The 113,086-nt window shown below is 62.2% G+C and carries 110 protein-coding genes (2 of these 110 cut by a window edge); 58 read left to right on the forward strand and 52 right to left on the reverse strand.

Going from position 1 to position 113,086, the window contains the following annotated elements; translation table 11 throughout:
* Together BSF79_RS10250 and BSF79_RS10255 are read right to left on the reverse strand one after the other, a co-directional pair.
* On the reverse strand, positions 1-528 hold the 5' portion of the coding sequence (locus BSF79_RS10250) for a J domain-containing protein (protein WP_090269804.1). 99 nt of this gene lie to the left of the window's left edge; 528 of the gene's 627 nt are visible here — the first part of the coding sequence; its start codon is at positions 526-528; the stop codon falls past the left edge of the window.
* Between the two features lie 256 nt (positions 529-784).
* Positions 785-1,270: a DUF4177 domain-containing protein gene (locus tag BSF79_RS10255; protein ID WP_090269805.1), complete on the reverse strand. Its 486-nt coding sequence runs from the start codon at positions 1,268-1,270 to the stop codon at positions 785-787.
* 295 nt (positions 1,271-1,565) lie between these two features.
* Between BSF79_RS10255 and BSF79_RS10260 the strand changes: the two genes are divergently transcribed.
* Positions 1,566-1,838: a hypothetical protein gene (locus tag BSF79_RS10260; protein WP_090269806.1), complete on the forward strand. Its 273-nt coding sequence runs from the start codon at positions 1,566-1,568 to the stop codon at positions 1,836-1,838.
* Here BSF79_RS10260 and BSF79_RS10265 read toward each other — a convergent pair whose 3' ends face one another.
* From BSF79_RS10265 to pepN, 5 genes are all read right to left on the reverse strand, one after another.
* Positions 1,839-2,324 (reverse strand): thioesterase family protein, encoded by a 486-nt coding sequence (locus BSF79_RS10265; protein WP_090269807.1) that lies wholly within the window; start codon positions 2,322-2,324, stop codon positions 1,839-1,841.
* A 34-nt stretch (positions 2,325-2,358) separates the two neighbouring features.
* Positions 2,359-3,870 carry an Asp-tRNA(Asn)/Glu-tRNA(Gln) amidotransferase subunit GatB gene (gene gatB, locus BSF79_RS10270; RefSeq protein WP_090269808.1) on the reverse strand — a complete coding sequence of 504 codons (1,512 nt, stop codon included), beginning with the start codon at positions 3,868-3,870 and terminating at the stop codon, positions 2,359-2,361.
* Positions 3,871-3,957: 87 nt separating this feature from the next.
* Positions 3,958-5,130 (reverse strand): hypothetical protein, encoded by a 1,173-nt coding sequence (locus BSF79_RS10275; protein WP_139246427.1) that lies wholly within the window; start codon positions 5,128-5,130, stop codon positions 3,958-3,960.
* Positions 5,131-5,518: 388 nt separating this feature from the next.
* Positions 5,519-5,962, reverse strand: coding sequence for a hypothetical protein (locus BSF79_RS10280; RefSeq protein WP_090269810.1), 444 nt, complete (start codon positions 5,960-5,962; stop codon positions 5,519-5,521).
* A 110-nt stretch (positions 5,963-6,072) separates the two neighbouring features.
* A complete protein-coding gene (gene pepN / locus BSF79_RS10285; RefSeq protein ID WP_090269811.1) occupies positions 6,073-8,625 on the reverse strand; it encodes an aminopeptidase N in 2,553 nt (850 codons plus the stop codon).
* Positions 8,626-8,833: 208 nt separating this feature from the next.
* Between pepN and BSF79_RS10290 the strand changes: the two genes are divergently transcribed.
* Positions 8,834-9,610 (forward strand): gamma-glutamyl-gamma-aminobutyrate hydrolase family protein, encoded by a 777-nt coding sequence (locus tag BSF79_RS10290; protein ID WP_090269812.1) that lies wholly within the window; start codon positions 8,834-8,836, stop codon positions 9,608-9,610.
* Positions 9,611-9,618: 8 nt separating this feature from the next.
* On the opposite strand, the gene BSF79_RS10295 is transcribed toward BSF79_RS10290, so the two are convergent.
* From BSF79_RS10295 to BSF79_RS10305, 3 genes are all read right to left on the reverse strand, one after another.
* Entirely contained in the window at positions 9,619-11,364 is a 1,746-nt protein-coding gene (locus BSF79_RS10295) for a Hint domain-containing protein (RefSeq protein WP_090269813.1), read from the reverse strand.
* Positions 11,365-11,551: 187 nt separating this feature from the next.
* A complete protein-coding gene (locus tag BSF79_RS10300; RefSeq protein WP_090269814.1) occupies positions 11,552-13,792 on the reverse strand; it encodes a xanthine dehydrogenase family protein molybdopterin-binding subunit in 2,241 nt (746 codons plus the stop codon).
* Between the two features lie 3 nt (positions 13,793-13,795).
* Entirely contained in the window at positions 13,796-14,257 is a 462-nt protein-coding gene (locus tag BSF79_RS10305; RefSeq protein WP_090269920.1) for a (2Fe-2S)-binding protein, read from the reverse strand.
* A 105-nt stretch (positions 14,258-14,362) separates the two neighbouring features.
* Between BSF79_RS10305 and BSF79_RS10310 the strand changes: the two genes are divergently transcribed.
* Complete coding sequence (locus tag BSF79_RS10310) at positions 14,363-14,965, forward strand: TetR/AcrR family transcriptional regulator (protein WP_090269815.1); 603 nt, start codon at positions 14,363-14,365, stop codon at positions 14,963-14,965.
* Positions 14,966-15,033: 68 nt separating this feature from the next.
* Here the strand turns inward: BSF79_RS10310 and kynA are convergent, their stop codons facing one another.
* Genes kynA through BSF79_RS10330 form a run of 4 tightly spaced genes read right to left on the reverse strand, consistent with a single transcriptional unit; the run spans position 15,034 to position 18,236 of the window.
* Positions 15,034-15,870 carry a tryptophan 2,3-dioxygenase gene (kynA, locus tag BSF79_RS10315; RefSeq protein WP_090269816.1) on the reverse strand — a complete coding sequence of 279 codons (837 nt, stop codon included), beginning with the start codon at positions 15,868-15,870 and terminating at the stop codon, positions 15,034-15,036.
* Positions 15,871-15,909: 39 nt separating this feature from the next.
* Entirely contained in the window at positions 15,910-17,103 is a 1,194-nt protein-coding gene (kynU, locus tag BSF79_RS10320) for a kynureninase (RefSeq protein ID WP_090269817.1), read from the reverse strand.
* The gene (locus tag BSF79_RS10325; protein WP_090269818.1) at positions 17,100-17,480 is read right to left on the reverse strand and encodes an MmcQ/YjbR family DNA-binding protein; all 381 of its coding nucleotides are present in this window, start codon (positions 17,478-17,480) and stop codon (positions 17,100-17,102) included. Before BSF79_RS10325 ends, kynU begins: the two co-directional genes overlap by 4 nt.
* A gap of 3 nt (positions 17,481-17,483) precedes the next feature.
* Positions 17,484-18,236: an SDR family NAD(P)-dependent oxidoreductase gene (locus BSF79_RS10330; RefSeq protein ID WP_090269819.1), complete on the reverse strand. Its 753-nt coding sequence runs from the start codon at positions 18,234-18,236 to the stop codon at positions 17,484-17,486.
* Between the two features lie 150 nt (positions 18,237-18,386).
* Between BSF79_RS10330 and BSF79_RS10335 the strand changes: the two genes are divergently transcribed.
* The 8 genes from BSF79_RS10335 to BSF79_RS10370 all read left to right on the forward strand — a co-directional run bounded on the left by BSF79_RS10335 (position 18,387) and on the right by BSF79_RS10370 (position 25,898).
* Complete coding sequence (locus BSF79_RS10335; protein ID WP_090269820.1) at positions 18,387-19,337, forward strand: MBL fold metallo-hydrolase; 951 nt, start codon at positions 18,387-18,389, stop codon at positions 19,335-19,337.
* Between the two features lie 34 nt (positions 19,338-19,371).
* Entirely contained in the window at positions 19,372-19,821 is a 450-nt protein-coding gene (locus tag BSF79_RS10340) for a methyltransferase family protein (protein ID WP_090269821.1), read from the forward strand.
* A 123-nt stretch (positions 19,822-19,944) separates the two neighbouring features.
* Positions 19,945-21,519, forward strand: a complete 1,575-nt coding sequence (locus BSF79_RS10345) for a Re/Si-specific NAD(P)(+) transhydrogenase subunit alpha (protein WP_090269822.1) — start codon at positions 19,945-19,947, stop codon at positions 21,517-21,519.
* A gap of 17 nt (positions 21,520-21,536) precedes the next feature.
* The gene (locus tag BSF79_RS10350; RefSeq protein ID WP_090269823.1) at positions 21,537-23,012 is read left to right on the forward strand and encodes an NAD(P)(+) transhydrogenase (Re/Si-specific) subunit beta; all 1,476 of its coding nucleotides are present in this window, start codon (positions 21,537-21,539) and stop codon (positions 23,010-23,012) included.
* Positions 23,013-23,163: 151 nt separating this feature from the next.
* Positions 23,164-23,547: a MerR family transcriptional regulator gene (locus tag BSF79_RS10355; protein WP_090269824.1), complete on the forward strand. Its 384-nt coding sequence runs from the start codon at positions 23,164-23,166 to the stop codon at positions 23,545-23,547.
* The gene (locus BSF79_RS10360; protein ID WP_090269825.1) at positions 23,540-23,920 is read left to right on the forward strand and encodes a carboxymuconolactone decarboxylase family protein; all 381 of its coding nucleotides are present in this window, start codon (positions 23,540-23,542) and stop codon (positions 23,918-23,920) included. The genes BSF79_RS10355 and BSF79_RS10360 overlap by 8 nt, the downstream gene beginning before the upstream one ends.
* A gap of 176 nt (positions 23,921-24,096) precedes the next feature.
* Positions 24,097-24,519: a PaaI family thioesterase gene (locus BSF79_RS10365; RefSeq protein WP_090269826.1), complete on the forward strand. Its 423-nt coding sequence runs from the start codon at positions 24,097-24,099 to the stop codon at positions 24,517-24,519.
* Positions 24,520-24,617: 98 nt separating this feature from the next.
* Positions 24,618-25,898 (forward strand): DUF3422 family protein, encoded by a 1,281-nt coding sequence (locus tag BSF79_RS10370; protein ID WP_090269921.1) that lies wholly within the window; start codon positions 24,618-24,620, stop codon positions 25,896-25,898.
* On the opposite strand, the gene BSF79_RS10375 is transcribed toward BSF79_RS10370, so the two are convergent.
* The 4 genes from BSF79_RS10375 to BSF79_RS10390 form a co-directional block, all read right to left on the reverse strand.
* Positions 25,834-26,895: a YeeE/YedE family protein gene (locus BSF79_RS10375; protein ID WP_090269827.1), complete on the reverse strand. Its 1,062-nt coding sequence runs from the start codon at positions 26,893-26,895 to the stop codon at positions 25,834-25,836. The genes BSF79_RS10370 and BSF79_RS10375 overlap by 65 nt on opposite strands.
* 228 nt (positions 26,896-27,123) lie before the next feature.
* On the reverse strand, positions 27,124-28,035 hold the full coding sequence (locus tag BSF79_RS10380) for an ABC transporter permease (protein WP_090269828.1): 912 nt from the start codon (positions 28,033-28,035) through the stop codon (positions 27,124-27,126).
* Positions 28,028-29,035, reverse strand: coding sequence for an ABC transporter permease (locus BSF79_RS10385; RefSeq protein ID WP_090269829.1), 1,008 nt, complete (start codon positions 29,033-29,035; stop codon positions 28,028-28,030). Before BSF79_RS10385 ends, BSF79_RS10380 begins: the two co-directional genes overlap by 8 nt.
* A gap of 102 nt (positions 29,036-29,137) precedes the next feature.
* Positions 29,138-30,838, reverse strand: a complete 1,701-nt coding sequence (locus BSF79_RS10390) for a peptide ABC transporter substrate-binding protein (RefSeq protein ID WP_090269830.1) — start codon at positions 30,836-30,838, stop codon at positions 29,138-29,140.
* A 301-nt stretch (positions 30,839-31,139) separates the two neighbouring features.
* Here BSF79_RS10390 and BSF79_RS10395 point away from each other — a divergent pair, with 301 nt between their 5' ends.
* From BSF79_RS10395 to BSF79_RS10410, 4 genes are read left to right on the forward strand one after another with little or no spacing between them, the layout of a single operon-like run.
* Complete coding sequence (locus tag BSF79_RS10395) at positions 31,140-32,960, forward strand: ABC transporter ATP-binding protein (protein WP_090269831.1); 1,821 nt, start codon at positions 31,140-31,142, stop codon at positions 32,958-32,960.
* 9 nt (positions 32,961-32,969) lie between these two features.
* A complete protein-coding gene (gene argE / locus BSF79_RS10400; protein ID WP_090269832.1) occupies positions 32,970-34,127 on the forward strand; it encodes an acetylornithine deacetylase in 1,158 nt (385 codons plus the stop codon).
* Between the two features lie 12 nt (positions 34,128-34,139).
* Positions 34,140-35,306 (forward strand): M20 aminoacylase family protein, encoded by a 1,167-nt coding sequence (locus BSF79_RS10405; protein ID WP_090269833.1) that lies wholly within the window; start codon positions 34,140-34,142, stop codon positions 35,304-35,306.
* A 19-nt stretch (positions 35,307-35,325) separates the two neighbouring features.
* On the forward strand, positions 35,326-36,489 hold the full coding sequence (locus BSF79_RS10410) for a M20 aminoacylase family protein (protein ID WP_090269834.1): 1,164 nt from the start codon (positions 35,326-35,328) through the stop codon (positions 36,487-36,489).
* A gap of 20 nt (positions 36,490-36,509) precedes the next feature.
* Here BSF79_RS10410 and BSF79_RS10415 read toward each other — a convergent pair whose 3' ends face one another.
* The 3 genes from BSF79_RS10415 to moaA are packed head-to-tail and all read right to left on the reverse strand — an operon-like array spanning position 36,510 to position 39,834.
* Positions 36,510-37,508: a polysaccharide pyruvyl transferase family protein gene (locus BSF79_RS10415; protein WP_175545305.1), complete on the reverse strand. Its 999-nt coding sequence runs from the start codon at positions 37,506-37,508 to the stop codon at positions 36,510-36,512.
* 26 nt (positions 37,509-37,534) lie between these two features.
* Positions 37,535-38,830 (reverse strand): 3-deoxy-D-manno-octulosonic acid transferase, encoded by a 1,296-nt coding sequence (locus tag BSF79_RS10420; RefSeq protein WP_090269836.1) that lies wholly within the window; start codon positions 38,828-38,830, stop codon positions 37,535-37,537.
* Positions 38,827-39,834, reverse strand: coding sequence for a GTP 3',8-cyclase MoaA (gene moaA / locus BSF79_RS10425; RefSeq protein WP_217650056.1), 1,008 nt, complete (start codon positions 39,832-39,834; stop codon positions 38,827-38,829). Before moaA ends, BSF79_RS10420 begins: the two co-directional genes overlap by 4 nt.
* 83 nt (positions 39,835-39,917) lie before the next feature.
* Between moaA and BSF79_RS10430 the strand changes: the two genes are divergently transcribed.
* Entirely contained in the window at positions 39,918-40,373 is a 456-nt protein-coding gene (locus BSF79_RS10430; protein ID WP_090269838.1) for a hypothetical protein, read from the forward strand.
* On the opposite strand, the gene BSF79_RS10435 is transcribed toward BSF79_RS10430, so the two are convergent.
* The 4 genes from BSF79_RS10435 to glmU are packed head-to-tail and all read right to left on the reverse strand — an operon-like array spanning position 40,361 to position 44,863.
* Positions 40,361-41,110, reverse strand: a complete 750-nt coding sequence (locus BSF79_RS10435) for a DNA alkylation repair protein (protein WP_090269839.1) — start codon at positions 41,108-41,110, stop codon at positions 40,361-40,363. The genes BSF79_RS10430 and BSF79_RS10435 overlap by 13 nt on opposite strands.
* Positions 41,107-41,667 carry a pyridoxamine 5'-phosphate oxidase family protein gene (locus BSF79_RS10440; protein ID WP_090269840.1) on the reverse strand — a complete coding sequence of 187 codons (561 nt, stop codon included), beginning with the start codon at positions 41,665-41,667 and terminating at the stop codon, positions 41,107-41,109. Before BSF79_RS10440 ends, BSF79_RS10435 begins: the two co-directional genes overlap by 4 nt.
* A 17-nt stretch (positions 41,668-41,684) precedes the next feature.
* A complete protein-coding gene (gene glmS, locus BSF79_RS10445; RefSeq protein WP_090269841.1) occupies positions 41,685-43,508 on the reverse strand; it encodes a glutamine--fructose-6-phosphate transaminase (isomerizing) in 1,824 nt (607 codons plus the stop codon).
* A complete protein-coding gene (gene glmU, locus BSF79_RS10450) occupies positions 43,508-44,863 on the reverse strand; it encodes a bifunctional UDP-N-acetylglucosamine diphosphorylase/glucosamine-1-phosphate N-acetyltransferase GlmU (RefSeq protein WP_090269842.1) in 1,356 nt (451 codons plus the stop codon). Before glmU ends, glmS begins: the two co-directional genes overlap by 1 nt.
* A gap of 144 nt (positions 44,864-45,007) precedes the next feature.
* Here glmU and BSF79_RS10455 point away from each other — a divergent pair, with 144 nt between their 5' ends.
* A complete protein-coding gene (locus BSF79_RS10455) occupies positions 45,008-45,673 on the forward strand; it encodes an HAD hydrolase-like protein (protein ID WP_090269843.1) in 666 nt (221 codons plus the stop codon).
* On the opposite strand, the gene BSF79_RS10460 is transcribed toward BSF79_RS10455, so the two are convergent.
* Positions 45,655-46,971: an MmgE/PrpD family protein gene (locus BSF79_RS10460; RefSeq protein ID WP_090269844.1), complete on the reverse strand. Its 1,317-nt coding sequence runs from the start codon at positions 46,969-46,971 to the stop codon at positions 45,655-45,657. The genes BSF79_RS10455 and BSF79_RS10460 overlap by 19 nt on opposite strands.
* Before the next feature lie 107 nt (positions 46,972-47,078).
* Here BSF79_RS10460 and BSF79_RS10465 point away from each other — a divergent pair, with 107 nt between their 5' ends.
* A complete protein-coding gene (locus BSF79_RS10465) occupies positions 47,079-48,272 on the forward strand; it encodes a DegT/DnrJ/EryC1/StrS family aminotransferase (protein ID WP_090269845.1) in 1,194 nt (397 codons plus the stop codon).
* A 74-nt stretch (positions 48,273-48,346) separates the two neighbouring features.
* On the opposite strand, the gene BSF79_RS10470 is transcribed toward BSF79_RS10465, so the two are convergent.
* Positions 48,347-48,808, reverse strand: coding sequence for a CreA family protein (locus BSF79_RS10470; protein WP_090269846.1), 462 nt, complete (start codon positions 48,806-48,808; stop codon positions 48,347-48,349).
* Between the two features lie 144 nt (positions 48,809-48,952).
* Here BSF79_RS10470 and BSF79_RS10475 point away from each other — a divergent pair, with 144 nt between their 5' ends.
* The 31 genes from BSF79_RS10475 (at position 48,953) to BSF79_RS10625 (ending at position 79,110) form a co-directional block, all read left to right on the forward strand.
* Entirely contained in the window at positions 48,953-50,116 is a 1,164-nt protein-coding gene (locus BSF79_RS10475; RefSeq protein WP_090269922.1) for an isovaleryl-CoA dehydrogenase, read from the forward strand.
* A gap of 2 nt (positions 50,117-50,118) precedes the next feature.
* A complete protein-coding gene (locus BSF79_RS10480; RefSeq protein WP_090269847.1) occupies positions 50,119-51,696 on the forward strand; it encodes an AMP-binding protein in 1,578 nt (525 codons plus the stop codon).
* The gene (locus BSF79_RS10485) at positions 51,693-53,297 is read left to right on the forward strand and encodes a carboxyl transferase domain-containing protein (protein WP_090269848.1); all 1,605 of its coding nucleotides are present in this window, start codon (positions 51,693-51,695) and stop codon (positions 53,295-53,297) included. Before BSF79_RS10480 ends, BSF79_RS10485 begins: the two co-directional genes overlap by 4 nt.
* A 216-nt stretch (positions 53,298-53,513) precedes the next feature.
* On the forward strand, positions 53,514-55,454 hold the full coding sequence (locus BSF79_RS10490) for an acetyl/propionyl/methylcrotonyl-CoA carboxylase subunit alpha (protein WP_090269849.1): 1,941 nt from the start codon (positions 53,514-53,516) through the stop codon (positions 55,452-55,454).
* A gap of 5 nt (positions 55,455-55,459) precedes the next feature.
* Positions 55,460-56,119: a glutathione S-transferase family protein gene (locus BSF79_RS10495; RefSeq protein ID WP_090269850.1), complete on the forward strand. Its 660-nt coding sequence runs from the start codon at positions 55,460-55,462 to the stop codon at positions 56,117-56,119.
* Between the two features lie 107 nt (positions 56,120-56,226).
* Positions 56,227-57,081, forward strand: a complete 855-nt coding sequence (locus BSF79_RS10500; RefSeq protein ID WP_090269851.1) for a hydroxymethylglutaryl-CoA lyase — start codon at positions 56,227-56,229, stop codon at positions 57,079-57,081.
* Position 57,082: 1 nt separating this feature from the next.
* Entirely contained in the window at positions 57,083-57,865 is a 783-nt protein-coding gene (locus tag BSF79_RS10505; protein ID WP_090269852.1) for a crotonase/enoyl-CoA hydratase family protein, read from the forward strand.
* Between the two features lie 425 nt (positions 57,866-58,290).
* Positions 58,291-58,656, forward strand: coding sequence for an NADH-quinone oxidoreductase subunit A (locus BSF79_RS10510; RefSeq protein ID WP_090269923.1), 366 nt, complete (start codon positions 58,291-58,293; stop codon positions 58,654-58,656).
* Complete coding sequence (locus BSF79_RS10515; protein ID WP_281248636.1) at positions 58,647-59,195, forward strand: NuoB/complex I 20 kDa subunit family protein; 549 nt, start codon at positions 58,647-58,649, stop codon at positions 59,193-59,195. The genes BSF79_RS10510 and BSF79_RS10515 overlap by 10 nt, the downstream gene beginning before the upstream one ends.
* 24 nt (positions 59,196-59,219) lie before the next feature.
* Positions 59,220-59,828, forward strand: a complete 609-nt coding sequence (locus BSF79_RS10520; RefSeq protein ID WP_090269924.1) for an NADH-quinone oxidoreductase subunit C — start codon at positions 59,220-59,222, stop codon at positions 59,826-59,828.
* Positions 59,828-61,051, forward strand: coding sequence for an NADH-quinone oxidoreductase subunit D (locus tag BSF79_RS10525; RefSeq protein ID WP_175545310.1), 1,224 nt, complete (start codon positions 59,828-59,830; stop codon positions 61,049-61,051). The genes BSF79_RS10520 and BSF79_RS10525 overlap by 1 nt, the downstream gene beginning before the upstream one ends.
* The gene (locus BSF79_RS10530) at positions 61,051-61,383 is read left to right on the forward strand and encodes a hypothetical protein (protein WP_245776375.1); all 333 of its coding nucleotides are present in this window, start codon (positions 61,051-61,053) and stop codon (positions 61,381-61,383) included. The genes BSF79_RS10525 and BSF79_RS10530 overlap by 1 nt, the downstream gene beginning before the upstream one ends.
* A complete protein-coding gene (locus BSF79_RS10535) occupies positions 61,383-62,558 on the forward strand; it encodes an NADH-quinone oxidoreductase subunit E (protein WP_090269855.1) in 1,176 nt (391 codons plus the stop codon). Before BSF79_RS10530 ends, BSF79_RS10535 begins: the two co-directional genes overlap by 1 nt.
* Positions 62,558-62,794, forward strand: a complete 237-nt coding sequence (locus BSF79_RS10540; RefSeq protein WP_090269856.1) for a DUF5337 domain-containing protein — start codon at positions 62,558-62,560, stop codon at positions 62,792-62,794. Before BSF79_RS10535 ends, BSF79_RS10540 begins: the two co-directional genes overlap by 1 nt.
* A gap of 4 nt (positions 62,795-62,798) precedes the next feature.
* The gene (gene nuoF, locus BSF79_RS10545) at positions 62,799-64,094 is read left to right on the forward strand and encodes an NADH-quinone oxidoreductase subunit NuoF (protein WP_090269857.1); all 1,296 of its coding nucleotides are present in this window, start codon (positions 62,799-62,801) and stop codon (positions 64,092-64,094) included.
* A 5-nt stretch (positions 64,095-64,099) separates the two neighbouring features.
* Positions 64,100-64,318 (forward strand): DUF805 domain-containing protein, encoded by a 219-nt coding sequence (locus BSF79_RS10550; protein ID WP_090269858.1) that lies wholly within the window; start codon positions 64,100-64,102, stop codon positions 64,316-64,318.
* Positions 64,319-64,717, forward strand: a complete 399-nt coding sequence (locus BSF79_RS10555; protein ID WP_245776376.1) for a hypothetical protein — start codon at positions 64,319-64,321, stop codon at positions 64,715-64,717.
* Positions 64,718-64,847: 130 nt separating this feature from the next.
* The gene (locus BSF79_RS10560; RefSeq protein ID WP_245776377.1) at positions 64,848-65,270 is read left to right on the forward strand and encodes a DUF5333 domain-containing protein; all 423 of its coding nucleotides are present in this window, start codon (positions 64,848-64,850) and stop codon (positions 65,268-65,270) included.
* Between the two features lie 6 nt (positions 65,271-65,276).
* Positions 65,277-67,286 (forward strand): NADH-quinone oxidoreductase subunit NuoG, encoded by a 2,010-nt coding sequence (gene nuoG / locus BSF79_RS10565; RefSeq protein ID WP_090269859.1) that lies wholly within the window; start codon positions 65,277-65,279, stop codon positions 67,284-67,286.
* Positions 67,283-67,678 carry a hypothetical protein gene (locus tag BSF79_RS10570; RefSeq protein WP_175545306.1) on the forward strand — a complete coding sequence of 132 codons (396 nt, stop codon included), beginning with the start codon at positions 67,283-67,285 and terminating at the stop codon, positions 67,676-67,678. The genes nuoG and BSF79_RS10570 overlap by 4 nt, the downstream gene beginning before the upstream one ends.
* A 6-nt stretch (positions 67,679-67,684) precedes the next feature.
* Positions 67,685-68,725 carry an NADH-quinone oxidoreductase subunit NuoH gene (gene nuoH / locus BSF79_RS10575; protein WP_090269860.1) on the forward strand — a complete coding sequence of 347 codons (1,041 nt, stop codon included), beginning with the start codon at positions 67,685-67,687 and terminating at the stop codon, positions 68,723-68,725.
* 1 nt (position 68,726) lies between these two features.
* Positions 68,727-69,221 (forward strand): NADH-quinone oxidoreductase subunit NuoI, encoded by a 495-nt coding sequence (nuoI, locus tag BSF79_RS10580; RefSeq protein ID WP_090269861.1) that lies wholly within the window; start codon positions 68,727-68,729, stop codon positions 69,219-69,221.
* Complete coding sequence (locus tag BSF79_RS10585) at positions 69,218-69,625, forward strand: carboxymuconolactone decarboxylase family protein (RefSeq protein WP_090269862.1); 408 nt, start codon at positions 69,218-69,220, stop codon at positions 69,623-69,625. The genes nuoI and BSF79_RS10585 overlap by 4 nt, the downstream gene beginning before the upstream one ends.
* The gene (locus tag BSF79_RS10590) at positions 69,622-70,230 is read left to right on the forward strand and encodes an NADH-quinone oxidoreductase subunit J (protein ID WP_090269863.1); all 609 of its coding nucleotides are present in this window, start codon (positions 69,622-69,624) and stop codon (positions 70,228-70,230) included. Before BSF79_RS10585 ends, BSF79_RS10590 begins: the two co-directional genes overlap by 4 nt.
* 91 nt (positions 70,231-70,321) lie before the next feature.
* Positions 70,322-70,627 carry an NADH-quinone oxidoreductase subunit NuoK gene (gene nuoK / locus BSF79_RS10595; RefSeq protein WP_090269864.1) on the forward strand — a complete coding sequence of 102 codons (306 nt, stop codon included), beginning with the start codon at positions 70,322-70,324 and terminating at the stop codon, positions 70,625-70,627.
* A 5-nt stretch (positions 70,628-70,632) separates the two neighbouring features.
* Positions 70,633-72,795: an NADH-quinone oxidoreductase subunit L gene (nuoL, locus tag BSF79_RS10600; protein WP_090269865.1), complete on the forward strand. Its 2,163-nt coding sequence runs from the start codon at positions 70,633-70,635 to the stop codon at positions 72,793-72,795.
* Positions 72,795-74,339 (forward strand): NADH-quinone oxidoreductase subunit M, encoded by a 1,545-nt coding sequence (locus BSF79_RS10605; protein WP_090269866.1) that lies wholly within the window; start codon positions 72,795-72,797, stop codon positions 74,337-74,339. Before nuoL ends, BSF79_RS10605 begins: the two co-directional genes overlap by 1 nt.
* A 15-nt stretch (positions 74,340-74,354) precedes the next feature.
* Complete coding sequence (gene nuoN, locus BSF79_RS10610; protein ID WP_090269867.1) at positions 74,355-75,794, forward strand: NADH-quinone oxidoreductase subunit NuoN; 1,440 nt, start codon at positions 74,355-74,357, stop codon at positions 75,792-75,794.
* 108 nt (positions 75,795-75,902) lie between these two features.
* Complete coding sequence (locus tag BSF79_RS10615) at positions 75,903-76,652, forward strand: biotin--[acetyl-CoA-carboxylase] ligase (RefSeq protein ID WP_090269868.1); 750 nt, start codon at positions 75,903-75,905, stop codon at positions 76,650-76,652.
* Positions 76,653-76,663: 11 nt separating this feature from the next.
* Positions 76,664-77,443 (forward strand): type III pantothenate kinase, encoded by a 780-nt coding sequence (locus tag BSF79_RS10620; RefSeq protein ID WP_090269869.1) that lies wholly within the window; start codon positions 76,664-76,666, stop codon positions 77,441-77,443.
* The gene (locus tag BSF79_RS10625) at positions 77,440-79,110 is read left to right on the forward strand and encodes a ribonuclease J (protein ID WP_090269870.1); all 1,671 of its coding nucleotides are present in this window, start codon (positions 77,440-77,442) and stop codon (positions 79,108-79,110) included. Before BSF79_RS10620 ends, BSF79_RS10625 begins: the two co-directional genes overlap by 4 nt.
* 142 nt (positions 79,111-79,252) lie before the next feature.
* Here the strand turns inward: BSF79_RS10625 and BSF79_RS10630 are convergent, their stop codons facing one another.
* The 5 genes from BSF79_RS10630 to BSF79_RS10650 form a co-directional block, all read right to left on the reverse strand.
* The gene (locus BSF79_RS10630; protein WP_090269871.1) at positions 79,253-80,767 is read right to left on the reverse strand and encodes a DEAD/DEAH box helicase; all 1,515 of its coding nucleotides are present in this window, start codon (positions 80,765-80,767) and stop codon (positions 79,253-79,255) included.
* A 244-nt stretch (positions 80,768-81,011) separates the two neighbouring features.
* Positions 81,012-81,950 (reverse strand): glycosyltransferase family 2 protein, encoded by a 939-nt coding sequence (locus BSF79_RS10635; RefSeq protein ID WP_090269872.1) that lies wholly within the window; start codon positions 81,948-81,950, stop codon positions 81,012-81,014.
* A 3-nt stretch (positions 81,951-81,953) separates the two neighbouring features.
* On the reverse strand, positions 81,954-83,702 hold the full coding sequence (locus tag BSF79_RS10640) for a glycosyltransferase family 2 protein (RefSeq protein WP_090269873.1): 1,749 nt from the start codon (positions 83,700-83,702) through the stop codon (positions 81,954-81,956).
* A 105-nt stretch (positions 83,703-83,807) separates the two neighbouring features.
* On the reverse strand, positions 83,808-84,425 hold the full coding sequence (locus BSF79_RS10645; RefSeq protein ID WP_090269874.1) for a hypothetical protein: 618 nt from the start codon (positions 84,423-84,425) through the stop codon (positions 83,808-83,810).
* Positions 84,422-86,029 (reverse strand): peptide chain release factor 3, encoded by a 1,608-nt coding sequence (locus BSF79_RS10650; RefSeq protein WP_090269875.1) that lies wholly within the window; start codon positions 86,027-86,029, stop codon positions 84,422-84,424. Before BSF79_RS10650 ends, BSF79_RS10645 begins: the two co-directional genes overlap by 4 nt.
* A gap of 170 nt (positions 86,030-86,199) precedes the next feature.
* On the opposite strand from BSF79_RS10650, the gene BSF79_RS10655 reads away from it, so the two are divergent.
* Positions 86,200-86,574, forward strand: a complete 375-nt coding sequence (locus tag BSF79_RS10655; protein ID WP_175545307.1) for a BrnA antitoxin family protein — start codon at positions 86,200-86,202, stop codon at positions 86,572-86,574.
* Between the two features lie 18 nt (positions 86,575-86,592).
* Here the strand turns inward: BSF79_RS10655 and BSF79_RS10660 are convergent, their stop codons facing one another.
* Complete coding sequence (locus tag BSF79_RS10660) at positions 86,593-87,606, reverse strand: Hint domain-containing protein (protein WP_090269877.1); 1,014 nt, start codon at positions 87,604-87,606, stop codon at positions 86,593-86,595.
* 161 nt (positions 87,607-87,767) lie between these two features.
* On the opposite strand from BSF79_RS10660, the gene BSF79_RS10665 reads away from it, so the two are divergent.
* The 8 genes from BSF79_RS10665 to BSF79_RS10700 all read left to right on the forward strand — a co-directional run bounded on the left by BSF79_RS10665 (position 87,768) and on the right by BSF79_RS10700 (position 94,771).
* Entirely contained in the window at positions 87,768-88,547 is a 780-nt protein-coding gene (locus tag BSF79_RS10665) for an SDR family oxidoreductase (protein ID WP_090269878.1), read from the forward strand.
* Positions 88,548-88,550: 3 nt separating this feature from the next.
* Positions 88,551-89,681, forward strand: coding sequence for a hypothetical protein (locus BSF79_RS10670; protein ID WP_090269879.1), 1,131 nt, complete (start codon positions 88,551-88,553; stop codon positions 89,679-89,681).
* Positions 89,682-89,779: 98 nt separating this feature from the next.
* A complete protein-coding gene (locus BSF79_RS10675) occupies positions 89,780-90,835 on the forward strand; it encodes a methyltransferase domain-containing protein (RefSeq protein WP_090269880.1) in 1,056 nt (351 codons plus the stop codon).
* Positions 90,836-90,913: 78 nt separating this feature from the next.
* On the forward strand, positions 90,914-91,999 hold the full coding sequence (locus tag BSF79_RS10680) for an ABC transporter ATP-binding protein (protein ID WP_425443237.1): 1,086 nt from the start codon (positions 90,914-90,916) through the stop codon (positions 91,997-91,999).
* Between the two features lie 200 nt (positions 92,000-92,199).
* Entirely contained in the window at positions 92,200-92,415 is a 216-nt protein-coding gene (gene tatA, locus BSF79_RS10685; RefSeq protein WP_090269882.1) for a twin-arginine translocase TatA/TatE family subunit, read from the forward strand.
* Between the two features lie 3 nt (positions 92,416-92,418).
* The gene (tatB, locus tag BSF79_RS10690) at positions 92,419-93,057 is read left to right on the forward strand and encodes a Sec-independent protein translocase protein TatB (protein ID WP_090269883.1); all 639 of its coding nucleotides are present in this window, start codon (positions 92,419-92,421) and stop codon (positions 93,055-93,057) included.
* Positions 93,054-93,938 (forward strand): twin-arginine translocase subunit TatC, encoded by an 885-nt coding sequence (tatC, locus tag BSF79_RS10695; protein ID WP_090269884.1) that lies wholly within the window; start codon positions 93,054-93,056, stop codon positions 93,936-93,938. The genes tatB and tatC overlap by 4 nt, the downstream gene beginning before the upstream one ends.
* Positions 93,939-93,976: 38 nt before the next feature.
* A complete protein-coding gene (locus tag BSF79_RS10700) occupies positions 93,977-94,771 on the forward strand; it encodes an ATP-binding protein (protein ID WP_090269929.1) in 795 nt (264 codons plus the stop codon).
* Between the two features lie 94 nt (positions 94,772-94,865).
* On the opposite strand, the gene BSF79_RS10705 is transcribed toward BSF79_RS10700, so the two are convergent.
* The 19 genes from BSF79_RS10705 to BSF79_RS10795 all read right to left on the reverse strand — a co-directional run.
* The gene (locus BSF79_RS10705; protein WP_090269930.1) at positions 94,866-96,095 is read right to left on the reverse strand and encodes a LysM peptidoglycan-binding domain-containing protein; all 1,230 of its coding nucleotides are present in this window, start codon (positions 96,093-96,095) and stop codon (positions 94,866-94,868) included.
* 79 nt (positions 96,096-96,174) lie between these two features.
* Positions 96,175-96,831, reverse strand: coding sequence for a protein-L-isoaspartate(D-aspartate) O-methyltransferase (locus BSF79_RS10710; protein ID WP_090269885.1), 657 nt, complete (start codon positions 96,829-96,831; stop codon positions 96,175-96,177).
* The gene (surE, locus tag BSF79_RS10715; RefSeq protein WP_090269886.1) at positions 96,828-97,610 is read right to left on the reverse strand and encodes a 5'/3'-nucleotidase SurE; all 783 of its coding nucleotides are present in this window, start codon (positions 97,608-97,610) and stop codon (positions 96,828-96,830) included. The genes BSF79_RS10710 and surE overlap by 4 nt, the downstream gene beginning before the upstream one ends.
* 77 nt (positions 97,611-97,687) lie before the next feature.
* Positions 97,688-98,326: an SDR family NAD(P)-dependent oxidoreductase gene (locus BSF79_RS10720; RefSeq protein ID WP_090269887.1), complete on the reverse strand. Its 639-nt coding sequence runs from the start codon at positions 98,324-98,326 to the stop codon at positions 97,688-97,690.
* Between the two features lie 70 nt (positions 98,327-98,396).
* Positions 98,397-98,963, reverse strand: a complete 567-nt coding sequence (locus tag BSF79_RS10725) for a DUF2199 domain-containing protein (RefSeq protein WP_090269888.1) — start codon at positions 98,961-98,963, stop codon at positions 98,397-98,399.
* 61 nt (positions 98,964-99,024) lie between these two features.
* Entirely contained in the window at positions 99,025-99,294 is a 270-nt protein-coding gene (locus BSF79_RS10730) for a hypothetical protein (RefSeq protein WP_090269889.1), read from the reverse strand.
* A 256-nt stretch (positions 99,295-99,550) separates the two neighbouring features.
* Positions 99,551-101,032, reverse strand: a complete 1,482-nt coding sequence (gene purF / locus BSF79_RS10735; protein ID WP_090269890.1) for an amidophosphoribosyltransferase — start codon at positions 101,030-101,032, stop codon at positions 99,551-99,553.
* Between the two features lie 190 nt (positions 101,033-101,222).
* Entirely contained in the window at positions 101,223-101,777 is a 555-nt protein-coding gene (locus tag BSF79_RS10740; protein ID WP_090269891.1) for a CvpA family protein, read from the reverse strand.
* Between the two features lie 27 nt (positions 101,778-101,804).
* On the reverse strand, positions 101,805-103,169 hold the full coding sequence (gene radA, locus BSF79_RS10745) for a DNA repair protein RadA (protein WP_090269892.1): 1,365 nt from the start codon (positions 103,167-103,169) through the stop codon (positions 101,805-101,807).
* Positions 103,170-103,212: 43 nt separating this feature from the next.
* On the reverse strand, positions 103,213-103,650 hold the full coding sequence (locus tag BSF79_RS10750) for a paraquat-inducible protein A (RefSeq protein WP_090269893.1): 438 nt from the start codon (positions 103,648-103,650) through the stop codon (positions 103,213-103,215).
* A 109-nt stretch (positions 103,651-103,759) separates the two neighbouring features.
* Complete coding sequence (locus BSF79_RS10755) at positions 103,760-104,506, reverse strand: ABC transporter ATP-binding protein (protein ID WP_090269894.1); 747 nt, start codon at positions 104,504-104,506, stop codon at positions 103,760-103,762.
* Positions 104,503-105,285, reverse strand: a complete 783-nt coding sequence (locus BSF79_RS10760) for an MlaE family ABC transporter permease (RefSeq protein WP_090269895.1) — start codon at positions 105,283-105,285, stop codon at positions 104,503-104,505. The genes BSF79_RS10755 and BSF79_RS10760 overlap by 4 nt, the downstream gene beginning before the upstream one ends.
* Complete coding sequence (gene alr / locus BSF79_RS10765; protein WP_090269896.1) at positions 105,282-106,325, reverse strand: alanine racemase; 1,044 nt, start codon at positions 106,323-106,325, stop codon at positions 105,282-105,284. Before alr ends, BSF79_RS10760 begins: the two co-directional genes overlap by 4 nt.
* Before the next feature lie 153 nt (positions 106,326-106,478).
* Positions 106,479-107,996, reverse strand: coding sequence for a replicative DNA helicase (locus BSF79_RS10770; RefSeq protein ID WP_090269897.1), 1,518 nt, complete (start codon positions 107,994-107,996; stop codon positions 106,479-106,481).
* Between the two features lie 200 nt (positions 107,997-108,196).
* Complete coding sequence (locus BSF79_RS10775; protein ID WP_090269898.1) at positions 108,197-108,877, reverse strand: orotate phosphoribosyltransferase; 681 nt, start codon at positions 108,875-108,877, stop codon at positions 108,197-108,199.
* A 115-nt stretch (positions 108,878-108,992) separates the two neighbouring features.
* Entirely contained in the window at positions 108,993-110,036 is a 1,044-nt protein-coding gene (gene pyrC / locus BSF79_RS10780; protein WP_090269899.1) for a dihydroorotase, read from the reverse strand.
* Between the two features lie 54 nt (positions 110,037-110,090).
* The gene (locus BSF79_RS10785; RefSeq protein ID WP_090269900.1) at positions 110,091-111,050 is read right to left on the reverse strand and encodes a phosphoadenosine phosphosulfate reductase; all 960 of its coding nucleotides are present in this window, start codon (positions 111,048-111,050) and stop codon (positions 110,091-110,093) included.
* A gap of 102 nt (positions 111,051-111,152) precedes the next feature.
* Positions 111,153-112,202 (reverse strand): glycosyltransferase family 2 protein, encoded by a 1,050-nt coding sequence (locus tag BSF79_RS10790; RefSeq protein ID WP_090269901.1) that lies wholly within the window; start codon positions 112,200-112,202, stop codon positions 111,153-111,155.
* Between the two features lie 9 nt (positions 112,203-112,211).
* A protein-coding gene (locus tag BSF79_RS10795) for a glycosyltransferase family 2 protein (protein ID WP_090269902.1) crosses the window boundary here: on the reverse strand, positions 112,212-113,086 show its final stretch. 1,501 nt of this gene lie beyond the right edge of the window; 875 of the gene's 2,376 nt are visible here — the last part of the coding sequence; its start codon lies beyond the right edge, outside the window — the gene reads right to left on this strand; its stop codon occupies positions 112,212-112,214.

The following is a 113,086-nucleotide window of genomic DNA, read 5'->3' on the forward strand; positions in this document are numbered from 1 at the left end:
CAGCACCTTGATCAGCGACTTGTAAGCCTTGCGCACTTCGGCCTTGGTCCAGTGATCCTTGGCTTCCAGAATATCCACCGCCTTGCGTTCGGTCGGCGGCAAACGACGGGTGGTAACGCCCGAGGATTTGCCAGGGTTCTGCGTGGCATTCGCGCCCAGCACCTGATGCGGATCCTCGATGCCCAACCGCGCCCAGGCCCGCGCCTCAGGGTCGCCCATCGGGCGGGTCTGGCGTTCCCAGACCTTGTCCTTGGACATCTGGGCGTTCAGCTCCGCCTCGGTGGTGCCGTCGAAGAAGCTCCACTTCTGATTATATTCGCGCACATGGTCCTTGCAGAACCAGAAATACTCGTCCAGCACGTCCGGCGCTTTGGGCGCACGGTACTTGCCTGCCTGCTCGCAGCCTTCGTGTTCACAGACCCGTTGCGAGGTCTCGAACGCGCCCGTCATGCTTCTGCGGCCACGCGGGTTGTTCTTCTTGGCCGACGAGATCGACATATCGAAACCAAAGGGGTCTGACTTTGCCATGGGGTCACCTTTCCGACTCGGAGCATGGAGTTTAGACTGTTTCGCACCAGTTTGAAGAGGGGGCAGGATAAAAAATGCTCCGAAACAACCATGCCTGTGTCAGGTGCGAAGCGCGGACCGGAATTTCAAGGTATTGAATTTGCTAAAAAATGAAATTTTCGGTCGGAGACCCTAGCACGGCGAAGACCCAGCAGGCCATCACGGCAGGCATTTGCGCGGATATTTGCCGCCCAAGCCCCCCCGTACATCTGCGGAATTAGCTGCTGAAACGGGATTTGACCTGCTCCGCCCGTTTGCGCAACAACGAGCCGACGCTTGGATCGGCATCCGCAACGCCTTCGACCCCGTTGTCGGGCGGAAGCCTGAAAAACGGATTGGGCTTCTTTTCTGGCGCGATCTCAGGCGCTGTTTGCTGTTCCTGTTCCTGTTCCTGTTCCTGTTCCTGCTCCGGGACCGGACCGGGCGCGGGCGGTTCCAGAAGACGCGGTTCTGACGTCGACTGCTCACCGGCATTCATGCGGCGAAACACCAGCAGGTTGCGAAAGGTGGTCACGCTTTGCGTAAGGCCATGACGTTCTTCGCTGGGCAGCGTTTCGGCGCGCTGATATTCCCACCCCTCGGCGGCCATTTCGTTCATAAGCTGCTCAATGGTATGCGCAAATCGCCCCTCAGCCCCCTTGATACCGCGCACCTTGATCCCCTTGGTCGGGGCGGGAACCACTTTGTATTCATATTGTGCCATACTAACTCGTACTCAATGTGTTTGTCTGCGCGGGCGTCAGGCAAGTGATCACTTGGCCTTGGCCCTTTGCTGATATTGGCGCCTCGTTCCGGCCCTGAAATGACGTCGGCGGGACAGCCCGGTGCGCTTGAAATACGATCAGCTTAGCAGGCTGCGGTTGTCGCGCGAAAGGGGCAGGGGGGATTTTGTGTAAAAATCGCTCGGGCTGCGGGCGCAAGGCAGCGTGCGCCGCCTTCAGACTGCGCTAACCGATCCCCGTCTAGCCTAGCACAGGCGAATATGGGGCGGGAAATACATGAGCGTTGATGTGCAAAAATCGGTTCCGTCGGCGGACTGGGTCTTTACCGAACACGCCGTCGATCATGGCGACGTGCGGGCGCGCTGTGACCTGTGCGGGCGCAAAAACTTGCGGTTTCGCTTCCTGTTGCGCCACGCGGCGGGGGCGGAAATGTGGGTTGGATCCGGCTGTGTCGGGCGTTTCCTGATGTCGGTATCCCCGCCTGACCCAGCCACGCAAACGGCGCTGCGCCACAGGGTGGCGCGTGCCAAACGAGGGGCAGGGGGCTGATCAGGCCGGTTTGCGACGGATACCAATCGGGCGCCCGACGCGCTCAGACACCGGTAAATCCGCGTGTGCGGCTTGCATCTGCGCGACCTTAACCGCAATTTCAGGCGGATAAGGCGCCACGCGCGGCCCGGACATATCGATATGCAGGCTCAACCCCTCGCCAGTTGCCGCCAGCCAGCCATCTTCGTGCCAAAGCTCCTGATAGAAATGGAACTTTCGGTCGTCATGGTCCAGCATCTGAAAACTGGCGCGCACCCGGTCGCCCAGATGCAACTCGCGAACATAGCAGATGTGAAACTCGGCGGCATAGGTCGTGTGGCGCTGGGTCTGGGCATACTCCGGACCAAACCCCATCAGGGAAAACGCCTGATCCGCGCCTTGGTCAAACAGAACGCCATAAAACGCCATGTTGAGATGGCCGTTGAAGTCGATCCAGTCCTTTTTGACCTCCATGTAGGAGGAAACAAACGGCGCGGGATAGGTCATATGCGGTTCCTGTCGAATGTTGTTCGGGGCCGGATCAAAGCCCCAGCTTCTGCGCCACCAAAGCATTGACGGCCGCCGGGTTGGCCTTGCCGCCGGTCGCTTTCATCACCTGACCGACAAACCAGCCCGCCAGTTTCGGATTGGCCTTGGCCTTTTCCACCTGCGCCGGGTTGGCGGCAATCACCTCGTCCACTGCGGCCTCGATGGCGCCAGTATCCGTGACCTGTTTCATGCCGCGCTCTTCGACGATCTGCGCCGGGTCGCCGCCTGTCGTATAGACGATCTCGAACAGATCCTTGGCGATCTTGCCGCTGATCGCGTCGCTGCTGATCAGGTCGACAATGCCACCCAGCTGCGCCGGGGTGACCGGCGAGGTGGTGATATCGGCGTCGTCTTTCTTCAAACGCCCGAACAGCTCGTTGATCACCCAATTCGCGGCCAGCTTGCCGTCACGCCCCTGCGCCACTGCCTCGAAATAGGTCGCATTTGCGACCTCGGCGGTCAGCACGTTGGCGTCATATTCTGACAGTCCAAAATCTGCGATAAACCGCGCCTTTTTGGCGTCGGGCAGTTCCGGCAGCGTGGCCTTGATCTCATCAACCCAAGCCTGTTCGATTTCCAGCGGCAGCAGATCGGGATCGGGGAAATAGCGGTAATCATGCGCCTCTTCCTTCGACCGCATCGACCGGGTTTCGTTCTTGTCCACGTCGTACAGCCGTGTTTCCTGAACCACCTCGCCGCCTGCTTCGACAATGGCGATCTGGCGCCGGGCCTCGACCTCGATCGCGGCCTGAATAAACCGCATCGAGTTCATGTTCTTGATTTCGCAACGCGTGCCCAGATGGCTGAAATCCTGCGTCGCCTGATACTTCTCGTACTGACCCGGTCGGCAGATCGACACGTTCACGTCAGCGCGCATGTTGCCGTTTTGCATGTTGCCATCGCATGTCCCCAGATAGCGCAGAATCTGGCGCAGCTTGACCACATAGGCCGCCGCCTCTTCAGGGCCGCGAATGTCGGGACGGCTGACAATCTCCATCAGCGCCACGCCGGTGCGGTTCAGGTCCACAAAGGACATGTTCGGATCCATGTCGTGGATCGATTTGCCCGCGTCCTGCTCCAGATGGATCCGCTCCACCCGCACCAGACGCGCCACACCCGGCGTCATATCGACCAGAATTTCACCCTCGCCCACGATGGGGTGATACAGCTGCGAAATCTGATAGCCCTGCGGCAGGTCTGGATAGAAATAGTTCTTGCGGTCAAACGCCGACCACAGGTTGATCTGTGCATTCAGGCCCAGCCCGGTGCGCACAGCCTGTTCAACGCAATAGTCGTTGATCACCGGCAGCATTCCCGGCATCGCCGCGTCCACAAAGGCCACGTTGGAGTTCGGCTCGGCCCCGAATTTGGTCGACGCGCCCGAGAACAGTTTCGCGTTCGAGCTAACCTGCGCGTGCACTTCCAAGCCGATCACAAGCTCCCAGTCGTGCTTGGCCCCGGCAATCACCTTGGGTTTCGGGGTCTCATAGGTCAGATCGAGCATACCAACAGTCCTTTGTCACGGATTGCTCCGGGTTCTAGGACAGGGGCGCAGAGGGGGCAAGGGGGCAGGTGCCGCCTTGCGTGTTCTTCACGCCGTCAGAATGACCTGCGGGCCGCTTTCGGCAAAGACAATCCGTGCCCCTTTGCGAATCTCCGCTTCGAAATGCTCGGCGATGCGCTGCAGCGCGCTGCCACGTCCGGCCTCGGCCACAACCTCGCGCCGGGCCTGCGACAGGCGCGGCTCCGGCCCATCCGCCGCCATCCCCCACAAAAGTGGGTGAATTTCGCGCAGATGGTCCTGTAGGATCCAGTCAAACGCAGCGGTGATCTGCGCCAGCTTGGTCCGGTATTGCGCCTGCCTGAAGCGTGGCTGGCTCAGGGTGACAGAACAGAAGGCCGCCAACATGTTGACCGTGTGCTGATCCGTACGCCGCGTCAGGATATCCCGCAGGCCTTCAACAAAGAAATCGGTGTCCAGCATATCAAGCGCTTGTGGGTCCGCCGCCAGCGCATCCAGATACATCCAGACATAGCCGCCCGCATCCCACACGTCGCCGGTCAACACGGCAATGCGCCGGGCTTCGACCTCCAACTGCTGATAGCTGCCGAACCATCGCGGCAGCAGATGATTGCCAAAGGCTCGCATATGGCGCGGGTTGGTCGGGTCCAGCTCGATCAGATCCTCGTAATCGTCCGCGACACGCACCTGTGGCACCTCTTGCACCGACAAAAGCGCACATTGGGCTGCGGCCAAAGCGGGGCTGTTGCATTCAAACGAATTGAAGCCATCCAGCAGATCCGAGGCCCGCTTCATCTTGGCGATGAATTTGCGCCAGTGCGATGGCGGCACGTCCTGCGCCCAGCCCTCGCCACGCCATGCCCAGGCGATATCGATATAGGCGTGGATCACGACCAGCGCGACGCCGTAATCCTCGGGGTATTCCGCCAGAACCTCCTCCAGTTCGGCCAGCCCTTGACGCGGCGCCTGTTTGCTCATTTGGCCGGGGTCGGTCAGGGCCGCTTCCACCAGTGTGACAACGTCGGCGCGCGCGCCATACGCCAGCAAGTCCGCCAGCGGCATCCCGCCTTCGGTCGCCGCCCGCGCCTGATCATACTGTCGAATCAGTGCTCCCAATTCATCCCAACGGTCCTGCCGGGCCAGAAACCGGCCCTGCGCTTCGAACTTTTCACGCTGCAGCTCCTCGGGGCCGATGGCATGCACCAGCACATCAAGCGCGTCAGCGGCCGTTGCGGCCTGCAATGGCCGTGCTTCCGTCTGTGGTCTTCTGCGGGCACCGCCAACCACCGTGGACAAAATTGCCTCACGTGTGGGTTGGGCCTGTGGTGCGTCGGGTAAAGATCGCTTTTTGCGGGGCAGAAAGAACATTGAAAATCCGCTTCTTAAGTCTGGTATTGCCAAGCTACTCTGAGTGGATATTCGGGCAGAAAAATGGCAGTGCGGGGGAGATTCCATACCACTTTGTGGTGAAGTATCCGTACTGTTTCTTCCTGCGGTGAAATCCCGAATTCAGGGCGATATTGTCGAACAAAAGCGGTCTGAAGCTTTGCGCCTGACAGGGGGGGCGCCTGCGATCAAAAACGCCCAGCCAATCATGGGCCGTCCGCTGTCTTGTCCGGTTGGAAAAATATCAGGCCTGTTGGGCCAACGCATCAACCCGGATTGCACTATGTGCAAACCAGCGGCGCAGATGCCGCGATGATGGCAGCGAGGTCACAGGCAGCGGCACACGGCGCCCGCCCACCAGTTCCAGATGCGGCGCGCGCATCAGAAACGGCGCACTCCGCCCCCCGATCGAGGCGATACCCGCCAGCGGAAATGACCAGTGCTTGTTACCATAGTAGATATGAAAATGCGTTTCCGTCAGCCAACACCCCGAGCGAATGCTGGTCATGATTTCCCGCCACACCGCCGCAGAAAACAGCGCGATGGCCGAGGTCATAAGCACACCCTGCCAGACCTGAATGTGGTCGGCAACGACAAACAATATCACCCACAACAGCGCAAGCGCGAACAGCTTGGCCACCTGCAACGGGTCAAGCCCTTGCCAATGATATTCTTCGATACGTTTCATGCCTCAATGCTATTGTCGCATTGAGGCGGAACTTGGGCAAGCGATACCGGCAGGCATTGAAATATTATTGCCGTATCGCTGCCCGTATTGGTCTTTTTGCAAGGTCCGACCTATGCGCCGCGAATGCGCCCCAGCATTTCCGCCGTGTCCCGGCTCAGGTTGGGCGTCGACAGGATCCGATCAAGCTGCGCCTTGATCAGCCCCTGCCGACCGGCATCATACCGGCGCCAGGTTTCAAACGCCGAACACATCCGAGCAGTGGTTTGCGGGTTCAGCGGGTCCAGCCGGATCAACCAATCCGCCAACAGCGCATATCCCGCACCCGTGGCCTGATGAAACCCTGCCGGGCTTGCCGTCAGCGCGCCCAGCGTGGCGCGGAACCTGTTGGGGTTTTTCATTGTGAAATCCGGGTGCTTGGTCAGGGCGCGGGTCACATCCACGGCCTCAGCCGGGTCGGCGCAGGCGATTTGCAGGCTGAACCACTTGTCGATCACCAACCGGTCGTGCTTCCACTGCTCATAAAACGCCGTCGTGGCCGCAGTCCCTTTGCCAACCGTCAGAAGACAGCCATAGGCCGCCAGTTGCTGGGTCATATTGCCCGCACTGTCGTATTGCCGCTGCGCCTGCGCGCCACCATCCAATCGGCTCAGCAGCGCCAGCGCCGTATTGGCCAGCGCCCGCGCGCCGGTTTGCGTGGCATCCGGGCGGTACGCCTCCTCGATCTGATATTGGGCATAAAGCCGCGGCAGCAGGTCCTGCATATGCTGGGCCATGGCCTGTTTCAGCGTCTCAAGCGCCTGCCAGATCGCCTGCGGATCAGGCGTATGCCCCATATCAAACAGCGTCTGCGCCAGATCGTCCTGACTGGGCAGGCCCATCGCCAGCGCACGGAACGCCGGATCAAGACTGTCATCGCGCGCCACTGCCTGCAGCGCCTCAAGGAATGCGGTGTCGGGCGCAGCCCCCTCCAGAATCATCCGGATCAGACCATCCCGCGCCAGGGCACGCCCCGCTTCCCAACGATTGAACGGGTCGGTGTCATGCGCCAGCAGAAAGGCGCGCTCGGCATTGCTTGTCGCGCGCTCAAGGATCACCGGCGCCGAAAAGTTCCGCAAAATAGAAGGGATAGGCCGCGTCGCCAAACCATCGAAGGAAAAGCTCTGGCTGGCTTGCGTCATCTCCAGAACGGTTGTCGGCAGAACCTCGTCACCATTCGGGTTCAACAACCCCACGGCGATCGGGATCACGCGCGGGTCTTTCTGATCCTGCCCCGGCGTCGGCGGCGTCTGCTGGCTGAAATGTAGCGTATAACGCCCGTCCGCAAACTCATCCGTCACCGACAGGCGCGGCGTGCCCGCCTGCGCATACCAGCGTTTGAACTGACCCAGATCGCGCCCGGTGGCATCCTCGAACACCTTAAGCCAATCCTCGATGGTGCAGGCCTGCCCGTCGTGACGTTCGAAATACAGATCCAGCGCGCGGGCATAATCGGCATCGCCCACCAGCGTTTTCAGCATCCCGATCAGCTCGGCACCTTTTTCATACACCGTTGCGGTATAGAAGTTGTTGATCTCGACAAAGCTTTCGGGCCGCACCGGGTGGGCCAGCGGGCCATTGTCTTCACGGAACTGCCGCGCCCGCAGCTGTATCACATCCTCGATCCGCTTCACCGGGGCCGAGCGTACGTCAGAGGTGAACTGACTATCGCGGTACACCGTCAGCCCCTCTTTCAGGCACAGCTGAAACCAATCGCGGCAGGTGATGCGGTTGCCAGTCCAGTTGTGGAAATACTCATGCGCGATGATCGCCTCGATCCGCTCGAAATTCGCATCCGTGCTGGTTTCGGGGCTGGCCAACACGCATGAGGAGTTGAAGATATTCAGCCCCTTGTTTTCCATCGCGCCCATGTTGAAATCATCCACCGCGACGATGTTGAAGATATCCAGATCGTATTCGCGCCCGTAAACTTGCTCGTCCCACCGCATCGAGGCTTTCAGCGCTTCCATCCCAAAGGCGCATTTGTCCTCGTCGCCGGGTCGAACCCAGATGTTCAGCGTGACCTTGCGCCCGGATTGCGTGGTAAATTCGCCCGGATGCGCCAGCAATTCCCCCGCGACCAGCGCAAACAGATAGGCGGGCTTGGGCCAGGGATCGTGCCACTCGGCAAAGCCCGCGCCCTGTGCCACCGGGTTGCCGTTGGACAGCAGAACCGGCTCGGCCCCCTCGATGCGCACGGTGAAGATGCTCATCACATCGGGGCGGTCGGGATAGTATGTGATCTTGCGAAACCCCTCGGCCTCGCATTGGGTGCAATACATGCCGTTCGACATATAAAGCCCCTCCAGCGCGGTATTTCCGGCGGGCGCAATCTCAACCTCGGTCTCCCACACAAACGGCCCATCGGGGACATCGCAGGTCAGCCCGGTCTCGGTCAGCGTCGGCGTGACGGGGGCGCCATCAATGCTGGCGCTGATCAGGCGCAGACCCTCACCATGCAGGAAAAACGGCTGGGCGGGCGCGTCGGGGTTGGGCCGAAACACGATCCGGCTGATCACCCGCGTGGCGTCGGGCGACAGGCGGAACGTCAGATGCACGCTGTCCACCAGATGCGAATAGGCGGCGTAATCGGCAAGGTGGATCGTCTGGGGGGCTGCGTCTTTCATCGGGGGGCTCCGGCGGTATGAATTTGTCCGCACGTTAGGCCGATGCGACAAGGGCCGCAAGGCGCTGGGGGGATGCATCCCCCCTGCTGAAATGCTAAGCATCTGAGCGGGCCCATTCGCACCGGCCCTCTGCGTATGTGCGCAGATTTCTTGTTTTGAAACCTTTCAAATGCATATAATCTGACAATGAAGACAGAGAAGGCGCAACATGACCCGACCCGTTGTAGGCATTATCAGTAACCACCACCTGATCAACGACAGCTATCAGGTCCACGCAGGCGGCGTCATGAATACCGAAGCCGTGGCGAACGTGTCGGGCTGCATTCCCATCCTGATCGCCGCTGACCCGCGCTTTGTCTCGGTCGATGAACTGCTTGAGGTCTGCGACGGCTTCGTTCTGACCGGCGGGCGGCCCAATGTGCACCCCGAAGAATACGGCGAACCGGAAACCCCCGCCCATGGTGATTTCGACCGCTGCCGTGATGCGATCGCGCTGCCGCTGGTGCGCGCCTGTGTCGAACGCGGCCAGCCCTTCATGGGCATCTGCCGCGGGTTTCAAGAGGTGAACGTGGCCATGGGCGGCTCGCTCTACCCCGAGATTCGCGATCTGCCCGGCCGGATGAATCACCGCATGCCCCCCGATGGCACGCTTGAAGAAAAATTCGCCCTGCGCCACAAGGTCAGCTTCACCGAAGGCGGGGTGTTTCACCGCCTGATGGGCGCCCCCGAGGTCATGACCAACACGCTGCACGGGCAGGGGATCAAGACCGCAGGCGCGCGGGTCGTGATCGACGGGCTGGCCCCTGATGGCACACCCGAGGCGATTTATATCGAAGGCGCGCCGGGCTTTACCCTGTCGGTGCAGTGGCATCCTGAATGGGACGCGGCCAATGATCCGGTCTCGCGCCCGCTGTTCACCGCCTTTGGCGAGGCAGTTCGCAACTGGGCTGCGTCGAAATCGGCCCGGCTGCTGAAATCCGCCTGAAACCGCGCTCAGGCGGCCTGAAGGATCCGGGCCTCAAAGCTGCGCAGACATTGCCGTGCCGTGTCGCCATAGCCATTGGGATTGCCGCGCAACTCGGGGAACAGCTCGAACAGCTCTTCGCGCGCGGGGTCGCTGATCGCCTCAAGCCCCATTTGCGCCGGGTGAAAGCTTTCGCTGGCGGCCCCTTCGGCAAAGACAATCTCGTGCTGGTCGAACAGGATGTGGATATACTCCACACTGGCCTGCTCATGCTGCCGGATTGTGGTGCCGTTGACCATATACTTGGCTGGGATAAGCACTTCAGAACTGTCGAAGTACAGGCTGGCCATGCTGGACCGATGCAGCATCCGGTGTTGCGGTGACACCAGCAATTCATGCGTGTTGCCAATGCTGCGCGGGGCAAAGCGGATTGGCGCAAATGTGCCGTGGCCCTCGACCTGACGCTTGCCCACCCAGCGGATCGGCTGCACTCCATTGTCACGCGTCACCACCTGATCACCCAGCCGCAGTGTCTCCACCGGGCGCGGGCCGAAGGGCGTCAGAATCCGCGTGCCCGCCGTAAAGCAGATGATCACACTTTCGATATTCTGAAAGTTCACCAACGTGCCGTCTGCCAACGTCGCAGACCCGGCCAGCGCCGCCGGATCGGTATTGGAATAACTCACGTCGTCCCAGTCGATCAGCCCGCCGAAATCCAGCGTATCGCCACCCGGTTCCGCTGTTTCGCTGCCGTCAATGGTGATGGTGCCGCCACCAAGGTTGCCGGTATCAAGCACAAACGTGTCATTGCCGGCGCCACCGGTCGCGGTGTCACCCGACCCGACGTGCAGCACGTCATCGCCCGCGCCGCCATCGACCACATCGGCCCCGGCACCGCCCCAGATTGTGTCGTTGCCGTCCTCGCCAAACAGGCTGTCATCGCCGCCCGCGCCGTCGATCAGATCGTCGCCCGCGCCGCCATAAAACACGTTGGTCCAATCCGCCCCCTGACCGTCATATCCGGTCAGCGTGTCGTTCCAGTCGGACCCGATGATGCCATCCAGCCCCCCGGCCAGCGTATCGCCCGTCGCATCGCCACCCGAAGCGGTGTTGGCCCCCAGATCAATCGCCACCCCGGCCGACGAGGTGGAATAATCCAGATAATCCATGCCGCTGCCGCCAGACAGGCTGTCGCCACCCGCGCCACCCGCCAGCGTGTCATCTCCGGTGCCGCCGATCAGGGTGTCGCTGCCGCTTCCCCCGACCAGACTATCGGCGCCGTCTCCGCCGTCGATCGAGTCGTTTCCGGCGCCCCCGTCGACCGTGTCACCGCCTTGTCCGGAATATACTGTGTCATTGCCGCCATAAGCGACGATTGAATCGTTCAGCCCCCCGGCACCGGTGCCGGTGCCGCCATCGACCTGATCACCATTTGGATCGACATAGCTGGCGTCGATCAGATCAGCACCACCTGTGCCCTCGATCAACCCGTCGGGGGCGTCTTCGGAATAGGCCGGTGCACTGACCACGCTGGCCGTGTTCAGCCGATCAACCGAGCCATAGTCAGGGACAAAATAGACATTGCCGTTGGTGGCCAGAACATAGCTGCCCGGCTCGACCTCATTGGTGTAATTCCGCCCGCCCCAGCGCCCGCTCCAGACCCACTGGCCCGTGCCCAGAACCTCGTCCGTGGTGAAGCTGACATAGCCCCCACTGATCACATCGTTCGCATCAAGCGATCCGTCGCCCAACGTGACAAGATACCCTGACGGCATTGTTCTACTCTCCTGCCTCGTGCCACCGGTTCACCCGATCAGCACACACTCAATACGCGCGACCATGTCCCTGGCCGCTTTGTTGCCGTCCGGGATACAATGGCTGTGAGGCAGGTTTTGGATGGGTTTAAGGCAAATTGGCGGCAACTGTGTCAGGTCTGTGGCCGCCAATCTGAAAACATGAGCGTCAGATCAGCAGGTTGAACTGATCCTCCAACGGCAGGGACCGGGCGCGCGTGCCGGTCAGATCAAACAGCGCGTTGGCCAATGCGGGCATTGATGGCGGCGTGCCCGGCTCGCCCACCCCCGACAGATGCGCGCCTGTTTCCAGAATGCGCACCTGCGGCAGCGGTGCGTTGTGCATCCGCAACGCGTCGTATTCGGGGAAGTTCCCCTGCTCAACCGCGCCCTCGTCAAAGGTGATCTGCCCGTGCACCGCCGCCGACAGGCCGAAAATCATGCCCCCCGTCAGCTGCGCCTCGACGTTCTGCGGATCCAGCGCGGTGCCGACATCCGCTGCAATCCAGGCCCGGTTGATGCGGATCGTGCCGCCTTCATCCAGCACCTCGATCACCTGCGCCACCGGCGTGCCGAACGAATAGGTGAAGCCCACGCCACGCCCGATCCCGTCAGGCGTCTTGCCGGTCCAGCCTGACATGTCCGCCACCGCCTTCAGCACCGCAGCCGAAGGCGCATGCACCGGCTCGATCATCTCCAGCCGGAACGCCATCGGGTCACGCCCGGCGGCGTGGGCCAGCTCGTCAATGAACGTATCGTGGAAAAACCCGTTGAACGAATTCCCGACCGAGCGCCAGAACCCCACCGGAATATCCAGATCCGCCAGATATCCGCGCACCCGGTAATTCGGGATCAGATAGGGCTGATCAAACGCCCCCTCGACATGGCCCTTGTCCGGGCCCCCCATCGGCAGGCCCAGCAGGCGTGCGCCCGCTTGCCGCGTTGCCGACTGCGCCGCGATCTGCCCGTCCAGCAGCACCGCCTTGCCGTCCTTCACCGCGCCGCGGAACCGCGCCACCGCGCCGGGGCGGTAATAATCGTGGCGCATGTCCTCTTCCCGGCTCCACGTCAACTGCACCGGCGTGCCCTGCATCGCCACCGCGACCTGCGCCGCATAAACCGCATAATCGGTTTCCCCGCGCCGCCCAAATCCGCCACCCATAAAGGTGGTGTGCACAGTGACCGCCTCGGGCTCCAGCCCGGCAGCATCTGCACATCGTTTGCGCACCATCACCGGCGCCTGATTGCCGCACCACACCGTCAACGCCGCGCCGGTATACAGCGCCGTGGCATTCATCGGCTCCATCGTGGCATGCGCCAGATAGGGCAGGGTGTAACTTGCCGTTACTTCGGTTGCGCCCTCCGGCAGCGTATCGGCGTCTCCGTCATCGCGCATCGTGCTGTTGGGCTTGCCGTCCAGCGCCGCATTCAGAACCGCAAACACCGCAGCCGTATCCGCCGGGTTGTCCGAGGTTTTCCAGTCAACCTCGATCGCGTCGACCGCCTGCATCGCCAGCCAGGTATTGCTGGCCACCACGGCCACGCCATGCTCCAGCGGGATGATCTTTTCGACCCCCGCCATCGCCCGCGCCGCACTGTCGTCATAGCTGACCATGCCGCCGCCCAGATGCGGGTTCACCCGCAGCGCCGCAAACTTTTGCCCCGGCACCCGCACATCAATGCCAAAGGTGGCCGTTCCGGTGGATTTCGCCAGCATATCAACCCGCGGCATCGGCTTGCCAAGGTATTTCCACTGCGATTTGTCGCGCAGGCCCACGCGCGGCGGCTCAATCCGCGCCGCTTCTTCCGCCAGCTCGACATAGCTCAGCCGGGTGCCATCCGGCGCGATCACCTGACCGCCCTCGGTGCGCAACTGCGCCGAGGGCACGCCCAACCGCCGCGCCGCCGCCAGCTTCAGCACCTCACGTGCCGTTGCCCCGGCGTGGCGCATCTTCTCATATCCATCGACCATCGAACTCGACCCGCCGGTGACCTGAAGCGACATCAGCTTGCCCGCCTGCCCAAGGCTCTCCCCCACCGAATGCACGAACTCGGACTTGGCATAGTCCTTGAACGGCAACGCGGCCGCCATGATCGCCTGATTGAAATAGGCCTGACCGGGCGGTCCATGCAGGGTGGTGATATCCTCCCACGCCACGTCCAACTCCTCGGCCACCAACGCGGCCAGTGTCGAATGCACCCCCTGTCCCATCTCGGCCCGCGGCGTGATGATGGTCACACCATTGGCGTCGATCAGCACATAGGGCGTCAGCGCGGTCTGCCCCGCATCAGAGTGCAGCGGATTGGGCGCAGGCTGCTTGACCTTATAGACGCCAAACGCCACGCCGCCCACAATCGCAGCCGAGCCGATCAGAAACGAGCGGCGCGCGATTTTTCCAATGCTGGCCATGTCTCAGCCCTCCAAAGTTTTGGCGGCGCTGTGAATCGCGGCGCGGATACGGGGATAGGTGCCGCAGCGGCACAGATTGCCCTGCATCGCCTCGTCAATCTCGGCATCTGTCGGGGCAGGGGTGGTGGCCAGCAAACTGGCGGCCTGCATAATCTGCCCCGATTGGCAGTACCCGCATTGCGCCACCTGATGCGCAACCCACGCCTGTTGCAACGCATGCAGCGCGCCGGGGGCGCCCAGCCCCTCGATCGTCGTCACCTCGCCGGTCACATCCGACAGCGCCACCTGACACGATCGCACCGCCTCGCCGTCAATCTGTACCGTGCAGGCGCCACAGGCGGCGACGCCGCAGCCGTATTTCGTGCCGGTCAGCCCGATCTGATCGCGCAGTACCCAAAGCAGGGGCACATCGCCAGGCAGATCAACCTGATGGCTTTGCCCATTGATGGTCAGGGTCGTGGACATGGCGTTCGCTCCATTTTGTTGCGGCACTTTGACGTTGTGACAAAAATAGGACAAAATGTCAGGCTGTCAATTGACAAAATCACCTGAAACTGTCAGATCGAAAAAATGCAGAATAAAGCCTACGACCCCTTCGTGTCAGACCCCAAACAGGCGGCCATTCTCGCCTCTGCCTTCACGGCCTTCCGGCTCTATGGGTTCCGCCGTACCTCGATGGAGGATATCGCCCGCGGCGCAGGCATGTCGCGCGCGGCGGTCTATCTGCACTACCGCAACAAAGAAGACATCCTGCGCGCGCTGACCCAAGACTACTACGACCAGGCCGCCACGGCCATCTCCACCGTTCTGGCTCGGCCCCTCCCCGCGACTGACGCCCTGACCGCGGCCTTCGAAGCACAGGCCGGCCCGGTGTTCGAGGCCATGCTTTCCTCGCCGCACGGCCAAGAGCTTCTGGATACCAAATACGCCTCCAGCGCCGACATCGCCCGCGAGGGCGAGGCGCGGATGGCCGCCCTCTATGCCGATTGGCTGCGCAAGGAACAGGCCGCCGACCGGATCAGCCTGACCCCGTTTGGCGACGACCCGGCTGCTCTGGCCACCACAATGATGGCCGCGCTGCACGGCGTGAAGGCCGCAATGCCGGATTACGCCAGCTACCGCACCTCGGTCCGCCGCCTGGCCCAACTGTTCGGCGCCGCCCTGTCACGCTGACGCGCCCAAACCTTCACATCTTCCAAATATCCCCGCCGGAGGCTCCACCGTCACCACGCCGCACCGCGTCAAAGATCCGTGCGCAGATGCCACAATTCGGGGAACAGCTCGACCTCCAGCATCCGGCGCAGATATGACACCCCGCCGGTGCCACCTGTGCCGCGCTTGAATCCGATCACCCGCTCGACCGTGGTGACGTGATTGAACCGCCAGCGCCGGAAATAATCCTCCAGATCCACCAGTTTCTCCGCCAGCTCATACAGCTCCCAATATTGCTCGGGCGCGCGGTACACCTGCGCCCAGGCCTCTGCGACGCCAGGGTGCGCGGCATAGGCCTGGCGCGTATCGCGGCCCAGAACCGCCTCGGGCACCGGCTGCGCCTCCGACAGCAACCGCAGCGCCACATCATACAACGAGGGCTGCGCCAACTCGGCCTCAAGCAGCGCGGTCAGATCGGGACGATGCGCATGTGGCCGCAGCATGGCCGGGTTGCGGTTGCCCAGCGTGAACTCGATCAGCCGGTATTGATGCGACTGAAACCCTGAACTTTGCCCCAAGGCATCGCGAAACCGGCTGTAGTCCGACGGCGTCATGGTCCGCAGCACATCCCACGCGGAATTGAGCTGCTCGAATATCCGCGCCACCCGGCTCAGCATCTTGAACGCCGGGCGCAGCGCGCCTTTCTGCAACGTGCTGCGGGCAATGCCCAACTCGTGCAGCGCCAGCCGCATCCATAACTCCGAGGTCTGATGCTGGATGATAAACAGCATTTCGTCATGCGCGTCCGACAGCGGATGCTGCGCCGTCAGAATGGCATCAAGCCCCAGATAGTCGCCATAAGACATGCGCCCGTCAAAGGACATCTGCGCGCCATCCGTGGCGGGGTCGAAAGGGGTATCAGTCATGCAAAAGGCTCCTTGCCGGGGCGACCCCGGCGCGTTTCATCAGGTCACGCGGGCGCGGGTTTTATACGCGTCGCGGTCCCACAGACGGTTGCCCATCACGTCGGCGATTATCGCCACGGCGGCGCTGACATCACCCTCGTCGATATACAGGGGCGTAAAGCCGAAGCGCATGATGTCGGGCGCGCGGAAATCCCCGATTACCCCGCGTGCAATCAGCGCCTGTATCGCGGCATACCCGTCGGCAAAGCGGAACGACACCTGCGATCCGCGCGCGGCGGCATCGCGCGGGCTGGCCAGCTCCAGCATCGGACAGGCCGCTTCAACCTCGGCGATGAACTGCTCGGTCAGCGCAATGGACTGCGCCCGGACCTGCTCCATCGTGGTCAGGTCCCAGATATCCAGCGCCGCCTCAAGCGCGGCCAGCGCCAGCACCGGCGGCGTGCCGACCCGCATCCGGTCGATCCCGCTACCGGGGCGATAGGATGGCTCGAATGCAAACGGCGCGTCATGCCCAAGCCAGCCCGACAGGGCAGGGCGGGTGCTGTCCACATGGCGCGGCGCGACATAGATAAACGCCGGCGCACCCGGCCCGCCATTGAGATACTTATAGGTACAGCCAACCGCGAAATCCGCCCCGGCCCCTGACAGATCCACCGGCGTGGCTCCCGCCGTATGCGCCAGATCCCATACCGTGATCACCCCCGCCGCATGCGCCTTGGCCGTCAGCGCCTTCATGTCATGCAAGCGCCCGGTGCGATAATCGACCTCGGTGATCATCAGCACCGCAACCTCGTCGGTGATATTGGCCTCAACCTCTTCGGGCGCCACCACGCGCAATTCATGCCCCCGCCCCAGCGAGGCGATCAACCCTTCGGCCATATACAGATCCGATGGAAAGTTGCCGCTGTCCGACAGGATCACCCTGCGCTCTGGTCGCAGCTCCAACCCCGAGGCCAGCGCCTGATACACCTTGATCGACAGCGTATCGCCCAGCACCACATGCCCCGGCTCGGCCCCGATCAACCGGGCAATGCGGTCGCCCACGCGGGTCGGCTGCGCCATCCACCCGGCCTTGTTCCAGCCGGTGATCAGCATCTCGCCCCATTCATCCTGCATCACCGCACCCATGCGGGCAGGCGCCGCCTTGGGCAGCGGCCCCAGTGAATTGCCATCAAGGTAAATCACCCCCTCAGGCAGGTGAAACAGCGATTTGGTGTGGTGAAAATCAGTCATGCGCCGCTCTCTTTCGCAACTATCGTCAGCCCCAAAGCGGCGCGTGTCTTCTTCGGCAGCGCCGCCGCGATCATGTCATAGGACGCCCTCAGATGATCCTCAAGCGCCGCATCCGACAGGCCGGGCGGGCCGAAATGCTGCACCCACTTTAGCCCGCGCGACGCCATATAGGGCGCTGGGCGCAGCCCCGGCATATCGCTCAGAACCTCGAACCCCAGATCGCTGACCTTGAAGGTGAAGGCATCCTCGCCCGCGTTCCAGCCGCCGATTGCAAACACCTTGCCCCCCAACTTCCACACATCCGCATTGCCCCACTGCACCACATGCGTGGTGCTGGGCAACGCGGCGCAGAAGCTGTTGAACTCGTCCCGCGTCATGGCTCAGACCTGGCCACCGGCGATCTGGATCTCCTGACCGTTGACGCTTTCACAGATCGGATTGCACAGCCACATCGCGGTGGCGGCCACCTCTTCGGGCTTGATCAGGCGCTTGTGGCGGTTGGCCTGTATCATCATGTCGCGCGCCTGCTCGGCGCTGACCCCGGCCCGCGACGAAATCGCATCGGTGTTGCGCGCCACGATCGGCGTGTCGACATACCCCGGACAGATCGAGTTGAACGTATAAGGCCCACCCATGAAATCCTCGGCAAAGGACCGGATCATCCCGATCACCCCGTGTTTCGACGCCGAATATGCCCCGGCCCCGTCCAGCCCCCGCAGCCCCGCAATCGACGAGATCGCAATCACCCGGCCCCAATCGGTGGTCAGCATCGATTTCAGGCTTTCGCGCACGGTAAAGAAACAGCCATCCAGATTGGTCGCCATGACCTTGCGCCAGAACTCGGTGTCGGTCTTGTGCAGCTTGCGCCCCTCGGCAATGCCCGCATTGGCCACGCAGATCTGGATCGGCCCGCGCTCGGCCACAGCCGCCGCAATCACTTCGGCCACGGCCTGATCGTCGGTCACATCCATCACGGCCGGGAACATGTTGTCGCCCGCCACCTCCTGCAGCACCTCCAACCGGCGCCCGGTGATGGTGACGTTCACGCCCTCTGCGGCCAATGCCCGCGCCACGGCCAACCCGATGCCCGTGCCACCGCCGGTGACCAAGGCGTGTTTACCCTTGAGTTCCATATCGTTTCCTCCCTTACATGGGGGCACGATACAAGCGAGCGCCGCCAGCGCAAGCCGTGCAATTTCCGCGGCGCCCGGATGATGGCGACTTTACATTGATATTCAGTTCGGTGAATTTGATGCCATAGTGATTTATCCGGGAGGAGTACCATGAGACGCATTTTCATCTGGGGCGCGCTCGTGCTGGCGGCATCGGTCGCACAGGCCAGCGAAGACATCGCCGATCAATACCCGCAATCCGAACTCTACTCCAAACCGGTCGAGGTGATCCCCTATGTCTTCTCGGCCATCGGCGCGACGGCCCCTCCGGGGTATGACAACAGCGGCCATAACAACAACCTGTCCTTCGTGGTGACCGGCGACGGGGTCGTCGTGGTCAACGGCGGCGCCTCGGCCCGCCTCGCCAAGGCCCTGCATGACGAGATCAAGGCCGTCACCGACCAACCCGTCAAACTGGTGATCAGCGAAAACGGTCAGGGCCACGCGATCCTTGGCAATTCCTATTGGGCCGATCAGGGCGTCGATATCCTGATGCAGACCGAGGCCGCGCACGAGGTCAAGGAAAACGGCGATTTCATCCTGCAAGGCATGCAGCGTTATAACCGCGACAAGGCCGAAGGCACCCGGATCGTCGCCCCGACGATCACCTTCGAAGACCGCTATGACCTGACCATGGGCGATGTGACCTTTGAAATCCTCCACCTTGGCCCGGCGCATGGCCCCGGCGATACGCAGGTCTGGATCCCGAAGTGGAGCATGATGATCGCGGGCGACATCGCGTTTCATGAACGGATGCCGCCGATCTTTCAGGACACCTGCACCAGCTGCTGGATCGCCACATGGGAGGACAAGCTGGAACCGATCGCGCCGACCTATCTGATCCCCGGCCACGGCCATCCGACCAATCTGGCGCAGGTCCGGCGCTATACACATGATTATCTCGTCGATTTGCGCGAAAAGATCGGCGCACATATTGACGATGGGGGCGATCTGGCCGGAGCATACTATGTCGATCAGTCGCGCTGGGCGCATCTGGACACGTTCGAGGAACTGGCCACCAAAAACGCCGGTCGCGTGTTCGAGGAAATGGAATGGGAATGACAAAACACACCGCGCATCTTGCGGAGGGACCAAAATGAAATGGCTGGATATCCCGCCGGTCTGGCTTCTGGCGGCCATCGCGCTGGCTTGGGCACAGGCGCGGTTCGTGCCGTATGGGCTGAGTTTCGGGGGCGCGTTTGCCGATTTTGTCGGTGGCGTTCTGGTTGGGGGTGGGTTGGTGCTGATGGCGTTGGCGGTCTATGAAATGCGCCGCCATCACACCACGTTCATTCCGCACCGCGACGCCAACCAAATGGTCACAAGCGGCATCTTCAGCCGCAGCCGCAACCCGATCTATCTGGGCGATATACTGGTTTTGGCCGGGCTGATCCTGCGTATGGACGCGGTTTTGTCGCTGCCTCTGGTGCCGATCCTGCTGTGGGTTTTGGAAAAACGTTTCGTCATTCCCGAGGAAAATAGGCTGCGAATCAAATTTCGCGCGAATTTTGCGCGCTATTGTCAAAAGACACGCCGATGGATTTGACAGCGAGGCCTGTTCAGTGCATCTGAGGCTGGGCTTATGGCGCAATAAAGTTGCGCGAAACACGGATGACGTACTCCGAATGTATCGGAGATGTAAAAACTGTTCGAAAGGGGGACGTTTGCTTTGAAGATCGGAACGCCAAAGGAAGTTTTTGACGGCGAGGCGCGAGTTGCGATGACGCCGGACTCAGCTTTGCAACTGCAAAAGCTGGGCTATGAGTGTGCCATTGAAACCGGGGCCGGTGCTGCCGCCGGGTTCTCGGATGCGACCTATAAGGCCGCCGGGGTCGAGATCGTCAAGACTGCCGCCGCACTGTGGAAAGCGGCCGATGTCGTCGCCAAAGTGCGTCAGCCAAACGAAACTGAACTCAAGCGTCTGCGCGAAGGCCAGACCCTGATCAGCTTCTTCAACCCCGCCGCCAACGAGGCCGGGATGGAAGCGGCCAAATCCAAGGGTGCGACCGTGATCGCCATGGAAATGGTGCCGCGCATCAGCCGCGCCCAGAAAATGGACGCGCTGTCGTCGATGGCCAACATCGCAGGCTACCGCGCCGTGATCGAAGCAGGCAACAACTTCGGCCGCTTCTTCACCGGTCAGATCACCGCCGCCGGAAAAGTGCCCCCCGCCAAGGTTCTGGTTGTCGGCGCCGGCGTCGCGGGTCTTGCCGCGATCGGCACCGCCACCTCGCTTGGCGCGATCACCTATGCCTTCGACGTGCGTCCCGAAGTGGCCGAACAGGTCGAGTCGATGGGCGCCGAGTTCGTCTTCCTCGATTTCGAGGAAACCCAGCAGGACGGCGCCGCCACCGGCGGCTATGCCTCGGTTTCGTCGCCTGAATTCCGCGAAGCCCAGCTTGCCAAGTTCCGCGAACTGGCCCCCGAGGTCGACATCGTCATCACCACGGCGCTGATCCCCAACCGCGAAGCCCCCGAACTGTGGACCGAAGACATGGTTGCCGCCATGAAACCCGGCTCCGTGATCGTGGACCTTGCGGCGGAAAAGGGCGGCAACTGCAAACTGACCGTGATGGACGAGAAAATCGTGACCGAGAATGGCGTGACCATCATCGGCTACACCGATTTCCCGTCGCGCATGGCCGCACAGGCCAGCACGCTCTATTCGACCAACATCCGCCACATGATGACCGACCTGACCCCGAACAAAGACGGGCAGGTTGTGCAGAACATGGAAGATGACGTGATCCGGGGCGCGACCGTGACCCATGACCACGCCATCACCTTCCCGCCGCCGCCCCCCAAGGTGGCCGCAATTGCCGCGCAGAAACCCAAGGAAAAAGCCAAAGAGCTGACCGCCGAGGAAAAACGCGCCGCCGAAACCGCCGCGTTCAAAGCGCAGACCAAAAGTCAGGTCACGCTTCTGGCCGTCGGTGCGATCCTGATGATGATCGTGGGCGCCTTCGCCCCCGAAAGCTTCATGTCGCACTTCACCGTGTTCGCTCTGGCCTGCTTCGTCGGCTTCCAGGTGATCTGGGGCGTGTCGCACTCGTTGCACACACCGCTGATGGCTGTGACCAACGCGATTTCCGGCATCGTCGTTCTGGGCGCCCTGTTGCAGGTCGGCTCGGGCAACTGGCTGGTGGTGGTGCTGTCCGCCGTGTCGATCCTGATTGCAACGATCAACATCGTGGGGGGCTTCATGGTCACCCGTCGCATGTTGGCCATGTTCCAGAAATCTTAAGGAAAGGGAGCAGATAAATGAGCATTGGTATCGTTTCTGCCGCCTATATCGCGGCGGCTGTTCTCTTCATCCTGTCGCTGGGCGGTCTGTCCGGTCAGGAAAGCGCCAAGCGCGCGGTCTGGTACGGCATTGTCGGCATGGGTCTGGCGGTTGTCGCCACGATCTTCGGCCCGGGCATGGGCAACCTTCTGGTGGTGATCTTGATGGTCGGCGCCGGCGCCTTCATTGGCCAACTGGTGGCAAAAAAGGTCGAGATGACCGAAATGCCGCAGCTGGTCGCGGCCCTGCACAGCTTCGTCGGCCTCGCCGCCGTTCTGATCGGCTTCAACGCGCAGTTCGAAATGTCCCGCGTTGCCGAGATCATGGCATCCGCGCCCACCTCGCTGAATGAAACCGGCCTGCTGGCCTGGCTGCACGAGCAGGGCATCGACGGCTTCGCAGGCAAGGTCGCGCATAAAACCGCGGTCGAGCTGAACATCCTCAAGGTCGAGGTGTTCCTGGGCGTCTTCATCGGCGCTGTGACCTTCACCGGTTCGATCATTGCCTTCGGGAAACTGGCCGGCAAAGTTGACGGCAAGGCCAAGAAACTGCCGGGCGGTCACATGCTGAATGCTGCTGCCGCTGCGGGCTCGCTGATCCTGCTGGTGATCTACTTCAACACCGGAGCGCTCTGGCCGCTGATCCTGATGACCCTGCTGGCCTTCTTCATCGGCTACCACCTGATCATGGGCATCGGCGGCGCCGACATGCCTGTGGTGGTCTCGATGCTGAACAGCTACTCGGGCTGGGCGGCCGCCGCCATCGGCTTCAGCCTTGGTAACGACCTGCTGATCGTCACCGGCGCACTGGTTGGTTCCTCGGGTGCGATCCTGTCCTACATCATGTGTAAGGCGATGAACCGCTCGTTCATCTCGGTCATTCTGGGCGGCTTCGGCGGCACCACTGGCCCGCAGATGGAAGTCGAAGGCGAACAGATCGCCATCGACGCCGACGGCGTTGCCGCAGCACTGGACGAGGCTGACAGCATCATCATCATTCCGGGCTATGGCATGGCCGTGGCACAGGCACAGCAGTCGGTTTCCGAACTGACCAAGCGCCTGCGCGCCAAGGGCAAGAATGTCCGCTTTGCGATCCACCCGGTTGCTGGCCGTCTGCCCGGTCACATGAACGTGCTGCTGGCCGAGGCCAAAGTGCCCTACGACATCGTGATGGAGATGGACGAGATCAACGATGACTTCCCGACAACGGACGTTGCCATCGTGATCGGGTCCAACGACATCGTGAACCCGGCGGCACAAGAAGACCCCAACAGCCCCATCGCCGGCATGCCGGTTCTGGAGTGCTGGAAGGCGAAACAGGTGTTCGTGTCGAAACGCGGTCAGGGCACCGGCTATTCCGGTATCGAAAACCCGCTGTTCTACAAAGAGAACACCCGCATGTTCTACGGCGATGCCAAGAAGTCGCTGGACGAGCTGCTGACCAAAATCAGCTAAGCCGGGCACATCCCGAAAAACCAAAGGCCACCCTCCGGGGTGGCCTTTTTCGTTGCGCGCCAAGGGCGAGAAGCCCGCCAAAAAAAATCGCTTGAGCTGGAGTGCACTCCAGCCCCTATGCTGTCCCGACTCACCACGAAAGGGGGCAGATGTGAAGATTTCCGAAGTGGCCGCGAAAACCGGCCTGACGATTGATACCCTGCGGTTCTACGAGAAAATCGGCCTGATTACCCCACCACCGCGCGACGATGCGGGCAGGCGCAGCTATGACCCCGATATCCTGGGATGGGTGCGCTTCCTGGATCAGCTGAACGCGACTGGCATGAAACAGGCCGACCGCATCCGCTATGCCCGCCTGCGCGCCCAAGGCCCCGCCACCTATGCCGAACGCCGCCAGATGCTGGAAGACCACCGCACGGCCATCGCGGCGCAGTTGGTCCAACTGCAAGATACCCTGAAACTGATGGACCAGAAGGTCGTCCATTACCGCGCGCTCGAGGCGCAACATATTGAACCGGAGCCGACCCATGACTGACGCATTGCAACAAGGCCGCGCCCTGCTGGCCGGAATGAACCCGACGCTGGAGCAAGCGCTTTCCGACCGCTACGATGCCGCCGTGCCCGACATGGCCGAAACGCTGGTGGAATGGGCCTACGGTCGCCACTATGCCCGCGATGGGCTGGACCTGAAAACCCGGCAGCTTTGCACCATCGCCGCGCTGACCGCTTTGGGCGGGCACACAGCACCACAGTTGAAGGTCAACATCGCCCATACCCGCGCCGCCGGGGCAAGCGAGCGGGAAATCCTCGAAGTGATCTGGCAAATGGCGGTCTATGGCGGCATGCCTGCGGCGATCAACGGGCTGAACGCCGCGCTCGAGGTATTTTCCGCCCCCGAGGATGCTTGAGGCGCGGCGCGCAATGCGGCGCCGCAGCGGGGCGGTTTTCTGCACCTGCGATATGCATGTGATGTGCATGCTGTGTGCATGCCGGGTGTATCCCCGAAATCCCGTGACGTAACGGCGGATTTGACCGCAGCGCGCGGCAGTGTTCCTCTGACGTGGGAGCATTCAGGAGGATCACCATGTCGGATATGTTGGAAATGGGCCGCAAGGTTCTGGCCTCACAACCATTCAGCACGCTGCTGGGCACCCAGCTCACGACCTTCGAGCTTGGCCACGCCGAACTGCAATTGCCCCTGCGCCCCGATCACCTGCAACAGCACGGCTTCGCCCATGGCGGTGTCGTCAGCTATCTTGCTGATAACGCTCTGACTTATGCCGGTGGCTCGGTTCTGAACAATGTGGTGACGTTGGAAATGAAGATCAACTACACCCGCCCCGCCATCGGTGATCGCCTGATTGCCCGGGCTCAGGTCGTGTCGCACGGCAAGACACAGGCGGTCTGTCGCTGCGATGTTTTTGTGGTTGCCGAGGGTGTCGAGACCCTCTGCGCGGCGGCGCAGGGCACGATTGTACCTGTCGGCGGCGGCGCAAAAACGCTCTAATGTATGCCGTTGTATTCCGTCAACCTATTGGAAAATAACAAAAATATGTTTACTTTTGGGTGTCACCCTCTAGGGTGGCTGTCTATCAGGAGACTGCCATGCCCCCAATCGCCGACCATCCGCTGCGGTATGACCTTGCCAACGAACTGCACGCCCGGCCCTTTCCCGCGCTCAGCGTGCCGTGCACTGCGGTCTATCTGGCGATCAAACAGGCCGAGGATGCGGCGGGGCGCGACCGGCAGGCGGATCTGGATCACCTGATTGCGTTGCTGGATCGCCATGGCGCGGCACATCCGCAACCGGGGGCCACGCATTATTCGGGTCGGATCGGGCGGCACCGGTTGAAGTGGGAAAGCCACACCGAATTCGTGACCTACACCGCGTTTTCCGACGCCCTCAGTGCCCGCGCGTTTGACCCTGCCGATTTCGAGGTGTTCCCGGCCGATTGGCTGGATCAGGCCCCCGGCGCACGGGTCAGCTCGGTCCTGCTGCGGGTCGAACCTTGGCCGGAAAAAGAACAGGTTATACAACATCTTAACGACTGGTTTGTCCCCGAAAGCCTGGCTGTCAGCCGGGTTCTGGATGACGTCGCGGTGATGGCTGGCGATTTCCGGCTCGACCCCGCCGGACACATGCGCTTTGCGGTGTTTGCGGCCCCAGATGCCGGAACCCGCCGGATTGGCCGCGTCGTACAGCGCCTGTGCGAAATTGAGACCTATAAAAGCCTGTCGATGCTGGGGTTCGCCCGCGCGCGCCAAATGTCCGCCCGCATGGGCGCGCTGGATGGCGAACTGACCGGGCTGATGGACCGGATGAGCGACGACAGCACTGCCGCCGAGGGCACGCTGACAGGGTTGCTGTCCACTTCGGCCGAACTGGAGCGCATGGTGGCGCGCAATTCCTTCCGCTTCGGCGCCACTGCCGCCTATGAGGCAATCGTGCACCAGCGGATCGAGGTCATGCGCGAACAGCGGTTCGACGGGCGCCAGACCTTCAACGAATTCATGATGCGGCGCTATGATCCGGCGATGCGCACCGTCAAGGCCACCGAACGGCGACTGGCTACCATGGCGGACCGGGCCATTCGGGCGGGGGAATTGCTGCGAACGCGGGTGGATGTGGAACGCTCGGCCCAGAATCAGAAGCTGCTGGAAAGCATGGATCAGCGGGCTGACATGCAACTGAAACTTCAAAAAACCGTCGAGGGGCTGAGCGTGGTTGCGATCAGCTATTACGCGGTATCGCTGGTGTCTTATGTGGCCTATCCCCTTGCCGGGCTGGTCGGCCTCAGCAAGGGGGAATTGACGGCGCTGGTCACTCTGCCGGTTGTCGCGGTTGTTTGGGCGTCGATCCGGCGGATTCACCGGAAGATGCACTAAGCACGCGCCCGGTGGCCCAGCCGCCCAGCCCGATGCTGACGATCGCCAGAATGGCGGCGATGGACAGGGTCGGGATGCCCGACAGGCCCGCGCCCACGGTGCAGCCCCCGGCCAGAACTCCGCCAACGCCCATCAACGCGGCACCCGCAAGGTAGCGACCTGTTTGCCGTGCGTTGTCAAAGCTTTGCCATGCGAACTGCCCCCGGATCAATGCGGACAGAAGCGCGCCTGCAAACGCACCCCCCATCAACCCGGTGCCGAAATTCGCCGGGATCGAGCTGGACGCGATTGTCCAGAACAGCGTGTCGGCGGCGGGCGAGGTGAAGGACAGGCTTTCCAGTGCCACGGGATCAAAGTCGTCCAGCAGGATGAACCCGGTCCCAACCCACGCCAGCGGCACCAGCGCGCCCAACAGGGCTGCAAGAACCAGCATACCGGGCCGATTGCCTGACCGCAGCGCAAAGGCGAGCGCTGCGGCTGCGATCACAACGGCCCAGATCAGGGCCGAGCCGGGCAGGGCGGCGTTTTCCAGTGGTACAGTCACCGCGCCCAATGCGGTGCGTACGGGGGCTAAAACGCCCTTGAGCGTCGCATGTGCCACCACGGCGAAGACCACCAGCACCAATGCGGCACGCAGGTTGCCGCTGCCGGTCAGCACCGTCAGCCGCGACACGCAGCCCCGTGTCAGCACCATGCCCGCGCCAAACAGCAGCCCGCCAACGACAATGGCCAGGATTGGCAGATCCGCCACCATGAAGCGGTGATCTGCGAAGCTGATCAAATCATAGGACACGGCGGCCTGTGTGCCCAGAACCGCAACGGCCAGCGCAGTCAGCCAGACACCCGCTGCCGCGCGACGATCCTCGCCGACGATGGCACGGCGAAAGCAGAAGCGGGTGATCTGCGCGAGCACACCAAAGGCCAGGCCGATGGCAAGTGCTGCGTAGACTGCTGCTTGCGGTGCGGTCAGGTTCTCAAAACCGAAGGATTCAAACATTGGGATTCCCCTGAGGTTGGAATTTTTTCCCGACTGCACTGATATCGCGTATAGATCAAGTGATGTCACTTGCTGTCGCGCGATTCAGATCGGAACATTATTCCGATTTGAAGTGAAAGCCGAAACATATCGACCCATGCGAATAGGCAATTTAAAGCAAGCGGCCCGCCGCAGAAGCGACGGGCCGGGCTTTGATCCTTATTTGCGCGATAGTTGCGCTGCGTGGCCTCAGCGACCGCGAATGCGCGGGTCCAGCGCATCCCGCAGGCCGTCGCCAAGATAGTTCACGCTCAGCACTGTCAGGCTGATCGCGACACCGGGCCAGAACACCCGCTCGGGGTATTGCTGCAGGTAGTCGGTGGCGTCGAACAGCAACCGACCCCAGGTCGGGAAATCGGGCGGAAACCCAAGGCCAAGAAACGACAGCGCGCTTTCGGTGATGATCGCGTTGGCGATGCCTAATGTGGCCGACACCATGATCGGTGACATCACGTTTGGCAGGATATGCCGCAGGATCATGTTGACGTTGTTGGTCCCGATCGAGCGGGCAGCCAGCACAAACTCACGCTCTTTCAGCGCCAGCACATCACCGCGCACGATCCGCGCGGTGGGCATCCAGCTGGTCAGCCCGATGGCGCCGACAATTAGGATGAAAATCCCGGTTTCCGGTCCAAACGCGGTATTCAGCGGCTCGCGGAACAGCAAGACCATGACCAGCAGCAAGGGCAACAGCGGCAGCGCCAGAAACAGATCGGTCAGCCGCATCAACAGCCCGTCGAGCCGTTTGAAATAGCCCGAGACGACGCCGACCAAGCTGCCCAGAAACAGCGCCAGCAGCATCGCCGTAATCCCGACCGAAACCGAAGTCTGACCACCGGCCATCATCCGCGCCAGCGTATCGCGGCCCAGTTGATCGGTCCCAAGAGGGTGGGCAAAGCTTGCTCCCTGATTGCGCGACCGGATGTCGATATAGGTGGCATCATAGGGCCAGACCAGCGGCCCGATAAAGACAACCGCCACGATCAGCAGGAAGATCACGCCGCCCATGACCGCACCTTTGTGGGTCTTGAACTGATCCCACACATCGCGCCACTGGCTGCGCGGCGCGCGGTCTGGGATGGGGTTTGACAGCTCAGTCATAGCGGATCCTCGGGTCCAGGATGCCATAGAGCACATCCGCGATCAGGTTGAAAAGTACGATCAGCACAGCAAAGATGAAGGTCAGGGTCTGCACCATCGGCAAGTCATTGGCCTGAATCGCTCCGATCAGCAGCTGCCCGATCCCGTTCACCTTGAACACCTGCTCGGTAATGATCGCGCCGCCAAAGATGGCCGGAACGCCAAGCGCAATCACCGTGACCACCGGGATCATCGAGTTGCGCAAAACATGCACCAGAACCACGGTGCTTTCGCTCAGCCCCTTGGCGCGGGCGGTGCGCACGTAATCCTGATTGAGGTTGTCCAACATCGACGCCCGCATGAACCGGCTCAACTGCGCCGTGGTTTGCAGCGCCAGAACCATCACCGGCATCACCATTTGCCTGAGCTGGGTAACAAACGTATCCCAATCCACGACCTTATGGGTGGTGTCATAAATCGACGGCAGCCATCCCAGCTGAACCGAGAAGATAATGATGACGAAGACACCGGAAAAGAAGGGGGGGACCGAAAACCCGATCATCGACACGAACGTACCGACCTGATCAAATACCGAATATTGGCGATAGGCCGAGTAGATACCGATTGGCAAAGCAATCAGAACACCAACCACATAGGACATGCCAACGACCCATAGGGTCTGCGGCATGCGCTGCACCACGATGTCCATCACCGGGCTGCGGGTCTGCCACGATAGCACGCGCAGCTTGCCCTCGGACAGGGCAGTGCCGAACAGGTTGTCGATCAGCACCTGCGGCTCGATCCAGAAGAACTGCACCAGCCATTTGAAAAAGCGGATATGGACAGGTTGTCCCAGCCCCAGCGCCTCGCGCATGCGTTCCTTGACCTCGGGCGGCACGGTCAGCGGGACCTGTGCCATCGGGTCACCGGGGGCAAGTTCGAGAAGCAGAAAAATCACGAGACTGATGAACAACAGCGTCGGGACGGCCAGAACCAATCGACGGATGGTAAAGGTCAGCATGAGCGGTGCCTTTGCGGCTTGATCTTATTTGAGAGCGGGCGGCGGAAACCCGCATACGGAAATGCCCCGGCCAAATATGGCCGGGGCACAAGGACTTGCAGCTTACTTGATGCGATACCAGTCAGCCGCGTTCCACAGTTCGCTGTCCCAAGTGTTCAGAACCACACCACCAAGGCTGTTGGCATGGGCCGAGACACGACCACGGTCCACCAGCGGTACCACGACATAGCTGTCTTTGGTCAGCATCTCGTTGAGCCGGATGGCGATTTCGCCACGTTTGCTCAACTCACCTGTGCGGCCCAGCTCTGCTACCAGCTTGTCGTATTCCGGGTCACAGAAACGGTTGATGTTCTCACCCTGCCACTGGCTTTCCGGCTTGGGAGCCTTCTCGCAGGTGTGCTGTGCCAGATAGGCTTCGGGGTCGGTGCCATCGAAGTTGTTGGCATACATTTCCACGTCAGCAAAGAACTTCTGGAACGTATCGGGCGACCCGGGATCACCACCAAAATAGACCGAGCCAGAGATGTTGCGCAGCTCGGTTTCAACACCGATTTCGCCCCACCACTGTTTGATCAGAGCCTGGAAATCCTGACGCACGGCATTGGTCGAGGTTTGGAACAGCAGCGACAGTTTCTTGCCATCCTTTTCGCGGATGCCACCAGCGCCGACTTTCCAGCCAGCCTCGTCCAGCAGCGCCTTGGCGCCGTCGATATCCTGCGTCAAGCAATCTGTATTGGGCGACGCATAAATTGCCGGTGCGGGTACCAGATTACAGGTCGGGCGACCCGCCTTCCCGTAACCGATTTCCACCAGAAGGTCGCGATCAATCGCCATCGACAGCGCTTTACGCACCTTCATGTCGGACAGGATCGGGTGCGGATGCTTGGCCGTGCCACGCTCGCCATCCGGCAGCGAAGGCGAAGGATCGGTCATGTTCATCTCGATCCGCTCCACCAGCGAACCGAAGCCCGCGACGGTCTTGCCTTTGCCGGCCTCTTCCATCTTGGCGATGACGTCGGGGGCAAGTTGCAGGTTCCAGGCATAGTCAAACTCGCCGGTTTCCAGAACCGAGCGACCCGCAGCTGTGGCATCGCCGCCACCTTTGAAGGTCAGCGTGGCGAAGGCAGGCTTGGCCGGATCGCGGTAGTTGGGGTTCGCCACCATCGAGATCACGTCATTCGGGCGGAACTCGGTCACGACAAACGGGCCGGTGCCGATCGGGCCAAAGTTGGCGTCGGTGCATTCCGGGGCCTTGGCGCCTGTGCAGTTCTCAAACTGCGCCTTCTGAAGGATCGGCGACTGCCCACCCATGAAGGGGCCGTAAGGGTTGGGTTTGGCTTCCGAGAAGTGCACGACGACGGTCAGATCATCCGGCGTGTCGATGCTTTCGACGCCTTCGAATTTCGCCAGCTGCGCGCAGCCGCCTTCGGGGTGCATGCAGTAGTCGGCAGTGAATTTCACGTCAGCCGAGGTGACAGGTGTGCCATCGGACCACAGCAGGCCGGACTTCAGCTTCCAGGTGATGGATTTCAGATCCTCTGCCACGCCGCCGTTTTCAACGGTGGGGATGCCTTCGGCCAGATAGGGGACCAGACCACCGGTCTGGTCGTAGCGGCCAAGCGGCTCCACCACGAGGGATCCGGATTCGATGTCTTTTGTGCCGCTGGACAGATAAGGGTTCAAAATCGAGGGGGCCTGCCAGTAAATAATGTTCACATGGCCGTCTGCACCCCGTTCAGCGAAAGCAGCCGGGGCCATGGCGGCCACGGCGACTGCGCCGAGCATAAGGGACTTCAGTTTCATTTCTCTCTCCTAGTTGGACACATCAGTGTCTCGATTACCCGCTATCAGATGCGGGATGGCCCGCTGTGCAAGCGGGTGTGATTCTGTCCGCGAGTAAAGTCAGTATGCACGATTACCGACCTTGAACATTGGCATTTTTGCCATTCGTTGCCCCGCGACTGGGCGCATCTCAAACCGGATGGTCAAAAAATGCAAGTGCTGCGGTGCCTGACCCGAGGGGAGCGAACTTAGGCGTTTGACACTGGTCACGGCCTGTCTGTAGCGTCGGGGTCACAAAGGTTTCACAGACAGGAATGGCACCATGCTGGATCATCCGATCGCCACGATCGAGAACCTGCGCGTTGAATTTCAGACAAAAGACGGTCCCGTCGTTGGGGTCGAAGATGTCTCGTTCACCGTAAACCCGGGCGAAACCGTCTGTATTGTCGGCGAATCCGGGTCGGGAAAATCGGTCTCAAGCCTGTCATTGATGCGCTTGGTTGAATTCGGAGGCGGTCAAATTTCAGGCGGTCGCCTAATTTTTGATCGAAAAGGCGGCGAGCAGATTGATTTGGCCAAAACCGATCAGGCGCTGATGCGCACGATCCGGGGCAATGAGATCGGGATGATTTTTCAAGAGCCGATGACGGCGTTGAACCCGGTGTTTACCGTGGGGCGGCAGCTGACTGAGGGGCTGCGGGTGCACAAAGGCTTGAGCAAGGACGAGGCGACGGCCCGCGCGCTGGAGCTGCTGCGTCAGGTACGTATTCCCGAACCCGAACGCCGGTTGAAGCAATATCCGCACGAGTTGTCGGGCGGGATGCGTCAGCGAGTGGTGATCGCCATGGCACTGGCCTGCGAGCCGCGTTTGCTGATTGCGGACGAACCGACCACAGCGCTGGATGTGACCATTCAGGCGGAAATTCTGGCACTGATGGACCGGTTGAAGCGTGAAACCGGTACAGCAGTGATGTTCATCACCCATGATATGGCCGTGGTGGCGCAGATGGCCGACCGCGTGGTGGTGATGTTCCGCGGCAATAAGGTTGAAGAAGGCACCGTCGAAGAGATTTTCGAAAATCCGCAGCACGATTACACTAAGGCGTTGCTGGCCGCCGTGCCCAAGCTGGGCGAAATGACCGGCAAGCCGTTTCCCGAACCGATGCGCCTTTTGGGGCAAAAGGCCAGCGACGTTGTGGCAATCCAAGGCAGTGATGTGCCGTTGCTGACGGTCAAAAACCTCGTGACCCGGTTCCCGGTCAAGGGCGGTCTGTTGCGCCGCACCGTGGCGAATGTGCACGCGGTCGAGGATCTGTCCTTCACGTTGAACAAAGGCCGCACGTTGTCTTTGGTGGGGGAGTCGGGATGTGGTAAATCCACCGCCGGGCGATCAATCCTGCGGTTGGTTGAACCGATGTCGGGCACGATTGATCTGGATGGCAAGGATATCATGGCGCTGGATGCGGGCGGGCTGCGAGACGCGCGGCTGGATATGCAGATGGTGTTTCAGGACCCGTTTGCCAGCCTGAACCCGCAGATGCAGTTGCTGGATCAGGTGGCCGAGCCGATGCGCAACTATGGCACCCACAAGGGCAGCGCCCTGCAGGATCGCGTGGCAACGCTGTTTGACCGGGTAGAACTGCCGCGCAGTTTCATGCGGCGCTATCCGCACGAATTGTCGGGTGGTCAGCGACAGCGGGTGGCGATTGCGCGGGCCTTGGCGTTGAACCCCAAACTAATCATCGCCGACGAGGCCGTTTCGGCACTGGATGTCAGCGTTCAGGCGCAGGTGCTGAACCTGATGATGGAGCTTCAGGCCGAACTGGGCATATCGTTCCTGTTCATCAGCCACGATATGGCGGTGGTCGAACGCGTCAGCCATGACGTGGGCGTGATGTATCTGGGCCGGATCGTTGAAATGGGCCCGCGGCAAGCGGTGTTCGAAAACCCGCAGCACCCCTATACACAGGCGTTGATGAAGGCGGTGCCAATTGCCGACCCGCGTCGCCGCAAATCCGAGCTTGATTTGAATTTCAAACCGATCCCGTCGCCGATCCATCCTGTGGGATATGAGGCCGCGCCTTCGAAATACACCGAAGTGACCCCCGGCCATTTCATCCTGACAACCGACAGCGGATATTGAGGCCCCAAAATGCAAGCGCGTCTAACGCCCTATGAAATCATGGAAAAGCTTGTCGCTTTTCCAACCGTCAGCCGTGACAGCAACCTGCCTCTGATCGACTGGGTCGAGGAATATCTTAACAGCCACGGCATCACCGGGCACCGCTACTATAACGAGGACAACGACAAGGCTGCACTGTTTGCGCATGTCGGCCCCGAGGTCGAAGGAGGCATCGTTCTGTCGGGCCATACCGATGTGGTGCCGGTCGATGGCCAACCCTGGGCCAGCGATCCGTTCACCGTGGTTGAACGCGATGGAAAATATTACGGGCGCGGTTGTTGCGACATGAAGGGGTTTGACGCGCTGGCGATCTGGACCCTGATCGAGGCGAAAGACATGGGGCTGACCCGGCCGCTGCAATTGGCGCTCAGCTTTGACGAAGAAATCGGCTGTACCGGCGCCCCGCCGCTGATCGAGCGGATGTTGGAAACGCTGCCCAAGGCCAGCGCCGTGATCGTCGGCGAACCCTCGATGATGAAAGCCGTGACCGCGCATAAGGGCGGGCGGGCGTTTTGGGTGCACATGCACGGATTCGAGGTGCACAGCTCGCTCATGCACACGGGCGTCAATGCGATCATGTATGGGGCCAAGCTGATTGAATGGGCCAATCAGGTGAATGCTGAAAATACGGCCCGTCCGCCCAGCAAAGTGGCCAGCTTGTTCGAACCGCCTTGGACCACGGTGCATGTCGGACAGATCCATGGCGGCACGGCACACAACATCACCGCCAAAGACTGCGAGTTCGGCGTCGATTTTCGTATTCTGGCCGACGAAGACCCCGAAATGTGGCGGGCGCTGTTTCTGGCCAAAGTGGCCGAGGTCGAGGCCGAAATGCAGGCGGTTGTGCCGGAAACCCGGATCGAGATCACCGAGAAATTCGGCCTGCCGGGGCTGAAGCCCGAAACTCAGGGCGAAGCCGAGACGATTGTGCGCGCAATTACTGGCGACAACGGTTCGCATGTGGTTAGCTATGGTACGGAAGCTGGTCATTTTCAGGATCGCGGATATTCCGCCGTGATCTGCGGGCCGGGTGATATTGCACAGGCACATCAGCCTGATGAATTTATTACGGTCGCGCAATTCAACGCGGGCCATGCATTTATGAAGCGTCTGTTGGGGACGCTCTGAAAGGGTAGCGTTATGCCGATCAAGAACCGTTTTGCCGAATTGCTGGGCGAGATTACCGCCTGGCGGCGCGATATTCATGCCCATCCCGAGCTGTTGTTCGACACCCATCGAACCAGCGCTTTGGTGGCAGAAAAGCTGAAAGAATTTGGCTGTGACGAGGTGACAACCGGTATCGGGCGCACCGGCGTGGTGGGCGTGATCAAAGGCAAGACGACGCATTCCGGCAAGGTGATCGGGCTCCGCGCCGATATGGATGCGCTGCCTATTCTCGAGGCAACAGGTCTGGACTATGCCAGCAAAACCCCCGGGGCGATGCATGCATGCGGCCACGATGGTCACACGGCGATGTTGCTGGGCGCTGCCAAGTATCTCGCCGAGACCCGCAATTTCGACGGCACCGTGGTGGTGATCTTTCAGCCCGCCGAAGAGGGCGGCGGCGGCGGACGCGAAATGGTCAATGACGGTCTGATGGATCGGTGGAATATCCAGGAAGTTTACGGCATGCACAACATGCCCGGTTTGCCGGTGGGCGAATTTGCAATTCGTCCCGGTGCGCTTCTGGCCTCGGCTGATGAATTTGACATCACGGTTGTGGGCAAGGGCGGTCACGCGGCGCAGCCGCATGATGCGATCGACACGACGCTGGTCGCCAGCCATATCGTGGTCGCGCTGCAATCCATTGCCAGCCGCAACGTGGACCCGCTGAAGCAGGTAGTGGTTTCCGTCTGCACCTTCCGCACCGAAACCGACTCCTATAATGTCATCCCGCAGACGGTTCTGCTGCGCGGCACAGTGCGCGCGCTGGACCCGGATGTGCGCGATCTGGCCGAAGGCCGTGTGATGGCAATTGCCGGAGCTACCGCCGAAGCGTTCGGCGCACGGGCCGAGGTCAACTATCAGCGCGGCTACCCAGTTACTGTCAATACGCCGGAGAACACCGAATTCGCCGCCGATGTGGCCGAGGCCGTTGCAGGCCATGTGATCCGCGATGTGTCGCCCTTGATGGCGGGCGAGGATTTTTCCTTCATGCTGGAGGAACGGCCGGGGGCGTATATGATGCTGGGGAATGGCGACGGCGCCATGGTCCATCATCCCGAATATAATTTCAACGATGAGGCAATTCCCGCTGGCTGCAGCTGGTTTGCGGAACTGGTCGAACGCCGAATGAAATCGGCCTGACCAACAGAAAGGAAGACACATGCCGGTCAAGAACCGCTTTGCCGAGTTGCAGGATGAAATCACCGTTTGGCGACGGGATATGCACGAAAATCCCGAGATCCTGTTCGAAACCCACCGCACCAGCGCCATGGTGGCCGAAAAGCTGACGGAGTTCGGGTGTGACGAGGTCGTCACCGGCATCGGGCGCACCGGGGTTGTGGGCGTGATCAAGGGCAAATCCGACCGTTCCGGCAAGGTGATCGGGCTGCGCGCCGATATGGATGCGCTGCCTATTCTCGAGGCAACAGGTCTGGACTATGCCAGCAAAACACCCGGCGCGATGCATGCATGCGGCCACGATGGCCACACGGCGATGTTGCTGGGCGCTGCCAAGTATCTGGCCGAGACCCGGAATTTCGACGGCACCGTGGTGGTGATCTTTCAGCCCGCCGAAGAGGGCGGCGGCGGCGGCAAGGAGATGTGCGACGACGGGATGATGGACCGTTGGAACATTCAGGAAGTGTACGGTATGCACAACTGGCCGGGCCGCCCGGTTGGCAGTTTCTCGATCCGCCCAGGATCATTTTTTGCCGCAACTGACCAGTTCGAGATTGATGTCGAAGGTCTGGGCGGGCATGCGGCCAAGCCGCATGAAACCATCGACAGCACGGTTGTGACCAGCCATCTGGTTCTGGCGCTGCAAACCATTGCCAGTCGCAATGCCGATCCGGTCGAGCAGATCGTGGTTTCTGTCACCTCGTTCGAGACGTCCTCGACCGCGTTCAACGTCATTCCGCAGCGGGCCAAGATCAAGGGCACCGTTCGCACGATGAGCAAAGAGATGCGCGAGTTGGCCGAAACCCGGATCCCCGCGATTGCCGAGGGCGTGGCGGCGACATTCGGGGCCACGGTGACCGTGAATTATTACAAAGGCTATCCGGTGATGGTGAACCACGAGGAACAGACCGAGTTCGCCGCCGAAGTGGCGCGCGCCGTCAGCGGTGGTTGCGATGAGGCACCTTTGGTAATGGGCGGCGAAGATTTCGCCTTCATGCTGGAGGAGCGACCCGGTGCCTATATCCTTGTGGGCAACGGCGATACGGCAATGGTGCACCACCCCGAATACAATTTCAACGACGAGGCGATTCCGGCCGGATGCAGCTGGTGGGCAGAGATCGTCGAGCGCCGGATGCCTGCCGCCTGACCCCAAAGACAGGCGCGCGACTAGGCGTCGGGGCGGGCGTTCAGGCGGGCCAGAACCGCGATATCGGCAAACAGCCGATCCGCCCCGGTCTGTGCCTTGTGCAGGAAAGCCCGGATGAGGCGCAGTTCATCTGCGGTGAAATCCATCTGCTCGGGTGGGGTTTGCAGGGTGCTCGCGGATATCATCCGCGAGTCGCCCAGCCCCGCATCGGTCAGCAGCCGTTCGATTTTCGACGCGTTTGAAGTCAGCGCCAGAAATGGCGTTTCGGTCAGCATTGACAGACAAACCGCGTGGAACCGTCCGGTAATGTGCAGCCGGGCGCTGGCGATTTCGCGCAAATAAGCAGCTTCGTCCGGCGCCATGCGAAAGGGCGGAATACGCGTAGGGCATGTGCCGTTATAGATCCGGTACAGCAGCCCTCGTGCCAGCGTGCCAATCAGTGGCAGACGCCAAAGCGCCCCGCCGAGCGTCTTGGTTGGGATCACCCGCGCGTCGGGCAGGCGGGCCGCAGCCTGCGCCAGATGGCGACGCCGATCCAGCCGGACGGAATCACCCACCAGAACGCCGTGACGCGGGCTTGCAGGGATTTCAGCGGGGGCAGACAGGGACAGATCCGGCACCCAGCGGGCCTGATGTCCCGACGCATCGCTGAGCGCTCGGGCGCTGTCGCTGTCGCGCGCGCTCAGCAAAGCAATTTGCGACAGGCGGGCATCCCATTCCGGCGGGTTATCTTCATACAGCGCATTGATCAGCGCGATGGGCGTGGCCCCGCGCGCCGGGTGGGTGGCAATACGCAACAGCTTTTCACCGTCGGCTTTGCCATGATGCAGCGTGCCTTCGCCATTGATCACGATCACATCGGCGCGGGCCAGCGCCGCCAGAAATTCCTTGTCGTGCTCCCAGTCGTTGCGGGCGGGGCTGCGGGCGATCACCTGAACCCCATGGCGCGCCAACCCATCGATCAGCAACCGCACAACCCGCGCGCAGCCGTGGTGATAGCGGGTTGAGGTGTCGTTCATCAGAACGGCTGTCAATTGTTGCTGAGTCATGATCGATCGTCCAGTGCGGCAAGAAGCGGCGCAAGATGTTTCAGAACCGCACGTCGGATATGCGCTTTGTCGGCCATCATCGCCCGGGCGGCGGCCTGCATCGGGACCAGATCCGGGCTGCTAAGCAGGTGCGCAACCGTTTGTCCCAGCGCCGCCGAGCCATCAACTTCAAGCGATCCGCCGCATTTGGCCAGCTCGGCATAGGCCGAAGTGAAATTTTCCACATGCGGTCCGTGCAGAACGGCCCCCCCCACCTGAGCGGGCTCAAACGGATTGTGCCCGCCTTGCGGTCCAAACGATCCGCCCAGAAAAACCAACGGTGCAATAGCATAGAACAGCCCGGTCTCACCCAGCGTATCGGCAAGATAGACCTGCGTTTCGGCCTGCAAAGACTGCTGCGCGGACCGCTGCGCCAGCGTCAGTCCGGCGGCGCGTATTTCGGCGGCAAGGGCCGGGCCGCGCTCGGGGTGGCGCGGGATCAGGATCAGCAGTAGGTCGGGCAGGTGGTTCAGCGCGTGCGCGTGCGCCGCTATCACTTGTTCCTCTTCGCCCGGATGGGTCGAGGCCGCGACCCAAACCGGGCGTGGGCCGATTTGCGCTGCCATTCGCGCCTTTTCGACCGCGTCGACGGGCAGCGGAGAAGCGGCGGATTTCAAATCACCGGTGGTCAGCACCTTATCGAGCGGCAGGCCAAGCGCCAGAATCTGGTCGCGTGTGGCATTGTCCTGCGTGGTAACCCGTTCAAAGCAGGACAACAGTGCCGCCGCCGTGGCGGGGCTGCGGGTCCTGCTGCGTGAGGGGCGGGCGTTGATCAGGGCCAGCGGAATGGCGCGGCGATGGGTTTCAAATACCATCCGGGGCCAAAGATCGCTTTCAACGAAACACGCAAGATCGGGGTGCCAGAGATCCAAAAATTGCCGCACGGCTGCAGGCGTGTCGATGGGCAGGAACTGATGCGTCGCGCCTTTGGGCATCCGAGCCTGCGCCGTGCGCGCGGCAGTGGTGGTGGCGGTGGTAAACAGCAGATGTGCCCCGCTGGCCTGTGCCATGTCCTCGGCCAGGTCCAGCACCGAAATCAGTTCCCCAACCGAGGAGGCGTGCAGCCAGATCAGCGGCCCCTCGGGGCGCGGGACTGACGCTTGGCCGAACCGTTCCGCCAAGCGTTCGGGGGCGGCCCCCTGTCGGATGTGGGCTTTGCGCGCCAGATGGCGCAGCGCAAATGGGAACAGAGCAGTCAGGGCCAGATAGGCGCGCAAAAGCCCGCTCTGGCCGCGCCGGGGCAGGCGGCTCATCCGCCTGTGTGGCTCATGTGGCGCGACATTTTTCCGTCCACTACCTGACGCGAATAGTCGAAGTCATGGCCCTTGGGTTTCAGCCCGATGGCACGGCGTATCGCCTGATCCAGCGCGGTGTCATCCTCTGGGTGATCGCGCAAGAAGGGGCGCAGATCGGCCTTGCCCTCTTGCCCCAGACAGGTGAACAGTTCGCCGGTGCAGGTCAGGCGCACGCGGTTACAGCTTTCGCAGAAATTATGGCTCAGTGGGGTGATCAGGCCGATCTTCTGCCCAGTCTCTTCCAGCCGGATATATCGTGCGGGGCCACCGCTGCGTTCGGTCAGGTCGGTCAGGGTAAACCGCTCGGCCAGCGTGGCACGCAGATCGCGCAAGGGCCAGTATTGCCCCAACCGGTCTTCGTTCCCGATGTCACCCATCGGCATAACCTCAATAAAGGTCAGATCCATGTCGCTGCGCGCGCACCAGTCGGCCAGCGTGAACAGCTCATCCTCGTTGAAGCCTTTGAGAGCCACGGTGTTGATCTTCACCCGCAACCCGGCCTTCTGCGCCGCCTCGATTCCGCGCAGCACCTGCGCCAAGCGGCCCCAGCGGGTGATGTCGGCAAATTTCTTGTCGTCCAGCGTATCCAGTGAAATATTCACCCGCCGGACCCCGGCAGCCGCCAAGTCGCCCGCGAACTTTTCAAGCTGCGATCCGTTGGTGGTCAGTGTCAGCTCTTTCAGCGCGCCGCTGTCCAGGTGCCGTGACATTGAATCGAAAAACGTCATGATCCCGCGCCGCACCAACGGCTCGCCGCCGGTGATGCGCAATTTCTCAACGCCCATACGAATGAAGGCGGAACACATTCGGTCCAGCTCTTCCAGCGTCAGCAGCTCTTTTTTCGGCAGAAACGTCATGTGTTCCGACATGCAGTACACGCAGCGGAAATCACACCGGTCGGTGACCGAGATGCGCAGGTAGGAAATCGCGCGCAGGAAAGGGTCAATCAGGGGCGCTGTCATGGCGCTGACCCTATGCGCGGAGCTTTGCCGCGGCAAGGGCAGATGTGATTGATCACAGCGCATAAAGCGCTTAGCGTGTTCTTATGAACAAGATCGTGATCGCAGTATTGGCGTTGAGTGTGGTGTCGGGATGCGAACAGCTTCCGATCCTGAAAGACAAGCCGTGGCAGCGCAAAACGGCCCCGACAACTCAGGTTGCCGCGCAGCCCGAGGCTGAAGTCGTGGTGCCAACGCCTGAGGTCGCGCCGCCAACGCCCGATGTGGTTACCGCGCCCCCACCCGTATCGAGCGGGTTTCTGGGCAAGACCGTGGCGTCGTTGGGGGATCCGGCGAAAGATGGATTCTGGATCGAAACGCCTTTGGCAATGACCGCAGGCAAGGGCCGGGTACGATATCCGAAATCCGGGCGCGAGGTGAAGGTGGACCTGATCCCGATCACAGGTCCGGCCACCGGCGGTAGTCGGCTGTCACTTGCGGTGATGCGGCTGCTGGACGCGCCGCTGACGGCGCTGCCCGAGGTTGAGGTCTATTCCGACTGACGTTCTTCGTCTTGCGACGTTTGGTCCTGCGGATCCTGCACCTTGGTGTCAGGCGTGTCGTCTGACAGGTATTTCGTCGCTTCCTTGCGGGCGAACGGCTTCATGTGTTTGGCGTTGTTTTGCAGGAAATAGCTGACACGCTCGGGGTCGTGTTTGGACAGGTCGCGCAGCCACCAGGCGACAGATTTCTGGATGAACCATTCCGGGTCCTGCACATAGCGCACCGCCCAGCCCAGCACCCGTTTGCGAATTTCCAGTTCGACCGGCTTGGGATGGTTTTGCTTGGTGAAGGGCAGGGTGATCACCATCGCCGCGCGGCGGGTCCAGTGGCTGTCCGACTTTGTCCACTCGTCGACCTGTTCGATCCGCGCAGGGTCGGCCAGAAGCCGTTTTTGCCCCGCCATCATCGCATGATCGGCAATCGCCCAGCTGTCGAAATCCGGCACCCAGCTGACAATCAGATCCCAGACCGCCTGATCGGGGCGGATGCGCGCCTGTGTCAGCAGTTTGGCTGCGGCCAGACGGCCCTCGAAAATGTCGGTCTTCCACAGTGCATCGGCCAGCGCCACGCGCTCATCCACACTCAGGCTTTGCCGCCACGCTTTGGCCAGGTCATTCAGCGCCGGGTTGGGAATGCCCAGATAGGTGCGGGGGACTTTGTGATAGTCGGCCATGCCTGCGGCGCGGCCGGGTTCCACAAGGGCGTTCAGCTGTGCGAGGGCATCTTCGAGGGTCATTCCGGCGTCTCCAGATTATGTGCGATGCCGGTTGGGGCGCCGTCGAGCGTTACTGTGTTCTTCTCAAGCCAATAGGCGCGAAGCCCGTCAGGGCCTTTATCATCCGTCCATTTGGTCAGCGTGTCGCGCGGGCCGGTATGGTCGAACAAGGGCACCGCATAGCCGCAGGACGTTTGCACCATCTCAACCGTCATGTCAAAGACCTGCCGCGCGCCAGAGTGGGGTGGCAGATGGGCACAAAGCTCGGCCCAGTCGGGATCGGTGTGATGCACCGCTCGCGCCGTGCCGTAAGCGCGCAGGATCAGCGGGCGGGCTGTGAACGCGCACCACATCAGCGTCATCCGGTCTGATTGCAGCAGATGCCCTGCGGTCTCATTGCCGCTGCCGGTCAGGTTCAGCCAGATAATGCGATTGGGCGACAGAACGGCCAGACTGTCCATACCTTTGGGTGAGATATTTACCCGGCCCTCTGGCGCGGCAGAACCGGTGAAATAAATGTGCTGCGCTTCGATAAAGGCGCGGTGGTCGTCATGGATATGGTTGAATTGTTTGGCCACGGCTTATTCCATCCACGTCATTCCACAGTTACCGATTTGGCCAGATTGCGCGGCTGATCCACGTCGGTGCCTTTGGCGACAGCCGTGTGATAAGCCAGCAATTGCGCGGGTACCGCATAGAGGATCGGGGTCAGGACCGGATCGACATGGGGCATCACGATGGTCTGCCACGCCTCGCCAGCCGCTTCGGCAGCACCTGCGTCATCGGTGATCAGCATCACCTTGCCGCCGCGCGCCAGAACCTCTTGCATATTGGAGACAGTCTTGTCGAACAGCGTGTCACGCGGGGCCAGAACGACCACCGGCATGATCTTGTCAATCAGCGCGATGGGGCCGTGCTTAAGCTCGCCAGATGCATAAGCTTCGGCGTGAATATAGCTGATTTCTTTCAGTTTCAGCGCGCCTTCGAGTGCCATTGGATACATCAACCCGCGCCCGAGGAACAATACATCCTTGGCTTCGGCCAATTTGTGCGCGGCGCGCGCGATGGCAGAGTTTTGCTCCAATGCGGTGTTCAGCGACGACGGCAAGGCCCGCAGCGCGCTCAGCAGATCGGCCTGCCGTTCAGGCGTGATCGTGCCGCGTTGTTCGGCGGCTTTCAGCGCCAGCATCAGCAATACGGTCAGCTGACAGGTGAACGCCTTGGTCGAGGCCACGCCGATCTCGGTTCCGGCCAGAATGGGCAGGGCCAGATCGCTTTCACGCGCGATCGAACTTTCGGGGACGTTGACAACCGAGATGATCTTGTCGGCCTTGCCCTCGCAATACCGCAGCGCCGCGAGCGTGTCGGCGGTTTCACCGGATTGGCTGACAAACAACGCGACCGTGCCGCCCGGAATCGGCGGCTCACGGTATCGGAATTCCGATGCGATATCGACTTCGACAGGCAAGCGCGCCAACTGTTCAAACCAGTATTTCGCGGTCAGACACGCAAAGAAGGCAGTGCCGCAGGCGACCATGGTCAGCCGGTCGATCTTGGTGAAATCCAGCCCGTCACCGGGAAGCGTGACAGAGTTGCCATCTCCGGACAGATAGTGCCGCACGGCCTCGCCGATCACGCGGGGCTGTTCGGCGATCTCTTTGGCCATGAAGTGCTTGTGCCCGCCCTTGTCCACACGGGCACTGTCGATCTGGATCGTGCGCATTTCGCGGTTGGCCAGTTCATTGTTGGCATCGCGAATCTCGACCGAGTTGCGGGTGATCACCGCCCAGTCGCCCTCGTTCAGATAGGTGACGCGATCCGTCATTGGCGCCAGCGCAATCGCATCAGAGCCGACGAACATCTCGCCATCGCCGTGGCCAATTGCCAGCGGGCTGCCTTTGCGGGCGGCAATCAGCAGGTCGTCCTGACCGTCAAAAAGGAACACCAGCGCGAAGGCACCGTGCAAACGGGCCAATGTCTGGCGGGCGGCCTCGACCGGGGCAGCACCTTGCGACATGTGGTATTGCGTCAGCAAAGCTACGGTTTCGGTGTCCGTCTCAGTCTGAAAGGAAAACCCTTTTTCGCTCAGTTCGGCGCGCAGTTCGCGGAAGTTCTCGATAATACCGTTGTGCACCACGGCAACCGGTCCAGCCTGATGAGGGTGGGCGTTGCACACGGTCGGTGCGCCGTGGGTTGCCCAGCGGGTGTGGCCGATCCCGGCCTTGCCCGGCAGCGGGTCATGCACCAGAAGATCGCTGAGATTCACCAGCTTGCCCACCGCGCGGCGACGGTCCAGGTGGCCATCGTTGATAGTGGCGATCCCGGCGCTGTCATAGCCGCGATATTCCAGCCGCTTCAGCGCCTCAACAAGGATGGGGGCGGCTTCGTGATTGCCCAGAACCCCAACAATACCGCACATTATTCAGCCCCTTTGTCGCGTTTGGCTTTCTTCGCCTTTAACATATCGAATAGTTTTGTCGCCAAGCCCGGCTTGACCTCTTGCTTGGCGCGCGCGATGGCCAGCGCGTCATCCGGCACGTCCGAGGTAATGACAGATCCGCTGCCTGTCATCGCACGGTTGCCGATTTTGACTGGCGCGACCAGCATGGTGTTCGATCCGATGAACGCCCGCGCGCCGATTTCGGTATGGTGTTTCATCACGCCATCATAGTTGCAGGTAATGGTCCCCGCACCGATATTCGTGCCCTCGCCAACATGTGCGTCACCGATATAGCTGAGATGGTTGGCCTTGGCGCCCGCATCCAGCACGGCGTTCTTGATCTCGACGAAGTTGCCCACATGCACATCTTCGGCCAGCTCGGCACCGGGGCGCAGCCGGGCATAGGGACCGACCACGGCGCGCTGGCTGACATGGCAGCCCTCAAGGTGGGAAAATGCACGGATGCGCGCACCGGATTCCACCGTCACTTCGGGGCCAAACACCACGTTGGGCTCAACCACGGTGTCGCGACCAATCACGGTATCATGGGCGAAGAAGACTGTGTCGGGCGCGATCAGCGTCACGCCATCCTCCATCGCCAGTGCACGGGCGCGGGTTTGAAACGCGGTCTCGGCCAAGGCCAGTTCGGCGCGGGAGTTGATGCCCATGGTTTCCGTTTCATCGCAGGTGACAGCGGTGGCCGTCAGGCCCTGCGCGCGGGCCAAGGCCACAATATCGGTCAGGTAGTATTCGCCCGCCGCGTTGTCATTCCCAACCGCGTCGATCAGCGAGAACAGTGTTTCGGAGTCCGCCGCGATCACGCCCGAATTACAGATGGTTATGGCGCGCTCTTGATCCGATGCGTCTTTGAATTCCACGATCCGGTCCAGCGCGTCACCCTGCATCACAAGGCGACCATAGCGACCGGGATCCGCAGCCTCAAAGCCAAGCACAACCACGTCATGGCTGTGCCGTGCCTCGGCCATACGCTCCAGCGTTTCGGGCTGAATGAACGGCGTGTCACCATAGAGCACGATCACGTCGCCCTCAAACCCCGCAAGCGTCGGGCGGGCTTGGGCGACCGCATGCGCGGTACCCAGCTGTTCCTGTTGCAGGACAATTTGCGCCGCTGGATCCCACTCGTGTGCGGCGGCGGTCACCAGATCGGCGCCGTGCCCTGCAACGATGACCATGCGTTCGGGCATCAGCGATGCGCCAGATTTCATCGCATGCACAAGCAAGGGGGCGCCTGCAACGGTGTGCAGTACCTTGGGCAGGTCCGAGTTCATGCGGGTGCCCATGCCTGCGGCAAGGATAACGAGGGCTGTGCTCATGCCGTTTCTCTTTGTATTTACGTTCCGCCCGTTTTATCCGGTTGGGACAAGGGCGCAAGGCTGCCGGGCTTCACTTGTGATTGCGGCATGTGTCAGGAATGCGCGGAATAGCGCCAAAAGAGAGGGCCGTAAATGCGGACGGGAATGCGGACGGTGATTTTCGATCTGGATGGCACACTTGCCGATACCAGTGGCGACCTGATTGCGGCGGCTAATACGTGTTTCCGTCAGATGGGCGCGGGCGACATGCTGAGTGCGGAACAGGATGCGGGCACCGCCCTGCGTGGTGGCAAAGCGATGCTGCGGCTGGGGCTGGAGCGCATGGCGCATGACGATATCGAGGCGCAGATCGAGGTGTATTATCCCCATCTTTTGACGGCTTACGGCACGGCGATCGACGTGCATACCACGCTCTACCCCGGCGCGATGCAGGCGGTACAGGCGCTAAGCACCGCGGGCTACAAAGTGGGGATCTGCACCAACAAACCCGCCGGGCTGGCCGAAACCCTGATGACCCGGCTGGGCGTGCGGCAGGCGTTCGGCTCGCTGGTGGGGGCGGATACGCTGCCGGTGCGCAAGCCTGATCCGGCGCCGCTGCGCGAAGCGGTGTTGCGCGCGGGGGGCGATCCGGCGGCCTCGGTTTTGATTGGGGATACGGCGACGGACCGCAATACGGCGGCCGCGATGGGGGTGCCTTGCATTCTGGTCACCTTCGGCCCCGGCGATCATGATGTCAGGGCATTGGAGCCCGAGGGGCTGATTGGTCATTTTGACGAATTGCCCGGGGTGGTTCAGACGCTGATCGGCTGAAACAGCAGGCTAGTCAGGGCATTCAGCCCGGTCCGGTCCAGCGCGTCAATCGCCGCTTCGATGGCATGTGCACGGGATCGGCCCAGCACTGGATCGGCGTAACGGTGGAATTTCCCGCCCAGCTCGTCCGCCGTGGGCGGGGCGGTGTGATCCCAGCGCGGTTGTATCCAGTCGCCGTGCAGAATGGTGCCGTTGCGCAGCAGCAGATCGACCCGCGCCAGCCGTTTCAGCGGAAAGGCGGCATTGGCGTGGTCGCTTTCAATCAGCACCATACTGTCGGACAGGCGCATAACCTCGGGGTCGGTCAGGGCGCTGTCGGCAATATCGGCGGGGGTGACATCACCGCGCACCATGGCCACGGCGCAGGGGAAGGTCGTGGAATATTGCGCGGCATCGCTGCCATCGGGGCGGCGGGTGGCCAAGCGGATGCTTTCGTGGAACGAGGTAACGTCGATACGCGCGACCATATCAGAGGTCAGATTGTGCGCGCGGCGCAACGCTAGCACGCCTTCGATCGGGGCCTGAGCCCAGCGGCACACCGGATAGGGTTTGTAGTATTGCTCAAGCCCATACCAACGTGTTCCCAGATCGGCCCAATACTGCGGCGCCTGCTCCACAGTCAGTGCAGGCGCTCCGGTAAAGCCCGCTTGGGCAAGCTTGACAGCACTGACCCCAGTCATTGCCCCCCAGCCCGAGCCATCCTTGACCATTGTCGGATAATCAATGCAGCGCATCATCTGGCTGCGCGGTCCGTGATATTCAGCGATGCCAAGCGCGTGGCGAGTTTGCGCGGGGGGCAATGGTAACAGCCGGGCCCCAGCCGCCGCCGCCGTGACCGCCCCCCAACTGCCCGAGGTGTGATACTCTGGCACGGTGCCATGTTGGGCCATCGCAGCGCGGGCACCAAATTCATATCCCATAGCGAGCGTGCTGAGAAACTGCTGCCCGTCGCAGCCGCTTTGCAGGGCCAGCGGCAGGACCGCGGCCAACAGAGGGCAGCCAATATGGCCTTTGGCGGGGTTGAAGCCGTCATGTCCATCCAGACTGTCGATGGTCATGCCTGTGGCAAGGGCCACGCCAGTGGCGCTGGCGGTGCGGGTATCGAACAGCAGCGGCAGATCCCCGGCGAACTGATCTGCCGCATGGGTGCGGATGATCGCAGACAGCCGCGTTCCGGTCGCGGCTGCAGCGACGCCAAGCAGATCAAGCACCGCCAGCTTGGTCTGCGCCTGCACTGCAGTCGGCATGTCCTGCCATGTCAGATCGTGCAGAAAATTGAGGGGGTTTGGTGTGCTCATACCTGCAGCGTGATCCCTTCGTCGCTTGTGTGCCGCGCTATCTGCGACATGGTACAGTATTGTGCGCGACATTGACGGCGGGCGCCGGGCAGATCAGAAATGGCGGTATGACAGAACGATTCACCGGAAGCTTCACCCAGCAAGAGCCGATTCCCGAAGCGGGGATCGAGGCGGCGCTGTCTGTCCTGCGCTCGGGGCGGTTGCATCGCTATAACCTGGTGGGGGAGGACCCCGGCGAGGTGTCCTTGCTGGAGCAGGAGTTTGCCGCCGCTATGGGGGTGAAATACGCTCTGGCCGTGGCCTCGGGCGGGTATGCGCTGGCGACAGCATTGCGTGCGGTCGGCGTCGGGCCGGGTGACCGGGTTCTGACCAACGTATTCACCCTTGCCCCCGTGCCCGGTGCGATTGCCAGTGTTGGTGCCGTGCCGGTATTCGTCGGCGTAACCGAGGGGCTGGTGATTGATCTTGAGGATCTGGCTGCCAAAGCTGATCAAGCCGATGTGCTGTTGCTGAGCCATATGCGCGGGCATCTGTGTGACATGGACCGGCTGATGCAGATTTGCGAAGCCGCAGGCGTGGTCGTGATCGAGGACTGCGCACATACGATGGGCGCACGCTGGCGCGGGCGGTTTTCGGGGACGGATGGGTTGGTTGGATGCTATTCCACCCAGACCTACAAGCACCTGAATTCGGGCGAAGGCGGGCTGCTTGTCACTGATGACGCCGAGGTGATGGCGCGAGCGGTGATGTTGTCGGGGTCGTATATGTTGTACGATCGGCATCTGGCGGCGCCCGCGCCCGAGGTGTTTGAGGCGGTGAAGTACGACACGCCGAATATTTCCGGCCGGATGGATCATTTGCGCGCGGCGATCCTGCGTCCACAGCTGCGCGATCTTGAGACGCAATGCACGCGCTGGAATGATCGCTACCGTGTGGTTGAGGACGGCCTGCGCGGTACGCCCGGCCTGACCATAGTGGAGCGCCCGGCCGAGGAAAGCCCGGTTGGGTCCTCGATTCAGTTTATGTTGTTGGATTGGGCCGAGAGCAAGGTCGCGGACGTGCTGCGACGGTGTCTGGCGCGCGGGGTCGAGCTGAAATGGTTCGGCGGGGCGGAACCCAGTGGGTTTACCAGCCGCTATGACAGCTGGCGCTATGCTCATGCCGAGCGCATGCCCGCCAGCGACCGGGTGCTGAAGGGGATCGTGGATATGCGTCTGCCGCTGACGTTCAGCCTTGAGGATTGCGCCCTGATCGCGCGGATCATCAAGGCCGAAGTCAGTGCGGTGTATCAAGCCGGGTAGGGGCGTAGCGCCCTGACTTTGAAAGCGCACGCGTATCCACGCTTTTCCGCGAGTGTTTTGGTAAGGTGGACCGGTTATTCGGTGGCGCGATACAGCGGCACGGTCGAGATCGAGACTTTGGCCGATCCATTGGTCAGCTCAGCCGCATGGGCCACGTAAATCAGCGTTTGGTTGGCCTCGTCAAAGATGCGTTTGACCCGCAGCGATTTCAGGATGATCGAGCGCGAGGTGTGAAACACGTCTTCGCCGTCTTGGTCGCGCGCGATGTCCCCAATGACGATTGGGCCGGTCTGACGGCAGGCGATCGATGCGTTTGAGGGATCTTCGAACCAGTTGCCTTTGGACAGACGGTCCAGAAGCCCGCGTTCAAAATAGGCGATGTGGCAGGTGACGCCCTGCACCTTGGGGTCCGCAACAGCCTCAATGATAATGTCATTGCCGACCCAGTCCACGCCAACCTCGCCCACCTGCTCGGCGTGCGATGGCTGGGCGGTCAAAGACATTGCAGAGATCAGGCAGATAGAAAACATTCGCATTGGGCTCGTCCTCGGGTCGTTTGGCTCAGTCAACAGATGGTGGTAACCATCACAGATGTGAAGCCCATCATGACGGTTGACGCGACTCATTTCGCATGGCATTTAATGAACAAGCGTTCAATAACGGAAGTGGAGGAGGCTGCCATGTTCAACGCAGTGATGAAGTTCGATCTGGGCGAAGATGTTAACGCGCTGCGCGAGATGGTGCACCGCTGGGCGCAGGAGCGGGTCAAGCCGATGGCGGCGCAGATCGACCTGAGTAACGAATTCCCCAATGAACTGTGGAAAGAGATGGGCGATCTGGGCCTGCTGGGTATCACCGTGCCCGAGGAATTCGGCGGCGCGGGCATGTCGTATCTGGCGCATTGCATTGCTGTTGAAGAGATTGCGCGGGCCTCGGCCTCGGTCTCGCTGTCTTATGGGGCGCATTCCAACCTCTGCGTCAATCAGATCAAGCTGAACGGCACCGACGAGCAGCGGCACAAATATTTGCCCGGCCTGATTAGCGGTGAACATGTCGGCGCTTTGGCGATGTCCGAACCGTCGGCGGGATCCGACGTGGTGTCGATGAAGTTGAAGGCTGAAAAGCGCAACGGATACTATGTGCTGAACGGCAACAAATACTGGATCACAAACGGCCCCGATGCCGACACTCTGGTGGTTTATGCCAAGACAGACATGGACGCGGGCAGCAAAGGCATCACCGCCTTCATTGTTGAAAAGTCGATGAAAGGCTTCTCGACCTCCAACCATTTCGACAAGCTGGGGATGCGCGGGTCGAACACGGCCGAGCTGATCTTCGACGACGTGGAAGTGCCGTTCGAGAATGTGCTGGGCGAAGAAGGCAAAGGCGTGCGGGTTCTGATGTCCGGGCTGGACTACGAGCGTGTCGTGTTGGCGGGCATCGGCACCGGCATCATGGCCGCCTGTCTGGACGAGGTCATGCCCTATATGGCCGAGCGCAAGCAGTTCGGGCAACCGATCGGGAATTTCCAGCTGATGCAGGGCAAGATCGCTGACATGTATACGGCGATGAACTCGGCCCGTGCCTATATCTATGAGGTCGCGCGCAGCTGTGACCGGGGCGAGGTGACGCGCCAGGATGCGGCGGCTTGTGTGCTCTATGCCTCTGAAGAGGCAATGAAAGTTTCGCATCAGGCGGTGCAGGCGATGGGCGGGGCGGGGTATCTGTCAGACAACCCCGTGGGTCGCATCTTCCGCGATGCCAAGCTGATGGAGATCGGGGCCGGTACGTCCGAGATCCGACGGATGCTGGTGGGGCGTGAAATGATGGCGGCGATGGGCTGACCATGCTGCCGCGCGCGGACAGCTATGGCGACCTGACCGGGGCGTTCCGATGGGACATTCCGGAGCGCCTGAACATGGCCCGGCAGGTCTGTGACGACTGGGCCGAAGCCTCGCCCGAGAGGATGGCGATTATCGACATGACCGGCGCTGTGCGGGTGGATGTCAGCTATGGCACGTTGCGTGCCATGGCCGATGGTTTGGCGCGGGAGATGCTGTCGCGCGGTGTTGTGCGCGGCGACAGGGTGGGGGTGTTGCGGTCGCAAAGCCCGTGGACTGCGGCGGCGCACATTGCCTGCTGGAAGATCGGCGCGATCTCGATCCCGCTGTTCAAACTGTTCGGGATCGAGGCGCTGGTGATGCGTTTGGAGGATGCGGGCGTGGCGCTGGTCGTGGCCGATAAAGCGGGCACGGACGGGCTGCGTGAGTGGGCGAAAGGTGAGGGGCGACAGGTCGTTGTGCCCGAAGCTTTGACGCTGGACGGCACGCCGTTGCAGGCGGAGGAAACCACCGCCGAAGACCCCGCTGTTCTGATCTATACCAGCGGCACGACGGGCGCGCCCAAGGGGGCGTTGCACGCGCATCGGGTGTTGACCGGGCATTTGCCGGGCGTCGAGGTCAGCCATGATTTCCTGGGGCAGCCGGGGGATTGTCTGTGGACGCCGGCTGATTGGGCCTGGATCGGTGGGTTGTTTGACGTGCTAATGCCTGGGCTGGCGCTTGGGGTGCCGGTGGTGGCGGCGCGGTTAGACAAATTCAACGCCGAAGAATGCTTGAAGATCATCGCGCAAGCTAATGTGAAGAATGTATTTTTCCCACCAACGGCCCTGCGGATGCTGAAAGCCGAAGGGGCAAATGTGCCCGGCTTGCGGTCGGTGGCATCGGGGGGCGAGCCGCTGGGGGCCGAGATGCTGGCCTGGGGGCAGAGCGCCTTTGGCGTGGCGATCAATGAATTCTATGGCCAGACAGAATGCAACATGGTGGCGTCATCCTGCGGGGCATTGTTTGCGGCGAAACCGGGATGCATCGGCAAGCCTGCGCCGGGGTTCGATATTGCGGTTCTGGACGACGACGGCCAGCCGACACAGGCCGAGGGCGACGTGGCGATCCGCAAGGGCGCGCCCAGCATGATGCTGGAATACTGGAACCGGCCTGAGGCGACGGCGGAGAAGTTCCATGGTGACTGGTTGCTGACCGGTGACCGGGGCATCTGGGATGGCGGCTATTTACGTTTTGTGGGCCGCGAAGACGATGTGATCACCAGCGCGGGATATCGTATCGGCCCGTCCGAAATCGAAGACTGCCTGTTGCGCCACCCGGCGGTGGCGACGGTGGGCGTGGTGGGTAAACCGGATGCGCTGAGGACCGAACTGGTGAAGGCCTATGTGGTGTTGAAGCCCGATGTTGCGGCGTCCGACAGCCTGGCCGCCGAGCTTCAGGATTTCGTTAAGGAACGGGTCGCAAAGCATTCTTATCCAAGGGAAATCGGATTTCTTGAGGCGCTGCCGATGACGGTGACGGGCAAGGTGATCCGTAAAGAACTCAAGGCGCGCGCGACGCGCGAGACGGAGATGGACCAATGAAGCTGAAATCCAATGCAATCCCATCGTCAGAGACGTTCCAGACCAATCTGCGCGGGCATCTTGAGGCGCTGGACGTGGTTCAGCAGGCTGCAACGCTGGCCGCAGCGGGCGGTGGAGAGAAGTCGCGCGAGCGGCATCTGAGTCGTGGCAAGATGCTGCCGCGTGAGCGGGTGGCGAACCTGCTGGATCCCGGATCGCCGTTTCTGGAGGTTGGCGCGACGGCGGCGCATGGGCTGTACGGCGGCGTGGCGCCTTGTGCGGGGGTGATTGCGGGCATTGGTCGGGTGCAGGGGCTGGAGTGCATGATCGTGTGCAACGATGCGACGGTTAAAGGTGGCACATATTACCCCATGACCGTTAAGAAACACTTGCGCGCGCAGGAGATTGCCGAGGAAAATCAGCTGCCCTGCATCTATCTGGTGGACAGCGGCGGGGCGAACCTGCCCAATCAGGATGAGGTGTTTCCGGACCGCGATCATTTCGGAAGAATCTTTTATAATCAGGCCCGTATGAGCGCTAAAGGCATTCCGCAGATCGCTGTGGTCATGGGCTCGTGCACGGCGGGCGGGGCATATGTTCCGGCGATGTCGGATGTGACGATTATCGTGAAAGAACAAGGGACTATCTTTTTGGCGGGGCCGCCTTTGGTGAAGGCGGCGACCGGCGAGGTGGTCACGGCCGAGGATCTGGGCGGCGGTGATGTGCATACGCGGCTGTCGGGCGTGGCGGATTATCTGGCCGAGGATGACGCCCATGCGCTGGCGCTGGCGCGGCGGGCGGTGAGCCATCTGAACCGGGCGAAACCCGCGACAGTCCAATGGGTTAGCCCGGAAGAGCCAGCTTATGATCCGGATGAAATTCTGGGCGTGGTGCCTGCGGGGCTGCGCACGCCTTATGACATCCGCGAGGTGATCGCGCGGGTGGTGGATGGCAGTCGGTTTGACGAATTCAAGCCGCGATTCGGCGAGACTCTGGTGACCGGATTTGCCCATGTTAAGGGCTGCCCGGTGGGGATCGTGGCCAACAACGGCGTGCTGTTTTCCGAGGCCGCCCAGAAGGGCGCGCATTTTGTCGAGCTGTGTTCGCAACGCGGTATCCCATTGGTTTTCTTGCAAAATATCACCGGCTTCATGGTCGGTCGGAAGTATGAGAATGAGGGGATCGCGCGGCACGGGGCCAAGCTGGTGACGGCGGTGGCGACCACGAATGTGCCCAAGATCACCATGCTGGTTGGCGGCTCGTTCGGGGCGGGAAACTATGGCATGGCGGGGCGGGCATACAGCCCGCGGTTCTTGTGGAGCTGGCCGAACAGCCGGATTTCGGTGATGGGCGGCGAGCAGGCGGCGGGCGTGTTGGCGACGGTAAAACGTGATGGAATTGAACGGGTTGGCGGCAGCTGGAGCGCTGAGGAAGAGGCCGAATTCAAGCGGCCGACGATCGAGATGTTCGAGGAACAGAGCCATCCGCTTTATGCCAGTGCGCGGCTTTGGGATGACGGGATCATCGACCCGCGCAAGACCCGTGATGTGCTGGCGCTGTCGCTGTCGGCCAGCCTGTGCGCGCCGATTGAGCCGACGAAATTCGGGGTGTTTCGGATGTGATTTCGGGGGGTGAAAAGCGTGCACACTGTGTGCACCGGGCGTGCACCGGCAGGTGCAGCTTTTGTGGCGGGCCCGTGGGGGCCTGCCCCCACACCCCCGGAGTATTTCCGTCAGAAAGAAACCGAAGAGAGACGCTTGCCGCTGACTGGGCGGCGTGGAGCATGAGTTTGGAGCGGGGTCGTCTTGAGGCGGCGTGCGCGGAAGGAGTGACGCGAGATGTTTAACAAGATTCTGATTGCGAACCGGGGCGAGATTGCGGTTCGGGTGGCGCGTACGGCGCAGGCCATGGGCGTGGGGGTTGTGGCGGTGTATTCCGATGCGGATGCGGCGGCGGCGCATGTGGCGGTTGCCGACGAGGCGGTGCATATTGGCGGCTCGGCCCCGGCGCAGAGTTATCTGAGGGGGGATGTGATCATCCGGGCGGCGCTGGACACCGGCGCGCAGGCGATCCATCCGGGATATGGCTTTTTGTCGGAGAACCCGGAGTTTGTCGACGCGGTCGAGGCGGCGGGGCTGGTGTTCATCGGTCCTTCGGCGGCGGCGATCCGGGCGATGGGGCTGAAGGATGCGGCCAAGGTTTTGATGGAAGAGGCGGGGGTGCCGGTGGTGCCGGGGTATCACGGCGCCAATCAGGACCCCGAGCATCTGGCAGGTGCGGCCGAGGCGATTGGCTATCCGGTGTTGATCAAGGCGGTTGCCGGTGGCGGCGGCAAGGGGATGCGGCTGGTGGAGGAGCCAGCGGCATTTCAGGCGGCGTTGGAGAGTGCGCAGAGCGAGGCACGCACGGCCTTTGGCAATGAATCGGTGCTGATCGAGAAGTTCGTCGAGAAGCCGCGCCATATCGAGGTGCAGGTGTTTGGCGACGGGACACGGGCGGTGCATTTGTTCGAGCGCGATTGCTCGTTGCAGCGGCGGCATCAGAAGGTGATCGAGGAGGCGCCGGCCCCAGGCATGACCGAGGTGATGCGCGCGGCGATGGGCCGGGCAGCGGTGACGGCGGCTGAGGCGATCGGATATAAGGGCGCGGGCACGATCGAGTTTATCGTCGATGGTTCGGACGGGCTGCGGCCGGATGGGTTCTGGTTCATGGAGATGAACACGCGCTTGCAGGTGGAGCATCCGGTGACGGAGGCGATCACGGGTGTGGATCTGGTGGAGTGGCAGTTGCGGGTGGCGGCGGGAGAGAGCCTGCCGATGCAGCAGGATGAGTTGCGGATTGGTGGCCACAGCTTTGAGGCGCGACTGTATGCAGAGGATGTGCCCAAGGGGTTCTTGCCTGCGACCGGCACCTTGGCGCATCTGGTGTTCCCGGCAGGGGCGCGGGCCGACAGTGGCGTGCGCGCGGGAGATGCGATCAGCCCGTTTTACGACCCGATGATTGCCAAGCTGATCACCCATGGCCCGACTCGCGATGTGGCGTTGGCGCGGATGAAGGCGGCGTTGGCAGACTGTCAGGTCGCGGGGACGGTGACGAACCTTGGGTTTCTGTCGGCGCTGTGTGCGGATGCCGGGTTTGCCGCGGGTGATGTGGATACCGGGCTGATCGGGCGCAATCTGGAGACGCTGGTGGTCGCGCCCGCGCCGGGGGTTTGCGACAAGGCGCTGGCGGCTTTGGCGGGTCTGGGGCTGTTGGACGGTGTCGGGCCGGTTGGGTTCTCGCTTTGGGAGCCGATGGCGCGCAGTGTCACGCTGAGCTTTGACGGTGAGGCGTTTGATGCGGTGGTGCGGGCGGTTTCGGCTGAGCATCATCTGGTTGAGATCGAGGGTGTTCAGGTCGAGGCGCGCCGGGTTGGCGGGCACTGGTTGCTGGACGGTGCCCGCGCGGCGCCGGTGGTGGTGACCGGCGATCTGGTGACGGTCTTCGCGCAGGCGGGGTTGGGCTTTACGGTGGTGGATCCGCTGGATGTGGCGGCCAGTGGCGCGGCGGCGGGCAATCTGATCGAGGCGCCGATGCCGGGTCTGGTCAAGGCGGTGTTCGCGGTGGCCGGGCAGGCGGTTCAGGAGGGCGACCGGCTGGCAGTGTTGGAAGCGATGAAGATGGAGCATTCGCTTTTGGCGGCGCGCGACGGTATCGTGGCGGAGGTGCTGGTGAGTGCGGGCGCGCAGGTTGAGGCGGGGGCTGCGCTGATCCGGCTGGAAGAAGCAGACGAGGAGTAAGTCGCATGATCACCCTTCACCACGTTCCGTTTTCGCGCTCGTTCCGAGTGCTTTGGTTGCTGACCGAGATGGGGCAGGACTGCGAGATCAGGAGCTATGACATTGCGGACGGGTCGCTGCGCGATCCGGCGTTTCTGGCCAAGTCGCCTGCTGGGCGGGTGCCTGCGCTGGAGGTGGACGGCAAGGTTCTGTTCGAGAGCGGGGCGATTGTGGAATACCTGTGCGAGACCCGGCCCGAGCATGGGTTTGGTCGCGCGCCGGGCGAGGCGGAACGGGCGGAGTATCTGATGTGGGTACATTTCGCCGAGACGATGGCGCATGTGATTGCCAACCTCAATCTGCAACATATCTTCCTGCGCGATCCGGCGATGCGGTCGCCCACGGTGCTGAAGATCGAGGCGCGGCGGTTGGCGGGAACGATGCAGGTGATGGAGCAGGCGCTGGCGGATCGCGACTGGTTATTGCCAGGCGGGTTTTCGGCGGCGGATATGATGATGGGGTTCAATCTGTTCTCGGCGCCTTATTACGTGAAGATGGAGCCGTTTCCGGCGCTGCGGGCCTATATGGCGCGGGTCGAGGCGCGGGAGGGATACCAGGCGGCGCGGGCACTGGACGGGGAGCAGCGGTTTTATGCGAAGCCGTTTTACCCGTTCGACGCGACCTGAGCGGCGCGTTTGTGGCGGGGCTCTGGTTCGGAATATTTGGAAAATGTGAAGGGCGGGCGCCGTTGTTGGCGTGCGTGTGGGGCTGAGCCGTGCGGCAGGGGGACAGAATGGCAGAGCGGGTAGAGATATTTGAGGTCGGCCCGCGGGACGGGTTGCAGAACGAGACGCGGATGATCCCGGTGGAGGAGAAGATCGCGCTGGTGGATTGCCTGAGCGGGGCGGGGTTTCGCCGGATCGAAGTGGCGAGTTTTGTCAGCCCTAAGTGGGTGCCGCAGATGGCAGACGGGGCGCAGGTTCTGGCCGGGATCACCCGCGCGCCGGGGGTGTCCTATGCGGCTTTGACGCCGAATATGCGGGGGTTGGAGGCGGCCTTGGCGGCAAAGGCGGATGAGGTGGCGATTTTCGGCGCGGCCTCGGAGGGGTTTTCCAAGGCCAATATCAACGCGACGATTGCCGAGAGCCTGGAGCGGTTCCGGCCGGTGGCGGCGGCGGCGCGGGCTGCTGGGGTACGGGTGCGGGGCTATATCTCTTGCGTGGTGGAGTGTCCTTATGATGGGGCGGTGGCACCGGGCAAGGTCGCGGAGGTCGCGGCCGAGCTGGATGCGATGGGCTGCTATGAGATCTCATTGGGCGATACCATCGGGCGCGGCAGGCCCGAGGCGATCGGGGCGATGCTGGAGGCGGTTTTGGGCGTGATCCCGGCGGCGCGGCTGGCGGGGCATTATCATGACACCGGCGGGCGGGCTTTGGAGAATATCGAGGTTTCGCTGGAAAAGGGCCTGCGGGTGTTTGACGGGGCGGTGGGCGGATTGGGCGGTTGCCCTTACGCGCCGGGCGCTGCGGGCAATGTGGCGACCGAGGCGGTGAATGCGCGGCTGTTGGCCTTGGGATATGAAACCGGGCTGGACCCGGAGGTTTTGGAACGCGCGGCGGCAATGGCCCGTGCGATGCGGGGGGCATGAGATGAGCAAGGTGGTTTCGATCGAGACGGATGCGCGCGGCGTGGCGACGCTGTGGCTGGACCGCGAGGAAAAGCACAACGCCCTGTCGGCGCAGATGATTGCGCAGGTGCATCAGGCGGCGCTGGACCTTGGCGCGGATGACAGCGTGCGGGTGGTGGTTCTGGCCGCGAAGGGGCGGACGTTCTGCGCGGGCGGCGATCTGGCGTGGATGCAGGCGCAGATGGCCGAAGCGCCCGACGTGCGATCCGAGCAGGCGGGGCGGCTGGCCTGGATGTTGCAGGCGCTGAACATGCTGCCCAAGCCGCTGATCGGGCGGGTACAGGGCAATGCCTTTGGTGGCGGTGTGGGCATGGCCAGCGTGTGCGATATCGCGATCGGGACCGACGCGGTGCTGATGGGGCTGACCGAAACGCGCCTGGGGCTGATCCCGGCCACCATCGGGCCGTATGTCTGTGCCCGGATGGGTGAGGCGAAGGCGCGGCAGGTGTTCATGTCGGGCCGCCGCTTTGGTGCGGCAGAGGCGGTTGGTCTGGGGCTTTTGGCGCGGGCGGTGCCGGAGGCGGAACTGGACGCGGCGGTGGAGGCCGAGGTGGCGCCTTATCTGGAGTGTGCACCGGGTGCGGTGGCGCGCGCCAAGGCGCTGTTGCGGCGAATGGGGCCGGTGATCGACGACGCGCTGATCCGGCACACGATCGACGAGCTGGCGCTGTGCTGGGACGGTGCGGAAGCGCCCGAAGGCATCGCCGCATTTTTCGGCAAGCGCAAACCGGTCTGGCAGGGCTAGGTCATCGCCGCGAGTCGGTGCCGTGATCTTGGTCGGGGCGGTGAGCGATTCTTTGGCGTCGCGATCAGGGGCTGCGCTTTTTTCGGGCAGGGCGGTTTCGGCGCGGTTTGTGAAAAGATGTATGCCTGACGCCCGTTTGCGGAGAATCGCCACGCGGGCGGGCGGTTTGGCGCGGCAGAATCCGCGCCGGGAGGCCGCTATGCCGGCAGAACGCCGCTTTTCCGTCCAAAAAAACTGTTGACCAATTGCCGCAGCCGGTTGGTGCGGGGGCGCGGTGTGCGGTTGTATACTGAGAAAAACCGGATACTTTCATCTTTATGAATATGATACAGGTTCGGTTGACCCTGACAAGGGGCGGGAGTAAACCCGGCGTTAGCTAAATCAGCCTACTGACTGCGCCTGTTGCGTGCATGAAAGGAGCCACCGTGGAAGAGATGCTGAGGGAATACCTTCCCATTCTCGTCTTTCTGGCCATTGCCATCGTCCTTGGCCTTGTTCTTATCCTTGCTGCTGTTGTTCTTGCGGTGCGAAATCCGGACCCGGAAAAAGTGTCGGCCTATGAATGTGGGTTCAACGCTTTTGATGACGCGCGGATGAAATTCGACGTGCGGTTCTATCTGGTGTCGATCCTGTTCATCATCTTCGATCTTGAGATCGCCTTTCTGTTCCCATGGGCAGTGGCGTTCAAGGATATCTCGATGGTGGGGTTCTGGTCGATGATGGTGTTCCTGGGCGTTCTGACCGCAGGCTTTGCATATGAGTGGAAGAAGGGGGCGCTGGAATGGGAGTGATGTCGCAAGGCGTGCAGACTGGCACCAATACTGCCGGGATGGACCGCGAGGTTGCCACGCAGCAGCTGAATGCCGAGTTGCAGGACAAGGGTTTTTTGCTGACCTCGGTTGATGATGTGATCAACTGGGCGCGCACCGGGTCCTTGCACTGGATGACTTTTGGTCTGGCGTGCTGTGCGGTCGAGATGATGCACACCTCGATGCCGCGCTACGATCTGGAGCGGTACGGCACGGCGCCACGCGCCAGCCCGCGTCAGTCGGATCTGATGATTGTGGCCGGCACGCTGACCAACAAGATGGCCCCGGCGCTGCGCAAGGTTTACGACCAGATGCCTGAACCGCGGTATGTGATCTCGATGGGGTCCTGCGCCAATGGCGGGGGGTATTACCACTATAGCTATAGTGTCGTGCGCGGCTGTGACCGGATCGTTCCGGTTGATGTCTATGTGCCGGGCTGTCCGCCGACGGCCGAGGCGCTGATGTACGGGCTGATGCAGCTGCAACGCAAAATCCGCCGCACCGGCACGATCGTGCGCTGATCCGGGCGTGGAAGGAAGATGATGATGAGTGATGCGCTGAGTGAACTGGGCACCCATATCGAGCTGAAGCGGCCCGATTGCGTGATCGGCTGGGAGGTCGCCTTTGGCGAGCTGACGATTGATGTGGTCCTTGCGAATATCGTGGGCTTTGTCGAGTTCCTGAAGACCGACGCGACCTGCAAATTCTCGTCGCTGGTGGATATCACCGGGGTGGATTACCCCGACCGGATCAAGCGGTTCGACGTGGTGTATCACCTGCTGTCGATGTACCAGAACCAGCGCATTCGCCTGCGGGTGTCGGTGCGCGAGGATGATCTGGTGCCGTCGATCATCGAGGTTCACCCCTGTGCGAACTGGTTCGAGCGCGAGGTGTTCGACATGTTCGGTGTGATCTTCAGCGGCCACCCCGATTTGCGGCGTCTGCTGACGGATTATGGTTTTCGCGGGCATCCGCTGCGCAAGGATTTCCCGACCACCGGCTATACCGAGGTGCGGTATGACGAGGCGCTGAAGCGGGTTGTCTATGAACCGGTGTCGCTGGTGCAGGAATATCGCCAGTTTGATTTCATGTCCCCGTGGGAGGGTGCGCATTACATCCTGCCGGGCGATGAGAAGAAAGAGGGCGCGAAATGATGGATGGCTCGAAATTTGACGACGGCAGCACCGACGCGCTGAGCGGCGAGCAGAAAATCCGCAATTTCAACATCAACTTCGGCCCGCAGCACCCTGCGGCGCACGGCGTGTTGCGTCTGGTGCTGGAGCTGGACGGCGAGATCGTGGAACGCTGCGATCCGCATATCGGCCTGCTGCATCGTGGCACCGAAAAGCTGATGGAAAGCCGGACGTATCTGCAGAACCTGCCCTATCTGGACCGGTTGGATTACGTGGCGCCGATGAACCAGGAACATGCCTGGTGTCTGGCGATCGAAAAGCTGACCGGGGTGGAAGTGCCGCGGCGGGCCAGCCTGATCCGGGTGCTGTATTCCGAGATCGGCCGGGTGCTGAACCACCTGCTGAACGTGACGACGCAGGCCATGGACGTGGGCGCGCTGACGCCGCCGCTGTGGGGGTTTGAAGAGCGCGAAAAGCTGATGATTTTCTATGAGCGGGCCTGTGGCGCGCGTCTGCATGCGGCCTATTTTCGGCCCGGCGGCGTGCATCAGGATCTGCCCGACGCGTTGCTGGATGATATCGAGGAGTGGGCGATCGAATTTCCCGCCATTCTGGATGACATCGACGGGCTGCTGACCGAAAACCGGATCTTCAAGCAGCGCAACGCCGATATCGGCATCGTGACCGAGGAAGACATTCAGACCTATGGCTTCAGCGGCGTGATGGTGCGCGGCTCGGGGCTGGCGTGGGATTTGCGGCGCGCGCAGCCCTATGAATGCTATGACGAGTTCGAGTTCCAGATCCCCGTCGGCAAGAATGGCGATTGTTACGATCGCTATCTGTGCCGGATGGAGGAGATGCGGCAATCGACCAGCATCATCCGTCAGGCGATTGTCAAACTGCGCGAATGCCCCGGTGATGTTCTGGCGCGCGGCAAGCTGACGCCGCCGAAACGCGGTGAGATGAAGACCTCGATGGAGGCGCTGATCCATCACTTCAAGCTGTATACCGAAGGGTTCCACGTGCCCGCAGGCGAGGTTTATGCCGCCGTTGAGGCGCCCAAGGGCGAGTTCGGCGTGTATCTGGTGGCCGATGGCAGCAACAAGCCGTACCGTGCCAAGCTGCGTGCGCCGGGGTTCCTGCATTTGCAGGCGATGGACCATGTGGCGACCGGGCATCAGCTGGCGGATATCGCCGCGATTATCGGGACGATGGATATCGTTTTCGGCGAGGTGGACCGGTGATGGCGGTGGGCGTGGCCAAGCGGGCCAACCTGCGCGAGGCGTTCGGGGTGAACCTGATCAACCTGACGGCGCTGATCTGTGCGGTTGCGCTGCTGGCGGGCTGCGCTGTGCCGCCGCAGGGGACCTCGGCTGAGGATCTTGCCAATTACGAGGCGGCTGTGGCCAGCATCGGCTGTGTGATGTTCGGCGAGTCCGATTATCTGCCGGTCGAGTTTCAGACCGGGCTGACACGCGAGCAGGTGATCGCCCTGACACAATACGAACTTGCCGCCGGGAAGGCTGAAAAGCTGCCCGAGGGTGGGGTCAAACTAATTACCGGAGCCTGTGCCTGATGCTACGCCGTCTGTACAAAGATCAACCCGAGAGTTTTGCTTTTGCCCCCGCGAACCAGAAATGGGCCGAGGCGCAGATCACCAAATACCCTGAGGGCCGTCAGGCCAGCGCGATCATTCCGCTGCTGTGGCGCGCGCAGGAGCAGGAGGGGTGGCTGACCCGTCCGGCGATCGAGCATATCGCGGATATGCTGGGCTTGGCCTATATGCGGGCGCTGGAAGTGGCATCGTTCTACTTCATGTTTCAGCTGCAGCCGGTGGGCTCTGTCGCGCATATCCAGATTTGCGGCACCACGTCGTGCATGATCTGCGGCGCTGAGGATCTGATTGCCGTGTGTCAGGAAAAGATCGCCGCCAAGCCGCATGAGCTGAGCGCCGATGGCAAGTTTTCCTGGGAAGAGGTCGAGTGCCTTGGCGCCTGCGCCAACGCGCCGATGGCCCAGATCGGCAAGGATTATTACGAGGATCTGACCGCGGACAAGCTGCGGGTTATGCTGGATGAGATGGCGGCGGGCAAGGTTCCGGTGCCGGGGCCGCAGAATGGCCGCTATGCCGCCGAGCCGCTGAGCGGGCTGACCAGCCTGACCGAGTTTGACAGCGGCAAGCAGCAGTATAATGCCAGCGCGCAGTTGGCCGTGGATATTGGCGACAGCATCAAGCGGATCGATGGCACGGAAGTGCCGTTGCTGACGCCGTGGTTGGGGAAAACGGGGGCGGCGGTTGAGCCTGCGCCTGCGAAACCGGCACCTGTCAAAGCGCCGACTGCTGAAGCCGTGAAAGAGGTTGAGCCGAAACCGGCGGCCGAAGCGCCTGCGGACAAGACCGGCGTGACCAAGCAGGCCGCTGTGGCCGAGGCCAAGGGCACGCCCGAGGGCGCTGCAGCCGAGGGCACGAAGCCCGCAGGTTTGAGTGCGGCGCGCGAAGGCGGGGCAGATGATCTGAAGGCCATCAAGGGTGTTGGTCCGAAGCTGGAGCTGTTGCTGCACGAGCTGGGTTTTTACCACTATGACCAGATCGCGGGATGGACGGTGGACGAGATTGCCTGGGTCGATCAGAACCTCAAGGGGTTCAAGGGCCGGGTCAGCCGCGACGAGTGGGTGGCACAGGCGAAAATTCTGGCGGCGGGTGGCGAGACCGAGTTTTCGAAGCGCGTTGACAAGGGTGGCGTGTACTGATGGCAGATGAGCTGGACGCACAATTGGCACGGAAGGGGCGGACCGTTGCGGTGGTCATCGCCGGTGCCATGGTGCTTTGGCTTGGTCTGAACTTTCTGGGGCAGCAGTTGGGGTGGCCGCAGCGCTTTGCCTTTCTGTTCGACTTCGCCGCGATCGCCGCGCTGATTTGGGCGCTGGTCGTGACTTTTCAAATCCGGCGTGCGCGCCGCGACAGTAATACTAACGGGCAGAGGTAATCGGATGCTCAAGGATAAAGACCGGATCTTTACCAATATCTATGGCATGCACGAGCGCACGCTTGCGGGCGCCAAGGCGCGTGGGCATTGGGATGGCACCGCCGGGATCATCAAGAATGGTCGCGACTGGATTGTCGACCAGATGAAGGCCAGCGGGCTGCGGGGCCGGGGCGGCGCGGGCTTTCCGACCGGGTTGAAGTGGTCCTTTATGCCGAAGGAAAGCGATGGCCGTCCGGCGTATCTGGTGATCAACGCCGACGAATCCGAGCCGGGCACCTGTAAGGACCGCGAGATCATGCGGCACGATCCGCATACGCTGATCGAGGGAGCGCTGATCGCCTCGTTCGCGATGAATGCGCATACCTGCTATATCTATCTGCGCGGCGAATATATTCGCGAGCGCGAGGCACTGCAGGCGGCGATTGACGAATGTTATGACGCCGGGCTGCTGGGCAAGAACGCCTGCAAATCCGGGTGGGATTTCGATCTGTACCTGCATCACGGCGCGGGCGCGTATATCTGTGGCGAGGAAACCGCGCTGCTGGAAAGCCTTGAGGGCAAGAAGGGCATGCCGCGGATGAAGCCGCCGTTCCCGGCGGGTGCGGGTCTGTATGGCTGCCCGACCACGGTGAACAACGTGGAATCGATTGCGGTTGTGCCGACCATTCTGCGCCGCGGGCCGGATTGGTTTGCGGGCTTTGGTCGCCCGAACAATGCGGGCACCAAGCTGTTTGCGATCAGCGGTCACGTCAACAACCCCTGCGTGGTTGAAGAGGCGATGTCGATCCCGTTCGAGGAGCTGATCGAGAAGCATTGCGGTGGTATTCGCGGCGGCTGGGATAACCTGAAGGCGGTTATTCCGGGGGGCTCTTCGGTGCCGATGATCCCAGGCGCGGCGATGCGCGAGGCGATCATGGATTTCGATTACCTGCGCGAGCAGCGGTCGGGTCTGGGCACGGCGGCCGTGATCGTGATGGACAACAGCACCGATGTGATCAAGGCGATCTGGCGGCTGTCGAAATTTTACAAGCACGAAAGCTGTGGTCAGTGCACGCCGTGCCGCGAGGGCACAGGTTGGATGATGCGGGTCATGGACCGTTTGGTGAAGGGCGAGGCAGAGGTCGAGGAGATCGATATGCTGCTGGACGTGACCAAGCAGGTCGAGGGCCACACGATTTGTGCGCTTGGCGATGCGGCAGCCTGGCCGATTCAGGGGCTGATCCGACATTTCCGTGACGATATCGAAGACCGGATCAAGGCCAAGCGGGGCACTGCGCGCCGCGCGGTTGCGGCGGAGTAAGCGCCATGGAGATGTACTCATATCACATGACAGGGTTTCCTGCGCTGCTGGTCATGGTGCTGGGCGCGGTGGTTCTGCTGCTGCCGTTCTATAAGCTGTGGCAACGGACCGGGCATAGCGGTTGGATTGCGCTGCTGATGGTGATCCCGGTCGTGAACCTGATCCTGCTGTATGTGCTGGCGTTCAAGGACTGGCCTGCGCTTGATGACGAGAGGGGCCGCTGAATGCTGCCTTTGGGTCAACATATCGCTGGATCTGAGTGTGGATCTGGGACGCGCGGCCTGAAGCGGGTCGCGGCCGCTGTGATGGCGCTGGCGCTTGTGGCCGGGTGCAACGGCAAGGTTCTGAACCCCAACAGCACGCGGGTGGCCTTTGAGGGGCTGTATTTCAAGGCGCGGCTGTCGGCCTCGAAAGAGGACAAGCAGGATTTCACGGTGACGGTCAGCCCGGCATCGCAGGGTCTGTCGGCGGCGCGCGAGGCGGGCCGCTATGAGGCGACGAAATACTGTGTCAGCAATTACGGCAGTTCCGAGGTGATCTGGGGCGTGGGCCCGGATAGCCCGGACAGTGCTTTGGTGATTACCGATGATGTTCTGGCGCTGAATGGTCGGTGCACGGGATGAAGAGTTTCGCTTTCATATCAAGGGCTTTGACCGGTTGTTATTGCATAGCAGCCGCTGTCACGCCCATCTCTGAAAGAGATGGGGGCGCAGTGAATGCGTGCCCCGCTCTGATCAGAGAAGGAGATATGACATGCGTATGACTTTGGCTGTGACCACGTCTGTTCTGCTGGCGATGGGGGCCTCGGGGTTGGTGGCGGGCGGCGCGAACGCGAAGCCGCCGCTGCGCGAGGTCAGCGAAATTCACGATGGGTTGCTGGCGGTGGGCATCGCCGATGAGATCCGCAAAAATTGCGGGTCGATTTCGGCACGGATGTTCCGGGCGATCAACTATGTCGAGGGGCTGAAAGGCAGAGCCCGCGATTTGGGATATACGGAAGACGAGATCAAAGCCTATTACAAATCCGATGTCGAAAAGGCCCGGATGCGCGCCCTTGGCGAGGCTTATCTGAAGGCAAATGGCGTGAGCCGTGCCAATCCTGCGAGCTTTTGTGTTCTTGGCGAAGCCGAGATCGCGAAGGCCAGCCTGATTGGCAAGTTACTGAGAGCAAAGTGAGACCCAATGTCTGACATACGCAAGATCATCATTGATGACACCGAGATTGAAGTTGAGGGCGCGATGACCCTGATCCAGGCCTGCGAGCAGGCCGGGGTCGAAGTGCCGCGTTTTTGTTATCATGAGCGTCTGTCGATTGCGGGCAACTGCCGGATGTGTCTGGTTGAGGTCGTGGGCGGCCCGCCCAAGCCCGCCGCAAGCTGTGCGATGCAGGTGCGCGATCTGCGCCCCGGCCCCGAAGGCGCTCCGCCAGTGGTGAAGACAAATTCGCCGATGGTGAAGAAGGCGCGCGAAGGCGTGATGGAATTCCTGCTGATCAACCACCCGCTGGATTGCCCGATCTGCGATCAGGGCGGCGAGTGCGATTTGCAGGATCAGGCGATGGCCTATGGCGTGGATTTCAGCCGCTACCGCGAGCCGAAGCGGGCGACGGATGATCTGAACCTTGGGCCGCTTGTGGAAACCCACATGACGCGCTGCATTTCGTGCACCCGTTGCGTGCGCTTTACCACGGAAGTGGCCGGGATTACCCAGATGGGCCAGACCGGGCGCGGCGAAGACAGTGAGATCACCAGCTATCTGGGCGAGACGCTGGACAGCAACATGCAGGGCAACATCATTGATCTGTGCCCGGTGGGCGCGCTGGTGTCGAAACCTTATGCGTTTACTGCGCGGCCTTGGGAACTGACCAAGACCGAAACGATTGACGTGATGGATGCGCTGGGGTCGAACATTCGGGTCGACACCAAGGGCCGCGAAGTGATGCGGATTTTGCCGCGCAACCATGATGGCGTGAACGAAGAGTGGATTTCGGACAAGACCCGCTTTGTGTGGGACGGTCTGCGCCGCCAGCGCCTGGACACGCCCTATATCCGCGAGAACGGCAAGCTGCGCAAAGCCGGTTGGGGCGAGGCGCTGAGCGTTGCCGCGGCGGCGATGAAGGGCAAGAAAGTTGCGGCACTGGTTGGCGATCTGGCACCGGTCGAGGCGATCTTTGCGCTCAAGCAGATTGTTGAGGGTCTGGGTGGCAAGATCGAGGCGCGCACGGACGGCGCGGTTCTGCCTGCGGGCAACCGGTCGGCCTATGTCGGGACGGCGGCGATCGAGGATATCGACGCGGCCAAGGAAATTTACCTGATCGGCACCAATCCACGGCTTGAATCGCCGGTTCTGAATGCACGGATCCGCAAGGTCTGGAGCAAGGGGGCCAACGTGCATCTGGTCGGGGCCGAGGCTGATCTGTCCTATCCGGTGACCTATGAAGGACCGGGGCGCATTCCGCTGAACCGTCTGGTGCAGCAGGCCAAACCGACCGAGGGCGCGGTGGTGATCGTCGGGCAGGGCGCCTTGACCGAAGGCGACGGGGCTGCGGTTCTGGGCCAGGTGATGGCGCTGACCGAAAAGCTGGGCGGCAAGATGCTGGTGCTGCACACGGCGGCGAGCCGGGTTGGCGCGATGGATCTGGGTGCTGTGACCGAAGGCGGCATGGCGCAGGCGCTGAACGGCGCCGAGGTGGTGTATAATCTGGGAGCCGATGAGGTCGAGATCGCGGCAGGCGCGTTCGTGATTTATCAGGGCAGCCACGGCGACCGTGGCGCGCACCGGGCGGATGTGATCCTGCCGGGCGCGGCCTATACCGAAGAAAACGGGCTGTTCGTGAACACCGAAGGGCGGCCTCAGTTGGCGATGCGCGCGGGGTTTGCCCCCGGCGAGGCCAAGGAAAACTGGGCGATCTTGCGGGCGCTGAGTGCCGAACTGGGCGCGGTGCTGCCATACGACAGTCTGGCGCAGCTGCGTCAGGTTCTGATCGGTGAAGTGCCGCATCTGGCGCAGATCGACACGGTGATCGACAACGGTTGGGCGCCGCTTGAGGCGGTTGAGCTGAAAAAGGGCGGGTTCGGATCGGTCGTCAGCGATTATTACCTGACCAACCCGATTGCGCGGGCCAGCGAATTGATGGCAGAGCTGTCAGCCGGGGTGAAGGCGCGCGGCGAGACCAAGGTGGCGGCGGAATGATGCAGCGGGCTGCGCTTATATCCCTGACGGCATTCGGGCCGCTGGCCGGTTGCGTGGAAGCGCAGCCGGATGCGGCGCCGTTCATGCCGCGCTATGAGGGGATCGAGACGCAGCTTCTGGATGGCGATCTGGTGAGTTTTCAGGTGGCCATGACCGGCGCACGCACGGGCGAGGATGTGGCGGATTACGCGCAATGTGCTGCGGCACAATATACGCTGATCCGGGGATACGGGTTCGCGCGCCATGTGCGCACGAATGTAGAGCAACAGAGCGGCCTGTGGCGAGGGGATGCGGTTTACGTCATCTCGTCGTCGCTGCCACGCGGGATGAAGACAATCGACGCCGAAGTCGTTGTTGCCCATTGCGCGGAAAACGGAATACCGACGGTGTGAGGACCTATGGCTGATTTCTTTGCAAACACTTATCTGGGCATGGCGCTGGTCATCATTGGTCAGGTCTTTCTGATCGTGATCCCGCTGCTGGTCGCGCTGGCGTTTCTGATGTATGCCGACCGCAAGATCTGGGCCGCGGTCCAGATGCGGCGCGGGCCGAACACGGTGGGGGTGTTCGGGCTGCTTCAGAGTTTCGCGGACTTCCTGAAATACATCGTCAAAGAAGTCGTGTTCCCGGCCGGGGCCGACAAGGTGGTGTTCCTGCTGGCGCCTATGATCAGCCTTGTAATGGCGCTGATCGCCTGGGCGGTGATCCCATTCAACGATGGCTGGGTGCTGTCGGATATCAACGTGGCGATCCTTTACGTGATGGCGGTATCGTCGCTTGAGGTTTACGGCGTGATCATGGGTGGCTGGGCCTCGAACTCGAAATACCCGTTCCTTGGCTCGCTTCGCTCTGCGGCGCAGATGATCTCCTATGAGGTGTCGCTGGGGTTGATCATCATCGGCATCATCATCTCGACCGGGTCGATGAATTTCGGCGACATTGTGCGGGCGCAGGACGGCAACTATGGCCTGTTCAGCTGGTACTGGTTGCCGCACTTCCCGATGCTGTTCTTGTTCTTTATCAGCGCCTTGGCTGAAACCAACCGCCCGCCGTTCGACCTTCCGGAAGCGGAATCGGAACTGGTGGCCGGGTATCAGGTGGAATACAGCTCGACACCGTTCCTGCTGTTCATGATCGGCGAACTGGTGGCCGTGGTCCTGATGTGCGCGCTGGTGTCGTTGCTGTTCTTTGGCGGCTGGCTGTCGCCGATCCCCGGTCTGCCCGATGGCATTCTGTGGATGGTGGGCAAGATGCTGTTTGCCTTCTTCATCTTCTCGATGGTGAAGGCCATCACGCCGCGCTACCGCTATGATCAGCTGATGCGGATTGGCTGGAAAGTGTTCCTGCCGATGTCGCTGGGCTGGGTTGTTCTGGTGGCGTTCCTTGCAAAATTTGGAGCCTTCGGCGGGGCCTATGCCCGCTGGGCGATTGGAGGCTGATATGACGCAGATCGATTATAGGCGCGCGGCCAAGTATTTCCTGCTGGCGGACTTCGTCAAAGGGTTCGGGTTGGGGCTGAAGTACTTCTTTGCCCCCAAGGCGACGCTGAACTATCCGCACGAAAAAGGCCCGCTGAGCCCGCGGTTCCGGGGCGAGCATGCGCTGCGCCGCTATCCCAATGGCGAAGAGCGCTGCATTGCGTGCAAGCTGTGCGAAGCGGTTTGCCCGGCGCAGGCGATTACGATCGATGCCGAGCCCCGCGATGACGGCAGCCGCCGCACCACGCGGTATGACATCGATATGACCAAGTGCATCTACTGCGGTTTCTGTCAGGAAGCCTGCCCGGTGGATGCGATCGTGGAGGGGCCAAATTTCGAATTCGCCACCGAGACCCGCGAAGAGCTGTTCTATGACAAGGACAAGTTGTTGGCGAATGGGGACCGTTGGGAAGCCGAGATTGCCCGGAACCTGGAAATGGATGCGCCCTACAGATGAGTGATTCAACAAACCCGTTCGAGATGATGATGGCGCAGGCACAGGCGATGGCGAAAGCCATGAACCCGGCCTTGGAATCGTTTTCGCCGAAAGGGTTTGAATCGCTTTGGCCGACCATGCCGAAGGAATTCATGGAATTCGCTTTTGGCAAGGGGATCAGCAAGGACGGGCTGGATGCCAAGACCCGGCTGTTGCTGACGCTGGCCGGGCTGACCATGCAGGGCGCGCAGAATGACACGGGGCTGCGGATGACGGTGCGCCACGCACTGGAAGCCGGGGCCACAAAAAGTGAAATCGCCGAGACCATCGCACAGATGTCGATGTTCGCCGGTATACCCGCCATGACACGCGCGATGGAAATTGCGCGCGATGTGATGGGCGACAAAGAGGACAAAGAGACATGACGATTGCAGCGCTGGCATTCTATCTGTTCGCGATCTGCGCCATTGCGGGCGGGCTGTTCACCGTGATCAGCCGCAACCCGGTGCATTCGGTGCTGTGGCTGATCCTGGCCTTCCTGTCTGCGGCGGGGTTGTTCGTGCTGCTGGGGGCGGAATTCGTCGCGATGCTGCTGATCATCGTCTATGTCGGCGCGGTCGCGGTGTTGTTCCTGTTTGTGGTGATGATGCTGGACATCGACTTTGCCGAGCTGAAGGCGGAGATGGCGAAATACATGCCGCTGGCCTTGTTGATCGCCGTGGTTCTGCTGATGCAGTTCGGGATCGCCTTTGGCGCCTGGACCGAGGCCGAGGGGGCGCAGGCCGCCCGCGCCGCCGTTGCGCCTGAGGGGATCAGCAACACCGCCGCGATCGGGATGCTGGTGTACGACAAGTACTTCCTGCTGTTCCAGCTGGCGGGTCTGATCCTGCTGGTGGCGATGATTGGCGCGATTGTGCTGACGCTGCGCCATCGCAAGGACGTCAAGCGGCAGAACGTGCTGCACCAGATGTGGCGCGATCCGGCACAGGCGATGGAACTTAAGGACGTGAAACCGGGGCAGGGGCTGTGAGGCAGCTTGAGTTGCGGGCAACCGATAAGACCGTCTTCACCTGCCGGGTGATGGGGCGGACGCGAAACGAAAAAGAAAACCGAGGGACAGAATGATCGGAATTGAACATTACCTGACAGTGGCGGCGACGCTGTTTGTCATCGGCATCTTCGGTCTCTTCCTGAACCGGAAGAACGTGATCATTCTGCTGATGTCGATCGAGCTGATGCTGTTGGCAGTGAATATCAACCTTGTGGCGTTTTCGAGCTTCCTTGGCGATCTGGTCGGGCAGGTGTTTACCCTGTTCGTGCTGACGGTTGCCGCGGCTGAGGCTGCGATCGGCCTGGCCATTCTGGTCAGTTTCTTCCGCAACCGCGGCACGATCGCGGTGGAAGATGTCAACGTGATGAAAGGCTGAGCCTGATGGAAACGATTATCCTTTTCGCGCCTCTGGTCGGGGCGATCATTGGCGGGTTTGGCTGGCGATTTATCGGCGAGCAGGCGGCGCAGTATGTGACCACCGGGTTGCTGTTTCTGGCCTGTCTGCTGTCCTGGATCGTGTTTCTGGGGCTGGACGCCGAGCATGTTAAACACATCCAGATCCTGCGCTGGATCGAAAGCGGCAGCCTGAGTGCCGACTGGTCGATCCGGGTGGACCGACTGACGGCGATCATGCTGATCGTGGTCACGACGGTGTCGGCCTTGGTGCATATGTATTCGCTGGGCTACATGGCGCATGACGACAACTGGAAAACGGGCGAGCATTACAAGGCACGCTTCTTTGCCTATCTGTCGTTCTTTACCTTTGCGATGCTGGCGCTGGTGACCTCGGACAATCTGGTTCAGATGTTCTTTGGTTGGGAAGGCGTGGGCGTGGCCTCGTATCTGCTGATCGGGTTCTATTACCGCAAGCCGAGCGCCAACGCGGCGGCGATGAAGGCGTTTGTGGTCAACCGGGTCGGGGACTTCGGCTTTGCGCTGGGGATTTTCGGGCTGTTTTATCTGACCGACAGCATCAAGTTTGACGATATCTTTGCAGCAGCGCCAGAATTGGCCGAGACGCAGTTGCACTTCCTGTGGACGGACTGGAATGCGGCCAACCTGCTGGCGGTGCTGTTGTTCATCGGCGCGATGGGTAAATCGGCGCAGTTGTTCCTGCACACATGGTTGCCAGATGCGATGGAAGGCCCGACACCGGTGTCAGCTCTGATCCACGCGGCCACGATGGTCACGGCAGGTGTGTTCCTGGTGTGCCGGATGTCGCCGCTGATGGAATACGCACCCGAAGCGACGGCGTTCATCACTTTCCTTGGGGCGACCACGGCGTTTGTGGCGGCCACGATCGGGTTGGTGCAGAACGATATCAAACGGGTGATCGCCTATTCGACGATGTCGCAGCTGGGCTATATGTTCGTGGCGGCGGGTGTTGGCGTTTACGGCGTGGCGATGTTCCACCTGCTGACCCACGCATTCTTCAAGGCGATGCTGTTCCTTGGGGCCGGTTCCGTGATCCACGGGATGCATCACGAACAGGATATGCGCAATTACGGCGGGCTGCGCACCAAGCTGCCCTATACGTTCTGGGCAATGATGATCGGCACGCTGGCGATAACCGGGGTGGGCATTCCGCTGACCGGGTGGATCGGCTTTGCTGGCTTTGTATCGAAGGACGCGATCATCGAGAGCGCCTGGGCGGGCACCAACGGCGGCTATGCCTTCTGGATGTTGGTGATTGCGGCGCTGTTCACCTCGTTCTACTCGTGGCGGCTGATGTTCATGACCTTCTATGGCAAGGCGCGCGGCGACAAGCACACACATGAGCACGCGCACGAAAGCCCGATGGTCATGCTGATCCCGCTGGGCGTTCTGGCGCTTGGGGCGGTGTTCTCGGGGATGCTGTGGTACAACAGCTTCTTTGGCGATCATAACAAGGTAAACGAGTTCTTCGGCATTCCGATGCACACGGCCGAGGCGGCAGCGGGGCATGGCGAAGAAGTCACGGCCCACGCCACCGAGGCGACCACCGGTCAGGCTGAAACCGCACCTGCGGCACATGGGGATGACACTGCGCATACTGCTGCCACCGATGACACTGCGCACGCTGCGGTCACCGAGGCAGAGCATGGGATGGCGCCGCAAGGGGCGATCTTCATGGGGCCGGACAATCACGTGATGGACGACGCGCACCATTCGCCGGTCTGGGTCAAGCTTAGCCCGTTCATCGCGATGGTCATCGGCTTCGTCACGGCCTATTGGTTCTATATCGTCAATCCGGCGCTGCCCAAGCGGTTGGCCGAGGTGCAGCGGCCGCTGTATCTGTTCCTGCTGAACAAGTGGTATTTCGACGAGATTTACGACGTGCTGTTCGTGCGCTCGGCCAAGGCCATTGGTCGTTTCCTGTGGAAGCGCGGCGATGGGAACATTATTGACGGCACGATCAATGGCGTGGCGATGGGGATCATCCCCTTCTTCACCCGGCTCGCCGGGCGCGCTCAGACTGGATACATCTTTACCTATGCCTTCGCCATGGTGATCGGGATCGCCGTTCTGGTGACTTGGATGACGCTCACCGGAGGGGCGGAATAATGGATAACCTTCTTTCCATCGTCACCTTCATTCCTGCGCTGGCGGCGGCCATTCTGGCCATCTTCCTGCGCGGTGAAGATGCCGCGGCGCAGCGCAATGCCAAATGGCTGGCGCTGATTGCGACTTCGGTCACGTTCCTGATTTCGCTGTTCATTCTGGCCGAGTTCGACCCATCCAACACCGGGTTTCAGTATGTCGAAGAGGCCGATTGGCTGCTGGGCATGAAATACAAGATGGGCGTGGACGGGATTTCGGTTCTGTTTGTCATGCTGACCACCTTCATGATGCCGCTGGTGATTGCGGCCTCGTGGAAAGTGGACAGCCGCGTCAAGGAATACATGATCGCCTTCCTGCTGCTGGAAACGCTGATGCTGGGCGTGTTCATGGCGCTGGATCTGGTGCTGTTCTATCTGTTCTTCGAGGCCGGTCTGATCCCGATGTTCCTGATCATCGGCATCTGGGGCGGCAAGAACCGGATTTACGCGTCGTTCAAGTTCTTCCTTTATACGCTGCTGGGATCGGTTCTGATGCTGGTCGCGATTGTGGCGATGTTCGCGGATGCGGGCACGACCGATATTCCGACGCTGATGACGCATGTGTTCGATAGCGAAAGCTTCAGCGTGCTGGGCATTCACGTGGTCGGCGGGATGCAGACGCTGATGTTCCTGGCGTTCTTTGCCAGCTTCGCGGTCAAGATGCCGATGTGGCCGGTGCACACCTGGTTGCCGGATGCGCACGTGCAGGCGCCGACGGCCGGTTCGGTGGTTCTGGCGGCGATCCTGCTGAAAATGGGGGGCTATGGCTTCTTGCGGTTCAGCCTGCCGATGTTCCCGGTGGGGGCGGATGTTCTGACGCCGCTGGTGCTGTGGATGTCGGCGATTGCGATTGTTTATACCTCGCTGGTGGCGCTGGTGCAGGACGACATGAAAAAGCTGATCGCTTATTCGTCGGTTGCCCATATGGGGTATGTGACGATGGGGATCTTTGCTGCTAACCAGCAGGGGATCGACGGCGCGATTTTCCAGATGCTGAGCCACGGCTTCATCTCTGGCGCGTTGTTCCTGTGCGTTGGCGTGATCTATGACCGGATGCACACCCGCGAGATCGATGCCTATGGCGGGTTGGTGAACCGGATGCCGGCCTATGCGCTGATCTTCATGTTCTTCACCATGGCCAACGTTGGCCTGCCGGGGACCTCGGGGTTCATCGGCGAATTCCTGGTGCTGGTTGGGATTTTCCAGGTCAACACATGGGTCGCCGCCGTGGCTGCCAGTGGCGTGATCCTGTCTGCGGCCTATGCGCTGTGGCTGTATCGCCGGGTGGTGTTTGGCGATCTGATCAAGGAAAGCCTGAAGTCGATCACCGACATGACCAGTCGCGAGAAGGCGATTTTTGCGCCGCTGGTGGTGATGACCCTGCTGCTGGGTGTCTATCCGGCGCTTATCACCGATATCATCGGCCCCTCGGTTGAGGCGCTGATCCACAACTATGACCTTGCCCTTGCTGACGGATCATCCGTCGGCACTGTGGCCGCATCGCATTAACGGGGGCCCTGAGAGATGATCCAGGCTGATCTGAATATTATCCTGCCGGAGATCCTGCTGTCGGTCTATGCGCTGCTGGCTTTGGTGGTTGCGGTTTATACTGGCAAGGACAAGGTGGCCGGGGTGCTGACCTGGGCCACGGCGCTGGTTTTTGCCCTGCTGGCGGTCTGGATCGGGTTGACCGGCGAAGGCACGCAGGTCGCCTTTGGCGGCATGTTCAACGATGACGGATTTGCGCGGTTTGCCAAAGTCACAATCCTGCTGAGTGCGGCCGTGGTTCTGGGAATGAGCCAGGAGTATATGGCGCGTCGCGGGCTGCTGCGGTTTGAATATCCGGTGCTGGTGGCGCTGGCGGTTGTCGGCATGATGGTGATGGTGTCAGCGGGCGATCTGATGGCGCTGTATATGGGGCTGGAGTTGCAGTCGCTGGCGCTTTATGTCGTGGCGTCGCTGCGTCGTGACAGTGTGAAATCGACCGAGGCCGGTCTGAAGTATTTCGTTCTGGGCGCGCTGAGCTCGGGCTTGCTGCTGTATGGCGCGTCGCTGACCTATGGGTTTGCGGGCACGACGCTGTTTAGCGGGATCATCACGGCGGCGAGTGGCGGTCATGCGTCGCTGGGACTGTTGTTCGGTCTGGTGTTCGTGGTGGCTGGGCTGGCGTTCAAGGTTTCGGCCGTGCCGTTCCACATGTGGACGCCGGATGTTTACGAAGGCTCGCCCACGCCGATCACCGCGTTTTTCGCCACCGCACCAAAGATGGCGGCGATGGGTCTGTTTGCCCGCGTGTTGCATGATGCGTTTGGTGGGGTGACGGCCGATTGGCAGCAAGTGCTGGTGGTGATGTCGGTTCTGTCGATGTTCCTGGGCGCCGTGGCGGCGATCGGGCAGAACAACATCAAACGGCTGATGGCTTACTCGTCGATCGCGCATATGGGATATGCGATGATGGGTCTGGCGGCGGGCACGGTATTTGGTGTGCAGGCGATGCTGATCTATATGGCGATCTATGTGACGATGAACGTGGGTACGTTCGCCTTCATCCTGTCGATGGAAAAAGACGGCCAGCCGGTGACCGATATTTCCGCGCTGAACATGTATGCCAAGCGCGAGCCGGGCAAGGCGCTGGCGATGCTGGTGCTGTTGTTCAGCCTGGCGGGCGTGCCGCCGATGGTCGGGTTTTTCGGCAAGTTCTATGTGCTGCGCGCGGCGTATGATGCCGGGCTGGTCTGGTTGGCGGTGCTGGGCGTGATCGCTTCGGTCATCGGGGCGTTCTACTATCTGCGCATCGTGTACTACATGTACTTCGGCAGCGACGGTGTCGAGCTGGACAAGGGCCGCTCGCCGGTGCTGTGGGGGGTTCTGATGGCCTCGGCGGCGCTGATGCTTGTGGGGGTTGTCACGCAGTTCGGCGTCGAAGGGGCGGCAGCAGCGGCGGCGGCAACGTTGGTCAACTGAGCCTTGATCTGACAGAGAGAAAAGCAAAAGTGACGTGCCCCGGTGCGTCACTTTTTGCGTTCTCGGTATCAGCACAAGCGGTTCGGGCAGGATGAGAAGGACGATAGCATGAGCGATTGGCCGGTAGGATACGGGCGGCGGGTATTGGCGGAGGTGGACAGCACCAACGCCGAGGCCGCGCGGATTGCGCCAGAGCTGAGCGGACCAGAATGGATTCTGGCGCTGAAGCAAACGGCGGGGCGGGGGCGGCGCGGCCGAGCCTGGGCCGATCCGCAGGGCAATTTCGCAGCGACGCTTGTGATGCGTCCGGCAGAGCCGCTGGACCAGATTGCGCTGCGGTCTTTTGTGGCATCGCTGGCGTTGTTTGATGCGTTTGCAGCGGGCACCGGTCGCGTGGACAGTCTGGCGCTGAAGTGGCCGAACGATGTGCTGCTGAACGGCGGCAAGGTGGCTGGGATATTGCTGGAAAGCACCGGCGTGGCGGGCAATGCGTCGCATATTGCCATCGGGATCGGGGTGAACCTGAAACAGGCGCCGGTTGCGGCTGATGTTGAAGGCGGCGCGTTGCGGCCTGTGTCGGTCCTGTCGGAAGCCGGGATCGCGATTGAACCCGAAGAGTTTCTGGACCTGCTGGCCCCGGCCTATGCCCGGTATGAAGCTCAGTTCCGCAGCTATGGCTTTGCGCCGATCCGCGAATTGTGGTTGTCGCGTGCGGCGCGGCTGGGCGAAGTGGTGACGGCGCGCACGGTGCGTGATGCGGTTTCGGGTGTGTTTGAGACGGTGGACGAGGCGGGCAACATCGTCTTGTCCACGGCGCGCGGTCGGGTGACGATCCCGGCGGCGGAAATTTTCTTCTGACGGGGGACAGGATGCTTCTGACGATCGACTGCGGCAACACGAATACGGTTTTTGCGATCTGGAACGGGACACAGTTCTTGTGCACGGTGCGTACGGCGACCGACCATCAGCGCACGGCGGATCAGTATTTTGTCTGGCTGGATGCGCTGATGGTGCACCACAAGATCGATATGAATATTGACACGGTGATCATCAGCTCGACCGTGCCGCGCGTGGTGTTCAATCTGCGGGTTCTGGCGGACCGGTATTTTAACTGTCGTCCGCTGGTGGTGGGCAAGCCGGAATGCCTGCTGCCGCAGGCCCCGCGCGTGGATGAGGGCACAAAGGTTGGACCGGACCGGTTGGCCAACGCTGTCGGCGCCTATGACCGGCATGGTGGTGACATCGTGGTTGTTGATTTCGGCACCGCCACGAACTTTGACGTTGTGGCCGAAGATGGCGCCTATGTCGGGGGGGTGATCTCGCCGGGGGTGAACCTGTCGCTGGAGGCCCTGCATCAGGGGGCCGCAGCGCTGCCGCACGTTGATATTTCCCGGCCCGAGACAGTGATTGGGCGAAATACGGTGGCCTGTATTCAATCTGGCGTCTATTGGGGCTATATAGGCTTGGTAAAGGGCGTGATCGAACGGATCCGCCAGGAATATGAACGCCCGATGAAAGTGGTCGGCACCGGGGGCCTTGCGCCATTGTTTGCGCAGGGCGAAGACCTGTTTGATACAATCGAAGACGATCTGACAATTCATGGCCTGACGGTCATTCACAAATATAACAAGGACCAAGGCAACATATGAGCAGCAAACGCTTGATCTACCTCCCCCTCGGAGGCGCGGGGGAGATCGGCATGAATTGCTATGTCTACGGATATGGCGAAGAGGGAAAAGAACGGTTGATCCTGGTGGATCTGGGCGTGACCTTCCCCGATATGGACGGCACCCCGGGGGTCGACCTGATTTTGCCCGATATTTCCTGGCTGGAAGCACGCCGCAATCAGCTGGATGCAATCTTCATCACCCACGCGCACGAAGACCATGTCGGCGCGGTGGGGCACCTGTATGAAAAGCTGGGTGCGCCGATCTATGCACGGGCCTTCACGGCCAATATTGCGCGCGGCAAGATGGCGGAATACGGGTTCCCCGACAAGGCGGTGAAGGTCGTGTCGAAATGGCCGGATACCACCAAGGCGGGCCCGTTCACGGTGGGATTCCTGCCGATCTCGCACTCGATCCCGGAAAGCTCGGCTTTGGTGATTGATACGCCGGACGGGCGTGTGATCCATACCGGCGATTTCAAGTTGGACGAAACCCCGGTCGTGGGTGAAGCTTTTGATCCGGTGCTGTGGGCCGAGGTGGCCAAGCCCGGCGTCAAGGCATTGGTGTGCGATTCCACCAACATCTTCAGCCCGGTCGCCGGCCGGTCCGAGATCAGCGTCGGGCCTGAGATCGAAAGTCTGGTGGCCGAGGCCAAGGGCATGGTTGTGGCGACGACATTTGCCAGCAACGTGGCACGCGTCAGGACGCTGGCCGAGGCTGGCGAACGCGCCGGGCGCTCGATCTGCCTGATGGGGCGGGCGATGCGGCGGATGGTCGAAGCCTCGACCGAGACCGGGGTTCTGACCTCGTTTCCGCGGGTGATCAGCCCGGAGGATGCGCGCGAGCTGCCACGTGATAACGTGATGCTTCTGGTGACCGGCAGTCAGGGCGAACGTCGCGCGGCGAGCGCGCAGCTGGCCAACGGCAAGTACAATGGGATCACGATGAAAGAGGGCGATCTGTTCCTGTTTTCATCGAAAACCATTCCGGGCAACGAGCGCGGCGTGATCCGCATCATGAACCAGTTCAGCGAAATGGGCGTGGACGTGGTGGATGATGCTGGCGGGCGCTATCACGTGTCGGGCCACGCCAACCGGCCCGACATCATTGCGATGCACAAGCTGGTGAAACCGCAGATCGTGGTGCCGATGCACGGCGAACACCGGCATTTGCGCGAGCATGTGAAGGTGGCGAAAAGCAACAAGTTCCAGTCGATCGTTGCGGTGAACGGCATGATCGTGAACCTGTCGGGCAACAAGCCCACGGTCGCGGGGTATGTCGAAACCGGGCGGACCTATCTGGATGGGTCGGTGCAGATCGGCGCGATGGACGGGGTTGTGCGCGACCGGATCAGGATGGCGCTGAACGGGCATGTTCTGGTGACGGTCATCATGGATGAAGCGAACGAGCCGTTGGGCGAGCCGTGGTGCGAATTGCGCGGGCTGGCAGAAACCGGACGGTCGCGGTCGCCACTGATTGATGTGCTGGAAGAAGATCTGAGCCAGTTCATGGGCCGCGCCGGAGCTCGGACATTGGCCGATGATGATAAGCTGGAGGATGGTCTGAGGAAGATCGTGCGCCAGAGTGCACAGACTGAGATTGGCAAGAAACCCGAGGTCACCGTGGTGATCAGCCGGTTGGTTTCCTAACCACCCCTCAGCAAGAGAAACGAGAAAACGGCCTGCTTGCGCGGGCCGTTTTTTGTTGTGCGGACATGACAATTTTGTTGCGCGGGCATGAAAAAAGGCGGCCAAGCGGGCCACCTTTTGGGTATTTTCATTGCCGCCAGAATTAGCTGGCGCGGCGCTCGTCAAAGCTGAGCGCGATGAAAGAGGGCATGTGATCGCCCATGCCGACAACCTTGCCACCATTGTCACGACCCGACGAGCGGCTGCGCGATGGGGATTGGGCCGGGCGCTGATCGCGCTTCGGTTCGTCCTGCTGCGGATGCTCGGGCTTCGCCGCGGCCTCGGGGCGCGGCTTGGCTTCGGCGCGCGGTTTGCGCTCGGGCCGGGGCTTCGGCTCTGGCCGAGCCTGCTGTGCCGCCTCTGGCTTTTCGCTGTCGGTCTTGCGCGGGGCGCGCGTCCGGGTGCGGGTGCGGGGCTTGCGCTCTTCCTCGGCGGGGCTGTCGTCTGCTGCCGCTTCGGCCTGACCAGGCTTCATCGGGTTGTCGAGCCGCGGGATCGGCATCTGCACCAGCTTTTCGATCGCGTCGAAGTTCTTTTCGTCGCGCGGGGTGCAGATCATCATCGTGGTGCCCTTGCGCCCGGCACGACCGGTGCGGCCGATACGGTGGACGTAATCCTCGGCGTGGCTGGGCACGTCGAAGTTGAACACATGGCTGACATCGGGGATGTCGAGGCCGCGGGCGGCCACGTCCGAAGCCACGAGGAAGCGCAGGCTGCCTTCGCGGAAGGCATCAAGCGTGCGCATCCGCTGCGATTGATCCAGATCGCCATGGATCGGAGCCGCGTCATAGCCGTATTTCTTCAGCGATTTGGCGGTCACGTCCACATCCGCTTTGCGGTTGCAGAAGATGATCGCGTTTTTGCAGGCTGTGCCTTCGCTGTCGATCAGCGCCCGCAGCAGCGTGCGCTTTTCACTGGATTCGCGGTCTTTGCGGCTGCCTTTGAACATGACAACGCCCTGCGTGATCGTGTCCGAGGCGGTGGCCTGACGCGCAACTTCGATCCGCTCGGGGGCGGACAGGAAGGTGTTGGTGATCCGCTCGATTTCCGGGGCCATGGTGGCCGAGAAAAACAGAGTCTGGCGGGTGAACGGCGTGAGCGAGAAGATGCGTTCGATATCAGGAATGAATCCCATGTCGAGCATCCGGTCGGCTTCGTCGACGACCATGATCTGCACACCGGTCAGCAGCAGTTTGCCACGTTCGAAATGGTCCAGCAGGCGACCGGGGGTGGCGATCAGCACGTCAACGCCGCGGTCGATCAGCTGATCCTGTTCCTTGAAGGACACACCGCCGATCAGCAGGGCCTTGGTCAGCTTCAGATGCTTGGTATAGGTGTCGAAGTTTTCGGCAACCTGAGCCGCCAGTTCGCGCGTGGGGCACAGCACAAGGCTGCGCGGCATCCGCGCGCGGGCGCGGCCTTTGGCCAGCAGTGTGATCATCGGCAGGGTGAAGCTGGCGGTTTTGCCAGTGCCGGTCTGGGCGATTCCCAAAACGTCACGCCCTTCAAGCGCAGGCGGAATCGCCCCGGCCTGAATGGGGGTTGGGGTTTCGTACCCGGCCTCTTCTACGGCTTTGAGGACTTTCGGATCGAGTTTCAGATCAGAGAATTTTATCATGAGTATCCGTGGTTTACGGACACGCTTTGGCCCGTAGCAACTGATGAGGGTCGGGCCCGTATGGCCCCGTGGTTATTCCACATTCATGACCCACGCGCGGGGTTTAGCCTAAAGCGGCTGCCGGGTCAATGCAGCGGTGATCTGGCGCGGCGATGATGTCGCGACCCACTGGTGCCGGGCTGAGGATGGTTCGCGTTAATTGCGTATAATTGTTTCGATTTTTGAGACAGTTGGCGGCGGGCCGTCAGAAATGGCGCGCGGTTTTCGTGGTCAGATCCAACGCATAGCTGCGCAGCAGACCGACGGCGGCAAGCCGTTCCTGCAGTGCGGGCGAGGCGGTGCAGACTTCATCATAAAACGCGCGCAACCCGGCATCGCCCTTGTCGGCATAGAGGGAGGAGAACAGTTCGTGCATGCTCAAGCCGCCTTCGTCGCGCGGCTTGTTGGGCTTCAACTCGCTGCGATACGAGCCTTTTTCCAGCCGGTAGTGAAATGCGGCGCGGAAGGCCTCCCAGCTTTTGGCGTGCAGGTGCAGCAATTCGGTTTGCGGCAGCTCTTGCTGTCCGGGATTCATCTGGTCGCCGACAAAGACGTTGTGGATCTGCACCTTGAGGTCCGGCACGCCGGTGCGATAGATCATTTTTCCCGCCACATGGCTGAGGAACCCACCGTTCAGATGCAGGCCGAAGGTCGGATAAAGCTGCGCGGTTTGGGTTTTGCGTTTCGGCTGTGCAGCGGCGCAGGCCTTGAAGTGGGTGACGTCCGAAGGCCCGCAAGGCGCCAGCGCTTCGACCGGGCGGATGCGGGCGCACAGGCAGTCGGGCGGCAGATCGGCGAGTTGGTCCGCCAAAGGGCGGGCGGGCCAGAGCAGTTCATCAACGTCGATATGCGTCAGCCAGTCGACATCCCCGGCGCGGCCATAGGCATGGCGGGCATTTTCGAACTGCCGTGACTGGTGCTTGGCGCGGCGTTTGAACCCAAGCTGGCGCCAATAGGCATCATTGGTCAGGGTGGGGCGGATTTTCGGATGCGCCGACAGCCGGTCAAACGCGGCGCGGTTGTCATCATCGAGATAGACAAAGATCCGGTGCGCGCCCAGATCCAGATGATGGGCGCAGAAATCAAGGATCTCGGCCACGGGGGCCTTGATGGTGCTGACGATGCCCCAGCGCGGTAAATCCATGGCCTAGCCTTTCGGAAGCGTGCCGAAGTGGCGCAGCACTTTGGCGTCCAGATCAAGCGGGCGGTCCAGCAGCATATGGTGCGCGGCCAGGGATTGGGTCAGGTGCGGGGTGGCGGTGCAAACCTCGTTAAACAGGGCGCGCAGGCCGGGTTCACCTTCGCTGTCGAGCAGGAATTCGACAATATCGCGGAACTTGAAATCATCCGCTGCGGCCTTGCGATACGAGCCTTGGGTCATGCGGAAATCCAGGTGGCTGCGGAAAGTGTCCCAATCGGGCGCGTGGGCGTGCCCCAGATACAGCCCCGCCAGCGGGATCACATTCGAGGCGGGCGCCCTGCGATAGCTGAGCGCGTGCAGGTTGAACCGGATATGGCCCAGCCCGGTGCGGGCGATGATTTTGCCCTCGGTGTGGCTGACGAACCCGTCGGGCAGGTGCAGCCCGAAAGTGGGATAGATATCCTCGAGCACCGATGGGGGCTGACCGGCGGTGGTGGTGGTCAGCTTGAATTGCTCAGGGCCGGGGCCAGCCAGTTGTTCGGCCGGGGGCATCCGAATGGCGGCGCAGTTGGCCGGGGCACGCGCCAGCAGGTCGGACAGCGGTGCGGGGGGCAGCAGAAATTCATCAACGTCGATATGGGCCAGCCAGTCGCAATCGGTGGCGTGATAGGCCAGAGTGGCGACCCAGGATTGGCGGTTCTGATGCGCCTCCATCCGGCCTTTTTTCTGGGCATCCCAGAAGGCGGCATCGCAGGCGGTGACAGCGATCCGAGGGTGGGCTGACAGGGCGGCGAGGGTTTCAGGCTCGGGGGCATCCAGATAGATATGCACACGGTGCGCGCCCAGATCGAGGTGATGCGCGGCAAAGCGCAGGATCTGCGGCAGCGGCGCCTTGACCAGTGAAACGGTGCCCCAATTCAGCATCGCGGGGTCGGTGATGACCCGGGCCGGGGGGACCAGCGCGATGTTGGTCTTGGCGCTTGTCGGGGCGGTTTGGCTGGATTTGGCGGCGATCTTCTTTTCGCGGCGGGTGCGCATGGTGCGCAGGCGACGAAATACGGTTTTGTCGTCGTTTATCAACAGGTTCAGCAAGTGGCGTGTCAGCGGGGCGATCACCGGGTCCTGCGCGGCGTCCTGCCAGAGCCGCCCCAGCATGTTTACATCCAACCCGCCGCCGACGATGGCATAGGCGTCCATCTCCAAGGCCAGCGTCTTGGCCGAGCGGCGTTTCCAAGCGAAGGCTTGATCCGGGGGGGCGCCAGAGAAAAGCCGCTCGGTTTCATAGAGCTTCATCATGCCGAACAGCACCGAAAGCGACTGACCAAGGGAGCGCTGGACCTCGGTCGCGCCGTGATCGCCGAAGGTGGTCATCGCAGAGACCAGCCAGCGCGCATCAAGATGGGCGAGCAGAAAGTCGGCTTTCTCGGCCCAGAGCCGTTGAAACAGGGCGGGGGTGTGGGCGGGCTGATCGCGGCGGCGCAGGTTGGCGATCAACAGCCCGTGCAGCATCAAAAGTGCGGGGGCATCCGCGAATTCCTTGGCCAGATCGCGATACTTGCGGGCGTATGTGGTGCCAGAGCCGCCGGTCTCGGGCGCGCTGGGGTCGACAAGGATTTTGGTCAGCGCTTCGAGGTCGGTGTCGAGCGGTGGCAGGGCCTCGTCCGGGCCATAGACGAACGGGTCGCGTCGCCCTTCCATCTGGGTCAGGACCGCGTCTAGGCCGCCGGGATAGGTCGGGGTGTTCTGCTCGCTCATGGCGTGAGAATGGCCCGGCGCGCAGGGCGCTGCAAGAGGCGAGTGGCGGTTTGGGTGGGGGTGGATGCCGCCGGTGGGCGTATTTGAGGCAAGATGAAATCGGGCTCAGTCAAGCAGGGCGCGCGCGGTGGGATGAAGGGCGGGGCCGTAGCCCTGCACCAGCGTGGCGACAAGCGGCGCGGGGGTCAGCACGGTGACGGGGCCAGTGGGGCGCGGGGCGGCGGCGGTGTACCCTGCGGGAGAGTAGCGCAGCGCGCGGTCCTGCCAGATCAGATAGGGCGCGTCGGTAAGGATCAGGCTGCCGTCGGGCAGGGTTTCGGCGGGGGCGCTGTGGCGGAGCTGCTGCCGGGCGCGGGTGACGCGGGCGGGGTGCAGGGCGCGGTCGATGTCCTTGGTCGAGGTGACCGGACCATGTGCGGCCTGCCACGCGGCGCGAAAGCGCTTGGCGTCGGCGTGGCGGCATTGGTGACAGGGGCGATGACCAGCAGCCAGCGCCACAGATTCATCGAGGAAAAACAAAGCGGTCCAGGCGTTTGGTGGCATGGGCAAGCGGTGGCGGCCCCGAAACTCCAGCGCGCAGCAGACCCAATGCGGATGTTTCCACCGCGCGGTGCCAAGGGTGAGATCGGCGCGGTGCAGGATACCACGATTTCCGGTCAGGGAACCGCGTGCCGGGTGGGCGACAATCTCGCCCGTTGGCAGCACGCGGTTCTGAAGGGTCACACCATCATTTCCTTGGTGGCGGTCAGTTTGATGTCGGGATAGTCACGTTCAACCCGGTCGATATCCCATTGCAGGCGGGTCAGGTAAACGATGTCGCCATCATGGTCATAGGCAATGTGCTGTTTGTTGGAATCAACAAACTTTTCAACGGCTTGGCGTTCACCTTTGACCCAGCGCGCCGAGGTGAACTGCGACTGGTCGAAGCGCACGGGCAGGCCGTATTCCAGTTCGATTCGCGAGGCCAGCACCTCGAATTGCAGGGCACCGACGACGCCGACGATAAAGCCGGAGCCGAAGGAGGGTTTAAATACTTTGGCCGCGCCTTCTTCGGCGAATTGCATCAGCGCCTTTTCCAGATGCTTGGCCTTGAGCGGGTCACCGGCGCGCACGCCTTGCAGAAGTTCGGGGGCGAAGCTGGGAATACCAGTCGCATATAAAAGTTCCCCTTCGGTTAACGTATCGCCAATGCGCAGCTGACCGTGGTTGGGAATGCCGATGATGTCGCCGGCCCAGGCTTCCTCGGCCAACTCGCGGTCGGCGGCGAGGAACAGCACCGGGTTGCTGATCGCCATGGTTTTCTTGGTGCGCACATGGGTCAGTTTCATGCCGCGGGTGAAGTGCCCCGAGGCGAGACGCACAAAGGCGACGCGGTCGCGGTGCTTGGGGTCCATGTTGGCCTGCACCTTGAAGACAAAGCCGCAAACCTTTGTTTCTTCGGGACAAACCGCGCGGGGAGAGGCGGCTTGCGGTTGCGGTTCGGGGCCGTAGGTGGCGATACCGTCCATCAGTTCCTTGACGCCGAAGGAGTTGATTGCGGAGCCGAACCAGATCGGGGTCATGTGGCCTTCGAGCACGGCTTGCGGGTCGAGCGTGGGCAGAAGCGCGCGCGCCATTTCGACCTCTTCGCGCAGGGTGGCAAGCATGTCGGCGGGGATGTGCTTGGTCAGAAGAGGGTCATCCAAGCCTTTGATTTCAATCGATTCAGCCACTTTGTTGCGATCGGCGCGGTCCATCAGTTCCAGCCGGTCGTTGAGCAGATCGTAGCAGCCCATGAAATCACGACCGACCCCGATGGGCCAACTGGCTGGGGTCACGTCGATTGCCAGATTTTCCTGAATTTCGTCAATGATATCAAACGTGTCGCGGCTTTCGCGGTCCATCTTGTTACAGAAGGTCAGGATCGGCAGATCGCGCAGGCGGCAGACCTCGAACAGTTTGCGGGTCTGAGATTCCACGCCCTTGGCCCCGTCGATCACCATCACGGCCGCATCCACCGCCGTCAGGGTGCGATACGTATCTTCGGAGAAATCCGAGTGGCCGGGCGTGTCCACAAGATTGAAGCGGAACTGTTTGAAATCAAACGACATTGCCGAGGCCGAGACCGAGATGCCACGGTCTTTTTCCATCTGCATGAAGTCGGACCGGGTGCGGCGGGCTTCGCCTTTGGCACGGACCTGTCCGGCCATCTGAATCGCCCCGCCGAAGAGCAGGAACTTTTCGGTCAGCGTGGTTTTGCCCGCATCCGGGTGCGAAATGATCGCAAAGGTGCGGCGCCGCGCGATTTCGGGCGGCAATTCGGGGCGGTTTGAGGCGATGTCCAACATGAGCGCGCGTATAGGTAAGATGGGGGCCGTTGGCAAGATAATGCGGGGTGACAGGCGTGCACCCCCTGTGCACCGCCCGTACACCGGCGCGGGCACCGCACGCGGGGCTTGGCAAATGTTAACGCGGCGCGGGGATGCTGTGGAGGAATGGCAAAATGAGGAGCCCGCCGATGTCCGCGACCCGCCAGAGTGCACGTATCGAGATGATGGAGGAGCTGAAGCGGTTTCAGGCCGATCTGACCGAGAGCTGGATTGATCAGTCGCTGCCCAGCGAGTGGGACGGGCTGGAGGCGACGCATCCGGTGGCGCGGCCCAAGACGCGGGTCACGCTGCGGTTGGATACGGACATGGTGAAGTGGTTTCGCCGTCTGGGGCCGGGATATGGCGCGCGGATCAATCTGGTGTTGCGGATCTATTGGGCGGCGCTGGTGGCGGGGCAGGTCAAGGCGCATTGGGACGAGGAAACCACCGCGCCCCGGTTCGACGCCTATCTGGAGCGGCGGGTGGAGTTGCTGATGCAGCAGCGGCAGCGCGAGGGGCGCTGAGCCAGAGCCTTGGGCCTGTTAGCCGGTTGAGGCGCGGCGCAGCAGGGTGGCGATGTCGGGCGCATCGGGGCGCTGCGGCTTGATGTCGAAATCAAGATACGAGCGATCAGAGTGGCGCAGGCCACGTTCCCGCAGGCGTGCGGCCACTTCGGGCGGCAGCGCGGGGCTGGTGCGTGGGTCCAGCAGCAGGGTTTCGGCGGCGATCCCTTCAGCATAGATGATCTGATGGTCGTCAAACAGCAGCTGGTAGTAATCGACAAAGCCGCCATCCTGTCGGACGATCGTGGTGCCGTTGACAAGGTTGCGGGCGCGGATCAGCAGCTCGGACCGGCCGGCGCCGAGTTCATCGGAGCGCTGGTAGATGAACAGCCGGTGTTCGGGGCTGACGATCAGGTCGTGATCATTGTGCAGCGTGCCGGCGCGGATCAGGATCGGGGCGAACTCGCCCACGGCGCGCACGGTGGACTGGCCGATCCAGCGGATTTCCTGCGGGCCATCATCGCGGGTCAGAACGCGGTCGCCCACGCGCAGGCTTTCGATGCGGCGCTGTGCACCGGAGGCCAGGGTGATATGGGTGCCGACGGTGAAGGAAACGCAGGCGACCTCGGCCAGTTTGGCACGGGCGCCGGTCTGGTCGATGCCGACCAGAACATAATCGCATTTCGGCTGAAGCGGCATCAAGGGCAGGGCATAGATTTCGGCGGCGTTGCCGTCGGCGTCAACCTCGACGAGGATCAGAACCTCGGTGGTGGAGCCGTCGGAAGACATGAAGGTCAGGCAGCTGTCGAGGTGGACCGCGGCACCGGCATGGCCGATTTCGGTGCTTTGCGCGACGATGAAGCTGTCATCGGAACCGGGGTGCACGCTGAGCCGGGCCGCACGCGCGCCGTGGCGCAGCAGGTAGCTGTCTTCGTGAACGAGGTCGTCGGCGAACGACAGGCTGTCGCCGTGATTTGCGCCGGTGCTGACAAACAGCGCCTGCGACCGGAAAACCGGCAGGGAAAACACGGATGTGGCGGTATGCTCTGACATTTGGGGGTACTCTTACAATATTTCGGCGGTAAGTGCCATCCGGCAGGAGTCCGGTTTACGTGCGGATTATGGCGGTAAGGGGCCACAGTAACGGCCTTTTGCTGGCACGCCTAGCGCGGGCAGTGTTAGATTGAGGGGGAGAATATTGGGAGAGACCGCATATGGAACTTGGAATCGCAGGCAAACGGGCGTTGGTTTGCGCCTCTGGCAAGGGTTTGGGGCGCGGCTGCGCCGAGGCGCTGGCCGAAGCGGGGGTTGATCTGGTGATCAACGCGCGCAGTGTGGACGTGCTGGAGCAAACGGCGGCGGCGATTCGGTCGGAATATGGCGTCGATGTGGTGGCGGTGGCCGCCGATATCACCACCGCAGAGGGTCAGGCGGCCGTGCTGAAGGCCGCGCAGGGTGTCGATATTCTGGTGACCAACGCGGGCGGGCCACCGCCGGGGATGTGGAGCGACTGGGGCCGCGAGGATTTCATCAAGGCGCTGGACGCCAATATGCTGACGCCGATCGCGCTGATGAAAGCGCTGTTGCCGGGGATGATGGAGAAGGGCTGGGGCCGGGTGGTGAATATCACCTCGCAGAGCGTCAAGGCGCCGATTGCGGTGCTGGGACTGAGCAATTCGGCACGCGCCGGGCTGACCGGCTATGTTGCGGGCACCTCGCGGCAGGTGGCGGGCAAGGGCGTGACGATCAACAACCTGCTGCCGGGCATTCATGCCACCGACCGGGCGATTTCACTAGATAGCGGCGTGGCCGCGGCCAAGGGAATCAGCATGGAGCAGGCGATGGACGATCGCTGTGCCACGATCCCGGCGGGGCGCTATGGCACGGCGGCGGAATTTGGCGCGGCCTGCGCTTTCCTGTGCTCGCAGCACGCGGGCTTTATCGTCGGGCAGAATATCCTGCTGGACGGTGGGGCGACCAACGCGACGCTTTGAGCGATGGCGCAGGAGGAACCACAGCGGTTTTCGCTGAAGGATCAGTTGTTCAATGCCGAAAAGGTCGCCTTTCTGGGCGGGCTTTTTGCGCAGGCCGATCCCGGATTTGATCGGGCCGGGTTTGACGCGCAGGTGATGGCGCGGCTGCCCGAGCTGGAGCTGAAGCAGCGAATTGACTGGATCGCGGAAGTGCTGGATGCGCATTTGCCGCCAGAGGGGTTTGCGCTAATCCAGGCGGCGCTGCCTGCGCCTTGCGACCCAGAGCTGTCGGACGATGATTTCGGCGATTTCATCTTTGCGCCCTTGGGCGAATTGGTGGTGCGGCGGGGGATGCAGGCGCCGGAGGCCTCGCTGGACCTGCTGGAAGAGATCACCCAGCGGTTTTCGATGGAATACGCGATCCGGCCGTTTCTGAACCGCTGGCCCGATCAGGTGCTGGAGCGGATGCAGGATTGGGCCGGGCACGGGCATTATCATGTGCGGCGGCTGGTCAGCGAAGGGACGCGGCCCAAGCTGCCTTGGGGGATGAAGATCGGGATTGATCCGCAGGCGGCGCTGCCGCTGCTGGACCGGCTGCACGGAGATGGCACGCGGTTCGTGACGCGCTCGGTCGCGAACCATCTGAACGACGTGGCCAAGATCGCGCCCGAAGCGGTGGTGGAACGGCTGGAGGCGTGGCGCGCGGCAAGGGCGCAGGCGCCGGACGAGCTGGCGTGGATGACGCGGCACGCGCTGCGCACGCTGGTCAAGGCGGGCGAGCCGCAGGCGCTGGCGCTGCTGGGATACCGGGCGGATGCGGATCTGACGGCGACGATAACCATGGCACCAGAGCCGGTACGGATTGGCGGGGCCTTGGTGTTTTCGGTCGAGGTTCTGAGCCCCGAGGCGGTGCCGGTGCTGGTGGATTATGTGTTGCACTTTCATCGGCCTGACGGGCGGGCGGGGCGCAAGGTGTTCAAGCTGAAGCAGGGCGTGACCAAGGCGGGGCACGCCTTGGCGATGACCAAGCGGCATCGGCTGAAGGGCAATGCCACCACGTTTCGGCTGTATCCCGGCCCGCACCGGGTTGAGCTTCAGGTCAATGGCCGGATCGTGGCCGAGGCAGAGTTTGATTTGCTGGCCGAGGCGGCATGAGGCGCGCAATCACGGCTGCGTCAAACCGGCGGATGGGTGATTGCTTCGTGTCGGGGCAGGCGGTACCCAAGGGGCAACAACAGACAGGTAGGTGAGCCATGACACATCAAAGCGTTCAGGACTATTACGGTAAGGTTTTGCAGGGCAGCAGCGATTTGCAGACCAATGCCTGTTGCAGCCCGGATGACATGCCGGACCACGTCAAGGCGGTGCTGAGCCGGGTGCATGACGAGGTTTTGACGCGCTATTACGGCTGTGGGTTGGTGATGCCGCTGGCGCTTGAGGGCGCGCGGGTTCTGGACCTTGGCTGTGGCGCGGGGCGCGATGTGTATGCGCTGGCGCAGCTGGTTGGCCCCGAGGGGCGTGTGGTCGGCGTGGACATGACGGACGAGCAGCTTGAGGTGGCGCGGCGGCATCAGGGCTGGCACGCCGAGCAGTTCGGGTTCGACAACGTGGAATTCCATCACGGCTTCATCGAGGAACTGGACAAGCTGGATCTGGAGCCGGGCAGCTTTGACGTGATCGTGTCGAACTGCGTGATCAATCTGGCGCAGGACAAAGAGGCGGTGTTGCGCGGGGCGCATCGGTTGTTGAAGCCGGGCGGCGAGATGTATTTCTCGGACGTGTACGCGGATCGGCGGGTGCCGGAGGCGATGGCGCGCGACGAGGTTCTGTATGGCGAGTGCCTGTCGGGCGCGTTGTACTGGAACGATTTCCTGAGCTTTGCCAAGCGTGCCGGGTTCGCGGACCCGCGTTTGGTGACGCACCGGCCTTTGACGATCGAGAATGCCGCGCTGGAGGCGCGGGTGGCACCGCTGAGTTTCACCTCGGCCACCTATCGGTTGTTCAAGCTGGAGGGGTTGGAACCGGCCTGTGAGGATTACGGGCAGGCGGTGGTTTACAAGGGCACGGTGGCACAGGCACCGCACGAATTTGCGCTGGACGATCATCATGTGATGGCGCGCGGCAAGGTGTTTCCGGTCTGCGGCAATACCTGGCACATGCTGGCCGGGACGCGGTTTGCAGAGCATTTCGATTTCATCGGCGATTTCAGCACGCACCACGGGATTTTTGCAGGCTGCGGTGGCGACAGCCCGTTCGAGCAGGCGGGTGCCGCGGCGGGCCCGGCATCGGGGGCGGCTTCGTGCTGCTAGGGACTTGTGCCTTAGGGCGGGGGTTGTTATCTGCCTGTGATGTCTGATGAAAACGCTTGGGATCATGAGAGGCCACAGGTGGAACCAGCCCCCCCCAGATTGGAAATCCGCAACCTTGTGCGCCGTTTTGGCGGGCAGGCGGTGGTGGATCATGTCTCGCTTCGGGTGATGCCGGGACAGGTGACGTGCCTGCTGGGACCGTCGGGGTGCGGCAAATCGACGACATTGCGGATGATTGCCGGCGTCGAGATGCAGGACGAAGGCGAGATTTATGTCGACGGGCAGCTGATTTGCGACACGGTATTCCGGGTGCCGCCTGAACGGCGGGCGATCGGGCTGATGTTTCAGGATTTCGCGCTGTTTCCGCATCTGAGCGTGGCGGAAAACGTCAGTTTTGGTCTGAAGGGGCCGAAAGAAGCGCGGCGTGCGCGGGTCGAGGAATTGCTGGAGCGGGTCGGGATGGTACGGTTCATCGATGGCTATCCGCATGAGCTGTCGGGCGGCGAGCAGCAGCGGGTGGCACTGGCGCGGGCCTTGGCACCGCGGCCGCGGATCATGCTGATGGACGAGCCGTTTTCGGGGCTGGATAACCGGCTGCGCGACGATATCCGCGATCAGACGCTGGAGATCCTCAAGCAGGAAGACGCGGCGGTTTTGCTGGTGACGCATGAGCCCGATGAGGCGATGCGGATGGCTGATGAGATTGCGCTGATGCGGGCGGGGCGGATCGTGCAGCAGGGCGCGCCCTATAATATCTATAACGCGCCGGTGGACCGGCAGGCCGTGGCCTTTTTTAGCGATATCAACGTGATACGCGGTGAAGTTCAGGGCGCGTTGACGAATACGCCCTTTGGTCAGTTTCTGGCGCCCGGCGTGCCGGATGGTCATGAGGTTGAGATCGTGATCCGGCCGCAGCATTTGAAGATCGACTTTGATCGCGGCGGCAAGGGGCCGTTGCCCACGGTGCAGGACGGGGTGGCGGCGCGCGGCGAAGTGGTGCGGGCGCGGTTCATGGGGTCGGAAAGTCTGGTGGAGATCCGGATGGACTATGACGGGTCGGTGCTGAAGGCGACGGTGCCGAACGTATTTCTGCCCGCAGTTGGCAAGCCGCTGTGGTTGATGTTCCGGCGTGATCGGTGTTTCGTGTTTCCGGTCAAGGGCTGAGGGCGCGGGGCGGGGCGATGCCCCCGGCGGGGATATTTCGGAAATGTGAATGCTGGGCGCAGTTTGGCCGAAAGCCGGGCGAGAATGGCAAAAACACCGGTCTGCGGCGCTTTGGTTCTTCCAACCGGCGCGGATCACCACTAGATACGATATGAGATTTTCGAGGGCCCGGTACAGGGCCTCAGCAAGGGAGAGACATCATGCTGAACAATATCGGGCTTCCGGGCCTTCTGCTGATCGCCGTTGTGGTGCTGGTACTTTTCGGGCGCGGCAAGATCAGCTCGCTCATGGGTGAAGTTGGCAAGGGCATTACCGCGTTCAAAAAGGGCGTGAATGACAGCACCAAGGAACTTGAGGATCAGACCGTTGATGCTGCAAAGGATGTGACGCCGGAGACCGAGAAGGACAAGGCGTAATCCATGTTTGATCTTGGCTGGACCGAGCTGCTGCTCATCGGCATTGTCGCGTTGATTGTTGTGGGTCCCAAGGATCTGCCGGGGCTGTTTCGTTCGGTCGGGCAGTTTGTGGGCAAGGCCAAGGGCATGGCGCGCGAATTCAGCCGGGCGATGGAGGATGCCGCTGATGACAGCGGCGTCAAGGATGTTACCGCATCGCTGAAGGCGGCGGTGAACCCCAAGCAGATGGGTCTGGACAAGATCAAAGAGGCGACGGACAGCTTCAAGAACTGGGAGCCGGGGTCGGAGACCGCGAAGCTCGCGGAGGAGCGGGCCGAGGCCGCGAAGAAGATCCACGATGCGGCGGCGCAAAAGGCGCTGGACCGCAAGGCGGTGGATGCGGTTGTCGAGGCCGACGCGGCAGTTGCGCCGTCTGCGGCCCCGAAGCCCGTGAGTGCGAAGGCAGAGGCCTCCAAGCCTGCGGTTAAGAAGCCTGCGGTCAAGAAGCCTGCGGCGCGCAAACCGGCGGCAAAGAAAGCGCCTGCCGGGGCGGCGGCGAAGGCCAGTGCCAGTGCTGCGGCCAAGCCCGCGTCAAAGGCGAAGGCGAAGGCACCGGCAAAGCCGCGGGCCAAAAAGCCCCCTGTCGCTGAGGACAAGGCATGACCAAGACTGACGACATCGAGGACAGCAGCGCGCCGCTGATCGAGCATCTGGCGGAGTTGCGGAACCGGCTGATCCATTCGGTGGCCGCGTTTATCATCGGCATGGTGATCTGTTTCACCGTGTGGAACCCGATTTTCAACTTTCTGACCCATCCGTTGTGTGCGGCCATGGCCGATCGCGGGCAGGGGGATTGCGGCCTGATCCTGATCAAGCTGCAGGAAGGTTTCTTTGTTGCGATCTCGATCTCGCTTTTGGGGGGATTGCTGTTGTCGTTTCCCTATATCGCCTATCAGATGTGGCGGTTTGTGGCGCCGGGGCTGTATAAATCGGAAAAAGGTGCGTTTCTGCCGTTTTTGATCGCCTCGCCGTTCATGTTCTTTCTGGGCGCGGGATTTGCGTTTTATGTGGTCACGCCGATGGCGTTCGACTTCTTCCTTGGCTTTCAGCAGCCGGGCACGGTGCTGAGCGACGAGGTGAACAATGCCACCGCCGGGATCGCGTTCCAGGGGTCGGCCCAGGAATATCTGAGCCTGACGATCAAGTTCATCGTGGCGTTTGGCCTGTGTTTTCAGCTGCCGGTATTGCTGACGCTGATGGGCAAGGCCGGGTTGGTCAGCGCCGAGGGGCTGGGCAATGTGCGCAAATATGCGGTTGTGGGCATTTTGCTGCTGGCCGCGCTGGTGACGCCGCCGGATGTGATCACGCAGGTCATTCTGTTTGTGGTGGTTTACGGGTTGTATGAGATCTCGATCTTCCTTGTGCGCCGGGTTGAAACCAAGCGCGAGGAGCGTCTGCGGGCCGAAGGCTTTTATGACGACGAGGACGAAGACGAAGGCGACGACCCGCTGATGGCCGAATTCGATACGGATGAGGACAAGTGAAGAAGCAGGTCAAACGGATTGCTCAGGCGCTGGAGAGGATGGCCCCGGCGCCGCTGAAGGCCCCGGATTTCGCCGCCGCTGATGCTTTTGTGTGGCATGTGGAGCCGGACCGCCTGGAACCCGTTACGCGGGTCAGCCGGGTGGCACTGGACCTGCTGATCGGGGTTGACCGGTCGCGTGATACGCTGCTGGCCAATACGGTGCAGTTCGCGCGCGGATTGCCTGCGAATAACGCGCTACTGTGGGGCGCACGGGGCATGGGGAAATCCAGCCTTGTGAAGGCGGTCCATGCCGAGGTGCGCCGTCAGGGATTGCCGCTGAAAATCGTCGAACTGCAACGCGAAGACCTGCCCAGCGTGGCGCGGCTGCTGAACCTTCTGCGCGACAGTGATGCGAGCTTTGTGCTGTTCTGCGACGATCTGAGCTTTGGCCACGACGATCAGCACTACAAAAGCCTGAAGGCGGTGCTGGATGGCGGGATCGAAGGGCGGCCGGAAAACGTGGTGTTCTATGCCACGTCGAACCGCCGCCACCTGATGCCGCGCGACATGATCGAAAACGAGCGTAGCAGCGGTATCAACCCCTCTGAGGCGGTTGAGGAAAAGGTGTCGCTTAGTGATCGTTTCGGGCTGTGGCTGGGGTTCCATCCGTGCACGCAGGACGATTATCTGGACATGATCCACGGCTATTGCGCGGCCCACGGCGTCGAGGTGGACGAGGCCGAGCTGCGCGCCGAGGCGATCGAGTGGCAGGCCACGCGCGGGTCGCGGTCGGGCCGGGTGGCGTGGCAGTTCTTTACCGATCTGGCCGGGCGCAAGGGCGTCAGCCTTTAACCACTCGGATCGGGGTTTGGCAGCGCGCTCGCTGGCATTCACATTTTCCAAATATCCCCGCCGGAGGCCTTTGGGCGCGCGGCGGGGCAGAGGCTTATTGCAGGTACGGCGTCGGGTCGACGCTGTCGAAGCCGTTGCGCACTTCAAAATGCACATAGTTCGACTTGCCTTCGCGGATTTTGGCAATGCTCTGTCCGCGCGCGACGGTGTCGCCCTTCTTGACGGTGATGCCGTCCACATTGGCATAAACGGTCAGCAGGTTGTCAGGGTGCTTGATCACAACAATCGGGATCTGGTCGGCATCCGAGGTGATGGCGGCAACCGTGCCCGCAGAGGCGGCTTTGACGGCGGTGCCAGAGGCGGCGGAGATGTCGATGCCGTCATTCTTGCCCTTGGCATAGTCGCGGATGATGCCGCCCTGAACCGGCATGGCCATGCGGGCCTTGCTGGCGGTTTTGGTCTGGGTCTTGCCCAGATCGGGGGCTGCGGGTTTGGGCGCAGCGACTGCGGCGGGTTTGGTGACTTCTTTCGGCAGCGGCTGTGTGGCGCTTGGCGGGGTCGGCGTGGGGGTTCCCTGACCGGGCACCGTGGTTGCTGCGACCGGCGCGACTGCGGCAAGGTTGCGCGTGGGCGCTTGGGCGTCGGGAACCGGGATCAGCAGGTACTGGCCTTCGCGGATGGCGAAATCGGGGCCGAGCCCGTTCCATTCCGCCAGCGCACGCACGGTCACGCCGTACAGCCGCGAGATCGTATAGGCGGTTTCACCGCGTGCCACTTTGTGGCGGATCGGTTCGATCCCGATTTGCGGTGTTGCCCCGGTGGACGTCGGCGATGCGGGGGGCAGCGCGGTGGTTTCGACCGGAGCGGGCGCGGCGTCGTCGATGGCCTTACCGGCGATCGAGGCGATATCGACCGAGCTGGGCGGCTGGATCGGGCCCACGACGGGCGCGCCGGTGGCGGGCGAGGGTTCGGCGACGCGACCGGGCAGGGCCAGCACTTCGTCCTTGCGCAGCGGGTCGTCGGCTTTCATGCCATTGTAGCGCGCCAACTCGGCCGAGTTGACGCCAATGCGGCGTGCCACATCGGTGACGGTATCGCCGCGCCGGGCGACGGCCACCTGATATCCGGGATAGGAAATGATGCCGCGATCGTCGGGGCGCGGGCGCCGTCCGGTGGCGGCGCGGGCCGCGTCCGAAGTGTTGAACGCATTTCCGAAATTACCGCGCAGGTCAAAATCAAGCGGTTCGTCACAGGCGGCCAGAAGGGCAAGCGCCGAACCGGCAAGAACAAGGCGGGCCAGCGGTCTGCGGCGTGTGTGGGTCATCTCGATTTCCTCTGTTACCACCCCTTGTTGGTCGGGGTTTGGTTACCGTCAATGTTATTTACGCGCCAATATTCCCCGGTCAGGTGTCGCGCCCAAGCCCTTCGACAAGGGGCACGAAGCGCACCGGGCGCAACTCGTCATATTCAAATCCGTCTTCGGTCCGGGTGACCCGGATCAGGCTTTGCACTGCGTCGGACTGGCCCACAGGCAATACCATGATACCGCCGATTTTCAATTGGGCCAAGAGCGGTCCGGGGGGGTCTTCGGCGGCGGCGGTGACCAAAATGCGGTCAAATGGCGCCTGATCGGGCAAACCAAAGCTGCCATCGGCGGTGAAAGCGGTGATATTGGCCAGATCAATCGCGGCGAACACCTCGCGCGCTTCGCGGACCAGACGCTTGTGGCGGTCCACGGTATAGACCCGGCGCGCCAGCAGCGACAGGATCGCGGCCTGATAGCCCGAGCCGGTGCCAACCTCGAGCACCTTGTCGCGCGCGGTGACATTCAGGGCTTGCGTCATCAGCCCAACGACCGAGGGCTGGCTGATGGTCTGGCCGCAGGCGATGGGCAGCGGCATGTCTTCGTAGGCGCGGGCGGCAAACAGCCCTTTGATGAAGGCGCCGCGGTCGATGCGTTCCATTGCCGACAGCACACGCCGATCGGTCACGCCTTTGGAGCGCAGGGCGAAGAGGAACTGCATTTTGCGTGTGGCGTCATCATCCGCATCGTCGGTCATTCGATGGCTTTCAGCCGGTCCAGCATATCATGTGCGGTCAGGTCGGCGCGCATCGGTGTGACCGAGATATAGCCGTCAAGATTGACGGCGGCATCGGTATCAGGGGCGGTGGGAATATGCTGTGCGCCGCCCTTGATCCACAGGAATTGCCGCCCCGACGGCGAGCGGTGCGGTTCGACCCCGAAGTGGGTATGGCGGCGGAACCCTTGTGGCACGACGCGGGTGCCTTTGACGGCGGCGGCGGACACCGGCGGGAAGTTGATGTTGTAGAACAGGCGGTAATCTTCGTCATCCTCTGGCGTTTGCGCCAAGAGGTTGCGGATCAGGTCAGCGGCGTGGACCCGCGCGGTTTCGAAGGGATCATCGGACTGAAAATTATCAGGCCCGAGGTATTGCGACAGCGCCATCGAGGGCACGCCTTGCAGGGCCCCCTCCATCGCGCCGCCCAGCGTGCCGGAGTAGAGCGCGTTTTCAGCCGAGTTGTTGCCACGGTTGACGCCTGACAGGATCAGGTCGGGGCGGGCACCTTCGAGCACGTGATGCAGCCCGGCGAGAACGCAGTCGGCGGGGCTGCCTTCGGCGGCGAAACGGCGCTCGCTCAATTTGGCGAGCATCATCGGGTGGGTGTAGCTGATGCAGTGGGCCACGCCGGATTGTTCAAAGGCCGGGGCCACGGTCCAGACCTCGCCTTTTGGACCTGCCAGATCGTTGGCAATGATTGTCAGCGCGGCCAGTCCCGGTGCGTTGATACCGTCGTCGTTGGTGATGAGAATGCGCACCTGTCTGCCCCTGTTTTGCCCTTGGTTCTTAGTAGTGGAGCCGGGCCGGGGGGGCAAGCGCGCAAGCGGCGCTGTGGTCAGAGCGTGGCGAGCAGGCGCAGGGCCTCGTCGCGGGGGGCGATCAGGGGGCTGCGATCCTCGCCGGGGAAGAACCGCGCGCGGTTGGCGCTGGCCAGCGGGCGGGGTTCGAGGATCTGCACGCGGGGGCCGGTCTTGATGGTTTCGGCGGCCCAGCTGCGCGCCAGTTCGATCTGCGCGGCCTTGGTGGCGCCATACGCGCCGAAGAACTTCTGCCCGCCGCGCGGGTCGTCAAAAAACAGCGCGGTGCCGTCTTCGCCCAGCAGGGGGGCGACATAGGTGATCAGTCGGCCCGAGGCGGTGACGTTGCAGGCAACGGACTTGTCCCAATCCTTGGCGTCAATGAATTGTGCGGGGGCCAGCGGGGCGGCGTGGATTGCGGTGTGCGCCCAGAGGTCGACCGTGCCCCAGCGGTCATAGATCGAGCGGCAGAGCTGCGCCATGGCATCGGCGTTGGTGATGTCCATCGGCGCCAGTGTGGCCTGTCCGCCAGCGGCCTGAATGCGGTCGTCCAGCTCTTCCAGCGCGCCGGTTGTGCGGGCGACGGCGACGATGTGATGGCTGTGGCACAGCGCTTCGGCAAGGCCTGCGCCAAGGCCGCGGGAGGCACCGGTGATGAGGGCGATTTTCTGCGTCATGCGGGGTGTTTGCTGCGGTTGGCGCAAAAGGTCAAGAGGCGGCAAAGCGGCGGGCGGGTCTGCGCGTGGTTTAGTCGCGCATCAGGTGCGGGCGGATGTCCTGATCGCAGGCGGCATATAGGTCGAGCAGGTGATCGAACGAGATGCCGAGGGTTTGCGCCTCGCGCAGCGGGCCGTCGTTGGCGGTGATCGTCGGGCGCTGGCCCTTGGCGGGAAACGTCAGCATGCAGGCCGTGGGGGTGGCGGGCGACAGCCCCGGAACCGTGGTGTCGAGCACGCCGGGGCAGTCGGGCAGCGGCGTTTCATCGCCGGTGTCCCAGCTTTCGAGGTAGGCATAGAAGTCAGCGGGATCGAGCCGGACCCAGAGGCTGAGGTGGACGGCGTCATCGCTGCCCTGAAGCGGCAGGGTCAGGACTGCGCGGATCAGGCGGTGATCGCCGTGGCGGCACAGGTCGGGCGCAAGCTGATCCTCGCCGGATTTGACGAAGGGCTGATCGTCGCGCGGGGCATGGGGCCAGCCATCGGGGTGATCAAAGCCGATGTCGAACACGCCCGAAAAGCTTTGCCCGCAACAGGGGCATTTGCGGGCCGGGTCGTTGAAACGACGCCAGCGGGCATCAAGCGCGAGCAGGGACATGGGGCGGCCTTTCGTCAGTGTCGCGCGGCAGGGTAAGGGCGCGCGGCCGGGCGGGCAAGGGTCAGCTGCCGGGCATGGTCAGCGCGGTGACGCTGCTGCCGCGTTGCAGGTGCAGCGTGCCTTCGCCAATGGCGGCCACAATCGCGCCGTTGATCCGGTCGCCGGGGGTGACGCGTTTGACGGCGCCGCGCGCAAGGCGGACGAAGGCGGTTGGCCCGGAGGGCGCGATCACGGTGCCGATCAGGGTAACGCCGGTCAGGGGCAGGGTGTTTTCCTGCGTCGCGGCCTGCGCTGTGGTGGCATTGGAGGGGGCGGGTGTGGATTGGGTCATCTCGGTCCTGATCTGGCCTTGCTGCGCGGAGGCGCGGGGTGGTGGTGGAGCAGGGCGAATGACATGCGGCACGGGGGAGCGAAAGGGGGGCTGTGCGATGGCGGCGGCCGATGGCCGGTGGCGCGCGCGCGATCGGCGGGAGCTTGCCGGGTCTGGGGCCTGTGCGGGGGCATCGGTATAGGGGGGCGTTTGGGCTGGCCTGACGCAGGCGGGCTGCGTCAGGGGAAGCTGCTGAGAGTCAGGCCGAGGCGGGCGGTTATTCCGCCGCCTTCAGCTGAAAGCCTTTTTCGATCATGTCCGAGGGGGCCACCGGGTATTCGCCCGAGAAACATGCGTCGCAATATTGCGGGCATTTGTTGTTGCGGCCCTCGGCCTCGCCCGCGGCGCGGTAAAGCCCGTCAAGCGAGATGAATTTGAGGCTGTCGACGGCCAGATGCTCGCGCATTTCTTCCTCGTTCATCGTGGCGGCCAGCAGTTTTTCACGCTGCGGCGTGTCCACACCGTAGAAGCAGGGCCAGGCGGTGGGCGGGCTGGCGATGCGGAAATGCACCTCGGCGGCGCCGGCATCAAGGATCATTTGCTTGATCTTGCGGCTGGTGGTGCCGCGCACGACGCTGTCGTCCACAAGGATCACCCGCTTGCCACGTATCAGCGCGCGGTTGACGTTGAGCTTGAGCCGCACGCCCATGTTGCGGATCTGCTCGGTCGGTTCGATGAACGTCCGGCCCATGTATTGGTTGCGGATGATGCCCATGGCGTAGGGAATACCGCTTTCCTGACTATAGCCGATGGCGGCGGGGGTGCCGCTGTCGGGCACGGGGCAGACCAGATCGGCGTCAACCGGGGCCTCGCGCGCGAGTTCCACACCGATCTGACGTCGGGTTTCATAGACCGAGCGACCACCAATGATGCTGTCGGGGCGCGAGAAATAGACATGTTCGAAGATGCAAAACCGCGATGGGACGCGGCGGAAGGGGAAGTGGCTTTGCACGCCCCTTTTTTCGTCGATCACGACCATCTCGCCGGGCTCGATCTCGCGGACATAGTCGGCGCCGATGATGTCGAGCGCGCAGGTTTCCGAGCTGAGCACCCAGCCATCGCCGATCTTGCCAAGGCAAAGCGGGCGCACGCCCAGCGGGTCGCGCACACCGATCAGTTTGGTGCGGGTCATGGCGACGATGGAAAACGCGCCTTCGACGCGGCGCAGGGCGTCCTCCATCCGTTCGGGGATGCCTTTTTGCAACGAGCGCGCCATCAGGTGGATGATGCATTCGCTGTCCGACGAGCTTTGGAAGATGGAGCCGCGTTCGATCAGTTCGCGGCGCAGGGCGATGGCGTTGGTGATGTTGCCGTTGTGGGCAATGGCGGCACCGCCCATTGAAAACTCGCCGAAAAATGGCTGCACGTCGCGGATCACGGCGCCTTTGGCCCCGGCGGTGGAGTAGCGCACATGGCCGATGGCGAGCGGCCCCGGCAGGGTTTGCATCAGCGTCGCATTGGTGAAGTTGTCGCGCACATAGCCGAAACGGTGGGCGGAGTTGAATCCGAACTCGGGGTGGTGGCAGACGATGCCGCCGGCCTCTTGTCCGCGATGTTGCAGGGCGTGCAGGCCGAGGGCCACGAAATTGGCAGCGTCGGCCACGCCGAGAACGCCGAAAACGCCACACTCCTCTTTTAGTTTGTCGCCGTCATCGAAGGGGCTGAGGGCGTCAAAGTCGAAAGGATGGGCGGGGGGCATATGCTTGGACAAGGGTGGCTCCGAATCCGTTGGCGGGCAGTTGAGCCTTACATAGGCGCAAGTGGCGCCAGTGTCACGAAAGGATCACAAAACGTGATCGCGGCGGTGGGGCCTGCGTGCGTGAGGCATGAAAAAGGCCGCGCGTGGCGGCCTTTTTTTAAGCGGTATTCGTATGAAATCTGCCCGCGAATTATTTCTCGCAGACACCGACGAGCTGTTCATATTGCTGGGTGATCCAGCCGAGCGCCTGTTCGGGATCGCGGTCCTCGATCTTGCCGGTCATGCGGCCGAAGACCTTGGCCGAGCGGCTGTCATCGACCATGGTGATGTCTTGCGAGGTAACGACCGTTTCGTAGACGAAGAAGGCGATTGCCACCAGCAGGATGCCGCGCAGCACCCCAAAGAGGAAGCCCAGCCCCTGATCCAGCCCGCCCAGGGCCGAGCGCTGCACCAGCGAGGAAAACAACGGGGTGAAGAGCGAGGCAAGCACCAACGCCAGCGCGAACACGGCGGCAAAGGCCGAGATGATCGACAATTCGCAGCTGTCAGAGATGAAATCGCCGACGACGGGGATTTCCTTGACCAGAGGTTGCACTTGCGGCGCGAAGATGAAGGCCAGGACGGCGGCGGCGACCCAGCCCGCGATGGCCAGCGCCTCGCGTACGAGCCCGCGCGAATAGGCCAGCAGGGCCGAGAGAATGATGACCAGCGCCACAACGCCGTCAATGATGGTAAAGCCGTCCATGCGTTTCCCGTCCCTGTTTAGTCGCGCTTATCCGGCGCCGAAAATATCCCCCACGAAGGCGGTCAGATCCCCGTATTGCCGGAGCGTCATTCCACCGTCGCCGCCCGGTTTACCACCTGACGGAGCGATTGCTGTGGTGAAACCAAGTTTTTGCGCTTCTTTCAACCTGTTTTCGGTCTGACCGACCGGGCGTAAGGCGCCCGATAGGCTGATTTCCCCGAAAACCACCGTGTCGGCGGGCAGGGCCACGTCCTCGCGTGCGGAAAGCAGCGCGGCGGCGACGGCCAGATCGGCGGCGGGTTCGGACACTTTCATGCCGCCCGCAACGTTGAGGTAGACATCAAGCCCGGCGAAGGGGATGCCGCAGCGCGCTTCGAGCACGGCGAGGATCATCGCCAGCCGCCCGCCATCCCAGCCCACCACCGTGCGGCGGGGTTGGGAATGCGGGGTGGGGGCGACGAGGGCCTGAAATTCGACCAGCACCGGGCGGGTGCCTTCGATGCCGGAAAACACTACCGATCCGGGGCTGGGCTGGCCACGTTCGGACAGGAACAGCGCAGAGGGGTTGAGCACCTCGGCCAGTCCGGCGCCGGTCATTTCAAACACGCCGATTTCATCCGCCGGGCCGAAGCGGTTTTTCACCGCGCGCAGGATGCGGAACTGGTGGCCGCGCTCGCCCTCGAAATAGAGCACGGTATCGACCATGTGTTCGACCACGCGCGGGCCTGCGATCTGACCGTCTTTGGTGACGTGGCCGACAAGGATCACCGACATATTGCGGCGCTTGGCAAAGGTGGTCAGTTCGTGACAGGCGGCACGGACCTGGCTGACGGAGCCGGGGGCGCTTTCGACGTTGTCGGCCCACATGGTCTGAATCGAATCGATGATGACGAGTTGGGGTTTTTCGGCCTCCAGCGTCGTCAGGATGTCGCGCAGGTTGGTTTCGGCGGCCAGTTGCACCGGGGCCTGTGTCAGATCCAGCCGTTGGGCGCGCATGCGGACCTGGGCGCTGGCCTCTTCGCCGGAAACGTAGATGGTTTTCAGTCCGGCCTGAGCAAAGCGGGCGGCGGCTTGCAGCAGCAGCGTGGATTTGCCGATGCCGGGATCGCCGCCGACAAGGATGGCGCTGGAGGGAACGAGGCCACCACCGAGCACGCGGTCAAGCTCGTTCATGCCGGAATGGGTGCGCGGGGGCGGGGTCTCTTTGGTGGAGAGGTCGGTCAGGTGGACCGAATGGCCGCGCCGCGCGCCGAGGGATTTCGAGGCGGGACCGGCAGAGAGCGGTTTATCCTCGACGATCGAGTTCCATTCGCCGCAGCCGTCGCAGCGGCCGGACCATTTGTTGAATGTGGCGCCGCAGGCGGTGCACGAAAAGCTGTTGGGTTTTGCCATGGGGGAGTGATGCCCCAAGCCGCCGGTCTGTGCAAGCGGGCGCTCAGACGGGGTCGGGATGGCGACGCGCGGTCAGGTGGCTGATCGCCAGCGAGGCCAGGATGCAGGCAGTAAAGAGGTAAAGGCCCCAAGCGGTTTCAATCCGCCCGACGCCGATGCCTTTGGCGATGGTGATATAGAGCGCGATCAGGAAGATATCGGCCATCGCCAGCTTGCCGACAATGGTCAGGATCGGCAGGGTTTTACGGTCAAGCAGGTCGAAGTGGATCAGCGCCAGCCCGAGGGTTTTCAGCATCGGCGCCACGAGGGCAAACAGCGTGACCAGCAGCGCCAGCGCCACATCGGTGCCCCAGAGCGATCGCAGCCCGGAGATGACGCTGATTTCGCTGAGGCCAAACAGTGGCAGCAGCCCGGCGCGCAGCAGCGGCGCGAACCATGCGATGGGGAACAGGACCAGCAGGGCGAGGTTGGCGTATTTCATAGGGGATATTTAGGGGGCGGCGCGGCGCTGTGCCAGAGGCGGCGGTGTTTTTCGCCGGGCCACGGGGCCGCCGCGGTGTGATGCGGGGGCCGAGGCCGTGGGCGGGCGGTTAGCGGACCGCTTCGATCGGGCCTTCGGCGCGGCCGTGGATGAATTGATCAAGGTAGGGATCACCGGAGTCGTCCATCTGGGCGACCGGGCCGGTCCATTTGATCACCCCGTCGTGCAGCATGGCGACGTTGTCGGCGATGGCACGGACCGAGGTCATGTCGTGGGTGATGGTCATGGCGGTGGCGCCCATTTCAACGACGATCTCGCGGATCAGCTCGTTGATGACGCCGGACATGATCGGGTCAAGGCCGGTGGTCGGCTCGTCAAAGAAGATGATTTCCGGCTCGGCGGCGATGGCGCGGGCAAGGCCCACGCGCTTTTGCATGCCGCCCGACAGCTCGGCCGGGTATTTGTCGGCGACGTCGGGTTTGAGGCCGACGCGGCGGAGCTTTTCGATGGCGATCTCGCGCGCCTCGTCCTTGGGGCGTTTGAGGCTGCCGCGCAGCAGGCGGAAGGCAACATTTTGCCAGACGGGCAGCGAATCGAACAGCGCACCGCCCTGAAACAGCATGCCAAACTTGGCCAGAAACGCGTCGCGGTCGCCTTTTTCGACGTTCAACCCGTCGACGGTGATGGTGCCACTGTCGGGGCGCACCAAGCCAAGCACGCATTTCAGCGCCACCGATTTGCCGGTGCCCGAGCCGCCGATGATCACCATCGAGGTGCCCTTGGGGATCGTCAGGTTCACGCCGCGCAACACGCGGTTGGAACCGAAGGCTTTGTGAACGTCGGTAAGCTGGATCATGCGGAGAAAAACAACTCTGTCAGCAGATAGTTGGCGGCGAAGATCAGGACCGAGGCGGCGACGACGGCGGATTTGGTGGCACGGCCCACGCCCTGTGCGCCGCGGCCCGAATTCATGCCATAAAAGCAGCCCATCAGGGCGACGATGAAGCCGAAGGCCGCGCCCTTGATCAGGCCAGAGACCACGTCGAAGGTTTCGAGGAAGTCGATGGTGTTTTTCATATAGGTGGCGGCGTTGAAGTCGAGCCGGGTGATGCCCACCAGATAGCCGCCCATGATGCCGATCACGTCACCGACGCCAACCAGCACCGGCACGGCCAGAGTGGCGGCCAGCACGCGGGGCAGGGTGAGGTATTTCATCGGGTGGGTCGAGAGGGTGACGAGGGCGTCGATCTGCTCGGTCACTTTCATTGTGCCGATCTCGGCGGCGATGGAGGAGGCGACGCGGGCGGCCACCATCAGGCCTCCCAGAACGGGGCCAAGCTCACGCACCATGCCGATGGCGACGATCGAGGGGACCACGGCCTCGGCGTTGAAACGGGCACCGCCGGCGTAGATCTGAAGCGCCAGCGCGCCACCGGTAAACAGCGTGGTCATGCCGACGACCGGCAGGGACAGCCAGCCGATCTGCACCAGCGCGTGCAGGAACTCGCGGCCATAGAACGGCGGGCGCAGCAGGTGGCTGACGGTCTGGGCCGCATAGATCGAGACCTGGCCGATCAGGGCGAGCATCGCCAGTACTTGACGGCCGACTGCAGCAAGGGGGGAGGTGATGTTCATGCGCCTACATAGCGGCGCTGATAGCGCGCGCCCAGAGAGGTGAGAATTTCATAGCCGATCGTGCCCGCGTTATCGGCCAGCGTATCGACGGTCTGACGGTCATTCAGCAGGTCCAGCGATTTGGGATCTTCCGACAGGTGGGTGATGTCCACGGTGATCAAGTCCATCGAGATGCGGCCGCGCAACGGGCAGGCGATATCGTCGGCAAACAGCTGCGTGTTCGGCCCCATGACCCGCAGGATGCCATCGGCATAGCCCGCAGCGACAGTGGCAATGCGGGTGGGCTGCGTGGCGGTCCAGGTGTTGGAGTATCCCACTGTCTCGCCCGGGTCGAGGTCGCGTATCTGTATGACAGGCAGGCTGATTGCAGCGACCGGGCGGGCGGCAGCGAAGGGCAGGCCACCATAGAGGCCGACGCCCGGGCGGGTCAGGTCGAAATGATAATCTGACCCCAGCAGGATGCCACCGGTCGCCGACAGCGAGCGCGGCACATCGCAGCCGTCGGTCATCTGCCGGAACGCGGCCAGTTGTTGCGCGTTCATCGGGTGGTCGGGGGCATCGGCACAGGCCAGGTGCGACATGATCAGCTTGATGTTCTGCGTCAGCGCGATGTCACGCAGGGCGGCCCATTCTCCGGGTTCCATCCCCAGCCGGTTCATGCCGGTGTCAAGCTGCACGCCGAATGGGTGGCCCGGCAGGGCCTCGACATGGCGCAGCATCTGGTCGATGGAATTGAGCATTGGCACCAGCGACAGATCATGGATCATGTCGGTATCGCCCGGCATATGCCCTGAAAACACACAGATTTCCGGCCCCGGCCCCAAGGCTTGGCGCAGTTCGGCGCCTTCCTCGGCCAGGGCGACAAAGAACTTGCGCGCGCCCGCGCGTGCCAGCGCCCGTGCGACGCGCCCGGCGCCCAGGCCATAGCCGTTGGCCTTGACCACAGCGGCGGTTTCCACCGTCGTGTCCGACGCGGCATTCAGCGTCCGCCAGTTTGCGGTCAGGGCCTCAAGGTCGATCGTTAATGTCGCGGTGCTCATGGATTTGTTTTGACAGGTCCGCCCCCGAGGTCAAGGGCATTCCGTGCTCTTTCATTTTGCCAAAATATACGCGGGCGGAAGGTTTATCCCCTGCCGACTGTGGAAGTTTGGGGGGCGACGCCCCCCGTGCCCCGCCCGCCGCAGGCGAAGGCCTCAGAAATCGCCCTCTGCCCCCTGTTGCCAGGCTTTGACCAGATTGCCGAACTTGGTGAAGCGCCCTTCGAAGCTCAGGTCCACCGTGCCGATCGGGCCGTGACGCTGCTTGCCGATGATCAGTTCGGCCTTGGCGTGCAGGCGTTCCATTTCGTCCTGCCAGGCGGCCATCTTCTCAAGCTCGTGATCGCCGGGCTTTTCACGCTCTTTGTAATATTCCTCGCGGAAGACGAACATGACCACATCGGCGTCCTGTTCGATCGAACCGGATTCACGCAGGTCGGACAGCTGCGGGCGCTTGTCTTCGCGGTTTTCGACCTGACGGCTAAGCTGTGACAGGGCGATCACCGGGATGTTCAGCTCTTTGGCGATCGCCTTCATGCCCATGGTGATTTCCGAGATCTCGTTGACCCGGTTTTCGCTTTTTCCTGCGGCGCGGCACAGCTGAAGATAGTCGATCACCAGCAGGTCCAGCCCGTGGGTCCGTTTCAGGCGACGTGCCCGGGCCGCCAGCTGACTGATCGGCAGGGCGGGCGTGTCGTCGATGAACAGCGGACAGGATTCGAGCGATTTCGCGGCCTCGACGAAGCGGCGGAATTCGGTTTCGGTCATGTCACCGCGGCGGATCTGTTCCGAGGGCACTTCGGCCGCTTCGGACAGGATCCGCGCCGCCAACTGCTCGGCGCTCATCTCGAGGCTGTAGAAGCCGACGACACCGCCCTGAACCGCGCCTTCGCTTCCGTCCGGGCGGGTGCCGCGCTTATAGGCTTTGGCGACGTTGAAGGCGATGTTGGTGGCCAGCGAGGTTTTGCCCATCGACGGGCGACCGGCCAGAATCAGCAAGTCGGACGGGTGCAGCCCGCCAAGTTTCTTGTCGAGATCGCTTAGCCCGGTGGAAATCCCCGCCAGCCCGCCGTCGCGTTGATAGGCGGCATTGGCGGTTTGCACGGCTTCAGTCACAGCCTTGAGGAACGAAACAAAGCCGCTGTCGGTCTTGCCCTGCTCGCTGAGTTTATACAGCGCCTGTTCGGCCTCGACGATCTGCTCTCTGGGTTCCGAGGCGACATCGACCTTGGCGGCCTTGCTGGAAATGTTGTTGCCCAGACCGATCAGCTCGCGCCGGATCGCCATATCATAGATCATCTGCGCGTAATCACGCGCCGCATAGGCCGAGATGGCCGCCCCCGCAAGACGCGCCAGATAGGCCGGGCCGCCAAGCTCTTTCAGCCCCTCGTCATCCTCAAGAAACGCCTTGAGCGTGACCGGGGAGGCGAGGTTGTTCTTGGCGATCCGCGCGGCGGCCACCTCATAGATGCGGGCATGTACCGGCTCATAGAAATGCGCCGAGGTGATGATCGCGGCGACGCGGTCATAGATGTCGTTGTTGGTCAGGATCGCACCCAGAAGCTGCTGCTCGGCCTCGATGGAATGCGGCATGGGATCGGCGCTTCGCGTCTCGGGCGTGGTGGCCCCGGTTGTGCTGAGCGCGGTGGTGCTGAGCGTGGCAATCTCGTTCATTTTGTTCCCGTCCCTTTGGCCGTCTGTCATAGGAAATGCGACGCGTCAGGGCAAATTGTATGTTTCTGGGGATAAGCTGTGGGCATCCCGTACCACACCATATCATGTCTGAAGCGGGGGCTTTGCGTCAATATATATGACGGCCTGCCGCATCCCCTTGTGGAGTTACGGCAGGTTACCGCGCAGCGCCCGCGAAGGGATCAGCCCTTTTTGTGGGCATCCTGCCAGGGGCGCGGCGCCATCAGAAAGGCTTCGACCTCTTTCAGCGTGTGCGCATCGAACGCGCCCGAATCCTTGGCTTCGGCCAGCACATCCCACCATGTGCACAGGTGGTGCAGCTGAATCCCATGATCGCCCAGGGTCTTTTTCGTGTCCGGGAAAATGCCGTAATAGAAGATCACCGCCGTATGCCCGCAGGTGGCGCCGGTTTCGCGAATCGCATCGACAAAGCTCAGCTTGCTGCCGCCATCGGTGGTCAGATCCTCGACCAGCAGAACCCGCTCGCCCTCGCTCATCATGCCTTCGATACGGGCGTTGCGACCATAGCCTTTGGGTTTTTTACGCACATAGGTCATCGGCAGGGCCATCCGTTCGGCAACCAGCGCGGCAAAGGGAATACCCGCCGTTTCGCCGCCGGCGATATTGTCAAACGCCTCGAAGCCCGCGTTGCGCATCACGGTGACGGTCAGGAAATCCATCAGCGTGCTGCGGATGCGCGGATAGGAAATCAGCTTGCGACAATCGATATAGGTCGGGCTGGGCAGGCCGCTGGCCAGGGTAAACGGCTCGTCCGCATTGAAATGCACGGCCTTGATTTCCAGCAGCATCCGCGCGGTCAGGCGGGCGATTTCGGCTTGGTCGGGGAAGGAGGAGGGGATCATGGGATGTCCTTTTGCGGGCAGGGCCGTTGGGTTTCACATTTTCCAAATATCCCCGCCGGAGGCCTCTGCCCAAAAGGTCTGGCACGTCCGGCGGGAGGATTTGGACAGGGTGCAATCAGGGCTGCACCTGCCAGTGAACGGGGAAACCGGGGTCGAAGACGGTTACGGGGCCGTCGTCGGTGGCGATCTTGGTGGGAAAGGTCACGGGCGCGTCGGATTTGGTCAGCGTCAGCGTGGCGGTGTTCACCGGCAAGCGGTAAAAGCCGGGGCCGTTGCGAGAGGCGAACCCCTCCAGCTTGTCCAGCGCGCCCATTTCGTCGAACACATGCGCCAGCAGGGCCATGGTGTTGGTCGCGGTGAAACAGCCGGCGCAGCCGCAGGCCATTTCCTTGTTTGCATCGGTGTGCGGGGCGCTGTCAGTGCCCAGAAAGAACCGCGCATCGCCCGAGGTGGCCGCGGCGCGCAGGGCCAAACGGTGGCTTTCGCGCTTGGCGACGGGCAGGCAATAATAATGCGGCTTGATCCCGCCCACCAGGATGTGATTGCGGTTGATGATCAGGTGGTGGGTGGTGATCGTCGCACCAAGGTCTGCGGCGTTGGCCTGAACATACTCTACCCCGTTTGAGGTGGTGATATGTTCCATCACCACGCGCAGGCCGGGTGTGGCGCGGCGCACCGGGTCAAGCACGCGGTCGATGAACACGGCCTCGCGGTCGAAGATATCCACGTCGGGGTCTGTCACCTCGCCGTGCACGCACAGCGGCAGGCCGATTTCGGCCATCTTCTCAAGCACCGGGCGGACGGTGTCGAAATTTGTCACGCCCGAGGCAGAGTTGGTGGTGGCCCCGGCGGGGTAAAGCTTGACCGCCTTGACCAGACCCGAGGCATGCGCGGCGGCCACATCGGCGGGGTCGGTCTGTTCGGTCAGATAGAGCGTCATCAGCGGGTCGAACTGCATCCCCTCGGGCAGCGCCGCAAGGATCCGGTCGCGATATGCGGCGGCTTGTGCAGCGGTCACCACGGGCGGCACCAGATTGGGCATGATGATGGCGCGGGCGAAGTGGCGGGCGGTTTCGGGCAGGACAGCGCCCAGCATCGCGCCGTCGCGCAGATGCAGGTGCCAGTCATCGGGCCGGGGGATGGTGATGGATGTGCTCATGCCCCGCGATTACACAATCGCGGGGCTTTGGGCCAGTGGGCTATTGCGCAAAAATCAGCTGCGGGCGGGCGGAATGTCGATCTTGCCTTCGGCTGCGGCCTTTTCAAGCGCGTCCAGGCGGCGACGAATGCGCGGGGCGTTCATCCGCGCCAGCACATTGCGGCACAGTATCGTGGCCAGATAGGGGCGGTCGGCCACATCCAGCCGCGCCAGCAACCCGCGCAGGTAAGAGGGGTGCTCGCGCCGGGCGCGGAACAGCTTGGCGAAGTCGGCGGCGGTGAATTTTCCCTCGCCAACGCGGGCCAGAAGTGGAAACAGGATTTCCATCGCCAGCAGTTCCGATTGCAGCGCGTCGCCCATGTTGGGCATCCGCAGCTTGGTCACGTTGGGGCGGGTGAACAAGGCGGCGTGCATGGCGTCCAGATCCTCGGTCGGATCATAAAGCACAAACGCCTGATCGGCGGCGTCCAGCATATCGGGGGCATAGCCGAAGCGATCGGTGAAAGAGGTGCGGCGCATTTCGATAAAGCGGTCGTCCCATTCGGTGACGCGCGGATCCAGCGTGGCCTGCGGTTGCACCGCCACGACGGTGGCACCGGGGGCGGCGACGGAAAACGCCGATGCCGCATAGCCGCAGGGACCGGCGCCGTAGAACACAACGCGCTCGAATTCCTCGAAGAAGCCATCGTCGATCAGGCGGTCGAAAAACCCATAGACATGCGAATCACGGAACCAGGTGTCGCCGTCGCTGATCACGCTGAGGTGCGACCAGCCAAAGGCGCGCGCAAGATCCCAGCCCAGAGGCTGAGCGGTTTCCGACAGGGCCTGAATGCCCTGGATCGTTTCGAACGTGACCAGAAGAATCGGCTTCTCGTCAATGTAGCCGGCGCAATGACGCTCGCCCAAAGGCTGAAAAAAGCCGGTTTCTTCGGTGATCTGCTCCAACTTCTTCAACCACGCGGCTTTTTTCAGGCCATTCAGCGGGGTATCCAAAGGGTTCGGCGCGTCCAGCATGCCAGTATTTCCTCATATGCTCCGCATTCGGGCGGATGTCAGTTGAGTAAAATCTAGGCGCGCATTGGGGCGAAATTGCGGAAAATCCTAGGGCATTCTGGGCTAGTCCGGGTCAGAATTGCGGCCCAGATTGGCGTGATGCACCAGATAGCGCGCGGCCCGCTGCGACACGGGGCGCGTGGGTGGGGTCATCAGCAAGCGGCCAAAAAGCGCCCGGAAAGGTTCGCGTTTCAGCAGGGTTTCGAACCGTGATTTGCGCCAGGTGACGGCCTGTTGGTGCAGGTCCGACAGCTGGGGATCGGCCTTCAGCCGGTCCAGTTCGGCCTGCATCTGCGGGGCGAGGCGCTGCACGGTGCGGTCGTCGTCGGTGGAGAAATTACGCTCGACCCAGTAATCGAGGTCCAGCATGTGATCGGAATGCACCGCGCGGCCACGGTCGGCCTTGAGCACATAGGTTTCCATCGCGCCCAGCGGATAGTGGTTGAGCTGCACCAGCGCGTGATTGGGGCGGCCGTAGGGGGAAAAGATCCGGTTGGTGGCGAATTTGCGGTCCAGCGCGCGGCCTTCGCCATCGAACCAGCGGGCATTCTCCAGCCGGTCCTTGTTGGGGCTGCGCGGGCGGTGCACGCCCAGTTTGGCGTAGGTGCCATCGTTGCGGTAGAGCGTCTTGAACATCGACGCGCGCCAAGGCCAATAAAGCACGTTGGGTGCCGCGCGGGTGAAGGTCTGGGTGACGGGCCGATCCTCGTACCGGATCGCACCGGCGTTGCCGAACAGCCGCCAGGTCAGGGTGATTGCAGTGGCATCGGGCAGGGCGGCCAGCAGCGCGGGCAGGGTGTGATCGCCGGTGTGGATATTGACGAACTCATCAACATCCAGCGGCAGAATCCAATCGGCCTGTTGCACCGGGGCCATGTCGGCGGCGGCTTTGAGCGCGGTGAACTGGATGCCGCCCTTGGCATAGGGGCCATCGTTGCGCACGTGGGTCACAAGCCCCATCGCGTCCAGCCGGTCCAGCATGGTATCGGTGCCGTCCTGACAGTCATTGGAAAACACCAGAAAGTCGGTGAAGCCAACGGCGCGGTGATGCGCAAGCCATTCCAGCAGGAAGGCCGCTTCGTTCCGCACGGTAAGGACAGCGAGGAATTTCAATGCCTTGCCCTAGCTTTCCATATCCAGCGCCAGTGCATAGGCGACGCGCTCTGTCTCGTTGAGTTTGAGCTTCAGGGCCTGGTCGTACAGTTCCTGAAACTCGGGGTTCTGGTGCAGTTCATCGGCCTTGGCGCGGTGCCAGTCCAGCCCGCTTTGGTGCCACTGGCGCAGGGTGTCGTCGGCCATCAGCCGGTCATATTCGGCGCGCAGGCGGGGAGTGTTGCGCTGAATGGTGAGGTCTTTGAAGTCGCACCAATCCATGCGGATCCAGTAGTTCAGCCCGATCGAGCGATCCACATGCAGCGCGCGGCCCCGCTGACGTTTGATCAGAAAGCTTTCGGCGCTGCGCAGGGCATAGTGGTTGAGTTGCAGCAGGTCATAGCCGATGGATTTCTTCGAACTGCGCCAGCCGTTGTCGGCGGCCTCTTTGGTCATGTCCTGACCCGATCCGTTGACCCATTTCACCCGTTTGCGGAATTTTTCATCCAGCTTGTTGGGGCGGTGACAGCTGATCTTCTCGTAGGCGCCGATGTTGCGGAACATGGTCTTGAAACCCCAGACTGTGTGGGGCTTGGGGCAGAATTTCGGTGCGCAGGTGTCGAACTGATCAACGACAAAATCATCGGACAGGTCGGTCACGCCGTTGTGCCCAAACAGCCGCCAGGTCATCGCCACGTTGGTGGCATCGGGTGTGTGGGCAAAGAAATCGGCCAGCGTGCCGTTGCCGGTGCGGACGTTCATGAACTCGTCCACGTCGATATGGATGATCCATTCGGCGTTGATCAGCACGGGTTCTTTCTGCGCCTGATTGAGCGCGTATTGCTGCGGCGAGTTGCCTTTCCAGTTGTCGTTGTTGCGGTGTTGCAGCACGCCCATTTCCTGAA

Origin of the sequence: Thalassovita taeanensis (genome assembly GCF_900110775.1) — a bacterium.
Classification (GTDB): Bacteria; Pseudomonadota; Alphaproteobacteria; order Rhodobacterales; family Rhodobacteraceae; genus Litorimicrobium; species Litorimicrobium taeanense.

Excerpts from the sequence above, each read along its gene's own strand:
- BSF79_RS10255 (WP_090269805.1), bottom strand. The coding sequence starts at position 1,270 with ATGGCACAATATGAATACAAAGTGGTTCCCGCCCCGACCAAGGGGATC.
- BSF79_RS10260 (WP_090269806.1), top strand. The coding sequence starts at position 1,566 with ATGAGCGTTGATGTGCAAAAATCGGTTCCGTCGGCGGACTGGGTCTTT.
- BSF79_RS10265 (WP_090269807.1), bottom strand. The coding sequence starts at position 2,324 with ATGACCTATCCCGCGCCGTTTGTTTCCTCCTACATGGAGGTCAAAAAG.
- gatB (WP_090269808.1), bottom strand. The coding sequence starts at position 3,870 with ATGCTCGATCTGACCTATGAGACCCCGAAACCCAAGGTGATTGCCGGG.
- BSF79_RS10280 (WP_090269810.1), bottom strand. The coding sequence starts at position 5,962 with ATGAAACGTATCGAAGAATATCATTGGCAAGGGCTTGACCCGTTGCAG.
- pepN (WP_090269811.1), bottom strand. The coding sequence starts at position 8,625 with ATGAAAGACGCAGCCCCCCAGACGATCCACCTTGCCGATTACGCCGCC.
- BSF79_RS10290 (WP_090269812.1), top strand. The coding sequence starts at position 8,834 with ATGACCCGACCCGTTGTAGGCATTATCAGTAACCACCACCTGATCAAC.
- BSF79_RS10295 (WP_090269813.1), bottom strand. The coding sequence starts at position 11,364 with ATGCCGTCAGGGTATCTTGTCACGTTGGGCGACGGATCGCTTGATGCG.
- BSF79_RS10300 (WP_090269814.1), bottom strand. The coding sequence starts at position 13,792 with ATGGCCAGCATTGGAAAAATCGCGCGCCGCTCGTTTCTGATCGGCTCG.
- BSF79_RS10305 (WP_090269920.1), bottom strand. The coding sequence starts at position 14,257 with ATGTCCACGACCCTGACCATCAATGGGCAAAGCCATCAGGTTGATCTG.
- BSF79_RS10310 (WP_090269815.1), top strand. The coding sequence starts at position 14,363 with ATGCAGAATAAAGCCTACGACCCCTTCGTGTCAGACCCCAAACAGGCG.
- kynA (WP_090269816.1), bottom strand. The coding sequence starts at position 15,870 with ATGACTGATACCCCTTTCGACCCCGCCACGGATGGCGCGCAGATGTCC.
- kynU (WP_090269817.1), bottom strand. The coding sequence starts at position 17,103 with ATGACTGATTTTCACCACACCAAATCGCTGTTTCACCTGCCTGAGGGG.
- BSF79_RS10325 (WP_090269818.1), bottom strand. The coding sequence starts at position 17,480 with ATGACGCGGGACGAGTTCAACAGCTTCTGCGCCGCGTTGCCCAGCACC.
- BSF79_RS10330 (WP_090269819.1), bottom strand. The coding sequence starts at position 18,236 with ATGGAACTCAAGGGTAAACACGCCTTGGTCACCGGCGGTGGCACGGGC.
- BSF79_RS10335 (WP_090269820.1), top strand. The coding sequence starts at position 18,387 with ATGAGACGCATTTTCATCTGGGGCGCGCTCGTGCTGGCGGCATCGGTC.
- BSF79_RS10340 (WP_090269821.1), top strand. The coding sequence starts at position 19,372 with ATGAAATGGCTGGATATCCCGCCGGTCTGGCTTCTGGCGGCCATCGCG.
- BSF79_RS10350 (WP_090269823.1), top strand. The coding sequence starts at position 21,537 with ATGAGCATTGGTATCGTTTCTGCCGCCTATATCGCGGCGGCTGTTCTC.
- BSF79_RS10360 (WP_090269825.1), top strand. The coding sequence starts at position 23,540 with ATGACTGACGCATTGCAACAAGGCCGCGCCCTGCTGGCCGGAATGAAC.
- BSF79_RS10365 (WP_090269826.1), top strand. The coding sequence starts at position 24,097 with ATGTCGGATATGTTGGAAATGGGCCGCAAGGTTCTGGCCTCACAACCA.
- BSF79_RS10370 (WP_090269921.1), top strand. The coding sequence starts at position 24,618 with ATGCCCCCAATCGCCGACCATCCGCTGCGGTATGACCTTGCCAACGAA.
- BSF79_RS10375 (WP_090269827.1), bottom strand. The coding sequence starts at position 26,895 with ATGTTTGAATCCTTCGGTTTTGAGAACCTGACCGCACCGCAAGCAGCA.
- BSF79_RS10380 (WP_090269828.1), bottom strand. The coding sequence starts at position 28,035 with ATGACTGAGCTGTCAAACCCCATCCCAGACCGCGCGCCGCGCAGCCAG.
- BSF79_RS10385 (WP_090269829.1), bottom strand. The coding sequence starts at position 29,035 with ATGCTGACCTTTACCATCCGTCGATTGGTTCTGGCCGTCCCGACGCTG.
- BSF79_RS10390 (WP_090269830.1), bottom strand. The coding sequence starts at position 30,838 with ATGAAACTGAAGTCCCTTATGCTCGGCGCAGTCGCCGTGGCCGCCATG.
- BSF79_RS10395 (WP_090269831.1), top strand. The coding sequence starts at position 31,140 with ATGCTGGATCATCCGATCGCCACGATCGAGAACCTGCGCGTTGAATTT.
- argE (WP_090269832.1), top strand. The coding sequence starts at position 32,970 with ATGCAAGCGCGTCTAACGCCCTATGAAATCATGGAAAAGCTTGTCGCT.
- BSF79_RS10405 (WP_090269833.1), top strand. The coding sequence starts at position 34,140 with ATGCCGATCAAGAACCGTTTTGCCGAATTGCTGGGCGAGATTACCGCC.
- BSF79_RS10410 (WP_090269834.1), top strand. The coding sequence starts at position 35,326 with ATGCCGGTCAAGAACCGCTTTGCCGAGTTGCAGGATGAAATCACCGTT.
- BSF79_RS10415 (WP_175545305.1), bottom strand. The coding sequence starts at position 37,508 with ATGAACGACACCTCAACCCGCTATCACCACGGCTGCGCGCGGGTTGTG.
- BSF79_RS10420 (WP_090269836.1), bottom strand. The coding sequence starts at position 38,830 with ATGAGCCGCCTGCCCCGGCGCGGCCAGAGCGGGCTTTTGCGCGCCTAT.
- moaA (WP_217650056.1), bottom strand. The coding sequence starts at position 39,834 with ATGACAGCGCCCCTGATTGACCCTTTCCTGCGCGCGATTTCCTACCTG.
- BSF79_RS10430 (WP_090269838.1), top strand. The coding sequence starts at position 39,918 with ATGAACAAGATCGTGATCGCAGTATTGGCGTTGAGTGTGGTGTCGGGA.
- BSF79_RS10435 (WP_090269839.1), bottom strand. The coding sequence starts at position 41,110 with ATGACCCTCGAAGATGCCCTCGCACAGCTGAACGCCCTTGTGGAACCC.
- glmS (WP_090269841.1), bottom strand. The coding sequence starts at position 43,508 with ATGTGCGGTATTGTTGGGGTTCTGGGCAATCACGAAGCCGCCCCCATC.
- glmU (WP_090269842.1), bottom strand. The coding sequence starts at position 44,863 with ATGAGCACAGCCCTCGTTATCCTTGCCGCAGGCATGGGCACCCGCATG.
- BSF79_RS10455 (WP_090269843.1), top strand. The coding sequence starts at position 45,008 with ATGCGGACGGTGATTTTCGATCTGGATGGCACACTTGCCGATACCAGT.
- BSF79_RS10460 (WP_090269844.1), bottom strand. The coding sequence starts at position 46,971 with ATGAGCACACCAAACCCCCTCAATTTTCTGCACGATCTGACATGGCAG.
- BSF79_RS10465 (WP_090269845.1), top strand. The coding sequence starts at position 47,079 with ATGACAGAACGATTCACCGGAAGCTTCACCCAGCAAGAGCCGATTCCC.
- BSF79_RS10470 (WP_090269846.1), bottom strand. The coding sequence starts at position 48,808 with ATGCGAATGTTTTCTATCTGCCTGATCTCTGCAATGTCTTTGACCGCC.
- BSF79_RS10475 (WP_090269922.1), top strand. The coding sequence starts at position 48,953 with ATGTTCAACGCAGTGATGAAGTTCGATCTGGGCGAAGATGTTAACGCG.
- BSF79_RS10480 (WP_090269847.1), top strand. The coding sequence starts at position 50,119 with ATGCTGCCGCGCGCGGACAGCTATGGCGACCTGACCGGGGCGTTCCGA.
- BSF79_RS10485 (WP_090269848.1), top strand. The coding sequence starts at position 51,693 with ATGAAGCTGAAATCCAATGCAATCCCATCGTCAGAGACGTTCCAGACC.
- BSF79_RS10490 (WP_090269849.1), top strand. The coding sequence starts at position 53,514 with ATGTTTAACAAGATTCTGATTGCGAACCGGGGCGAGATTGCGGTTCGG.
- BSF79_RS10495 (WP_090269850.1), top strand. The coding sequence starts at position 55,460 with ATGATCACCCTTCACCACGTTCCGTTTTCGCGCTCGTTCCGAGTGCTT.
- BSF79_RS10500 (WP_090269851.1), top strand. The coding sequence starts at position 56,227 with ATGGCAGAGCGGGTAGAGATATTTGAGGTCGGCCCGCGGGACGGGTTG.
- BSF79_RS10505 (WP_090269852.1), top strand. The coding sequence starts at position 57,083 with ATGAGCAAGGTGGTTTCGATCGAGACGGATGCGCGCGGCGTGGCGACG.
- BSF79_RS10515 (WP_281248636.1), top strand. The coding sequence starts at position 58,647 with ATGGGAGTGATGTCGCAAGGCGTGCAGACTGGCACCAATACTGCCGGG.
- BSF79_RS10520 (WP_090269924.1), top strand. The coding sequence starts at position 59,220 with ATGAGTGATGCGCTGAGTGAACTGGGCACCCATATCGAGCTGAAGCGG.
- BSF79_RS10525 (WP_175545310.1), top strand. The coding sequence starts at position 59,828 with ATGGATGGCTCGAAATTTGACGACGGCAGCACCGACGCGCTGAGCGGC.
- BSF79_RS10530 (WP_245776375.1), top strand. The coding sequence starts at position 61,051 with ATGGCGGTGGGCGTGGCCAAGCGGGCCAACCTGCGCGAGGCGTTCGGG.
- BSF79_RS10535 (WP_090269855.1), top strand. The coding sequence starts at position 61,383 with ATGCTACGCCGTCTGTACAAAGATCAACCCGAGAGTTTTGCTTTTGCC.
- BSF79_RS10540 (WP_090269856.1), top strand. The coding sequence starts at position 62,558 with ATGGCAGATGAGCTGGACGCACAATTGGCACGGAAGGGGCGGACCGTT.
- nuoF (WP_090269857.1), top strand. The coding sequence starts at position 62,799 with ATGCTCAAGGATAAAGACCGGATCTTTACCAATATCTATGGCATGCAC.
- BSF79_RS10550 (WP_090269858.1), top strand. The coding sequence starts at position 64,100 with ATGGAGATGTACTCATATCACATGACAGGGTTTCCTGCGCTGCTGGTC.
- BSF79_RS10555 (WP_245776376.1), top strand. The coding sequence starts at position 64,319 with ATGCTGCCTTTGGGTCAACATATCGCTGGATCTGAGTGTGGATCTGGG.
- BSF79_RS10560 (WP_245776377.1), top strand. The coding sequence starts at position 64,848 with ATGCGTATGACTTTGGCTGTGACCACGTCTGTTCTGCTGGCGATGGGG.
- nuoG (WP_090269859.1), top strand. The coding sequence starts at position 65,277 with ATGTCTGACATACGCAAGATCATCATTGATGACACCGAGATTGAAGTT.
- BSF79_RS10570 (WP_175545306.1), top strand. The coding sequence starts at position 67,283 with ATGATGCAGCGGGCTGCGCTTATATCCCTGACGGCATTCGGGCCGCTG.
- nuoH (WP_090269860.1), top strand. The coding sequence starts at position 67,685 with ATGGCTGATTTCTTTGCAAACACTTATCTGGGCATGGCGCTGGTCATC.
- nuoI (WP_090269861.1), top strand. The coding sequence starts at position 68,727 with ATGACGCAGATCGATTATAGGCGCGCGGCCAAGTATTTCCTGCTGGCG.
- BSF79_RS10585 (WP_090269862.1), top strand. The coding sequence starts at position 69,218 with ATGAGTGATTCAACAAACCCGTTCGAGATGATGATGGCGCAGGCACAG.
- BSF79_RS10590 (WP_090269863.1), top strand. The coding sequence starts at position 69,622 with ATGACGATTGCAGCGCTGGCATTCTATCTGTTCGCGATCTGCGCCATT.
- nuoK (WP_090269864.1), top strand. The coding sequence starts at position 70,322 with ATGATCGGAATTGAACATTACCTGACAGTGGCGGCGACGCTGTTTGTC.
- nuoL (WP_090269865.1), top strand. The coding sequence starts at position 70,633 with ATGGAAACGATTATCCTTTTCGCGCCTCTGGTCGGGGCGATCATTGGC.
- BSF79_RS10605 (WP_090269866.1), top strand. The coding sequence starts at position 72,795 with ATGGATAACCTTCTTTCCATCGTCACCTTCATTCCTGCGCTGGCGGCG.
- nuoN (WP_090269867.1), top strand. The coding sequence starts at position 74,355 with ATGATCCAGGCTGATCTGAATATTATCCTGCCGGAGATCCTGCTGTCG.
- BSF79_RS10615 (WP_090269868.1), top strand. The coding sequence starts at position 75,903 with ATGAGCGATTGGCCGGTAGGATACGGGCGGCGGGTATTGGCGGAGGTG.
- BSF79_RS10620 (WP_090269869.1), top strand. The coding sequence starts at position 76,664 with ATGCTTCTGACGATCGACTGCGGCAACACGAATACGGTTTTTGCGATC.
- BSF79_RS10625 (WP_090269870.1), top strand. The coding sequence starts at position 77,440 with ATGAGCAGCAAACGCTTGATCTACCTCCCCCTCGGAGGCGCGGGGGAG.
- BSF79_RS10630 (WP_090269871.1), bottom strand. The coding sequence starts at position 80,767 with ATGATAAAATTCTCTGATCTGAAACTCGATCCGAAAGTCCTCAAAGCC.
- BSF79_RS10635 (WP_090269872.1), bottom strand. The coding sequence starts at position 81,950 with ATGGATTTACCGCGCTGGGGCATCGTCAGCACCATCAAGGCCCCCGTG.
- BSF79_RS10640 (WP_090269873.1), bottom strand. The coding sequence starts at position 83,702 with ATGAGCGAGCAGAACACCCCGACCTATCCCGGCGGCCTAGACGCGGTC.
- BSF79_RS10650 (WP_090269875.1), bottom strand. The coding sequence starts at position 86,029 with ATGTTGGACATCGCCTCAAACCGCCCCGAATTGCCGCCCGAAATCGCG.
- BSF79_RS10655 (WP_175545307.1), top strand. The coding sequence starts at position 86,200 with ATGTCCGCGACCCGCCAGAGTGCACGTATCGAGATGATGGAGGAGCTG.
- BSF79_RS10660 (WP_090269877.1), bottom strand. The coding sequence starts at position 87,606 with ATGTCAGAGCATACCGCCACATCCGTGTTTTCCCTGCCGGTTTTCCGG.
- BSF79_RS10665 (WP_090269878.1), top strand. The coding sequence starts at position 87,768 with ATGGAACTTGGAATCGCAGGCAAACGGGCGTTGGTTTGCGCCTCTGGC.
- BSF79_RS10670 (WP_090269879.1), top strand. The coding sequence starts at position 88,551 with ATGGCGCAGGAGGAACCACAGCGGTTTTCGCTGAAGGATCAGTTGTTC.
- BSF79_RS10675 (WP_090269880.1), top strand. The coding sequence starts at position 89,780 with ATGACACATCAAAGCGTTCAGGACTATTACGGTAAGGTTTTGCAGGGC.
- tatA (WP_090269882.1), top strand. The coding sequence starts at position 92,200 with ATGCTGAACAATATCGGGCTTCCGGGCCTTCTGCTGATCGCCGTTGTG.
- tatB (WP_090269883.1), top strand. The coding sequence starts at position 92,419 with ATGTTTGATCTTGGCTGGACCGAGCTGCTGCTCATCGGCATTGTCGCG.
- tatC (WP_090269884.1), top strand. The coding sequence starts at position 93,054 with ATGACCAAGACTGACGACATCGAGGACAGCAGCGCGCCGCTGATCGAG.
- BSF79_RS10700 (WP_090269929.1), top strand. The coding sequence starts at position 93,977 with ATGGCCCCGGCGCCGCTGAAGGCCCCGGATTTCGCCGCCGCTGATGCT.
- BSF79_RS10705 (WP_090269930.1), bottom strand. The coding sequence starts at position 96,095 with ATGACCCACACACGCCGCAGACCGCTGGCCCGCCTTGTTCTTGCCGGT.
- BSF79_RS10710 (WP_090269885.1), bottom strand. The coding sequence starts at position 96,831 with ATGACCGACGATGCGGATGATGACGCCACACGCAAAATGCAGTTCCTC.
- BSF79_RS10720 (WP_090269887.1), bottom strand. The coding sequence starts at position 98,326 with ATGACGCAGAAAATCGCCCTCATCACCGGTGCCTCCCGCGGCCTTGGC.
- BSF79_RS10725 (WP_090269888.1), bottom strand. The coding sequence starts at position 98,963 with ATGTCCCTGCTCGCGCTTGATGCCCGCTGGCGTCGTTTCAACGACCCG.
- BSF79_RS10730 (WP_090269889.1), bottom strand. The coding sequence starts at position 99,294 with ATGACCCAATCCACACCCGCCCCCTCCAATGCCACCACAGCGCAGGCC.
- purF (WP_090269890.1), bottom strand. The coding sequence starts at position 101,032 with ATGCCCCCCGCCCATCCTTTCGACTTTGACGCCCTCAGCCCCTTCGAT.
- BSF79_RS10740 (WP_090269891.1), bottom strand. The coding sequence starts at position 101,777 with ATGGACGGCTTTACCATCATTGACGGCGTTGTGGCGCTGGTCATCATT.
- radA (WP_090269892.1), bottom strand. The coding sequence starts at position 103,169 with ATGGCAAAACCCAACAGCTTTTCGTGCACCGCCTGCGGCGCCACATTC.
- BSF79_RS10750 (WP_090269893.1), bottom strand. The coding sequence starts at position 103,650 with ATGAAATACGCCAACCTCGCCCTGCTGGTCCTGTTCCCCATCGCATGG.
- BSF79_RS10755 (WP_090269894.1), bottom strand. The coding sequence starts at position 104,506 with ATGATCCAGCTTACCGACGTTCACAAAGCCTTCGGTTCCAACCGCGTG.
- BSF79_RS10760 (WP_090269895.1), bottom strand. The coding sequence starts at position 105,285 with ATGAACATCACCTCCCCCCTTGCTGCAGTCGGCCGTCAAGTACTGGCG.
- alr (WP_090269896.1), bottom strand. The coding sequence starts at position 106,325 with ATGAGCACCGCGACATTAACGATCGACCTTGAGGCCCTGACCGCAAAC.
- BSF79_RS10770 (WP_090269897.1), bottom strand. The coding sequence starts at position 107,996 with ATGAACGAGATTGCCACGCTCAGCACCACCGCGCTCAGCACAACCGGG.
- BSF79_RS10775 (WP_090269898.1), bottom strand. The coding sequence starts at position 108,877 with ATGATCCCCTCCTCCTTCCCCGACCAAGCCGAAATCGCCCGCCTGACC.
- pyrC (WP_090269899.1), bottom strand. The coding sequence starts at position 110,036 with ATGAGCACATCCATCACCATCCCCCGGCCCGATGACTGGCACCTGCAT.
- BSF79_RS10785 (WP_090269900.1), bottom strand. The coding sequence starts at position 111,050 with ATGCTGGACGCGCCGAACCCTTTGGATACCCCGCTGAATGGCCTGAAA.